The sequence below is a fragment of the Candidatus Methylacidiphilales bacterium genome (assembly GCA_028713655.1).
GTDB lineage: Bacteria > Verrucomicrobiota > Verrucomicrobiia > Methylacidiphilales > JAAUTS01 > JAQTNW01.
Genome location: JAQTNW010000001.1, coordinates 1 through 114,857 on the forward strand (window position 1 = coordinate 1; position 114,857 = coordinate 114,857).

Below are 114,857 nucleotides of genomic sequence, written 5' to 3' on the forward strand. Positions count from 1 at the left end.
TGCGAGAAGGACTTTTTTGATTTCCGCGTATTTGATGAAGAGAATGATGACTTCCGCATCCAGCCCTGTTTTTCGCCGGTCTGGGATTCGGCCATCACGGCGGTGGCCCTGGGTTCCTCCGGGCTGCCCCCGGACCATCCGCAGTTGCAGAAGGCTGCGGACTGGCTGATTGCCAATGAAATCCGCAGTTTTGGCGATTGGAAAATCAAGAACCCGTATCCGGAAGCGAGCGGTTGGGCTTTCGAGTTTCACAATGATTTTTATCCCGATGTGGATGACACCTTTGAGGTGTTGCTCGCGTTGCGCCTGATGCAGGCCACGGACCAGAAAAAGCAGAATGAAGTGATGCATCGCGCGCTGAATTGGGCGAAGAGTTTCCAGTGCAAGAACGGCGGATTTGCCGCTTTTGACAAGGATGTGACCAAGCATTGGCTGGACCACGTGCCGTTTGCCGATCACAAAGCCATTCTCGATCCTCCGTGCAGCGATATCACGGCGCGTGCGTTGGATTGTTTTGCCAAACTGGGCGTTTCCCGGAAGGACCCGGTAATCAAGCGGGCGATCAAGTATTTGCGGGACACCCAGGAGGAGGACGGTTCCTGGTTTGGGCGCTGGGGCGTGAATTATGTGTATGGCACCTGGTTGACCCTGCGAGGGCTGCATTCCATCGGGGAAGATATGAATCAGGACTGGCTGGTGCGTGCGCGCGACTGGCTGGAATCCTGCCAGAACCCGGATGGCGGCTGGGGCGAAACTTGCGCTTCCTATTGGGACAAAGGTCTCAAAGGTCAGGGGCTGAGTACGGCATCGCAGACAGCCTGGGGCCTGATGGGCATGTTGACCTGTGGTGATCCAACCCGTCCGAGTATCCAGCGTGCCGGTCATTACCTGGCTTCGATGCAGCAGGAGGACGGCAGTTGGAAAGAGGATGTCATCACAGGCACGGGTTTTCCCTGCGTCTTTTACCTGAAATATGATCTCTATCGGAACAACTGGCCGCTGTTGGCCTTGTCCGAGTTGCGCCAACTGATAGGCCTGCGGCGCCAGGACGCCTTGAAATGATCGCTGTTGCATTTCCCACCGAGTTTGAAGCCCGCGACCTGATTCAAAGCCTTGTCAGCAAGCAAGCCAGGAATTTTTCCGGTGTGGACTGCTACACGGGTGATATTGGAAAAACACCGGTGCTGATCATCATCACGGGGATTGGTGGGCGGGCGGCAGCCGACAGTGTGGCGCGTGTATTGACTCAAAACCTGGCCGCACTGCTGATCCTCACGGGTTTTGCCGGCGCCTTGAACAAGGACTTGCGGAAAGGCCAGGTGCTGGTGGCCGCCCGATATAGTTCCAATGACATGTTAAATTTTTTGCGCCTCCTTCCAGGTTACGACATCGGCCTGATGTGCACGTCCGAGAAAATTGCGGCCACGCCGGAGGAAAAGGCCGCCCTGGCCGCGGAAACAAGCTGCCAGATGGTCGATATGGAAATGGCCCCGGTGGCCGAGGTGGCCAAACGCCTCGACATCGAAATCCTGGGCATTCGTGTCATCAGTGACGAGGCCGATGAAACGATTCCAGCAGATATCCTGTCGCACTGTTATAATCCCGAAACGGGACGTCCGTCGCCGGTCCGCATGGCCCTGCACTGTCTGGTTCGTCCCCACCGTTGGGGCGCGCTCAAGAAATTCCTGGCGCCCCTGCCTGAGGTGCGGCGCACGCTGACGAATTTTCTCATCAGTGTGCTGAATGAGTTTGAGGAGAGCTAGAAGTTGGCCGATTCCATTACCTGGATGCATGCGGGGTGAATACGGCCTGATGTTCTGATTTTATGCGGCGCGATATTGAATTTAAAATCAAACGTGAAGATGGTACTTCGTATGAAGTCCGGGTTTCGCCATTTGGCGGCGCATTCAAATTCCAGTTCAAGGAGAAAGGGCCCGATGCCGCCTGGAAGTATGACTGCAAACCATCGAGGACAGACCTTGAAATGCTGCTGGATATCATTGAACGGCGCTATGCCAGGAGGCGGTCCTCACTCAAGGATGTGCAGGCGGCGCAGAAATTATTGAAAGATTTTAACCGCGCCTAACCCGGATGTTTCACACGCTTCAGAAAACCCTTGCGAAGGGTCCAGCCCTCAAAGCGGCGCAGAAACAGGGGCGCAACGACATCCGGGTTATAAGCTAAACCGACGGAATAGGAATTTTTCGAATTGGAACTGCCTTATTTTGAGGCGGTTTTGCAATAGCCTGCTTACCCTCCAGCGTTTCCTCTCCTGCCAACGGACAAACCCAATCAAGGGGAGAATTCCCGTGACGGGCGTGGGATAAGCAGGCTAAATTGGCCTCGTATGCCCTCCTTTGATATTTCATCCGATGTGGATATGACCGAAGTGAAAAATGCCTGCCTGCAGGCCCGTAAGGAGCTGCAAACACGCTTCGATTTCAAAAGTGTCAATTGGGAGATTGAAGAGCAGAAGGATGCGCTGGTTTTAAGCGCCGACGACGAATTCAAGCTGCAGGCCTTGAGCCAGATCCTGATGGGGAAACTGGCAAAGCGTTCGGTCAGTTTGAAAAATATCGATGCCCAGAAAACCGAAATTTCATCCGTCGGCCGCGCGCGCCAGGTTTTGAAAATCAAACAGGGAATCGAAACCCCGGTGGCCAAGGACATCATTGCCCGGATCAAGGGACTGGGCCTCAAGATCCAGGCCCAGATCCAGGAGGGCCAGGTGCGCGTGACGGGTAAAAACAGGGATGATTTGCAGGCTGTGATCCAGTTTGTCCGCGGCCAGGACCTGTCCGTCGGGGTTGAATTTGGAAATTTCAGGGATTAACCCGGATGCCCGCCTGTGTCTGCAAACTCCCACGGTATGCTTTGTTCAAAGGCCGGGCAGAAATATGGAGCAGAACCATCCGGGTTAAAAACAAAACCGCCTGAATATTATTGGATTATTTTGAAACAGAACTTCTTTATTTTGAGGCGGTTTTGCCATAGCTTGCATGTTCCCGGTGCCTGTCTTCGTGCCCGCAGAGAAGAAAGTGGCGGCGGATTTTTAAAAAGAATGTGAAACATGCAAGCTAGAGCAAATTGCATTCATATTGTCGCCTCATCACGAGGCCCATCTTGGGCCGTGGCGATCCACTCCATACCCATAAGCTGGTTTCTGGATTGCCGCGTCGCTGCGCTCCTCGCAATGAGGCATGAACGTGCTGCAGAATAAATACAATATGCTCTAACAAATCAAAAAATTCAATTATATATATGAAAAAATCATGCCTGTTTCTCGCCGTCTTTGCGTTGCTGTCGTACCAATGCCATGCGCGCATCGGGGAAAGTTCCGCCCAACTTGAAAAGCGCTTCGGCCCGCCGATCCGCGAGCTCAAACAGCCCGGCGCGACGATTTATCAAAACCAATACATCAACAGTGACATTCTTATCCTCGCCACGATTTGCAATGGCGCGTCTGTCGTGGAACATTACATGAAACTGAAGTCCGTGCCTGTTGGAAATGAAGCGCCGGTATTGATCTTGATGCCCGTGGAACTGGCGGCTGCCATTCTACAAGCCAACACGGAAGGTTCCCAGTGGGACGAGGTTGAGAACAATGAGCACACGCGGCGATTGGTGCGCGCGGACAAGAAAGCGCTCGCGGTGATCGTTAAGGAGAAGCAGTCTGTCAAGGAAGTCAGGATCAGTTCGGTGGATTTTGCTGAGGCTTTGGCGGGACGTACTTCATCGGGTCAAAATAAATAACAGGGAACATCGTGGCCCGGTTGAAGGAAGAGCCCGCTCCCCGAAACAGTTTGCTGTTGTTTTTGGCGAGATGCGCCGAGGCCTTCCTGCTTTGATTGGCTTGCAGTACTTCTTCCATGGGCGGGGCTTTACCCTCGATAATAACAGGAGTTCCCACCTCTGTTGATTCAAAAAGTTCCTTTGCCTTGTCCAACGGCATCCGCATGCACCCGTGCGAGGCCGGGAATCCCGGAAGCCAGCCCGCATGCATGCCCATTTCCCCGCTGCTTAGACGCATGAAATAGGGCATCGGTATGTTGTAAATAGTGGAAACCCAGTACTCGTGCTTGTCGGTGACTGCGTAATTTCCGGTTGGGGTCGGATTGGAGTCGCGCCCGCTGGACAGGTCGGTTTCCCAGATGACATCGCCGTCCTGGATGACATACGCCTTTTGGCAGCTGAGATCCACCCGGATGAATTTCTTGTGGTGTTGTTCCGGAGTGGCGGACAATCCGCTACAGAAAAATACGAGGGTCAACAGAGCAGGTATAATACGTTGCATGGGCATCGATAAATAGGGATTCTTGTGGAAATGACAATGGAAACCGGTTATGGAAGCCTTTAATTTACCTGAAGAACAAAGGCTGTGGGAAGCGGAATTTCAGCTCAAGCAGCTTGCTTCGGGTGAATGGACCCTTCAGCCCGTCGCGGAAGGCGAGGTGTTTCACCCCGTCATCGGAGCGCGACAGGAGGCAGAGCAGCTTTATCTCCGCCCGTTTGATTTTTCCGCGCGTTGCCGGAGCGCGGTGAATGAGCCACTGGTCGTCTGGGATGTCGGTTTGGGGGCTGCCGGCAATGCGTTTCATGCCGTCGAGTGTTGGTGCCGGGAGCCGGAGCGGGACTTGCACCTGCATAGCTTTGATCTCAACGACCACGCGCTGCGTTTTGCGCTCCATGCGAGATGGCAACATCCGGAAGCGTTTGAGTGGCTGGCTCCGACCCAGCCAGCGCTGGAGGGTCTGGACTGGCCCGGGATACTTCGGAACCAGGGACTTGTCCGCCAGATCCGGGGCCGCAGCCTGAAATGGCAGTGGCATTTGTGCGATTTTCCATCCTGGATCGGGCAGGGGAAAGCACGGCAACATCCTTTGCCGGAACTGGTATTTTATGACGCCTATTCACCCGCAAAATGCCCGGCAATGTGGGCGTTGGAGCACTGGCGGAATCTGAGGGCCTTATTCGATAAAGAGCAGCCCTGCGAAATTGCGTTTCATTCCCGTTCGACGGCGCTGCGCGTCACATTGCTGCTCGCCGGGTTTTACGTAGGCAGAGGAGTCTCAATTGGTGAAAAGGACGAAACCACCGTGGCAGCGACCCGGTTGGATTTACTGAAACGTCCCCTGGCGAAAGATTGGTTGGGGCGGGTGCGGCGTTCCAGTTCCGCCCGGCCGTTCAGGACAGGTGTCGCCGGACAGAGTTCTATAACAGTTGTGGATTTTGAAATGCTGGCAGCCCATCCGCAGTTTGGCGGGTGAACTCCGAACAAACCTTCGGCTTTTCAACCGGGATTGTTTGCGTTAGTTTGCCTCATTCATGAGCGACCCGACTTCCGTTAAAACGCGAATTGCCGAATTGGAACGTACACTGGAACAGTTGAGGCAACAGACCGGCGCTGAAGGAAAATCCGAACCGATTGTGCCGCCGCCCCTGCCAAAACGGGCCCGGCCGGTCAGGGGAAAATCAAAGGATGAAGCATCCGAATCCATCATCCCGCCTCCGTTGCCGGTGGCTCCTGACGCCCCCAAAAGCGGGACGGAAACCGGAGCGGCCAACTGGTTCAGCCGGGCGGGTGTGGCGATGGTTTTGATGGGCCTGGCGTGGCTTTTTAAACTCAGCATCGACCACGGCTGGTTTACGCCCGGTCTTCGTATTGCCTTTGGCGCTTTGCTCGGCGCTGTCTTTTTGTTTTACGGCTGGAAATTGAGGGAGGCCCGCCCGGTGCTTTGCCAGGCCTTGATCGGCGGCGGCCAGGCTGTTTTTTATGTGACGATTTATGCCGCTGTCCGTTGGTACGCGTTGGTTTCCGATCCCGCGGCCTTCTGCCTTATGGTGCTGGTGTCCGCCGCCGGTTTCTGGTTCTCAACGCGGCTCAATTCCATGACGCTGGCTTTTATTGGAATGATAGGTGGTTATGCCACGTCGTTTTTATTGTACAGCGCCGAGGCGCACGTTTCGGCCCTGGTGGTTTACACCCTCATCATCTTGGCCGGGGCCATGTCCATTTTTTGGCGCCGCCAGTGGCTGGCCGTGCCTCCGGTGGCCGGGTTGGGGGCCTTGCTGGTCCTGGAGATCGCCTATGACCGCCTGGAGTCCGGAGATCAGGCGGGGAAGATGGCATTGCAGGCCGGCTTTGTCTGCTGGTGGCTTTTGCTCTGGCTGGGGCCTTGTCTCAAGCGGTTGACATGGGAAGTGCTGGATGAAAAGAAAAACCGCAATCTCGAGGGCCTCGTCAGTGTGCTCGCCCTGGCGGCGCCGATCATCACCTTGGGTTACACAGCCGCCATTTGGTCGATCTCCAAGCATACGGAAGGTTCCATTGCCTTTGGCGCATCGGTTTTATATTTGATTGTCTGGTGGAAGTTTTATTCCATGCGCAACCGCATGCTGGCCTTGATCCATCTCATGGCGGGCGCGGTCTTGTTTACAATCGGCATCGTATTGTGCCTCAAAGGCAATGCGGTGTTTTTCGCCATGGTCCTCCAGGCGCTTGTGCTGCACATGGTCGCGCAGGTTACGCGGTCTCCCTGGTGGGAGTGGATTGCTCATGTCTTTTCCGCATGGGTCGGCGGGCTTTTGTTTTACCGCTATTTTGAATCCCTCGACGGCCCGCCAGGGCTGACGCTGACCGCCTTTTTCAACCTGCTGGCTGTCTATGTCGGCTTTTACATCTGGCATGTCCGGCGTCAGGAGATGGCCGGGCTTTTTTATTGGATTGCTTCCACGATTCTTTTGCTGGGCTGGCCTGCGCGGGAGTTTCATGAAATGAAAAATGGACTTGCCTGGATCACCGTGTTTTGGGCCCTGCAGGGTTTTGCCCTTGTTTTTCTGGGGCATCGCGCCGGAGGCTCTCCCACTTTAAGGAACACGGCTTACGCGGTACTTGCGCTCGCGGTGCTGAAATTGATCTTATGCGACATGGCTCAAGTGGCCGAGGTTTGGCGTGTTCTGCTCTTCCTGGGGATCGGCGGACTGTTTCTTTTGTTCAGTTACCTATTGCCGAAATTCAATGCCGAAAATGGCGCCGGTGATGATTCTCTGCCTCCGGCGTAAAGTTTACATGGTTTTACTCGCCAGCTCACACGGCAGCGCTATGAAATCATTTGCATGAATGTCGTCCACGTCGCTTTGCGTCCAACTGAAGCCTCCCTGGCCGCGGGACGGCCTTCTTTGACTCCCGAGCTGATGGCGGCCACCGGCGCGCGCTATTCCCGGAACAACGAGGGATTGGGTTCCATTCTCGAAAAGATCGATCCGAACCACCTGGATAAATCGGTGGATGGCATCTTTAAAATGATCGATTACGGCCATCAATCCATCGCCGACATGGTGCCGGTCGCCATGTTCATGGACGGCATGTCGCTTTGGCTTGCGTATCATGTCTGGACGCTTTGCCCGACGGCGGGCGGGCAGGAGTCGTCCACCCGCTACATCGAACTTTCCGATGCCAGCCTGCTGCCTCCGGATTCCCTCGGCATTCCGGAATCCGAACACGCCCAATGGCGGGACCTTATGCGGGACAGTTTTGACGCCTACAAAAAATGCCACGATGCCTGGGATGCGCTTGCGGCGTTGGATCCCGCGCTCATCCGCATTCCCTCCGGGGTGGTGGAAGACAAATCGGAAAAGGGCGTCAAAAAGCTGGCCCGCATGAGGCGCAATTATGCCTTCGACCGGGCGCGGTACTATCTTCCTGTTGCCGCCAAAACAAATGTGATGCTGGCCATGTCGGCCCGGGGCTGGGTTGTGCTTTGCCAGCATCTACTTTCGCTTCCAATGCCCGAGCCTCAAAAATTGGGGGGCTTGATCCGGGCCGAGTTGGAGCTTTGCGCACCGCGCCTGCTGCGCCATGCCTCGGCGAAATCCTACCTGGAGGAGGGGTTGCGGGAAAGTTTTGAGCAAACGCGGCGCATGGCCGATATGTTGCCGGACACCTGCCTCAAGGAAGGCGCGGACCCGGTTTGTCATCCGGCGGCTCCCTATCTGGACGTCTTGCTGCCCCAGGGGGCCGATGGCGCAAGGATGGCCGCGGACCTTGCCTTTCACGAAAACCGTTACGCATGGATGGGGCTGGACATCCAACGCACCGCGGTACGGTTTGGGTGGGAGGCGATGGCCATTGCCGAGATCCGGGACCTGAACCGCCACCGCACCGGAACAAAATATTGCCCGCTGGTTCCGCGCGGTTTTTATGGCGCTTTGGATCAGGTCCCGTCCGGGGCCGCTGGTGGTATTTTGCGTGAAAGTGTGGAGACGGGCAGGCGGGCCTCCGCGCTGGCCCTGAAAAAATTAAGGGCAGGAGACCCGGGGTATATATACTGGTCTGTGTTGGGTACCCAGTATCCCTTTGAGCATACCACGACGGCCGACAAATTCATCTATGAGGCTGAATTGCGCACCGGCGTCGGCGCCCATTATAAATACGCGGAACATTTGCGCGAGGTTCTGGCGCTTTGGTATGAAAAATTTCCGGAGACCCGGGGAAAAATTTTGGAAGGCTCAGCCGAGCCCGAGTAGTGGTTCAGCAGTTTCAAAAGCCGGATGCGCCTCGGCGTGTTTCGCTCCGAGGCATATGAAGATACCCATCCGTAAGGGTGGGTATCTTCACCATTTGATGATGGCCAGATCATTTTGGGTGATGGCCATGGCTTCCTCAACCGTGATCCAGCGTTCCGCGGCCCATTCACCACAGGAGTCTGAAATGGCCAGTTCATCGGTCCTGGCATTATAGCCGATAATCATCCGCAGGTGCCCGGTTTCGGGGTCGTGAAAATTTTGGTTTTTCATTTCCTTTCGTATCGGTTCAAGTGATTTTGTGTGGGCCACCCAATCAGTTGTCTTTTTTCGTTCCAGATTTCGTTTGCGCAGGTCTTTTTCCATGTCCTTGTCCACATAGCATGCCCACATGATCGGCAGGCCTCTTTCGATGTACTTGCCGATGATTTTTGCATCTAGAAACTGTCAATGACTTCAATTTTCCTGCTGTATTGCTGGATGTATGTTTCAATATTGGCGCGGATCGCAGCCAGATTGGTTCCTCCTCCCATTCTGGTATCGCCGGTCATTGCGAGCACATACATATCGGCGGGCATTTCTAGATAACGCAGGTATCGTTCCCAGGTTGCCGGTACGCAGTAGCCTTTCGGGCCCTGATCGACCATTGGGATTTGTTGCAGCACCACATCGCCGTTGGGCCGGTGTTCAACGCGTTTCTTCAGAATCCCACGCAGGTCGTTGTCTGAAATTTTTGTTGCGCGCCCTCTTGCGTCCGCCGTTTCGCAGGAAACAATGCGCAGGGCGGTGTATTCTCCCTTGGGAGAGGCGAGCAAAAACGCATGACCTTTCCAATTCCAACGCAGTACGGATTCACGCGTGGTGCTGGTGGTCCCGAATTGTTTGCGCTCGGGTTCCCCTAAAATTCCAGTGAGTGCGGCTTCTATGGTGCGGGCGTCCATTTTGACGGCGTCGCTGAAATTTTTAATCGTTTTCGATGTCGGGTTGGATTGGCTGTCGAGATTGGAAAATCCCTCATAATCCCCTTTGTTTGCAAACACGAACGAGAGAGTGTTGGGCTTTCCCTAGCTCGCGTAGAGGGCGAGGGAATAGGGACGCGCTCCCAGAATGCGCTCTTCCTTTTTGGGGTAAGAGCGGAAGCTGCTTTGGGTTTCGGTTTTTGACTCTTCCGGCAGGTGGATGCGAGAGGCAACAACTGAGGCATCCTCGTTCCAGAGATTGTCCGAAGCCAGAAGCGGAATATTCAACACCTGATTCAAATTCTCGAATGTCACGTTGCCGCTTCCGCCTGGCGGGGTGTTCGTAGGGGCTGGAATTGTTGCGGCGGGGTTTGCAGGCGCGGGATTGGATTGTGCCGGTGTTATGGCGGGGGAAGGAGCAACTGTTTCCGATGTGGTTTTGTCTTCAATCTCGCGGATCGTAACATCGGATCTGGCGATTGTACCTGTCACGCCACCAGAATCCCTGACGTCCAGACTTTCACCGTTGTCTTTTATAATATCAAGCTGTGTTCCAGCCGGGAGCGATTTGGCGGCGCTGCCGGCATCGCCCAACTGGATCTGCATTTTGGCTCCCGCGATGGCGATGGTCCTGCCCTGGCATTGCGTTTCACAAAAAAAGACAAAACCAAAGAGGCATAGAGTACAACGGATGAAGGATGATTTCATAAAATACTTCACAAAGACGCCCACATTTATACAGGGCATTTGCAAAAGATGAAGCAATAAGACAACGGCGAACCACTAGCCGGGCGGCCAGCCGAGGTTTCTTCCACCGAGAACATGGACGTGCAGATGAGGCACTGTTTCGCCGCCGTGGGGCCCGTTGTTGATCACGATACGGTAACCGGAGGATGATATTTTTTCCTTCCGCGCCACTTCGCCGGCGGCCAGCAGTAATTTTCCAAGAAGATTTTCCTCCGATGCGGGGATTTCCGCGATCCGTTCGTAATGCTTTTTTGGAATGACGAGAATATGCACCGGTGCTTGTGGATTGGCATCGTGGAACGCGAGGACATCCGGTGTTTCATAAACAATGCGGGCGGATATTTCCCGGTCCGCAATTTTTTGAAAAATGGTTTTAGCCTTCATATCCAGGCTAAAGAATGATGATTTCAACCGCTGTCCAGTCGTCCTGGGACAGCTTTTGCCGGACAAAATTAACGATATCCGTGCTGAGCGTTTCGCAATTTCCCTGCCAGCGTCCGGCCTGTTGCAATGTTTTCACGCACCTGCGCAGGCCCTCGAGTTTGATGCCGCGCACGACAACCCGGGAAGCTTCCTCAAGGCGTTCCCGCAACAGATGGAAAAAGAGCAATTCAAAACGGGCGGCCCTGGCGATTTCCGGTAGGCTGATCGTGACCCGAGGCGCGACGAGCGTAAGTTGGTTTGCCACATCCGGATAGCCGATGCTCAGGAGCGTTTTTTTGATCAATACCTGCAGCTCGGAGGAACTGATGAGGCAGCCGTGAAACTCCTTCCGCAAGTAAATGCTTAGCGCCTGCGTAATGTCAGGAGTCCATTCCCATTGGCCGTATCCGGCCTTGAATGCGGAACAATCGATGCTTTCGGCCACCCATCCTTCCGACAGCGGGATATTGCGTTTGTTTTGCCAGCGGACGAGAGGGAGGTCTTGGGGGAGTGCGATCATTCTGCAGGGGGATTAATCAGGTGATATGGAGGCTTTGAACTTCCTCGACAAATTCGTTGATGTCCTTGAATTTCCGGTAAACCGAGGCAAAACGCACATACGCGACTTCGTCAAGCCGCCGAAGTGCGCGCATGATGGCCTCCCCGATTTCCGGGGCGGGTATTTCGGTGTTGTATCGCTTCTCCAACTCATCTGTTATGCGGTCCACGGTGGTTTCGAGTGTTTCACGGTTGATGGGCCTTTTTTCACAGGCTTTCATCAGGCCGGTGAGGATTTTCTTGCGCTCGAACATTTCGTAGCGCCCGTCGCGTTTGATGACGCGCAAATCCTCGCGTTCGATTTCCTCATAAGTTGTGAAACGGTAACTGCAGGCGAGACATTCCCGGCGGCGGCGGATGACCGCGCCATCTTTCCAGGGGCGCGAATCAATCACCCGATCTTCCATGCTATGGCAGCGCATGCATTTCATACAAGCTGTTGTGTCTACGGCAGATTAGCCAACCCTGTTAATGGTGGTCAAGCGAATTACGGGGTTTGCCTATAATTATCTTGTCGAAGCGTCATGGCCCTGATCGATTGCAACTTCATCGGTGCTTTTCTTAAAACACACATTCATTCCCGTTTAAAACAGCTTTTTGATAAGTTTGGGTTCTCGCGATGACGCATGCGCTGCGCGGATGGGGCTTTTAAAGCAAAAAAGCGGAGAACCGAAGTTCTCCGCTTTTGTTAGATGAAAAAGTTATTTCTTCTTTTTCTTCGCAGCCTTTCTCTTGGGGGCTGACTTTTTTTTCTTCGCACTTTTTTTCTTAGCGGGCATCCGTAATCACCCCCTCTCGTTTGAGTTGTGCCTTAAGGCACCTTTTTTGTATTTGCAACACACAAGCAATTAAATTTTCTATTAAAAATCGTCAAACATATTTTTTGCCTTGGAAAGGCCTTTTGAGCCATGATAAAAACTGTGTTTCAGTTAAAATATAAAAATGATTTATAATTATTTGTTTATTAGCCACTTATTTGATAAAATAACAGTGAATATCCAAAAAATGGAATCGACACGTTGAATAATATAAAATAATTACGGAAAACGAATTATAAAACATGCCCAAACAGCCGGGAAAAATATTTTCACTTTTTTTCGGCCTCCAGCCTGAAATTCCGTGAAATCATTGTGGAAACGGCATTTTCGCCAAAAAGCAAAAGCAGCCCGCTTCTTCGCAGGATACGCTTTCCGGCGCGCAATCAGAGCTGGCGCCGGAGATTTGACGGCAGAATTCCAAGCTCCGCGCGGTATTTTGCGACGGTTCTGCGCGCCATTTCGATGCCGCGATCCTTCAGGATATCGACGATTTCCGAGTCGGATAAAGGCTTGTGAGGGTTTTCACGGTCAATCAGAGCCGAGATGCTGTCTTTGATGCTTGTATTCGCCATGGTTTCCCCCTCGCTTGTCGTGTATCCGGAGGTGAAGAAAAATTTGATGGGGAAGACGCCCCAGGGAGTTTGAGCGTATTTGTTCGACGCGGCGCGGCTGACCGTGGTCTCGTGTACGCCGACGGCTTCCGCCACCTGGTTCATGGTGAGAGGCTTGAGGTTGCCGATCCCGTTTTCAAAAAAATCTTCCTGCCGTTTGGCGATTTCATTCAAAATGTTTTCGATGGTTTGCTGGCGCTGGTAGAGGCATTTGATGAGAAATTTGCCCGCGCGGATGCGCTCGCGCAGATATTCCTTGAGGTTTTTGTCGCCGAGATTCTGGCCCATCAGATCCTTATAGGTGTCGCTTATTTTCAACCGCGGGATCGGGTCGTCGTTCAATTGTGCCGTCCACGTGTTGCCGACTTTGACAAATGCCGCCTCCGGCTGTACGACGTTTTGCGGAAGGTCTGCCGAGTAGGAGGCCCCCGGGTGGGGCTGGAGCCTGCCAATATATTCTGCCGCTTCCTGAATGCGTTCAGTCGGCACTTTGTAGTGCCGGGAGAGTTCCAGATAACGTTTGCGGCCCAAACGTTCGAGGTCGTTCCGGATCAGTTCCGTCTCAAGCGATTCACCGCGCCCTCGTTGCGCCAGTTGGATGAGCAGTGTTTCGCTCAGGTCGCGCGCGCCCACGCCGGGAGGATGGAAACTTTGGATGAGCGTAAGCGCGGTCTGTGCTTGCTCCGGCGTCACGCGCGCGGAGGTGGCGATTTCGTCCAGTGGAACAGTCAGATAGCCGTTTTCATTCAAATTTCCGATGATTGTTTCAGCCGCACGCAGGATGTCTTCATTTTCAGTGCTGAGCATGAGCTGGCTGATCAGGTGGTCACTGAGGGTTTCCTGTTCTACCTGTGAGTCAAAAAGGAATTGGCGGCGTTTTTGCAGTTCGCTAGTCGGGGTGTTGGGCCGGTTGTTTTGCGAAAAATATTCGCGCCAGTCCTCGTCCATCTTGCGGATTTCGTTGATTTCGTCGTCCCATTCGTCCTCCTTGTCCTCGGGCTCCTCGACTTTCTCTTCGAGAGTGGGATTCGCCTGCAATTCCTGTTGGACCAGCGAGCGCAATTCGAGGGAGGGGGCCTGCAGGAAGTGCAGCGACTGCTGCATTTGCGGAGACAGCGTCTGGGACAGGGAAAAATTTTGCTGTAAACCGATGCCAGACATCCGCTATTACTTAACCGCAGCAGGGCATGACAGCAAGCAGAAAGTATGCCACAATAAAAACACAAATGAGTTCCCATTTTCTCAAAGTGAGCATCCTGGCCAGTGGAAGTTCCGGCAATTGTACGCTTTTGGAAACCCCCGGGGCTTCGGTTTTGATCGATGCGGGGTTGAGCGGCAAAAGAATTGTGGAGCGGCTGGGACTGTTGGGAAAGCGTTTGGAGGATGTTTCCGCGGTTTTGCTCACGCACGAACATTCCGATCACGTGTCAGGCCTGCCTGTGCTGGCCAACCGTTATCAGATTCCGGTGTATGCCAACAAACTGACTTCCGAATACCTGCACCCCTTGGTTCCCAAGTACAAAGGCTGGAGGATTTTTGAAACGGGATCTGTGATCGATCTGGGATTCATGCAGGTGGAAACATTTTCGATACCCCATGATGCGTATGATCCGGTCGGTTTTGTCGTGCATGCGGGGGGATTTGCCGCGGGTTTTTTGACGGACCTCGGTTATGCAACCCGGCTGGCAGTGGAGCGCGTGAAACATACGGATGTATTATTGCTGGAAGCGAATTATGATCTCAACTTGTTGCGGAATGATCCCCGGCGTCCCTGGGCGGTGAAGCAGAGGATCATGGCCCGACATGGCCATCTTTCAAACGAGGCTGCCGCCGGAGTCGTGGAGCAGGTCATATCAGCGCGGCTGAAGCATTTGTTCCTCGGACATTTGAGCGAGGATTGCAACACACATGAACTCGCGGAGGCCGCCGTGTCGGGTTGTTTAAGCCGGATCGGAGCGTCCGAAGTGGCTTTGCACCGGACCTATCAGAACCGCCCGGCTGAAGCGATCTCGCTCGAGAAGTGAACGGAGCCTGCACCTGTATCATTCTGGTTCAGGACAACCTCAACACCCACTCCTTCTCATCCCTTTACGAAGCTTTTGAACCTGCGGAGGCCCGGCGCATCCGCGAACGCTTCGAGGTTCACTACACACCCAAACATGGAAGTTGGCTTAACATGGCGGAAATCGAACTCAACGTACTGGGTTCCCAGTGCCTTAACCGTCGTATCAAAGATTTGTCCGAACTGCGCCACCAAGTCTCGGCTTGGACCCGGCTGCGCAATCAATCCCAAGACCATATCCAATGGCGCTTCATCACTCACGATGCCAGGATCAAGCTCCAACGACTTTACCCAGTCATTACGTCATTGTCCGTTCAATGAAACACTAGCCTGCATAGGTCCTAGCGCGTCTCTTTTCACTGTTCTGTCACAAGTGCCAACAGGTTGAGCATTAAAATGGGTGTGAAATATGCAGGCTAGCTTTCTGGCCGCCCAAATGGGTGACGTAATAAACAGCCGCCTCGGAGCGGCGTGAAATCCCCAGCTTGCCCATGGCATTGCTCAAATAATTCTTGATGGTTTTCTCCGTAAGCCCCAGTTCCGAGCCGATTTCCTTGTTTGTCTTACCTCGGGCCACCTGTGCAAGTACGCGCAGTTCCTGGCGCGACAATTCCCCCGTCTCTTTCGTTTTTCCGGACAAGCGCTGTTTCTGCAAAGCGCTAAATACACTTGTCGCCATCGATTGATCCAGGATTCGTTCCCCCGCCGCAATCTTGCGGATGGACTCGATCAAGCGGTGGCCATCCGCATCTTTCAAAAGGAAGCCGTCCGCTCCTGCCTCGGCGGCTTCCAGAAGCAAATCATCGCTGTCGTACGAAGTCAGAATGAGTACATGAGGCGGCGCCTCCTGGGCCTTGAACTGGCGGCATAAATCAAACCCGCTGCCGCCCTTGAGCCGGATGTCGAGCAAAGCCAGGTCGAAGCGGGTCTTGGCGGCCATTTTCAGGGCATTCTCCACGCTGTCGGCCTCGGCAGCCACCTGCAAATCGGGCTGGTTTTCGATCAATGTTTTCAGACCCAATCTGACCATTTCATGATCGTCCACGATAAGTATTTTAATTTTCTTCATTTTGATCTGCTTGTTTTTTGGCCTTTGGCAACAAAAGCAAAATCGAAGTCCCCGACCTCGGTGTCGCCTGTATCTTGAGGTCGGCTTCCATGTCGCGGGCGCGTGACCTGATATTGTTGAGCCCATGGCCTTTGCCCGGTTTTTCCGATAGATCGAACCCGCGTCCGTCGTCCTCGATTTTTAAAAAGTTCCTTTCATTTTCAATTCCCAGGGTGATTCGTACCTGCCCGGCTTCGGCATGCTGCCGGATGTTGCTCATGGCCTCGGCAAGAATACGCAGCAGATGAATGGCCTGATGTTGTGAAATGCCTGACAGTGCGCGATCCTGCAGTTCCACTTTGACGTCGCCTCCCATGCCCGAGGCAAAACGCCGCACCAACTGCTGGATGACCTCGCCCAATTCGTGGCCGCTCAGATGGTCCACCTGCAATCCGGCCAGAAAAACCCTGCAATCGCGTATGATCCTGTTGATGTCGCTTACGGCTTGCGAGAGTTGCCGCCGCTGCCGGGCGGGCGCGGTCTTAAGCCGGCTTCTGCAGGATTCAAGGTTGAGCCCGACGGCATAGATGGATTGAATCACGCCGTCATGCAGTTCCCGGCCCAGTTCCTCCCGCTCGCGCAGCATTTGCTGGAGTTTCTGGCTTAACTGTGAGGTCTTTTCCATTTGATCGTGCAATCGGTTTCTGGCTTCAAAAAAGTTGAGGATTAACCTGGCAATATGGCCGAATTCCGAGCGGCTCGCGGAAAGCCGGCCCAGTTCCTCCTTGCCCGACCCGTCCAAGCTGCGGGCAATGACGCGGATGGGTTTTTCCACCCAGGCCAACAGTGCCGCCGCGCTTAGAAACACCATAAACATCAGGTAGAAGGATAGAAAGGCAAATAACAAGCGCCGGTCGGATTCCGTCTGTTTGAAAATTTGCGGTGTTTTTTGGTAAAAAATCCGGGCAATGCTTTTTCCTCTCCAGTTTTCCAACGGCTGGTAAAAGGCGATCTTGTCATTTTGGCGTTGTGTTTGCAAATCGATTCCCGGCGTTTGTTCCAGGGTGATCTCAGCGGCGGATTCCCGGGCCAGGGTATCGAGATATTCCCTCGACACTTTGCGGCCGATCAAGAGCCAGCCTTGGGGCGTTGCTGCACGCATGGGGTCATTCGCGGGCTGGATCGGCGCCAAAAAATATTCAAGCAGTCCCGAATTTCCGCCTCCATAAAATCGTGGGAACCAGTTGCGACTTGTCAGTTGGAACAGATCCGCGTGGTTTAAGGACAATGGCTCATTTTGTCCCGCCTGGCTGCCGGTCGAATACCGGATATCGAAGTTGGCGTCCAGTACCCACACGTATTGGATTTGGAATTTATCCAGCACGGTGTCGATGTGATGTCGGGCCCATTCCCGCGTTGGCTGGTGTACAAACGCCACCAGTTCATCCTCGTGCGTCATATTGTAAGCAATACCACGTACGCCTTCCGAACTCTTCAGCAGTTGCTCTTTAAACCGGGTCTGTTCCTCGTTCAGCGTCGCATAAAACAGCCCGTTTTGTTCGGCCTGCTGCAGACGCTGGATCACGAAAAGCATGACAAGCCCCATAAGGGCAAGCCCTGTAATCAACAAAACAAGTCTTGTTTGAACTCGCATGGAATCCCGATTGTTTTACCAGATTACAGGGCAAGCGAAAGCGGTTAATGCAAATATCCCCTCTATCAAGAGGGGCAGAAAGGCCGCCGTGTCGTCTCGGAGTCCAATTTTTGGAGTGCGCAGACATGTTTGCGCTTTTGAAACGGGCGACATGTCGCCCGTAATGCAAAGCGGCGTCGTGCCGCCATACCCCATGTCTTTCATGCCCGGTAGGGCCCTTCAGCCATGTGAAAATGAGGCCTTTTGCCCGGCCATCCGGCACTTATATAAATTTCTGTCTCATTGTAGGTTGTCAGCCAATGAAGGGACACGTTATGAATAAATGCAAAAGTTATGTCGTTCGCATGTCAACCGCCTTGAAGGGAAAACAAGGCCAGACCTTGGTCGAGTACGGTTTGATTTTGGCCCTGGTTTCGATCGTGGTCATCGTTGTTTTGGCGCTGTTGGGAAACCAACTGCTTAATATTTTCAACACGATCACCAATACGCTGGGCGCGAACGGCGCTTCATAATCCCTTCCGGACGGGCTTGTTGCCGGGGCTGTTTTGCGCGATTGCCGGCCGCCACGCAATTCGTGCCGTGAACCATGGTGGAGAAAAGGGCCGTTTGGGGATATCCGGATCTGGACAAAGCGCTTTCCTCGGTGGAGGCTTATGTGCGGCACTCCATTGTTATGGATGGAAGGAATAACGGATGAAACAATATGCCAGCCGATTCCGCCAATGGATGCGGGGCCCCGACCTCTTTCTTCTGCGCAGCGCTTTGTGCATACTCATGGCCGCTTGCCTGCTTGCGCTTGCCGGCTGGGGTGCCTGCCTGGGTTACTGGCAGGCCAAACGAATCGTGTTTTTGGACAGGGCGCAAAAGGAACTGGAAAAAGGCGATTACGGACAGGCGTTTTTTCATCTCCAGATCACCCTGGCCCGGTTTCCGGGTGATATTCGCGCCAGTGAGATGTTGGTGAAGCTTGGAGACGCAACCCGCGCGCCCTGGACCCTGGAGTGGAAGTCGCGGCTGCATGCGATTGCGCCCGAAAATGACGGCTATACGCTGGCCCTGGCCGAGGAAGCCCTGAGGTCCGGACGCCCGGCAATGGCGCGAAACGTGGCCGGGACCCTTCTGAACCGCCCGGACAAGACTGCAGCCGCGGAAAATATACTGGCCGCCGTGTGTGTGAGCGAGGGAAAAATCGCGGAAGCGGGACAGCACTTTGCCAAAGCGCGCCAATTAAAGCCTTCTTCCGAGGCAATCCTGAAAAATTACCTGGCTTTTCAGATCTCGAACAATCCCAAAGCGCAATCTGCGTTGATCGAATCCCTTTTCAACGAACTCGACTCCTTTCCGGGTGGAAAGGCATCCGAACGGCGGCTTCGGATCCTATGGCTGCTTCAGCTCAAGCGGTGGCAGGAGGCTCTTGCTATTTCACAACAACTAATTAAAGAAACTGCTTCCCCTGATTTTTTCGACCAATTGCAGCATTTGTCGTTGGTCGCGGCTTTTGATCCCGCTGGGTTGGAGTCGTATTTGCAGCAAATGGAAAAATCCTGCAGCAAGGATCCGTTGCGCGCCCTGCCACTCATTAATTGGATGACTCGAAATCGCCTCAATGAAAGGGCACTCCGTTTTATTTCAAGCCTGCCCCAACAGTTGCGCGGCCTTGGTTCGGTACAGGAGTATCGGGCCGCCTGCGAACAAGCCCTGGGTCAAACCCGCTACACGGTTGAACGACTCGAGCATGAAAAATGGAGCCAGGCGGAAGAGTATCTGAGATGGGTGATTCTTGCGCGTGCGTATGACGCCCTCGGTGATCACAGCTCGGCCCTCAATGCGCAGGGACAGGCGGTCAATGCCGCCAAATTCTCCGCCCTGACAACCATGCGCTTGCTGGTCGAGGCCGAACGATGGTCCGGTTGGAGCGCGCAGCTTGAGCCGCTTCTTTTAAACCTGGGTGGCAGCCCCGCCTTGCAGGAAAGCGCATTTTTTTCCGTCTATGACTATTACCGCAAAATCGGGGACGCACGGGGCATGGGGATCATTGCGCAAAGGCTGCTCACGTTTCATCCCGCAGATCCGGCTCTTAATAACAACGCGGTCTATTTGGCGTTGCTCAACGGAAGTTCGTATCCCTGGATCTACCGCAAGGCCAAACAACTGGCTGATGATTATCCCAAAAATCCACAGATCCGTTCCACCTACGCGTTTTCGCTGCTTTTGCAAAAAAAGGGGGCCGAAGCGCTTGCTGTCATGGACAAAATCCCGGACTCCTTTCGCGAGCGTTCCGGAATTGCGCTCTATTATGGACTGGCCTTGCGGGCAAATGGACGGGAAGCCGAGGCTGCCCGGGTTTTGAAAAAAATCGATCCCGCAACGCTCCTGGACGCGGAGCGCAAACTGCTTGGCGGCGGAGCAAACACGGAATGATGTGAAAATTAGGAATTCAGAATGCTGAATTCGGAAACAAAACGGAAGCAATTTGAACCACGGATGGACACGGATCAACGCGGATAAAAACCAAAACAGGTTCTCACGCAGACGCAAAGGAATGCTCTCGCTTAAAACTTAATTCTTAAAACTTTAAACTTGATTTCAACCACGCCGCGAGACGGCGCCGCTCGGAGAATCCGATAAACAACAGCAGCAGCACCCCGGCCGCATAAGCCGTGGGTTCGGGCACAGCGGTCAAGATGGAAGTGCCCCCCTTGTAATAGGCATATTCCTCCGGCGTCGAGTTGGCTGAAAAATTTACGGTGGTACCGCTGAGGCTGCCGCTGGATAAGGTGTAGGTGCCCAGTCCCCCCATTTGCGACCAAACGTACACCCGGTCATTCAAGTCAGCCGTGGTGCCTCCGGTGATCGCCGACACCGGAATATAAAATGCATTGTCGCCGTGCCCGGAGCCGCCGAGCGTATGCAGTAGCACCGTGTTGTTTGTCGTCACGTTGCCACTGCTGTCGGTTGAGTCCAGACTATAGACAACCGTTGCCCCCTGGGCGGCAAAGGCGTCCGTAATCTGCTTGGTCGTGGGGGTTGGATTGGCGGCTTCGAAGGTGTTGAGATTGATGTCTCCGGGAGCCTTGAAGATCATCAATTGATCCAGAGAGATAGCGCTATTGCTTTGATGGCCGTCAAACAGGATTTCGACATAGTCGGTGCCCTGATAGTTGATGATCGAGGTGTCTGCAATAGTAAAGGCCGGCACCCCCACGCCGTTCTTTTGGTCCCAAAGAGCGCCGTCATTGGAATTGAAGCCGCGTTCGACACCCGGCGTTCTCGCCATAGCGTCCTGAATGGCATACATGCGCGTGTAGGTTCCCGATCCGGAACTGGAACCGCTCAAACCTGGCGAGCCGGGGAAGTATTGGTCGCCGATCAGCAGTGCGGCGTTCGTGGTGCCGCCGCTGCCGTTATAAAACGAGGTGGAAACCACGGCCGAGTCAACCGCTGCACTGAAGGTGCCGCCGGCACCGTTGACGGCGGGTGATGTGTAAAGGTCAACGATCGCCGCCTGCGCGGATGAAAATCCGAACAATACACTGGCCGCAAGAGCGGTTACTGTTATGACATTTCGTTTCACAGGCAGGATACTTGGGGGTCATATAAACCATATGATCCCCTCGTGAGATAAGCTTATGCTTACGAAGAGTGGGGCATAAGGGCTATACGGACACTGTAAATGGCCCTATGAAATCCAACCAAATGGCCCTATCCGGCTACGTCCGGCAGAATGCAGGGGATAGACACAAAACTCCCACTCCATCTCCATCTCAATCTCTTACTCCTAATCCTAATCCTAATCGTTCCCAACTCCTGAACAGTGGATCGAATGGATTTATGCGCTTCATGCAGGCTTGTAGCGCCGGATTTTCCATCCCATAATCCAACAACTCGAAAAGTTCACCCATCCAACAAACATAAAATCAAAACAATCCATAAACATGAACAATCATTTCAACACCCGTGGCAACGCCCCCGTTTTAACTCTCGCCGCGCTGGCCGCGCTTTTTGCGTTTGGAGCCCTGGTCTGGTTTGGCGGATCCCACAACTTCTACACCCCCGCTGGTTACGTCGGGTATGTCACCCGGGGCGCCGTCGTTGGCAAGACCGAGTACGTGGGCACCCAGGCCGGACCCACCTCAACCGGTTTGGGCTGGATGTTGCACGGCATTAATATCTCCGTCACTCCATACACCTACACCGAGGAATTCAACGGGTCTGAGTCCGTTTTGTCCAAAGACCAACTCAAGGTCGCTTTTCGTGTTCATACCATCTGGAATGTGCGCCCGGACAAGGTGAAGGAATTTGTCGAAAAATACAGCACCCTCGACGCTGAAGACAATCCCGACAAAATTGTCCAAGTCGCCTACGCCAACTTTGTCAGGGAACGGCTGCGCACCGCCGCCCGATCCGAGGTTCAAAAATTCAACGCCATGGAAATCAAGGACAACATTGATAAGATCGGGGAAGTTTTGCGCGGCAATATCCTGGAAATGACAAAGGATACCCCCTTCAATGTTCCGAGCGTGGTCGTGGGAAATATCCAATATCCCGAATCTGTATCCGAAGCCGTGTCTAACAAATTGGCCGCCTCACAGGAGCTGGAAACGCGCGAGATTCAAATACAGATTGCAAAGAAGGATGCCGAAAAACGGGTTGCCGAGGCCGAGGGTATCGCCAAGGCCATGACCATTGTGCAGCAAAAGCTGACACCTCTGTATATCCAGCACGAAGCAATCGAAGCGCAGAAGGCCATGGTGGGCTCGCCCAATCACACCACGATCTATATTCCCGTAGGCAACAACGGCGTGCCGCTGGTCGGCGCGGTGGACGCCTCCGGCAAATAGATCACTGCCTCGCATGCAGGATTTCCAGATCCGGAAGGCCCCAGCAGCGGATGTCCCAGTCCCGGGCCATCATGGCCAGGCCTTCCGTCTCCAAATATCCCCGATAGGGGGCCACAGGAAAAACCAATCCCTGGCGGTGCAGGTCCGCCCGGACCAAAAGCATGGTTCCTCCCACCCCATCCAACTCCAGCAACGGCGTCCCCCGATATTCCGCAAGATAGGCCCTGGCCCCGCCTTCTGGAGGCACATAAACTCCATCCCGCATGTCCTCCGCGCTGTCCTTTAACTTGGGATCACGGAACCGGAAGCTGTTCATGTCAAAGGTCTTGCCGCCTGGTTCCAGAACACAATGGGGCGCCACAATATCCTTGCCGGACGCCAGGAGCCGGGACAGCACGTCTTCGGGGTAATCTCGCAGGTCCGCATCGATCCAAAGTACCCATTCCTCATCCTTCAATGTTTGCTGCAACAATTCATTCCGGCAGCGAGCCAGCATCGCCCGCCGGGCCGGTTGCAGCTCCGGCAGCCAACGCGGACCTTGAGGCAGCCATTGCCAATGCCGCTGGAACCAATGAACGCGGCTGAACCTCGAAGCCGCGTTTTGCAAATGAGCCGTCAGTTGCTCTGCGGTTCCATCCGTGCTGTCGCCTTCCAAAATCCCCAAACTCAAGGCCTCGGCCGGATAACGCAGGCGCGCCAGCAACTCAAAGTAGCGCGTCAAATGGGCCGCCGCATCCCGCATGGGTGTCAGAACCAAAACTTTCGGCAGGATTTTCGGCAAGGCCCGTTTTGTATCAGGGTTCACGATCGCGGCCCGCGCCTTCCTGCCGCGCAAACGTCCCACGGGCGAAGGCGGTGTTTCAAGTCCTAACAAACGCAGATGCGGCTCCATGAGCAGACCCTGGCAGGCCAGTTCATGATAACAACGGGCATAATCAACCCCCTCAAACACCCGGGACGCGTTCTTCCAAATCTGTTCAAAATGCGGAGCGTCAAAGGTGTTCCGTCCGTGGATGACATACACATAGGATTCCGGCCTGTGCAGCATAACCACACGGTGGTCCCGCATCAGTTTTTCCACCACCGCCGTGTCCTCGCCCCGGGCCAGGGCCGGATAGGGGGAAAGTGCGGATTTCCGGCTGAGCATGCTGCCTGGAAACCACCAGCTTCCGGAAAGCGCCATCCTTTGCCGGTGAGGCCACCACAAAAGCACCGCATCCAGCAGGCAGGCATCCGCACCCAGGGCCACGATAAGCGACATCTGGTCCGACAACCGCCCGGGCGCATACACATCGTCGTCATCCCATTGGCAGATGAACTCGGTCCGGGCCTGTTCCATGGAAAATTGCCGGACTTCTCCCAGCAACATGTTTTCGCGCGGCGGACGGATCACGCGGATGCGCCCGTCACCCAGGGCGGCCACAGCCGTCTGCAATTTATCGGAAGGAAAATCCTCCACGATCAGCAAATGGGCGTTGGGATAAGTCTGGGCCCTGAAACCCTCCATTGACAGGAGGGCCTGTTCGCTCCGGTTCTTGGTCACCATCAGGCAGGTGACCTCCGGCCATGACTGTCCATTCACTAGCGGGCAAATACGATCCGCCCGGACTGTGCCGGAAAAGACCGACCTTTCCCCGGCCATCAAGTCGGCATGCAGTTCGGATGGATCCGGGCGCCAATAAGATCCCTGCCAATAATGCATGGCGAAAGTTTTCGGGCCGAAAGGGTGCGGCCCGCCGGGTTCCCGGTGGAGCAGGAGAGGATAGTGGTCCGAATCCGCAGGATACAAAACCTCCGGATCGAGCAGCGTGATGTCCTGCTTGCGTGGATAGGCTTCGTAGCATTCTGTCAGGAAAAAGGGGCCGGTCGATTGCAGCGCCCCCGTGCGGGCGGACGCTTCGGGCAGGCAATCCAGAACAAAACGCAAAAAGGGATGCCGCTGGGATGCCGCCATCCAGGCATTGCATAACAATAGTGTTTTGCCATGCCAACCAGTATGGCGTTCCGGTTCCCGGCCCAGGATCATGCTGTTTCCCCCGAGCAATGGATCCATGGCCTGCAAGGCTTCAAAATCCACATCGGCATATACCCCGCCAAAATGGTACAAGATCAAATAACGGAACATGTCCGCCCGTTGCACCGGCATGGGATAGGCTTCATACAAGGGGAGCAGCTTCGGATAATGCCGCCGGACAAAGGACTCGGCATCCGGATCACTCCAAAAGCGATGGTGCCACTCCGGATGCAGGCGGACCCAGGTCTGCCGGAGTTCCTGCAAATCGGTCGAAAGATGGGGCGTCTTCCATGTCTGGTGAAAGGCGCGTGGAATCACGGGATCCGGCCGACTGAACCGGGCCCGTATCTGGTGAATAAACAAAGGGAAGTTCATTCTCAGCGGCACAAATTAATCCAGTCTGGCTCAACTGCAACCCGCAAAACCCCGGAGGGGCGATTTAACACCAGCCCAAGTCAAAATGCCTGGGTATCTGCGTTAAAATGTCTTTGTTTGTGTTTTTCGTGGTTCTGTTCAAGTTTTAAGTTTTAAGCTCGAACTCAGCCCTCAGCTTTTCCTACGCGTCTTGGTGGTTCCGTGAGAGAAAATGCATTCCTTGTGCGCCTTACACTCGAGAGGATTATTACTGCATTGCTGAAATATTGCGGGATGACTTCGTTTTTGGAATAAGCCGCTTCGCGGCTGGCAAACGAACCCAAGGGTTCGAGTCTATTGCAGACTCCCGCTGTCGCGGGGAGCATTTTACAGAGTAAAATGCGCTCGAGAGGACTCGAACCTCCATGGTTTTACCCACTAGAACCTGAACCAACCCGTCCAACAGAGTAAAACCACTGTCCAAACCCATTTTGGACAGTTTTTTGGGCGACTGACTTGCATCCCCATTCTTCATGTGGGGACAGATCATGATTGATAAGTACCCAAACACGCTGATTGGGTCAAGCAATTCCACAAAAGGATGAAATAAGGCTGAAACAAAAAAAATCTCATCCGCCCTATACCAAGTTGAGGAGACTAACCATAACAGGCATTGATCGATCCGCACAGCTCAGAGCCCGAAGTATTTATAGGCCGCGTACACTATGGGTTTGGCCCATTGCAGTGTGCTGCCTGCCTGGGTCGGATTCGGAAAAGTGAGGCGTCCCTCGTTAATGCTCAATACCATTCAGGGCTCGGGCGCCACCCCGGCGGCAATATCCCGCTCCGAAGAGTTGTCAAAAACATTTAGTGTGGCGACATGAGGAATGAGTCGGATAAGATTACTGCGGCTGCTGGACCTACGCCTGCGGATATCGCTTTCAGGAATGTCATGCCCCCCTTTTTGACCCGACTAGCTACCCGTTGGAGATGAAGTTCTAGGCTTTCAAGTCCGGCATACCAAATCCGGATCACCGCCCCCTTTTTGGCGGCATCAATCAGGATGTCAGTGATGGTTTTCCCTCCCAGGGTGGTCTCGAAAGTGAAATGGCTGCCTTTGGCAATCGCCTGCTCCAGAAACACTTTACCTTTTTGCCAGGCAATGGCGTTGGCCTCTTGGCTGATGAGTCCGGGATTCCGGCGCGCAACATTCCGGCCACCTCATCCGGATTGAAGTATTCGCTGTCACCGGCCCGCAGGTGGGCTCCACCAATGCTGCTTTTCCCGGCTCCGTTGACCCCGGGCAGCACTGTGATCTCGGCCTTGGGCTTTCTAACGGGCATGGGCTTTGGCAGCTAGGACTGCTGACTTTCCAAGCTCCCGTGCAGTTGCCTGAAACAGTTTTTTGACGCCCCGTTTAGCCTCTGGCGTGTTCATTTTGGCCACCATGGTGTCAAACTCGGCGGTCATGGCATCCAGATGGCCCTTGTGTGAACGCTGCAACTCCATGAATTTGCCCACGGAAAGCAGAACAAACTCGGCGCGGTTATGCCGCGTCTTCGTCCTGCCAAGCCTCGTAAAACCAGCATTGGCAACCTGCTCCCCCAAGCTTGCAGGCTGTGGTGTAAGCGGGTTAAACTGACAGCTTATGCCTATGGATCGTATCCTACTGCTGCTCTCGACGTTTTGCTTCCTCATGGGGTTTGCCTATACGATGCATGCGCTGGGCGCGCGCATGTACCGTGCCTCCCGGTTTAATTTCGGCGCCATTTTGTGCGGTTTTTTGTTCCAGACCGCCTTTTTGATGCTGCGCGGCCATGAGTTGAAGCATTGTCCGCTGACCAACCTTTTCGAGGTGATCATTTTTTTAAGTTGGGCGGTGGTGTTGCTGTATTTTCTGACCGGCTCGGCCTATCGCCTTTCGCTCGCAGGCGCCTTTACATCCCCTCTGGTTTTTACCCTGCAGGTTTTTGCGTTGCTCGCGCCCATCGATGTGCCCAGGCGCCCGGAAGTCCAACCCAATCGCTGGCTGGAACTCCACGCCGCGGTGTCTGTGGTTGCCTACGGGGCCTTTGCCCTGGCAGGCGTGATCGGGTTCATGTATCTGCTGCAGGAACGCCAACTGAAACGCCATCATTTGGGTACCATCTTTTTTCATCTGCCGCCGATCGCCGATCTGGCCGTGGTCCTCAAGCGGTTGCTATGGACGGGATTCATCCTGCTCAGCGCGGGGTTGCTTTCAGGTTTTGCGGTCGGCTCGCCGATTCCGAAAATCGTGTGGGGGGTTGCCGTCTGGCTGGTTTATGGCGTGATTTTGCTGGCGGAAAAATGGAAAAAATTCAGCCCTCGCCGGATTGCGTTGCTGTCGCTCGCCGCCTTTGCCTTGACGCTGGCAACGCTGTGGGGGCTTAACTTCATTTCGGCCGGGGCGAAAATCTAACGGGAATGAACGTCATCTGTCTTGGCCTCAGCCACCAAACCGCCAGCGTCGAACTCCGGGAAAAGTTCGCGGTGGCGGATGCCGATCTGGCGTCGGCCTCAAACCGTCTTGGCGCGATGGAGGGCATCAGCGAGTCACTCATTCTTTCCACTTGCAATCGAGTGGAACTATACGCGGCAGTGGATGACTCCAGGCTGGGGTTTGATTCCCTGGACCGTTTTTTGCGCGCGCAGGCGCGGGAACATCATTACGATCCGAAGATTTTTTACCAGCATGACACGCCGCACAGCCTCAGGCATCTGTTTCGCGTCGCGTCCGGCCTGGAGTCCATGGTGCTTGGCGAGACGGAAATCCTCGGACAGGTGAAAAAGGCCTACAACGCGGCCACAATGCACGGCACGACGGCGCGCCATCTCAACAAGCTTTTCCAACGCGCGTTCAATGTGGCAAAAGAAGTCCGCACGAATACAGCCATCACGCGCGGCCCGGTATCGGTTGGATCGGTTGCGGTCGATCTTGCGCAGAAAATATTCGGGAAGCTTGACGCGTGCAAAATCATGATCCTGGGCGCCGGAGAAACGGGCGAGCTGACGGCGCGCTCCCTGCTTTCACGCGGGGCGAAAAGTATTTTCGTGGCCAATCGCACCCACGCGCGCGCGTCCGCGCTGGCCCTCGAATTGGGGGGAGAAGCGGTGCCTTTCGGCGATTGGGAGTCGCCCCTCAAGGAGATCGACATTCTGATCGGATCGACCGCTTCGCCGGAGCCCGTGTTGCTGCGCGAAAAACTGGAGCCCATCATGCAGCACCGCAAGGACCGCCCGCTTTTCATCATCGACCTTGCGGTGCCGCGCGACGTGGATCCTGCGGTGAACAAGCTCGACGGCGTGTATTTGTACGATATTGATGCGTTGCAGGAAATAGCAAGGCAGTCGATGGCAATCCGGCGCCAGGAACTTTTGGTGTGCGAGCAGATGATCGAGCGGCATGTGAACGAATTTTCGGCCTGGATGGCGGGGGAACATTCCCGCCGGAATATCTAGCGCGGCCGTCCCGGCTGCGGGTTCAGAGGGCGTCTGGCCTCAAATAATGAAACGACACAGCGGTAGTTTTTCCATAAAAACCTTGGGCGGGACGCCCAAGCCACGTTAATGCGCCGCTGCGGCGTGATGCGAAAATTTCCAGATTAGCAAGCCCACTGCAATCAGCACGGCGCCGCCAATCACAATCCAGACAATCCAATCCGGCCTGCTTTTAGCTTTCAACTGGGGGTTGGATGTTTCGATTTTTGCGGCGGGTGATTGCTGTGCAGCCTGGGATGCTGGAAGAAAAGCGGAGCTGGGCAAAGCGCTGACGACAGAGGGGGTGGGGTGGCCGATCACGTTTTTCTTGTGTATGAATTGTGTGGTCGGTTGGGTGCTGCGCCCGCTTCTCATGACGTCGGCAGCTTTGGTTCGTATGACTTGTCCTGGAGGAAGGGGCTCCGGTGAAAGTGGCATCGGGGGAGTTTGGAGGGGTGCGGGAGGTGTGAAGGGTACGGGAGCGGGATCGGGACTCTCAGGCGGGCTCTCGGGTTGGGTTTGCGGGTAAAGATCCGAGTTTTGTTCGTATTGGCGGGCTTGATTTTCCATGTGAGTCAGCCATGCGCCCTGGCCGGCCAATTGTTCTTCACTAAGCTCGGAAAGTACGAAGAAAACTTTTCCGAGCTGTAAAATATTTCCGTATGCCAGAGGTGAAAGGTGGATGCGTCGGCCATTGATGGCGACCCCATTCATGGAGCGAAGATCCTCGACCATCCATTGTCCTGCGGTTTTGTAAATGCGCGCGTGCGTACGGCTGACGGAGGTGGATTGTGTGTGAATCTGGCAGTTTGGAAGACGACCGATAAACTGCTCTGTTTCACTCAGAGCATAATACTTTTTCAATCCCTCGTTTTCTGCGTCAAGCAAGGAAATAAGAGTCGCCACAGGCTTAGGATAAGCAGGCCAGCCGCTAAGCGCAAGTTTGCTGTTTGGCCCGGATGGTTCACACGCTTCTGAAAACCCCTGCAGAGTGTGTTGTCAAAAGACCGGGCAAAAACAGGGGAGTATCCCCATCCGGGCAGTGCTGCGGGAGCCAAAGCTGCTCCGCAGAGGCCAGGTTTTGGCGGGCGGGTTTGACTGTCTGAAGACAGCGTGCAGCAAATTTTAAACCAAAAATCTGATTTCTATAACATTAAAGTGATAAAAATGGCTTGTTTAATTGAGAAATTGGCGATTTCATTAACGCCGAAACAATAATTTAGAATTGTAAAAAACGCCCTTCTCAAATCCTTTCAAGGTGGTATTTTTAAAAATATCGGCGCCTGCACGGATGGTGCCAAAAGCTGGAAGGGAGAGTTGGAGTTACAATGCCATTATTACAAGAAGCCGAAGTCAAAGGTGCAAACGTTGTGAAAAACGTGGCTGCCTCCTATGATTCCGTGCTGATCAATAAAGCATTGCCTGCGGAGGAGAAAATCGGCCTTTTGCGCCAAATGCTCCGGATACGCCGCTTTGAAGAACGCTCTCTGAAGGCTTACCAAGCGGGTTCCATCGGCGGGTTCCTTCATTTATATATAGGCCAGGAAGCGGTCGCCGTGGGTTCGATTTCTGTCTGTGGCCGCAATGACCATTTCATCACCGCCTATCGCGATCACGGGCATGCCCTCGCCGTCGGTATGGGCATGAACGAATGCATGGCCGAGCTTTTCGGAAAAGTCACGGGATGTTCCAAAGGCAAGGGGGGATCGATGCATTTTTTCGCACCGGACAAGAACTTCTGGGGCGGGCACGGGATTGTCGGCGGCCAGACGCCGTTGGGTCTTGGGTTGGCTTATTATCTTAAATACAAAAAAATCAGCGGGGCCTGCCTGTGCTATCTGGGCGACGGGGCGGTCAACCAGGGGGTTTTCCATGAGTCGTTGAACATGGCATCGCTCTGGGACTTGCCGGTGATTTACGTCATTGAAAACAATTTATATTCCATGGGCACCAGCTTGGATCGGTCCTCCGCATTCTGCGAGTCCCTGGCCAAACGGGCTGAAGGGTACAACATGGACTGGGATGTTTGCCAGGGGCACGATGTTTATGAAGTCCGGGCCAAAACTGCGGAAGCGCTCGACCGGGCGCACCGCCAGTCGAGGCCGTCCCTGCTTGAAATTCAAACGTATCGTTACCGGGGCCACTCGGTCGCCGACGCCAACGCCGAAAAATACCGCGACAAGGAAGAGATTGAAGAATACAAGCGCACGAAAGACCCCATTGTTTTGTTCCGGGAAAAACTGATCGCGGAGGGCGTTTTGAACGCGGAGACCGCTGAGCAAATCGACAAGGCTGCCAAGGACGAGTCTGCCGCTTCGATAAAATTTGCGGAGGAAAGCCCCTGGCCCGACGAATCCGCGATCCGCGAAGATGTGTATTGGGAAACGGACAACCCTGCGGAAAAAAAATCCGAGGGCCGTATTTTTTTCAACGACGAACTGGAATAATTTTTGATCCTATGCGCACCCTGACATATCGTGAAGCCCTCCGTGAAGGCATGTCCGAAGAAATCGAGCGTGATGAGAACGTTGTGATCATCGGGGAAGAAGTCGCGCAATACAATGGCGCTTATAAAGTCACCGAAGGCATGTTGGAGAAATACGGCGAAAAGCGGATCGTGGACGCCCCCATCAGCGAGGGCGCGTTCATCGGGATGGGGATCGGCGCCTCCATGCTGGGCCTGCGCCCGGTGATGGAATTGATGTTTTTCAGTTTTGCCTACGTGGCCTGGGACCAGATGATCAACAATGCCTCATCCCTGCGCTACATGTCCGGCGGCCAGATTAATTGCCCGATCGTCATCCGCGGCCCGGCCAACGGCGGCACCAATGTCGGCGCCACGCATTCGCACACGCCGGAAAACGCCATTGCCAACGTCCCCGGCCTCAAGGTGGTTTGTCCCGCCACGGCGTATGATGCAAAGGGCCTGATCAAGAGCGCGATCCGCGACAACGATCCGGTTTATTTCATGGAAAACACCCTGCTGTACGGCGAGAGCTGGGAAGTGCCGGAAGAGGAATATCTTATCCCGCTGGGCAAAGCCGACATCAAGCGCGAGGGCAAGGACCTCACCATCGTGGCCCACGGACGCCCCGTCATCCTGGCATTGAAGGCGGCCGAAATTCTGGAGGCCGAGCACGACCTGGATGTCGAGGTGGTGGACTTGCGTTCCATCCGCCCGTTGGATGAGGAAACCATTATCAATTCGGTGAAGAAAACAAACCGGGTGCTTTTGGTTGAGGAAAACAAGCCGTTTTGCGGCGTGGGCGCCCAGATCTCGCACCTGATCCAGGAGAAGGCGTTTGATTTCCTGGATGCCCCTGTCAAGCGGCTTTCGTCAATTGACGCGCCCGCCATTTATTCCGATCCGCTTGAAAAACGCCAGGTTCCAAACGTGGACCGCATCATCAAGGCCGCTCTTTCCGTCGGCTGACTGCTCGAATCTGAAATTTAAAATCCCAAATTTGAAATAATCACGACATGGCCGATATCATTGAAATGCCCAAACTGAGCGATACGATGACCGAGGGAACGGTTGTCAAGTGGCTCAAAAACGTAGGGGACAAAATCGGAAGCGGCGAGGTGATTGCCGAAATCGAGACCGACAAGGCCACGATGGACCTTGAGGCCTTTGACTCCGGTGTTCTGCTCAAAATCGTCGCCCCTGCGGGCGCGCGGGTTGCCTGCAAGGCCCCTATCGCGGTCATTGGCGAAAAAGGGGAAAATGCCGATGAAGCTTTGGCCAAAGCGCCCGCTCCGGCGCCGTCAGCCCAGGCCAAACCGGCCCCTGCTGCCTATGCTCACGCTCCGGTTGCCGCACCTGTCGAGGTTTCCAGTCCGAAACAGGAAACTTTGGGAGGCCGGATCAAGGCATCGCCGCTGGCAAAAAAAGTTGCCGCGGAGCTGAATGTGATTTTATCCTCGCTCACGGGCAGCGGCCCCGGCGGGCGCATCGTGAAAAAGGATGTGTTGGGCGCGGGCCAGAACCGCGGTGGTGGTGGCGGATGGTTTCATCCGTCCGGACCGGTGGCTCAGGACGGGTTGATTCCCCTGACAAACATGCGCAGGACCATTGCCCGGCGCCTGCAGGAGAGCAAGCAGCAAATTCCGCATTTTTACACCGAAATGGAAGTGGATATGGCGGCCTGCATCAAGCTGCGCGAGGAACTCAACGCGCGGCTCGAAAAACAGCCGCAGCCGGCCAAGATCAGCTTCAATGATTTTGTACTGAAGGCCTGCGCGCAAGCCATCCGCAAAGTGCCGTCGATCAATTCTTCATTTGGAGAGGAAGCCATCCATCAGCATGGCAGCGTGGATTTGGCGTTCGGTGTTGCGATTCCCGGAGGATTGATTACTCCGATCATCCGGAACGCCCAGGACAAGAACCTCAAGCAAATCAGCATTGAAGCCAGGGAACTGGCGGGCCGCGCCAAGGAAGGCAAACTCAATCCCCAGGAATATTCCGGCGGCACCTTTACAGTCAGCAACCTCGGCATGTTCGGCGTGGACTGGTTTAGCGCCATTGTAAATCCTCCCCAGGCCGCCATTCTGGCCGTGGGCAACATCGTCAAAAAACCAGTCGTCAACGAGCACGACCAGATTGTCATCGGCTATCGCATGAGCCTTGTGCTCTCGGCGGATCATCGCGTGGTGGACGGCGCCGATGGCGCCAAATTCCTGACCGAGGTCAAGGCCCTGCTCGAAGTGCCGGGATTGTTGCTGGTTTGAACGGATCACTAGTTTTAAGTTTGCAAGTCTTAAGCAGCTTCCATCCTGTGTCTTTAGTTCTCACGCGCGACGAATCCGTGCTTTGGCGGACCTTTTGCGACTCCCGCTCGCGATGCCTATCGCGGGTTGCGTTCAAATGTCTTTGAATAGTTCCAGTTACGAAGATGGCAGGACGGGTTCGACGAGGGACGAGGATATCCAGCCCTTGCTTCCGCTGTAACTTTCCACATACAAAAAATTGCCGTATCGTTTCAATGTCTGCACGGTTTCGCCCCCGTGCAGAGAGGAGACGTTCGCAGCGGTATCAAACGGTGAAACCTTGACCGGCGCTTCGGAGGCCACGACAACCCCGCGGTTGAGTTGTGAGGTTTGGAACAGCATTCCGCTCGCAGAGAGCAGCAACAGTACAATCCCGCAAAAAAACAGGGCGCGGCACACCGCTTGCGGCGATGAACCGGGTTTCCCAAAATTCAGCCACAAGCCGTTGAGCAGGGAGGACAGCGCAAGGATGAGGAGCGAAGTAAAGCCGATCCAGGCCCAGGTATTCAGGCTGCAGAAAAGAAACAGCCTGCCCCACTCCGGTTCTGGCGGGGCGGCCAGTCCGGCTTTTTTCCGGACGTTTTCAAGGTTTGCCTGCACATCGGGGTCGGATGGATCCATGAGCAGCGCGCGCTCGTATTGCAGCACCGCGCGGCCGACATCCCCCTTCGAGTAATAGGCATTCCCGAGGTTCAGCAGGATCGATGACGACAACGTTTTCTTCTGAATCAATTCCTCATAGCCCTGGATGGCATCATCAAACTTTCCCTCAGAATAGGCGCGGTTTGAATTTTCAAAGACGCTTGTGTCTGGCAGTCCGGCATGGGCGGACACGAGCAGTATGACACTCAATACCGGCACAAGCCCTGCAGTTTTGATTTGGAACAGGATTTTTTTCATGGTTGACCGTTCGTTTGTTTGAGTTCGTTGAGCACACGTTCCTTGTAATCGAGCATTTCCTCGCGGCTGAGCCGACGGCCGGCATAGGACACCGCATCCGCCATTTCAAAAATACCGCATGCGGATTCCGCGGCGTCGCCCAAGCGCTCCCGAATATCCGACAGCGTGATGCTTTCCGGATTCATCCCCCAACGGCGCGCAAAATTTTCACTCAAGGCCCGACAGGCCGCTTCGGCAAAAGAGGCTGAGTCCTCGTTTGCGACCGCAGACTCCAGCGCGCCCATGGCTTCGCGCACACGCTTGGACACATGAAGATCGAGACGGTACTCGGGATTCATCATTCGGGTGTGCCTCCTTTTCAGGAGCAACCCCGCAAGACCCAGTAGAAGTGGAACGCCTTGCAAAGCCCAGAACCAGGGCCGTTGAAACAAGGGCTTCCATTCATGCTGCACAGAGCCCAGATCGACATGTATTGCCACCAGATCCGCTTTTTTGACCACTGCAGGATTTCCCTGTGCGGTTTGTTTGGCGGATTTCAAGGCTGCATCTGCGGCGGGGAGGATTGCTACCACAGGAACGGATGGTTTCAAAATTTCATATCGGGAAGTCTCGGGATCGAAATAGGAAAATTCCACCGCCGGGAGCGATTTGGATTCCGCGTCCTGGGGGATCAGCACCTGCTCGAATGTTTTGGTTCCCTCGTAACCCGCGGAATCGGCGGGTTTGAAATTGCTGCCGGGAGCGTAGGTCTTCCATCCGTTTGATTGCTCCAGGACCGGCGCCGTCACGCGGTCAAAGTTTCCCTTGCCTGTGATTTCCATTTTCAGGTTCAAGGGATCTCCGACTCGCACTTCCCTGGCGCTTGTGCTCATGTTCAATTCAAATTTTCCAATGGCGCCGTTGAAGGACGCCGGTTTGCCCTCCGACGGCAGGGCAAGCACCGTTACTTCCTTCTGCGGACTGCTGACGGTGATGGTCTTGGCCACGGTTCGACTGAAGAAATTGCTGAAAAACGGATCGTTTCCAAAAGCATCATTCGGCGCGGCCCTTTCCCGCTTCAGCACCGTGATGTTGACGTCGAACGAAAGCGGAAACTTTCCTTCCTTGATTGCGGACAATGTGGTCGGCGCGGTCAGAACAAGGTAGGGGATTCCCTCGATGGTCTGTTCCTCCTGTTGGAACCGCAACGGTTGGAAAGCAAACGCATCCCCGTGCAGGACCGGTTGTGACAAATTCCGGGCCTCCATGCGCTCCTGGATGTAAATCCGAATGGTGACTGGCGTGACCTGGCCCACATAAAGTTTTTCTGACAAATCGGAAATGCGCACGAATGCCAGTTGGTTTGCAGCATCCTTGTCGGGCAACGCAGCTTCAGGCTGTGGCGTGGCTGGAGCGCCGGGAGGGGGAGCGGACGCGGAGGGGGCTCCGGATGCGCCGCCGCCGACCTGTTTCAGCACCGTCAATTTCAAAGGCAGGGTTTGATAGGTTTTGCCGCCCAGATCGGTTGTGATGGGCGGGATCGAATACTCACCTGTCTTGGATGCGACGGCCTGATACACAAGGGTTGTATTGATGCTCTGTTTCCAGTTGATGATCTGGATTTGTGTGCTGCGGCCGACCTGGTCAAAACGAAGGCCCGGCACATCCGGAAGTTTTGGGTTTGCCGACGCATCGCCCGTGACGGTCACCGTCAACTCCGCCGACTCGCCCAATGAAATTTTATCGGAGGACAGCGATGCTTTTATTCCGGCGTCGTCCGCGTGGAGAAACGGAACGCAAAAAAGGAAACCGGCAACAGTTGAAAGCAGTATTCTATTTTTCATATTCACTCACCAGTTGCGCTTGTTAACGGACTCATCGTTGGAATTCTTGTTTGCGGAAGGCGGGATAAGCAAATACGGATGTTCCTCGTTTTTCAAGGAATCCAGCAGCGCGCGCGCCTCCTCACCCGATATTTTTCCATCCTTCCGTTCCGGTGCTTGTCCGGAAGCGGATTGATTCTTGTTTCCGCTGTTGGATTCTTCCGGTTTCTGCTGGTTTTTTTGGCCGTTGTCATTCTTCTGCGGGTTCGAGGAATCATCCGGTTTGTGTTCCGGCTGCGATTTGTCGTTCGCCTGCTGCCCGTTTTGATTCTGATTCTTATCCTGGCTCTTGTCGTCCTTCTTGTCCTGATTTTTATCCTTATCCTTGTTCTTGTCTTTATCCTTGTCCTGTTGAGGCGGTGGATTTTGAGGCAATTGATTCAGCCGCTTTTGCACAAAATCCTTGTTGTATTTTGCATCGGCATCGTCCGGCTTCAAATGCAACGCATTGTCATATTCCTGGATGGCCTGTTCCCACTGCTTGCGGGTGCTTTGCGGATCTGTTTTCTCGGTTTGCTGTCCTTTCCGGTACAGCGTATTTCCAAGATTATAATAGGTGCAGGTTTGGAGCTTCAAATCCTCCGCCTTCAAGGCCGATTGCAGGGACTGCAGGGCCTTGTCGTAATCGGACGATTTGTAGTAAGCCGTACCCAGGTTGTAGTTTAAGGCGGCATCATCAGGTTTGCGTTGTTCCTGCCGCCGGAATTCCTGTGCCGCATTGCCGTAGTCGCCCTTCGCAAAGGAACGTTCCGCTGCTCCGGCCCGCGCGTTTTGCGCAACAGACGCGCTTAGCAACACCAGCGCCGCCACGGCGGTTTTCCCAAAAAGCCCCCGCCGTGTGCGGGCGGGCCGGATGTCGCGCAACATAAATTCAGCCAGCAACAAAACGATGCCCGCGAGCAGCGGCCACACAAACTGCTCGAGCGGGATTTTTTCCATTTTGCTTTCCAATTCCTGTTTCGGGGCCGTCGTGACATTGCCCTGGTATATCTTCAGCAGTCCCTGGCTTCCATTGCCCAGCAATTCAAACTCGCCGCCGGCTGCCTTTGCGATTTGTTGCAGCATGGATTCATCCAGCCTCGATTTGACCGGGCTGCCGTTTTCATCCTTGAGCAGATCGACTCCGCCGCTGTTGTTAGGAACGGGAATGAATTCCCCTGAAGGCGACCCAACTCCCACCGTATGGATGATAAGACCCTTGTCCGCCGCCTGTTTGGCCTCCTGCAACGCGGAGCCTTCCAGGTCTTCGCCATCCGTGATCAGAATCAGGATTTTTCTTTTGCTTTTTGAATTGGCGAACGCTTCTTCCGCGGCGCGTATCGCGGCGGCAATGTCCGTTCCAGGCACCGGAACGATATCCGGATTCAAGGTGTCGATCGACTGGAGAAATATTTCATAATCGAGGGTTGGCGGGCACATCAAATAGGCCGTGCCCGCAAATGGAATGAGCCCGATTCTGTCGCCGGACAGCGTGTCCACCAGGTCCCGAACCGCCAGCTTCGCGCGCTCGAGGCGGTTGGGCTTCACATCCTCGGCGAGCATGCTGCGTGATACGTCCATGGCGATGATCACATCGGTTCCCCGGCGTTTCACCTCCTGCCAGCGGAAGCCGGCCTGCGGGCGCGCCAGGGCCGCAAACAAACAGGCGATGCCGCAAACCAGAAGAATCCGCTTTGCCAGCCTTTTTGCCGGTGAAAAATACGGCATCAAGCTGTCCAGCAAATGCCGGGAAACCACTTTCTCCAGGGTCTGCCGGCGTTTCCGCTCCGAAATCCACAGCAGTACGCCCAGGGCCAGGCAAACCAGAAGCCCGGCGATCAGCCATGCGGGTTCGGCGAATGTCATGGCAGCCTCCTCATCAGTCCCTCGCTCAAGCCCAGCTCGACACCCAGCAACAGCAGGGCTGGGAAGAGGGCCAGATGGAACAGTTCCTGGTAATTTTCAAATTTGCGCACCGCGCGTCTGGTTGTCTCCAGTTGATTGATTTCCGCGTAAATGCGCCGCATGGAGTCCGTGTCCGCCGCCCGGTAATATTTCGCGCCGGTCTTTTCAGCGATCTTCCGGAGCATGTCCTCGTCGAGATCAAGCTGTGAGGAGCCGGACTCGCCGTTTTGGCTTCCGGCGCCGATGGTGTACACCTTGATTTTCATGGCTTCCGCAGCCTCGGCCGCCGCCAGTGGCGAAATCTTCCCGCAATTGTTGATCCCGTCGGTCAGCAAAATCACAATGCGCGACTTGCTGTTCTGCTCGCGCAAGCGGTTGACGGCGGATGCGATGCCGGAACCGATTGCGGTGCCGTCCTGCATCTGGCCGATTTGCAGGCCCTGCAACCGGAGTTGAAGCCAGTCATGATCCAAGGTCAGCGGGCAAACCAGATACGGATAGGCCGCGAAGGCCACCACTCCGATGCGGTCGTTGGGACGGTCGTCAATAAACCGCGACACGACCGCCTTGACCACTTCGATGCGGCTCGCCGCGCGCCCGCCCAAATTATAGTCGGGCGTTTGCATGGAGCCGGAACAATCCACCGCCAAAATAATATCAATCCCGCTGGCTTCGACGTCGGCCGTCGTCTTGCCGAGCTGGGGCCTCGCCAGCGCCGCGATCAACAAGGCCACGGCCAGTAGCCGCAAAAACATTCCTATCCAGCCGGCGGCCGAACGCTTTAAGCTGCCGGCCTCACGGGCGATGGCGGTGGAGGAAAAAAGAATCGAGGCGGAGCGGCCTTGTTTGCCCCACCAAAACGCTAGAAGAGGAAGCAGGGCCAGGGCCCAAAAAACCTGGGGATACAGAAAGCGGATCATGACGCCTCCCCCTGTGGAACCGGCGCAGTTGCGGGTTGGGCCGGATTTTTTTCGTTATTCCCTGTTGTTGGCTGTGCTGTGGCTTCCACAAACTGTATGGCGCTGTAGAGCATGAGATTCATCTGTTCCACATTGAATTCGGAGCGCGCAAACTTGACCAGATCGCAATATTGCAGGAACGCCTTCAGCAATTCCGAATGGGATTCCAGCATCGCCTCCGATACGAGGGCCGGTGTGCGGAGGAATTCCTCCGTGGTTTGTTGCGTCACGGGCAGATTGAAGCGCAATTCGAGATAGCGACGCACGATATCCGAGACCTTTCCCAAAAATTCATGGGCATTGCCGTCCCGGATCAATCGTTTTGCCTCTTCCAACTGTTCCAGAGTGAGTTCGGAAAGGCTCTTCATCGGTTTCCGGCTGTTGCGCCATTTTTTATACAACCAGATGCCGAGCGCCAGCAGGGCAAGAATGCCGAGAAGAAGGAGAACCGCATAAATGATTTTGGAATAATCCGGCACCCAGAGTCCCTTTACGTCACGGATGTCGCCTTCCGCCGGCGCAAATCCCGGTGTGGCGGGGGCTGTCTGTTGTGCGAAAAGTCCGCCGGCGGCCATGAGATGGCCCGCGGCGATTAGTCCTGACATTTTGAAATATTTCCCGGTTTTCATCGGCGTTTTTTCTCGCGGGTGTCAAAAAAGCCGCGCAGCACGGGCAGGTAAGGCTTGTCCGTGGCCAGTTCCACCAGGTCGATGCCGTTGGAACGAAATGTTTTGCGCAGAACGACCCGATACAGAGCGGCGATGGTTGAAAATTTCTCCCTGACTTCTTTTTGGCGCGTATCAATCTCGACCAGCTCTCCCGTCTCCGAATCCTCAACAGCCAGCAAGCCGACTTCCGGGAGCTCGCTTTCACGCGGGTCGGTTACGGAAACCCCGACCAGATCATGGCGCCGGTTCATTGAATTCAACAGGGGCTGCATTGCCGCCAGCTCCGTTTCAAAATGGCCTGTCAGGCAAAAATCCGATATGAGAATAACCACGGCTTTCCGTTTCAAAAGCCCGCGTGCCGTTTCCAAAGCCACTCGAATGTCGGTTTTTTTGCCGACGGGTTCATAAAACAAAATTTCCCGGATCACCCGCAGCACATGAGCCCTGCCTTTTGCGGGAGGTATATAGAGTTCCACCCGGTCTGTGAACAAAAGCAGCCCGACCCTGTCGCGGTTGCGGATGGCTGAGAACGCCAGCACACTCGCCAGTTCAGCCGCCCGCTCACGCTTGCTCTCCTCGCCAGAACCAAAAAACCCGGATGCGCTCACATCGATCATCAGCAGCATCGTCAGCTCGCGGTCCTCGCGGTATTTTTTGATAAACGGGCGGCCTTGCCGTGCCGTCACTTTCCAGTCAATCGAACGGATATCGTCGCCAGGCACATATTCCCGCACCTCGTCAAAGTCGATCCCCGACCCTCGAAACGCCGATTGGTATTGCCCCGACAGGGCTTCATTGACCATGCGATTGGTACGGATTTCGATGCTCCGTACCTTTTTCAGGATATCGCTGATCGATTTCGGTTTCATAAGGCGGCGCGTTTGCCTCCTGTCTCAGGGAACCGGCACCGTGTCCAGGACCTTGCGGACGATGGTGTCGCTGTTCAAACCTTCCGCTTCGGCTTCGTAGGTCACGGTCAGCCTGTGCCGCAGGATGTCAGGCGCTACTGATTTGATGTCCTGCGGGGTCACGTAGCCGCGCCCGTTCAAAAAGGCAAGCGCACGGCCCGCCAGGGTCAGTCCGATGCTGGCGCGCGGCGATGCCGGATATTGGATGTAGGGCTTGATGTCGAGCTTGTAGTGCGCGGGATCGCGCGTCGCGTGCACCAGGCTGACGATGTAATCCTTCACCTTGTCATCGATGTAGATGGAATTGACCACATGGCGCGAATGTTGGATGTCCTCGGCTGAAAGGACGGGATTGACCTGTGGCGCCGCATCCGTGGTCCCCATGAGGTCGATGATTTGACGCTCCTCGGCCGGGGTCGGATACGTCACCACCACTTTCAACATGAAACGGTCCACCTGCGCCTCGGGAAGATTATAGGTGCCTTCCTGCTCGATTGGGTTTTGTGTGGCCAGCACCAGAAACGGGTCTGGCAAAAGATGCGTCTGGTCGCCGATGGTCACCTGCCGCTCCTGCATCACTTCCAACAGCGCGCTTTGGACCTTGGCGGGGGCGCGGTTGATTTCGTCCGCCAGGATCAGGTTTGAAAAGACCGGTCCGTGTTTGACCATGAAATTCATGTCGCGCGGATTGTAAATTTCAGTTCCGATGATGTCGGCGGGGAGCATGTCGGGCGTGAACTGGATGCGCTTGAATCCGAGCTGGATGGCCGAGGCCAGTGTTTTCAGTGAAAGCGTTTTGGCGAGGCCGGGCACGCCTTCCAGCAGGACATGTCCGTTGGCCAGGAGGCCGACCAAGAGGCGTTCGATCAGATAATTCTGGCCGATAATGACACGGCCGATTTCCTGCTGCAGCGGGCGCACCCAAGCGGAAGCCTGTTGCACGGCTTGGTTGATGGTATGGATCGATGCCGATTGCGACGGCGTTGGGATCAGGGAGGGAGGGGGAGTTGCGCTGTTCATGGTTGAAATATGGCACAGGCGCCTGACCGGAACATTTCCCGGACATTACAATTTGGAAAGGAAAGGCGGGGGAAATGCAGAATTCAGAATGCAGAATTCAGGCGCAGGACGAAGGAGGGAAGCAACTTATGGCACGAACCACACGAAAATCACGAAACAAGAATTGGCCGCGAACTCCGATATCCATCGCGAGCAGGAAAGCGTCCGCTGGAGAACGGATTCGTCCTGTGCGCGAACAAAAGACGCAAGAATGTGAAACGGATCGATATGGAGTGCGGTGACAAATCCAAAGATGCGATACCGCTTTTGGTTGCAAGTGAATAAAGATAAGAGCAAAACACTTTTTACAGGAAGAACGCAAAGAGCAGAAAGCTGAACTTTCAAAGCCGGTTGCCTTACCAGAGGAAACTGAATGAGATTTGAATTTTAGCCGCAGACAACGGGAAGCTTTATTGAGGGGATTCCTGTAGTTTAAAATACAGTTCACGGCTGATCCAGGCATCGACTGCGGCATATTGGATCTGGGCGGGCGTGAGTTCGTCCTTGCTCCAATTGGTCACTTGCGCGCCTTTTGAGACCCGGATTTTCAGAAACAGAGCGGCCAGGCTGCGCAAGCCGGTGGTTTTGATGCCTTTTTTGGCGGCCATGCGCGAGAGATCCACCATGCCGCCTTCCTGAAAAGCCCGGATTTGGCGGAGCTTGGAAAAATCCTGCTGCAGGGCCAACCCGGCCTTGACGATCCCGGGATTTTCCAGGACGGCGATGATTTCGTCCGGGATATGGCGGTTTCCGATCTGGAAAAGAAACACTTCGTTCCGGGTGGCAAATTGAATCAACGAGGGCAGGAAGTTTTGCCCCCGGCGGAAGGAGGGGCGGCTTTCGGTGTCGAATCCCAATACGGTTTCCCGGGCGAGGATCTGGCAGGCATCCGCGCAGGGTTGCTGGCGTCCGATCAAATGAATCGGACCGTCATAGCGGGCCAGGGGCAGTTGTTGCACTTCCTCCCGCGTGATGGAAAGGGGCGATTCGGGTTGACGATCCAGCATTAGGACATTTACTAGCGGGGTGCCAATCAAAGTCAAAGTATTGAAATATGAGGCGCTGCGATATCTGATCACAGCTTTGCTGTCGGTTTCCGTGAATACCGGGGCCGAGGCCGCCGACAGCATCAAAGTCCCGCATACGCAACTGGTGCGGGTGCAGGATGAGATCCCCGGTATTTTGGTCGATTTGCGCTATGCCGGCGTCCGCAATATCACCCATAAGGCGATTTACCAGGACAGCACCGCCTGGCTTCGCCCCGAAACCGCGCACCGGCTGAAACTTGTTCAAAATGAGCTGCGCCGCCAGGGTTATCAACTGGTGATTTGGGACGCTTATCGCCCGGCCTGGGCGCAAAGGAAGTTATGGGAGGCCTTTCCAAACGCGAATTTCGTGGCCCCGCCTCGCCAAGGGTCGCGCCATACCCGGGGGACCAGCGTGGATGTGAGTCTGGCGGATTTGCAGGGGAAACTCGTGGAAATGCCGACGGACCATGATGTGTTTGGGCCGAAGGCGAGCCAGAGTCTTTCCCTTTCGGACATCAGCCCAACAGCCCGCCGCAATGCCCTGATCCTGCGGAATGCGATGTTTCAGAACAAATTCAGCGGGGTGCCGGCCGAGTGGTGGCATTATGACCTGGCCGATTGGTGGAAATACCCGCTGATTGAGGATTGAGGCATCCGTACAAAGACAGGGTCTCACACGAAGCCACGAAGGAAGATTGGAGTTGGTGCCAGATGCGTCCATCCCCCTGAAAAGGGGGAAAACAAGGGGGTTTTGCTGGCCACGAAGGAACAGAGCAGAAAGGCATTCGCACGCAGATGAAAATATTGCTGGTTACCGAAACGTTTCCTCCCGACATCAACGGAGTGGCCATGACACTCTCGCGTTTGGCGGACGAATTGAGCGCGCGCGGGCATGATCTGCTGGTGTTGCGACCGGGCAAACCGGAAGCGCATTCCGGAACCGGGAAAAGCTGGAAGGAAACGATGGTATGGGGCCTGCGTATTCCGGGTTATCCGGAGGCCCGGATTGGACTGACAAGCCGGTGGTCGTTAATTCGCCTTTTACGGCGTTGGAAGCCGGACCTGGCGCACATTGCAACCGAGGGTCCTCTGGGCTGGATGGCTTTGCGGGCCTGTGAGCATGAAAGATGCCCCGTTATTTCCAGTTTTCACACCAATTTTCATGAGTACACGCGGCACTATAAAGTCAGTTTCCTGGAGCGATTGGTTGAACACTATTTGTGCTCGTTTCACAATCGCACCCAGGCCAATCTCGCGCCCGATCAGGGGTTGATTGAAAGGCTCGAGAAGGCCGGGTTTCGCAACAACTGTTATTTTGGAAGAGGCGTGGATACGGTGCTTTTCAGCCCTGAAAAACGCGACCCGGCCTTGCGCGGGGAATGGGGTGTGGGCGAGGGAGACTCTGTTATTCTACACGTCAGCCGGGTGGCGGCGGAAAAGAACATTCCATTTGTCCTCGGAACGTATCGCCAGTTTCGGGCGCAGTATCCGGGCCTGAAAATGGTGGTGGTCGGGGATGGACCGGAACGACGCAGGCTGCGGAAACAATACCCGGAGGTGATTTTTACCGGGATGAAGATGGGGGAGGAGTTGGCGCGGCATTATGCTTCGGCTGATTTCTTCTTTTTTGCGAGCGAGACGGAGACGTTTGGCAACGTGATTACGGAATCGCTGGCCAGCGGTTTGGTGGTATTGGCGTATGACTATGCGGCGGGGCGCCAGTTCATACGCACAGGCGTAAACGGGTTTACCGTTCCTTTGGGTGATGCGCGTGATTTTCAGGCTTGCGCCGCCAATCTGCTGTCTAAAAGGGGAGGGGAATATCTGGCGGAGGTAAGGGCAGCCGCGAGGCGGACGGCCTTGCAGATACCCTGGAGCACGACGGTGGACCGCTATGAGGCGATTGTTCGATCTGTCCTGGATCTGGAGCCTAAGCCGGTTTGTGATACGTTAGATATGGCTCCAGCGGATTAAATCGAGACGTCCCAAGTGATTGTTTCAATATCTTATTATCTTTGAAACTTTTTTGTCACCTTGGGGTTTAATACTGGTGGCCTGAGCTCATGAGGGCTCGGATACATGAGTAACAAAATCAACCAAAGGACTTGCTGAATCTATGAATCGTATTCTCGCAAAAATGCTCTGTCTGGCTGTGTGCAGCCTTGGACTGTCCGCTGTGATCCATGCGGAACCTCCCGTCGGCCCCGGCCCGGACGGAAAATCCGGCCCGCGCAAGGAAATGATGGAAAAACACATCGAAAAAATGAAGGCAGACCTTCAATTGACCGATGATCAGGTGGCGAAATTGAAGGACATCTTTCAAAGCCACAAGGGTGATGCTGAAAAAATAAAGCAGGACACCGTGCTGACAAAGGAAGAAAAGCGCAAGCAACTGCAGCAGTTGAAAGAACAGGTGGACAACCAAATTAATGGCATCCTGACTCCGGACCAGCAGAAGAAATGGGCGGATATCAAGGCGCAGAACAAAGAAAAATGGGCGGAACGCCGCAAGGACAAGAAGCAGGGCGGGGATCAGACGCCTCCGCCTCCAGCTCCTCCCTCCACTTGAGGTAGTTCGAGTTGGCACTCAAAGGGCGGCCCATCCGGTTAAGGGATGAGGCCGTCCTTGTTGCGAGCGGCAAGGCTATGAGTTAACGGCGGTTGACCTCGGCGCCTCAATACGTATAATACACGTGTAAGAAAGAATTGCTATGATCAAGAAACTCACGATTACCGTTGATGAAGATGTTTACAAGGGGTTGCGGAAAAATATCGGCCCCCGAAAAATCAGCCGGTTCATCGAGACGCTTGTTCGTCCGCATGTCATAAAAAAAAGTCTGGATGACGCCTACAAACAAATGGCTCAGGACGAGAAAAGAGAGTTTGAAGCCTTGGAATGGGCCGAGGGCACATTGGAAGACAGTCATGCAGCGCGGTGAAGTTTGGTGGATTCGCATTGACAAGCCCACCGGTGGAGAGATTCAAAAGCGGAGGCCTGCAGTCATTGTCAGCAATGATGCATCAAATAAACACCTCAATCGGGTTCAGGTTGTTCCGCTCACAAGCAACATTGAGCACGTTTATCCGAGCGAAGCCTGCGTGGCTGTGAACCGTCGGCAAAGCAAGGCGATGGCGGATCAAATTGCCACGGTGAGCAAGCTCCGTCTCATTGAAAAAATGGGAAGAGTTTCAGAAGGCGATATGCACAGGATCGAAGGGGCGATACGAATCCAGCTTGATATGAATTAAGACGGAGGCGTTCTTTGTGAAGACCATCAAGTGCGACTTTCAGAGCCCTTCTTTTGTGACTTGGGCATCCGCGTGACCGTGTGAGAATCTTGGTGCGCCCGCTGCGGCGGACATCCCTCCATCAAAAACCTTGGGCGGGACGCCCAAGCCACATAGAAACGCATGCAATAAAAAGGGCGGCCGAGATGGCCGCCCTTTTTGGTTTCAGTCCAAAGGGGACCGAAATTAATCTTTGAGTGCCGCCTGCGCTGCCGCGAGGCGCGCGATGGGCACGCGGAACGGCGAGCAACTGACGTAGGTCAGGCCGATCTTGTGGCAGAACTTGACGCTGTCCGGGTCGCCGCCATGTTCGCCGCAAATGCCGAGCTTGATGTTCGGGCGGGTCTTCCGGGCCAGTTCGATGGCGATTTCCATCAGTTTGCCGACGCCGCTTTGATCCACGCTTGCGAACGGATTCTTTTTCACAATCTCGTGCTCCTGATAGGCCGGGAGGAACGAGCCGGAGTCATCACGGCTCATGCCCAACGTGGTTTGGGTCAGGTCGTTGGTGCCGAAGCTGAAGAACTCCGCGTCCTGGGCGATCTCGTCGGCCACAAGTGCGGCGCGCGGGATTTCAATCATGGTGCCGACGGAGTAGGAGAGCTTGACGCCCTTTTCCTTCTGCACTTCGGCGGCCACGCGATGGATGATTTCGATCTGGAGCTTGAGCTCTTTCGGGAATCCAACGAGAGGGACCATAACTTCGGGTTTCACGGAAGTACCTTCCTTTTGGACCTGCGCGGCAGCCTCGAAAATGGCGCGCGCCTGCATCTCGGAAATTTCCGGATAGACGATGCCCAAACGGCAGCCGCGATGGCCGAGCATGGGGTTGAATTCATGGAGTTCATGCACACGTTTGCTGATTTTGTCCGTGCTGATACCCATCTTATTGGCAAGGGCGTTTTGCGCAGCATGGTCGTGCGGCAGGAATTCGTGCAACGGGGGATCGAGCAGGCGGATGGTGGCGGGCAGCCCCTTGAGCGCGCGGAAGATGCCGATGAAGTCTTCCCGCTGATACGGCAGCAACTTGGCCAGCGCGTTCAGGCGGTTTTCCTTCTTTTCGGCCAGGATCATTTCGCGGACGGCGTCGATGCGGTCGCCTTCAAAGAACATGTGTTCCGTGCGGCAGAGGCCGATGCCGCTGGCGCCGAAGGCGATGGCATTTTCCGTCTGGTCGGGCGTGTCTGCATTGGTGCGGACCTGCATGCGGGTGGCCTGGGAGCACCATTTCATGAGTTGGGCAAACATCTGGTAAGTTTGGCTGTCTTTGGGATCGAGTGATTTCTCAATCAGGACCTGGATGATTTCCGAAGCAGCCGTTTTGATCTGGCCGGCATAGACTTCGCCGCGGGTGCCGTCGATGGAAAGGAAGTCGCCTTCATTGAATATCCGGCCGTTTACCGTGAGGGTCTTGGCGTTGTAATCGACATGCAACGCGCTGGCGCCACAAACGCAGACTTTGCCCATTTGCCGCGCCACGAGGGCGGCGTGCGAACTGACACCGCCGCGCGCGGTCAGGATGCCTTCGGCGGCGATCATGCCGCGCAGGTCTTCAGGGGAGGTTTCGACGCGGACGAGGAGCACTTTTTCACCCCGTTCGGCGGCTTCGACGACCCGTTCGGCATTGAAATAGATCTTGCCGGAAGCGGCGCCGGGCCCCGCGGGGAGGCCCGAGGCAATGACTTGGGCTGCCTTGACTGCATTGCGGTCGAAAACCGGAGCCAGCACCTGGTCGAGCTGTTCGGCCGGCACGCGGTTGACTGCGGTTTTCCAGTCGATGAGCTTTTCGCCGACCATTTCGCAGGCGATGCGCACGGCTGCGAGGCCGGTGCGTTTACCGTTGCGGGTCTGGAGCATGAAGACCTTGCCGTCTTGAATGGTGAACTCGAAGTCCTGCACGTCCTTGAAATGCTTTTCAAGAACGGTGCGGATGCGGTCGAGTTCCGCGAAGGCCTTGGGTTGGATGGCTTCAAGTTTGCGGACGGGATCGGGGGTGCGGACGCCGGCCACGACATCCTCGCCCTGGGCGTTCATGAGGAATTCCCCGTAGAACACTTTTTCGCCGGTGGCGGGGTCGCGGGTGAAGGCGACGCCGGAACCGGAATTTTCACCGGTATTGCCGAAGACCATGGCCTGGACGTTGACGGCGGTGCCCCATTCGGTGGGGATATTGTATTTGCGGCGGTACACGATGGCGCGATCGTTCATCCATGAACCGAACACGGCTCCGACGGCGCCTTTGAGTTGATCCAGAGGCTTGTCAGGAAAGTCTTTTCCGACGCGGTCATGGACCAGTTTTTTGAAGCGAGCCACGAGTTCTTTCAAGTCATCGGTGTTGAGCTTGGTGTCTTCGATGCTGTGATTGCCATAGCGTTCATCTTTGAGGTGGCCGATGACGCTTTCGAACGGGTCATGGTCTTCACTCGGAAGCCGTTGCACGCCGAGTACGACGTCGCCGTACATTTGCACGAAGCGGCGGTAGCAGTCCCATGCGAAACGTTCGTTGCCGGTGGCATGGGCGAGGGCGATGACGGTTTCGTCATTGAGGCCGAGGTTGAGGATGGTGTCCATCATGCCGGGCATGGAATCACGGGCGCCGGAGCGGACGGCAACAAGGAGCGGCATGGCGGAGATATCACCGAAGCGGGTGCCCATGGCTTTTTCCATGTTGGCGATGCCGGTCTCGATCTGGTTTTGCAGGGTCTTGGGATAGCTGCGTTTGTTGGCGTAGTAATAGGTGCAGACTTCCGTGGAAATGGTGAATCCGGGAGGCACGGGCAGGCCGATGCGGGTCATTTCCGCAAGATTGGCGCCTTTGCCGCCCAAGAGGGGCTTCATGGTTCCGTTGCCGTCGGCCTTGCCACTGCCGAAGTAGTAAACGTATTTGCCAGCCTTGGCTTTGGACGGGGCGGAGGAGGCTGATTTTTTTGCAGGTTTAGCGGCCTTTTTTGCCGATGTTTTTCCCGATTTGCCGGGTTTGGATGATTTCTTTGATTTCTTTGCCATAAGGTTTTATTTGGAGTTGAAGGTTGGACATTAAAAAGATCTTAAGGCGATTCTGCAAGTGGAAACGCGATGCTTTCTTTGCCTGACGCGGGGTATTAGTTTTTACCTGGCCGACCTTGGCAGGGCAAATAGGGTGGAAAACAGCTTCCGGAGATAGGGCGGGGTTGGCGTTCCAACCCGTTTCCTAGGAGCCCTTGGCGTTCACCAATTGGGTCATAAGCTGGCGGGTGCGCTGGCTGAGAATCGTCGCCAGATGCAGCATTAATATATTTCCAGACACCGGATTATCCCTCAGGAAGGAGGAAAACGATTCCGAGTCGATGCGCCAGATTTGCGAGAATTCAAGGGCGCGCACATGGGCGCTTGCGGGGCCGGGGTCGAAGATGGCAATTTCCCCAAAAGCTTCGCCTGCTTGAATGATGCCGACGACGATGTCGTCTTCGAGGCCGCTACGGCGGACTTCCAGTTTCCCGCTGATGACGAAGTAGAGGTGGCGTTGTTCGTCGCCCTGCCGGATCATGTCGTGGTCGGGTTGGAGGCCGAGAAACTCGCCATAGCTGGCCAGTAAATCGCGGTCTTCTTCCTTCAAATCAGCAACCCAGCCGACTGCGGGCAACATGGGGCGGTCAAAGGTGGAACTCATGGTGATCCCTATGTTTCCCAAGCATGAGGCCAAGGTCAACTCAATACGCGGGCGAAGCGCCGAAGCGAGGAAACTTGGCTTGAACCACCAAGACGCCAAGGCACCAAGGAAGGATAAAAATATTTTTGGGGGTAGGAACAAGCTGCGCCATCCCCCTGAAAAGGGGGAAGACAAGGGGGTTTGTGTTAGCCTGCATATTTCATGCTCTTTTCAATGGTCAACCTGTTAGCGCTGGGACGTAACAGTGGAAAGTCACGAGCCCATGTGGGTATAATTTCAGTGCCGTTAGCGGACTGAATCATACAGTTGGGTTTAGCCAAAGCTTTCACCCTGATTATATACCATGAGTCCCGAGTGCCAGAAACCTCGACTTTAAAATCTTTTCCCCAATTAGTTACAAAATCTAGTGGATTTTTTTGGACAGATTTTTGAACAATTTTTTGGGCGGCATTTTGGGCGATAAAAGGCTCAAAACCGTGCAAAAGTCCGCATGGCCTTGCACGAGTTTGCGAGGGGGCGGTCTTCCGTAAGTAACTGTAATTAAAGGGGAAGCAAGAAAATGCGCTCGAGAGGACTCGAACCTCCATGGTTTTACCCACTAGAACCTGAATCTAGCGCGTCTGCCAATTTCGCCACGAGCGCGTTGTTGCGAACGAAAATCCTACCCAAGGCCCCCCGCCCCCCGCAAGGAAAAATGGATTGGTTTAAAACTTCCCTCATGGAAGCCGACATCGAGTCCTATTCAACGGGGCGCGGCCCGTCCCGGCTGCGAGTTTTGGCAGCGTCCCGCTGCCTGGAGAAGCCTCAGAATCAAACGGGGCGTCTTGGCCGTTCGCTGTCCCCCAATCGCGACTTGTCCCCAGCCCGAATTTAAGCATGATGACAGCTTGAACACGGCGTTCTGAACAAATCGACTTCAGGCTCCAAAAAGGCATATAAAAATATGATCCCACGCACAATAATCTGGGCGCTTGTTGCAGTTGGCGCGTTTCCCGTGCTGATGCTGAGTTTTGTTGTGGCCTGGATGGTCACACTTTCCCCATTCTCCCGAGCAAATGGAGTGCCTTGGTATTACCGCTTTTCCGATGCCCTAATCACGAGCGGCAATCGACTGTCAATCGCTGGACACAGCATCATCGTTTATCCGCGCCTTTGGACCACCGTATTGGGCGTTGTTGGGCTGCTTTTTGTATTTATTTGCATTTATTACACCCTTCACGTCCCCTACAGAGGCGGGAAATAAAACTGGGCCATACTAGCACTTCGGAAGATAAATAATGAAACCTGAGAATGTAAAGACCCGACAGGATTTTGCCACTTACCTAGCAGCGTTACAGGCGGAGGGTACTTCATCCTGGGAGAACAACACTTTGGATAAGTTTTTAGGGGCCTTAGAAGCCTACACCAATGACATCGACGGATATTACAAAAACAATAAAATTGCTTTGGACCCATACAAAGCCTCTTGGCGAACTTTAGCTGACATTATTGAGGGCGCCAAGATCTACGAATAAGAAAATGAAATGGAGCTTTCCCGCATAACATTCCAAGGGCCAGAGATAACTGACTCTGAAATTCTGGCTCTGCTTCCCCGTGAGCTTGCAGAACTCCTTTCGCAGATTAACGGTTTCGTTCAATTTCATGGTGGCCTGCACGTCCGTGGTGCTTGCCGGGAACCTCTTTGGCACTCGATTCGCGAGACATGGCAAGGCGCGTCCGCTTTTCATCTGAATTATCCTGAGATAAAGTCAGACGATGTGCCATTTGCGCAGGACTGCATCGGTGACCAGTTTTTCTTGCGGGCAGACGTCGTCTTCCGACTACGCACAGAAACAGGTGACGTGGAAACTCTGGATTTGGATCTATACGGCTTTCTCGATGCAGCAGAAAAAGATCCGATTGATTTTCTCGGTCTTCATCCACTGATGCGCCATCAAACGGACGGAGGCACTCTTGAACCGGGACAGCTTCTTTCGATTTACCCACCTTATTGCACGAAGGAAGCAGCCAACGGTGTATCCATCCGCGCTATTCCCGCAACTGAACGGCTATCATTCCTAGCCGACTTTTACAGACAGATTGGCGGGCTTCCTGAAGGAACAAAGTTTAGAGTGAAGGTCACATGATGAGCTAGACGCTGCGTGGAAGGACAAAGAGGGCGCAAACCATCTTACCGGGGTAACTTCATACAAGACCGGTGAATCAGCGACACCAGAGGACTACGTGATAGAGCTCCTTCCAACCATTGATGAACACCACGGCGTGAATTCGCACAGTCCGCCTTATGACGCTGTTCTGATTTATGGAGTCACCAAATCCGAACGACTTCTGAAGGCTTTTCAGGGCCATGGTTTTTCTTTTCACGCCGCTTCCAGCGAAAGCATTGAATTTAGAAAGAATCCTGAAAAAAAGATTGGCGACTAACCATGAGCTACGATCTCTATTTTACGAGTCCGAAAATCTCCCGGGAAGAATTTACATCCTACTTCCGCAGCAGATCTTCTTACGAGGTCTCTGACCAGCAAGCACTTTATCAGAATCAGGACACAGGAGTTTATTTCTCTTTCGATTACACAGAGTCCGAACCTGTTGATGAGGGGGCCATCAAATCAAGTGCTGCGTTTAACCTCAACTTCTATCGTCCACATTTCTTTGCCCTGGAGGCCGTTGATGAAGTGACCGCTTTTGTCGAGCACTTCAAGTTTCTGATCCACGATCCTCAAAATGACGGAATGGAAAATGGACCATACTCCCCGGAGGTTTTTTTGAAGGGTTGGAATCACGGGAACGAATTTGGTTACGCCGCTGTATTGCAGCAGCATTACCGGCGAAGGATTAGCAGTTGATCAGATATTAAATACCGAGATCGTTCAGAAAATAAAAAAGTAAAAAAGCCTGCGAATCCCGCCTTGTCGCCGCACACCGGCACCCGAGATTATGGCGTTACCGGCAAATCCAAAAACAGCCTCGGGAAATAGGAATCCAGCACTTTGGCAGGGAAGGCCAGGGAAAGTTTCCCCTTGGGGCTTGGAGATTCCAGTAAACCCTCGTCCAACCCCAGTTTGATTACTTCCCGCGCCGCCGTTTCACCAAAGCCGGTGATTTCCTGGATCTTGGTGCGGGAAATCTCCCCTTCGACAACCAGCGCTTTCAGGACCCGCGCCAGGTGAGCTTTATGCTTGCGGATATGAGAGCCTTCAAGGGCCAGATATTTTTCCATCCGATCCATCAACCCAGGAAGATCCAGCACACTGCCCATGAATCGAATCTGGTCCAGAATCGTTTCCAGGAAAAACAGGCAAAATTCCGCCAAACCTTTTTCCGACAGGTTGCCCCGTCCATCGTAATCGTTCTCGCGCCCAAGATCGGCCCTGGCCAGAAAACTGTAGTATTTGTCTTTCTGGCGCGCCAAGCCTCGCGACAAAGTCCACAGCCCAAAGCCGTCCACACCGGCTTGAATCAGCCCGGCATGCGCGTACAACCGCACCACGCGGCCATTGCCGTCACCGAAAGGATGAATCCAAGCCAAACGATGATGCGCTGCCGCCAAAGCCACCAATTTGTCCGTCGGCAACATCCGGGCATTGCCGTAACACTCGGAAAAGCGATCCAAAAATTTGGACAGGAATGGATAATCCGGAGGCGTATGCTGTCCCACATTCACGTTGTAGGAACGCAAGCGGCCCGGTTCGATTTTGTAACGCTTGCCGCTTTCGGTCTGGCTCCAATGCAATTCTTCCGGGAGACGCCGGTAAAATTCACCATGCAGCCAGCAAAAAAAATCCTGGGTGTGAATCTCCACAGTCTCCCGTGCCAGCCGGTCCCGCATGAGCTTCTCGACTTCCATGTGGGCCACGCTCATGGCTTGGTTGTGTCGGGCGGCTTGGTTTTTTGAAAAATCTTTGCGCAGCGCCCGTTCAATATCCCGCGGCAAAGTTTTATGTCCTTCAATCAGGTTGGAATAATAACTGTTCATCTCCTGGACGAGAGTGACCACTTTTCCACGAACCACGGGGGATGGCAAAACCCGCTCCAGCCCTCCCGCTTCCCGCAAAATGGCGCAGCTTAATCCGGACAATTTGTAACGCCCGGAGTCGGGAAAAAGCGGCTCCATCGAGCGAGGTTCACGGGTTATATCGATTTTTTTGGCCATTTTGCGCGGATCTATTCGCGGATCGTTATATCACGCTATTCATTGGAAATCAATATCTTGTAGAATGGATAATGCCAGTTTATGCTCGTTTCGCGCGGATTTATTAACGCAAAACCCCTTCCAAGCACTTACCCTTGAAATACTTTCGCGCTGTCCATCAGACGTTCCAATTCTGAGCGCGGGATGCGCAGCTCGGCCAAAGCCCTGGATCGGCTTGATGCGGCCACGATAAACCTGCCGGTACGCGACAAACTATAAAAAGGAAGGTAACGGATCTTCGCATCTAATTCCACCCGGAAAACTTCCTCAGAGCGAGACTCAAGGCGAGGGTGAATTAGTGCAACTTGGCAACTGTTTGCCGACGATTTCAGTGTTTACGGAGCTTTTGCAATAGCACGAATGCTGTTTTTTTACCGGCCTATATTCACATAAAGCGTGAATCAATGAAAAAAGTGAACATAAAGACCTGGCTGTATGTGCGGGAAGACGTTCTGACCAGATTTCTTGAAACTACAGTCCCCATCAAACCGAGGCAGCATGCCGTGTGCTGGTTGATCTGGGACAGGTGCTGGCAGCGTTCCGCGATTGCTTGGTGGTCGTAGGCGGTTGGGTTCCAGATCTCTTGATGAAAAATGCGGATGAGCCACACATCGGAAGCATCGATGTGGATTCCATAGTACCCTTATTATTACCCTTATAAGGAAGTGCTACCTTTTGTCTTGTTTTCAGGGCCTTGCGGGTTTTGGATGCCAACTTTTTGATGCTTTTTGTGACAGTCTCTTGCGGATCTCGATCATTTCGGTGATTTCAACGAAATGATCCCCCTCATCGTCACGGGTTGTCAAAACTCGGCAAAAACAGGTCCCAAGGATTGGCTCAACAACATATTACTGACGCAAATCCTTCACGGTTTACTTCACGGTTGAGGCCTAAAAACAGGCAAACCGTGAAAGCTTGTGAAAAATCGATCTTTCGCAAGACGCTTATTTGCAACATGATGCAAAGAGATGAAAGCATGGAGAAGGTTGTTAGTCGATACCTGAATCTAGCGCGTCTGCCAATTTCGCCACGAGCGCGTTGTTGCGAACGAAAATCCTACCCAAGGCACCCGGCCCCCGCAAGGAAAAATGGTTCGGCCTAACCCGGATGGTTCACCCGCTTCTGAAAGCCCCTGCAAAGCGCCCAGCCGAAAGGCCGGGCAGAATCAGGGATGCATTCACATCCGGGTTAAATGCTCCCTGATGGAAGTTGAATCTAGGAAAAATGTGAATATTGCCAGAATGCCATCAACCGACACCCTACTTCCGACACTACGCTATTTCAGGCTTCCGCCCACGCCCTGGCTGCGCCAGTATGCCAGTTCCTATGCCGGAAAAACACGACGAAGAGTCCTTGCAACGCCTCTGGGAGGAATACCGCGGCGGCCTGCGGGATTTTGACGATATGAGCCTCGCCCGCTGGGCGGCGCAAACCCTGGGCCAGTTGAAGGGCCGGGTCTGGCGTTTGTCGCATCCTCTGGTGGGATTGCACCGGTTGCTCGCGCAGGAAACACAGCGTCGTTCCCTGCGGTTGCGCCGACTGGCCACCGCCCCGGCCGAGTATCCCGAAGCGCCCTGCTGTAACGCGCCGCTGCTGCCCCTTGTCACCCGCGATGTTCTGCATTCGGGCCTGATTTGCGAAACCTGCAGCCGCACAGCGATTGCATTCGGCGACATCCCCGGCGAATTTCAAACCGGGCTGCGGAATTGGGCCGAGCAATATGATAAAGTACATGCCGTGGCCCATTGGAATGAGAACGAAAAGCTGGCCTGCCTGAATTACGAACAAAGCTACAACGAGGCTGCGGAACAGGCGGAAAATCTTTTGAGCGAACTCGCTTCCCACATTCTCCCGCCCATGCTGGATGTTTACCCGGCCATGGTCTGGGAAGACAACGACGAATGTCTCGATGTTCGGCCGGATGACATTGAAATTACGAGAGCGGGGCTGTAAATAACCAAAGTAGAATTCAGGATTCAGAATTCAGAACATAGTTTTATCCGTTTCCATCCGCGTTAATCCGCGGTTCAAAATGTTTTCGTGACGCCTGCGACGCGAAAGCCCATTTCTTCCAGCAATTGGCAGACGCGGGCCGGTTGGTCGCCTTGAATCTCGATCTCGCGCCCGCGCAAGGTTCCGCCGCAGCAGCAAGCCTTGCGAAGATCGCGCGAAATTTTTTCGATTTCCTCGTCTGAAACAGTTTCAGGAATATCTCCCACCACCACCACGGTCTTGCCGCCGCGATGCGCCGTCTCGCGCCGTAACACCACGCGCCCGCGCTTTGCCGGCATGGCCCCGGCTTTTTCCGGGATCGATTCCACATTCGCCGGACCCGGAGGCAGACCGCTCAACTCCAGGCTTTGAAACGGGTTCTGCAACCCGCCGCTTGGCCCGGTCACGTCGATTTTTGAAGCAGGATCCTTTTTGCTCATTTTATCTGTGTTTATCCGCGTCAATCCGCGGTTCCAAAACTTCACGATCTTTTCCAAAGGCTGGCTTGCGCGACGCTCCATTGGAATTTTCGGGCATGTTCGCGGATCAGAAAAGGCATTTCCTCCATGCGCAGCAGCTTGAATTCGCTTCCAAGGCAATGCGAAAGTCCCTCCAGTGTTGTGACAGGCTTTCCATCCCGCAACATGCCGCCCAGCCATGCGGACTGGAGCGTGAACTCTTCCATCCAACTGCACGGAGTGGTAATCAAAATCCGGCCGCCGCTCCTCAACAAGCCCGGCAATTGCCGCAGACAGGCTTCCGGGTTCGGTACGCGGCAAAGCAGGTTTGACAGCAAAATACAGTCGAACTGGCCCAGATCCTTCGGCAACCGGCAGGCATCTCCTTCGCGGAACTCGACCCGTTCCGGATGGCTCACAGAAGGGCGCTTCGCAATCAAACGGGTTGTTACAATCCCTTCGTCCAACCGTTCGTACGACAATTCGCCTTCTTTTTGAATCGTGCGCGCTGCCTTGATAAAACGCGCCGAGCGGTCGATCCCCACCACTTTCTCAAATGTGCCGGAAAGTTCAAACGCGGCCCGGCCCACAGCGCAGCCAAGATCCAAAGCGCGCCCAAAGGCGGAGGATTCACGCAGGCAGGTTTGGGCGCAACGCAGGGGGAAATCCAGCGCTTCCGCAGGCCCGAAATCCCAGGGCAAGATTTCCCGGCGGCTGCCATAGTGCAGCAGCAGGTATTCGCTGAGCAGCTTGTCGGTTTCGTAGATGCCGGACATTGGACGCCAATCAGGCCGGGGCGGGCGCCATGTCTTCGACCAGCGAGTTCAAGTAAGCTGCCGGCTCGTAATTCTCGATGAGGACTTCCATTTTCCCGTTTCGCATCATTCGGACCTGAGGCACTTGGATTTCAGGCGTCTTGTGCGGCGCGAACAGAATGTCGTCGTGGGTGGCGTTTTTGGCGCTGGCAAATTTGTCAGGCGTCAAATGCCCGCCTAAATGATCGCTCCGCCCCGTGGCGACGTGGACGGTGCCCCGCACTTTTTCGTCCTGGATGTCGCGTCCAGAAAAGGGGAGCAGTTGCGTTCCAAAACCGAGTTCCCCGATTTCTCCCGTCACGGGGTCGGAAATGATTTTGTTTTGGTGATCGCTGATGGTCTGCAAATTGCCTTTGATCAGGGACACATTCACAATCCGTCCGCCCTGGACTTTCATCAGGCCCAGCGTACCGTCCTCGTATTTCATCGGGAAATGGCCCTCGGCCCCGGACGGCACGAAATACACCTCGCCCGCGGGCAGGTTGGCCACATCGGGCTTCTTGCCCCGGCAAAGCCCGTGGCTCTTTTGCGCTTCCTGCTTGTTAAGCAAGAGCCGCAGGGTGTAGGGCCTGCCCTCCACCGCATAATCGATTTCCACCCAGTCGGCCCGGGTCATTCCGAGGCGCAGTTTCTCGGCTTCCACGCTGACTTCCTCGTAGTTGACCGAAAGCCCGGTTTCCAGAATTGTTTTGTTGACGCCATGCAGCGTGGCGCCGCGAAACCCGAATTTCTTCGCGGAGGCGGTGAGGGGCGCCGTGGCGGAATAGGTGCTGATGCAAAGGATGATGTTGTAGTGTGGATAGATGTCCCGCACGAAGCTGAGTTGCCGCCCGTCTGGGGCGTAAACTTCATCGGCCATGTCCAGATTGCTGCCGCCGGTGATTTTGTAGGCGTAAAATTCGCCGCCCTCCAGGCCGAGTTCCTTGAGCACGCCCTTTTTCAGCCCCTGATAAAAAATATCGTGCGCGTAGCGCTGGATTGTCAGTTCCGGGTTGTTTAAGAAATTGAAGTCGAACACCTCTTTCGGGTCGGCAAGGTCGATCAGGATGCAGACTTTTTCGCCTTTTTCGGGTTTAAAAACGGTGTCCAAGAGGCGTGGCAAACTGAATGGCGGGAAGGAGGAGGGGATTTGAATCATGTTAAGTTGGGTTTGAGTTGGCCGGTGAAGGCTGTATTATTATCCGCTACAAACCAAATTTTGCAAATCACAACCCATGAATTCCATGAAAAACCCCGCCCATCTCGAAGACCTCATTTCCTTCCTGCGCCACCCCAGCATCTCCACCGATCCCGCACATAAAAATGACGTGGCCGCCTGCGCAAAGTGGGTGAATGAGAAACTCACAAGCATCGGGTTGGACAGCCGGATTTATCCCACTCCGGGGCATCCCGTGTTGGTGGCGCGAAACCGGCATCAGCCCGGACGCAAGACCGTCCTGATTTACGGGCATTACGATGTCCAGCCGGTGGACCCGCGTTCGCTCTGGGCACACGATCCGTTTGAACCGCGAATCCAGAACGGCCGCATCACAGCCCGGGGCGCCACCGACAACAAAGGACAAATCCTTTCCCATATCCTTGGGGTGCAAGAAACCCTTCACGAGAAAAAAGATCTGCCGGTGAATTTGATCTTCCTCATCGAGGGCGAGGAGGAAGTCGGCAGCCCCAACCTGGCCGCCTTTTTGCAGGAACACCGCAAGGAACTGGCGTGCGACATCGTTGCCCTCTCCGACACTGGAATGATCGAGCCGGGCCGGGGGACATTGACGTACGGCCTGCGCGGGATCACTTGCATGGAAGTGCGCATCACGGGGCCGGACAAAGATTTGCATTCGGGAATTTACGGCGGTGCGGTGGGTAATCCACTGACGGTGCTGAGCCGTTTGATGGCCACCCTGCATGATACGTCGGGGCGGGTGGCGATTGACGGATTCTATGACTGCGTCAAGCCGCTGGAAACGTGGGAGCGCGAAGCCTGGAGCAAGCTGCCGTTCCATGATTCGGATATTTTGCGGCTTACAGGAGTTCCCGCCCTGGCTCCCGAAAAGGGCTACAGTGCCGTGGAATCCACATGCGGCCGGCCCACAGCCGAACTCAACGGCCTCTATGGCGGCTATCAGGGCGAAGGATCCAAAACCGTCATTCCTTCTTTCGCGGTTGCCAAGCTCAGCTTTCGCCTGGTGCCGGACCAGGACCCGGAACTGATCTTCGAACTCGCCTCTGGTCACTTAAAAAAGCATTGCCCGCCGTCCGTCCGCCTGGAACTGATCAACCAACATTCCGGAAGCGCTTATGTGGCCGATCCGCATTCGGCATTCGGCCTTGCCGCCCAGTCAGCGCTGCGCAAAACTTTCCCCGGGAAAGAGCCCGCCCTCGTGCGGGATGGGGGCAGCGTCCCGATTGTGGCGGACCTCAAGCGCATTCTTGGGGCCGATTCCCTCCTGTTGGGGCTGGCCCTGCCGGATGCGCGCATCCATTCGCCGAACGAAAATTTTCCGCTGGAAAATTTCGAAGGCGGCATCCGGCTGAACCGGGCCTTGCTGGAGGAAATTGCAGGAGTCTAACCCGGATGTTTCACACGCTTCTGAAAACCTCAGCAAAGTGTCCTGCTCCAAAGTGTGGCAGGAACTGGGGTGCAGGAACATCCGGGTTACATAGCCTGCATATGCCCAACTCGTATCTTTCCGCTGTTACGTCCCGGCGCTAACAGGTTGACCATTGAAATGAGTATGAAATATGCAGGCTAAGCCAGGGTAATTTTACCGCAAAGTACGCCAAGGAAAGCAAAACCCCCTTGTCTTCCCCCTTTTCAGGGGGATGGATGCAGCTTGAATTCGAGTTTCAGGTCGTGGATTTTTAATCTGCGTTTATCCGCGTTCATCTACGGTTAAAAAGTTTTTAGCTTATTTCAATTTTTCAAGCGCGCTTATGAAGGCCTGGGGTCCGCCGGGCATGTAACCCAGTTCTCCCACTTTATTTCCGCCGGAGTTCAGTACTATAATGGTCGGATACCCTTGTATGCCGTATTGCTGGGCCAGTTTTTGATTGGCCTGCTTTTGGTCATCCGATTGATGCCGGGTGCGTGGAAAATCCACCTGCAACAGTACCAGATTTTTCGCCGCATAGGCGGCAAATTCCGGAGTCGAAAATACTTCCCGATCCAGTTTCATGCACCAGCCGCACCAGTCCGACCCGGTGAAGTCGATAAGCACCTTTTTGTTCTCATTTTTGGCCTTGGCCAAAGCGGCGGGAGAGCTGGTCAGCCAGTTCAGGCTGGATTCCGCGGCAGAGGAGAGGGCCGGGCTGAGAATCGTGGCGGCAAACACTGTGGCAAGACACAACAGGAATTTGGATTTCATATAAAAATAGGATACCGAAGGAAGGAATTTATTCCAGCCGTAAAACCCAAAATTATTGTAACAATTGCGCAAATTAGTCGTTTTCTTTTCCCGGTCGGGACCTATCTTTTTTGTCTGTGAGTTATCAGGTCCTAGCCCGCAAATACCGGCCCCGCACCTTTGCCGAAATCATCGGCCAGGAACATGTCGTCAAAACCCTCAGCAACGCCATCGCCACCGGGCGCATCGCCCACGCGTTTCTTTTTGTCGGCCCGCGCGGGATCGGCAAAACCTCCACCGCCCGCATCCTGGCCATGGCCCTGAATTGCAAGGGCGGACCAAAGGCTGATTTTGATCCGGATGATGATCTCTGCCGCGAAATCTCCGAGGGCCGGAGCATGGACGTGCTTGAAATCGACGGAGCCTCCAACAATGGCGTGGAACAGGTCCGCGAACTGCGCGACAACGTCCAGTACGCCCCCGCCCGCGGAAAATTCAAAATATACATCATCGACGAAGTACACATGCTGAGCGCGGCCGCCTTTAACGCCCTGCTCAAAACGCTCGAAGAACCGCCGGCGCATGTAAAATTCATCTTTGCCACCACCGAGCCACACAAGGTTTTGTCCACCATCCTTTCCCGTTGCCAGCGCTTTGATCTCAAACGCATTTCGGACAAGGATATCGTCAAGCAGCTCAAACTCATCGCGGAAAAGGAAAAGATCAAAATCAGCGACGCCGCACTCCGGCTGCTGGCGCGCAACGCCGAGGGCGGCATGCGCGACGCGGAATCGGCCTTTGACCAGCTCATCAGTTTTTGCGGAAGCTCCATCGAGGAAAAGGATGTGCTCGAAATTTTCGGCCTGACCGGCCCGCAGGAAATCTGGGAACTGGCGGAAGCCGTCCAGTCCGGAGAAGACGAAGTTGCGCTGCAAAAACTGCGTGCTTTGGTCGAGCGCGGCAAAGACCTGTCCCGGCTCAGCCAGCAGCTCCTCCGTTATTTCCGGAACCTGCTTGTTTATGTGATTTCGCCTGAAATTTCGCAGGAAGAGCTTGAGCCGGATGAAGCCCGGCATTTTGCGAACCTCAAGCCTTTGCCCGCGCGGGACCTGATTCTGGCGCTCATCGATGAACTGGTCCGCCTTGAGGAAAAAATCCGCTATGCCCTGGTCAAGGAAGTACTTTTTGAAATCACATTGATCCGCATGACCCGGCAACGGCAGCGCGTTTCCATCGAGGAAATTCTGGGCTACCTGGCCAGGGGCGGCCCTGCGCCCTCCCTGTCAGCGCCTGCGGCGGACTCGTCGGCACCCGCTACGCCTGTGAAACCGGTCCCGACGGCGGCACTCCGCGCAGCCACCCCGACACCTGCCCTGGCATCAAAGCCCGCGGCCATTCCGGAACCCAGATCCGCTCCCGCTGTCCCGAACGGCGCAACGCCGGAGGAACTCTGGTCCCGCGCCATTGAGCCTATCAAGAAAAAAGAGCTTGTTTTGCGCCGGGCGCTCGATTTTTGCGAGTTCAAGGGTCTGGAGGGCGGCCGCTTGAAAGTAAAACTTGTCGCCTCCAAGGCGATGCTGGAGGCCATCCAGAATTCCCAGCAACTCAAGGATGCCCTTGCCAAAGCCTTTGGACCGGACGCCGGCCTGGACATCGACTTTTCCGAGCGCGCGCCGGACACACAGGCTGTAGAGGCTCCGCCCGTCCCTGCCGGAACGGAAAGCCCGGCGAAGCCGACATCGGCATCGGCTTCGGCTGCCGGCGTCAAAACGTTGTCGAAAGCCGAGTTTGAAAATGATCCGCTGATCCAGGAGGCGCTCAAGGCGTTTGACGCCCGGATCGTGGCCATCAAACAGGACTAACCCGGAAATTTTACACTTCACGGAGAACCTCATTTATGAACATTGCGAAAATGATGAAGCAGGCCCAGAAAATGCAAGCCGACATGCAGCGGATGCAGGAGGAACTGGCAAAACAAACTTTTGAGGGCAGTGCCGGGGGCGGCGTGGTCAAGGCCGTTGCGGGTGGCGACGGTGAACTCAAGTCCATCACCATTTCTCCCGAAATCCTGAAAGACGGCGATGTTGAGATGCTGCAGGACTTGATTGTCACCGCTGTGCGTGAGGCCTCGGACAAAGGCAAGCAGGCGGCCCAGTCCCAGATCTCGCAGCTCAGCTCCGGTCTTGGGCTTCCAGGGCTTGGCTGATGCGCCCGCAGCCCGGCCTCCAATTGGCTTATGCTTGACTATCCTCCCGCTGTTCGCCGATTAATGGAAGCGCTCCGGCGGCTCCCGTCCGTCGGACCGCGAAGCGCGGAGCGGCTCGCCCTGCATATCCTGAAATCCGGCTCCGACCCGGCCCGTTCCCTGGCCGAAAGCATTCTGGAAGCGGGAAGCGTGGTCCGGCCCTGTGCCAACTGCGGTTTTTTTTCACAGGAACCCCTTTGCGACCTGTGCCGGGATTCCACGCGCATTTCCAAACTGCTTTGCGTGGTCGAGCAGGCCACCGATGTGCTGGCTTTTGAAAAAAGCGGCGGCTTCAAGGGACTGTATCATGTTCTGGGAGGCTGCCTTTCACCCTTGGACGAAATCGGGCCGGAAGAGCTCAACATTCCCCGTTTGCTCAAGCGGATTCGCGAGGAATCCGTGGAGGAAGTGATTCTCGGGTTGAATACCGATGTCAAAGGCGAAACCACGACCCTCTACCTTGCGCACGAGATCCACGCGCTGGGCGTCAGGGTAACGCGCCTGGCCACCGGCATTTCCGTTGGCGGCGCGCTCGAATACGCCGACAGCGCAACGCTCGGGCATGCGCTTAAAGACAGGAAGCCCATATGATTCACCGCAGAGGCACAGAGGGCGCAGAGTTTAACGTGCCCCTGTTAAAACAAGGCATTCAACGGATTATTCCAACTCAATCTCAATCCTCCGCGTCCTCCGCGTCTCTGCGGTGAACTCCCCATGAAAATCTCAACGATATTTTTTGACCTCGGCAAGGTGTTGATCGATTACGATTTCAACATCGCTTTCAAGCGCATTGCGGAGCGCTCTCCTCTGGACCTCGAGCATTTGGAAAGCAGGGCTTATTCGGACTATCCTCTCATTGACGACTACGAATCGGGCCGTATCTCAACCCCGGATTTTTTCGCCGCAATGAAAAAGCACCTTGAGTTCGGCGGAACGATCGAAGAGCTGGAACGAATCTGGTGCGATGTCTTCACGCCAATCCCGGACCACATTCTGTACGCCCGCCAGCTTTCAGAATATTATCCGCTGGCCCTCATTTCCAACACATCCGACGCCCACATCCGCTTCGTCGAAGCCGCCTACGATTTCTTCCCCGTCTTCCAAAAGCGCATTTATTCCTATCAAGTGGGCTGCATGAAGCCCAGGCCGGAGATCTACCAATTCGCCCTTCAGGAAATGAACGCGGACAAGGTCGAAGCCCTGTTCATCGATGACCGCGAGGACAACATTGAAGGCGCCGCCAAACTCGGCTGGCAGACCATCCACCTGCGTCCGGACGTGGATCTCCGCCTGGCCCTGCGCAGCTACGAACTGCAGGGTATTTAAGCCCCAAGACAAAAAACATTTTAATGCCAAGTCGCCATGCGCTTGGCGGCGCACGTCCGCCACAGGACGGACTCGCCGTGGTGAGCAAAGACGCTAAAAATACCTCTTTTAACCGCTGATCACGGAGATTCCCGAAGATAAAAACCAGACGCTTAAAACTTAAGGCTTAAAACTTGGAAAGAACCACGGATAAATACGGATATACGCTGATGGGAAATCCGAGGCTTAATATTTAAAACTTGATATTACAGGAAGATCGCGAAGGACGCGGAGGAAAATCCGGGAGAATCCCGAATTCAGAATTCAGTAACTTGAAACTGAACACTTGCTTGCCACGCCATAGTCCGACAGCGGACGGACGAAGGCGGGAAACTTACAAATTCATGGTTTTTCAAAAAGAAGACAGACGGGCGCGGAGAGGGTGAGGGAGTAAGGCGTGGGTGAGATTTGGCCGGAGACCGGATCGATTTTATAGTTGCAGATCAAATTTGCTTTTTGCCCCGCGGCAAGCAGCCAGCGTCCGCTGGGATCGATGGCAAAATCGCGCGGGATGGCCGGGACACCGGGTGTGTTCGCCGCCCAGGCGAGCCGTCCATCGATGCCGATTGTAAATTGTGTAATCGAAGCGTGGCTGCGGTTGGAAACGTAGAGCCACTTGCCATTGGGATGAATGCGGATGGCGGCGCTGCCCGAACCGGATGCGGGAACATCCTTGGGCAGGGAAGACAGTGTTTGGAACGGAGTGAGCGCCCCGGAAACTTTATCAATGGCAAGCGCCGTCACCGTCATGCTTCTCTCGTTAACCACATAGGCAAAGGGCGCACCGGGAAGAAATGCAAGATGGCGCGGTCCTGCTCCCGAGGGGACGCAAACAAATGGGGGATTGTTAGGTGTCAGGTTGCCCGTTGCGGCGTCAAAATGATAACTCCAGATTTTGTCCGTGCCCAGATCGCAGGCATAAACGAAGCGATTGCCCGCACTGGTATAAATGGAGTGCGCGCGGGACTTGGTTCGTTCTTGCGGGTCCAGGCCGAAACCGCTGAGCGGAATCAGCAAGGCGCGTTCGCCGAGGGAACCGTCGGCTTTGACTGGAAACGCGGCAATCGAGCCGCCGTCATAATTCGCAACGAACACCGTGTGCTCAGTGTCGTCGAGGCTGACATAACAAGGACTGTCGCCACCCGTGGATTGAGCATTGAGGCGGGTGAGCAGTCCGTTGCTTTCGACCTGGAAGGCTTCCACGGTGTGGGCCGGTGTTTCGTTGACTGCATAGAGGAACTTGTTGTCGTGGGTGAGGGCAAGATAACTCGGGTTGGCGGTTTCGGCGGCGAGCATGGGTGCCGCAAGCGCGCCGGTTCCGGTGTTGAGCGTGCTGCGGTAGATGCCGCGGCTCGGATTCGGCGTGTTGGTATAGGCGCCGATATAAAAAGGAATTTCAGTAGCGCTCAGCGTATATGGAAGGATAAGGCCGAGGAGCAAGTGAAGGAATCGAATTTCCATGTAAGAGGACTGTGGAAGCGGGAATGCTGTCTGCCAAGCCGGTTTTCGCCGACAGTTTAAACTTCTGGCTTCTTAATTTTCAGTTTCTTCCCCATGCTTCCTTTTTATGCGCATCCTGGGAATCGATCCCTCCATTCGCTGCACGGGTTATGCCGTCATCGAGACCATTGGCAAACAAACCAAGGCCCTGTGCTTCGGCAACATTCCGAACCCGGCCTCACGCGCGCCTGAAAAATGCCTCCTGGCCATTGCCGAGGGCCTGCGCGAAGTCATCGCCGCCCATCATCCGGAGCAGGCAGCCATGGAAAAAATCATCTATGTGCAAAGCGTTCGCACCGCCATCATCATGGGATCCGCCCGCGGCGCGGCTCTGATTGCAGTCGCGGAAGCGGGCCTGTCCCTTACCGAATACCCGGCCAAGCTCATCAAAAAAGCGGCCACCGGCTATGGCTCCGCGCAAAAGCAGCAGGTCGGTTTCATGATGCGCGTGTTGCTGGGCCTCACCCGGACGCCGCAGGCGGATGAAGGCGATGCCCTGGCGGTTGCCTTGACACATGCCCGGGCCTCCACATTGCCCGCCGCTTCAACCCTCCGGAAAAAACAAATCCACCCTTGAAACCGGCTGCCGGAAACTTCAAACTCCACCCGTGATTTCATTTCTCCGCGGCAAGCTGACCGAGTCCCTCCCCACGCGCGTTGTTCTCGACGTGCGGGATGTCGGCTACGAAATTTTCATCCCGCTTAGCACATTTGAAAAACTGCCGCCGCCGCCGGCCGAAGTCACCCTGTTGACGGTTCTCAGCATCCGCGAAACCGAACATGTGCTGTACGGTTTTTTGACGCGCGACGAACGCGATCTTTTCCTTTTGCTGATCCATCACGTTTCCGGTGTCGGCCCCAAGATCGCCCTGGCCATTTTAAGCGGCTCCTCCACCGCGCAGTTTAAGACAGCCGTGGTCCATCAGGACCTGGCCACTCTTTCCAGAATCAAGGGCGTGGGCAAAAAAACGGCGGAACGCATCGTCGTGGAACTGAAGGACAAAGTCGGCATTTCGGGGGCCTGGCAGGCTGCTGTGGAGAATCAAACGCTTGGTCCGGAGCAGCAAAAGACAAACGACGCCCTGCTCGCCTTGCTTGCGCTGGGTTACAAACAACAGGATGCCCTCAAGGCCATTGCCGAAACCGGCATCAAAGGTTCCGTGGAAGAAATCATCCGCGACGCCTTGAAGAAACTGTAATCACGGCTTTCTTGCGCCCGGATTAATTCCGCATAGAGTGAAGCCATGTCCGAACCTGCGCTAAACCAGTTCAACCGTGATGACGAACCGGCTGATCCGTTCGATCAATCCCTGCGCCCTGGCACGATGGACGAATTCACCGGCCAGCCCAAGGCCAAGGAACGCCTCGAGGTCATGATCCAGTCGGCCAAAATCCGCGGCGAGGCGCTGGATCACATCCTGTTGAGCGGACCGCCCGGCCTCGGTAAAACCACGCTGGCCCACATCCTCGCCAAGGCCATGGGCGTCCAAATCCGGATCACCTCCGGGCCGACGCTGGAAAAGGCAGGCGACCTCGCGGGGCTGCTCACCAGCCTCGAACCCAACGATGTGCTTTTCATTGACGAAATCCACCGCCTGAACAGCACCATCGAAGAATATCTCTACCCGGCGATGGAAGATTTCCGGATCGACATTGTCATCGACCAGGGCCCGAGCGCCCGCAGCGTCTGCCTGAATCTGCCGCGTTTCACGCTCGTAGGCGCCACAACCCGGCCAGGCATGTTGAGCGCCCCGTTGCGCTCGCGCTTCGGCATCGCAAACCGGCTCGAATATTACGACGCCGATTCCCTGGCAACCATCGTGCGGCGCTCCTCAAAATTGCTGGAGCTGACGCTGGCGGACGACGCGGCGCGCGAAATCGCCTGCCGCTCGCGCGGAACGCCGCGCATTGCCAACAACCTGCTGAAATGGGTGCGCGACTTCGCGATAGTGAAGTCGGACGGAAAAGTCACGCGCGACGTGGCCGACCAGGCGTTGACGATGCTGGAGATCGACCGCCACGGGCTGGATGAAATGGACAAACGAATTTTGGAGACTCTGATCCTGAAATTCCAGGGCGGGCCGGCCGGGTTGGGCTCCCTGGCGGTCGCCGTGGGTGAGGAAGCCGGAACTCTGGAAGAAGTGCATGAGCCCTATCTCATTATGGAAGGCTACCTGGCGCGCACCCAGCAGGGGCGCATTGCGCAGCCTCTGGCGTATGAACGGCTCGGGCTGAAACTCAAGCCAAGTCAAAACCAGCTTCTGTAAATAATCAATTAAGGCTTTTATTTTATTCAAAAAGATGAAATTATCATTGAATAATGATTCAATTTACATCATAATCTTAGCATGAGAATTACGGTTGATATCGAAGATTCTGTTTTAAAGGAGCTCAGCGCGTTGACGGGCGAAACCAAAAAGAGCCCCGCTGTGGCCAAAGCTGTCACGGAATTTGTCAGGCGGCAGCGGGCCAGGGAATTTGGCCGTTTGTTGATGGAAGGCGATTTTGCGAACGCCTTTGAACCCGCTTTTGACCCCGAAAAACAGGACAAATAACCGTGGTCCTGGTGGATTCCTGTGTCTGGATTGAAGCAAGCCGGGAGCGGGGCGACTTGCACGTCAAACTGGCGCTCCGGGCTCTCTTGGACGAATACGAAGCGGCCTATTGCGGGCCGGTCAAACTCGAAGTATTGGGCGGCGCCCGGAATGAAAAGCGCAAAGCCCTGTCGTATTTTTTTGAGGCGGTACCCTATTTGGCGATGCCGGAAATCATTTGGGATGATGCTAAAAACATTTCCTGGCGTTTGCGCGACGCGGGCCAGGCCATTCCCTGGAACGACATATTGATTGCCTGCATAGCCTTGAAACAACGCTGCCGGGTCTATTCCATTGACGCCCATTTCCAAGCTCTCAGCGAAAAATGCGGGCTTTTGCTCTACCAACCCGGCTACGGGGGGAAATACCAGCGCGACGTTGAGGGTTGAGCTAACATTTTTTTCTGAGCGAATGAAAGCATCATTTTTACAGGAAGAGCCTGCATATGCCCAGCTCGTGTCTTTCCGCTGTTACGTCCCGACGCTAACAGGTTGACCATTGAAATGAGTATGAAATATGCAGGCTAAGGACGCATAAAACCGGAACTGAACCACGGATAACACGGATAAAAATCTTACTCCAACTCCATCTCAAACTCTTGAAAACCAGCACAGGAACAGAGATGTCGTGAGCGCTGACTCCGACACTCGTCGCGAGTAAAAGGCGCGGATTTCATACCAGCTTGGGGTGAAACCCCAGGAACCCCGGCACATAACATGCCTCAAGCCCTGAAAAGGAGTCCTATTCTTGTCCAATAGCCCGTTGCTTCAAAGCTTGTCAAGGGTGTTCTGGGCTCCAGAAATGGAACAGGCTGTCATCAAACGTAAATTGATAAGCGATGTAACACTGAAAATCCACCGGGCCGTCAATGGAACGGCCCACTGAGAAGAGCAAATGATGCCGGCTGTTTAAATCAACGACGGTACCGATGTTGAACGCCGTATTGTCGCTCCCACTGGTTTGCATGGCCGTCTGGTGATAGATTTCCGCGCCAACGAGAACGTTGGTCAAAACCTGTTTTTGTAACACTGCACCGGCAAATTTCCAATTTTGATTGCCGGCGCCGGAATTGATGCCGTAGCCACCGCCACCATAAGCCGTCCATGAACCCCAGCTTTTTTGCAGCCATAGCGGAAGGAATTCCTGCGGGCTGCCGTTACCAAGATTGTCTTTGGCGCTGCCGGTGGAAACTTCCAGCAAAGGGCAAAACCCAACCTGCGGCATATACTTTGTTTCCTGGATAAAACGATACTTCACGCCCAACTCCGTATCGCCATAACCGTAATGTGCGCTGCCCTGCCTCGGCGCGTTGTAAGCCAGAGGCGCGCCCAGATGAAGTTGCAGGTTGGGAATGGCGCCATAATTTAATTCCATGCGCGGTGCAGTGCCGAACCAATCACCGGCAGTACTGAAGTTTTGGGATGCCAGATAAAATTCCCAATGTTGATATTCTCCAGGCTCCGGATCGTCCGTGACAAAAGGAGACCCCGCCAGCACTTCCATCGTGCAGAGGCTTAACAGCAGAACCATGAGAAATCCCGTCTGGATTCTTGGCATGGCTCTAATCATCAGAAAATTTTTCAGTAAAACAAGGCTTCACCCTTCACTTATATCCATGCAAGCCATGTGCTCCTCGGGTGATCAAACAACCACCTAGGCCATGCGCCCGTGCAGAGTCGAACTGCAAACCTTCTGATCCGTAGTCAGATGCTCTATCCAATTGAGCTACGGGCGCGTGAAAGAGTGAAGATCATAGGCAAAGCCGCCCCCTCCGCGCAACCCTCAAAATCAAGGTTTTTACCACTAGCCCGGATGCCTCACGCGCTTCTGCAAATCCTTGCGGAGTGTTTAGTCAAAAGGCGGGGCAAAATGGCGGGATGACAAGATCCGGGCTACAAGCAAAACCGCTTGAATTGAAAATTCGTTTTGAAATGGAACTTCCTTATTTTGAAGCGGTTTTGCAAGAGCCTGCTTATCTCCGGCCTTTTTCCTTCCACCCATGAATGAAAAGACTAGAGGGTGAATTTTCATGACGCATGTGAGATAAGCAGGCTGGGAAAATTTAGACGGATGCCGCCTTCAATTCTTCCACGAGCACTTCAAGCCGGCTGGAGGAGGCCTGCAAATCCACGGTTCCGCCTGCTGCCCGGATTGCTTCGCTGGTCGCGGGACCGATGCTTGCCGCGCGCAACCCTTTCGGCCAGGCGTTCCCGGCCAGCTTTGAAAAATGGTTCACAGCCGAAGCGCTGCAAAACAAAATCCAATCCGGCAAGCCGGGTTCAAAAATTTCCCGGAACCGTTCCCGGGCGTTTGCGGCTTCAACCGTGCGATACACCACCAGTCGTCCGGCCTTCCAGCCTGCGCCAGCCGATTCAGGAAAGGGCAGGGGTTCCGCCTTGTCGCCGCAAACATGCAATACGGTCCCCGCGTCTTGCCGGTTCGGCCATTCTTTTACCAGAGCCTGCGCCGTATGCGTCCAGGGCACGAAATCAGTCTTGAGGCCATATCGGCCGAGGGCTTGCGCGGTCGCCGGTCCGACTGCTGCGATTTTGACCGGGCCGAGGCTGCGGATATCGTGACTCTCAAGCCAGAGGCGCAAAAAATGTTCGACTCCGTTTGCGCTTGTAAAAACCAGCCAGTCGAATTTTCCCGGCAGGCCATCGGGAATCCGCGCGCCGGGCATTTCCCGAATTTCAATCAAGGGCAACTCCGCCACCTCCGCGCCTTGGGCCTGCAATAATCCGCGCAGCCGGCTGTTTTGTTCCCGGGTCCGGGTCACGACGCAGCGTTTGCCCGCCAGGGGGCCCGGGCGGAACCATTGCAGTTTGTCGCCCATCGCCGCCACGGCGCCGACGACGATAATCGCGGGCGCGCCGAGTTTCTGCTTCGCTACCGCTTCCGGGAGGGTTTCCAGAGTAGCCACGATGCTGCGTTGCTTTGCCGTGGCGCCCCATTGGACGAAGGCCGCCGGGGTTTTCGGATCTTTCCCGAATCCGATCAGATTTTTTGAAATGTTAGGCAGGTTGCGTACCCCCATGTAAATCACGAGCGTGCCGTCGATTTGCGCGAGCAGTTTCCAGTCCGCCTCGCCGGATTCCTTGGGGCATTCGTGACCCGTGACAAAAACAACCAGGCCTGAATAATCGCGGTGGGTGAGGGGAATGCCGGCATAGGCGGGCGCCGCGATGCCCGAAGTGATGCCGGGAACCACTTCAAACCTGAGCCCTGCCTCGGTCAGGGCTTCCGCTTCCTCGCCGCCGCGGCCGAACGTGAAGGGGTCGCCGCCCTTTAAGCGCAGGACGGTTTTGCCCGCCCGGACCTGTTCGAGGATCAGCCGGTTGATGTCGGGCTGTTTCATCTCGTGGCGGCCCGCGCGTTTGCCGGCATAGATTTTTTGGGCGCAGGACGGCGCCAGGGAGAGCACGCTCCCGCTGATCAGGTTGTCATAGATGATGGTGTCGGCGGATTGCAGTATTTCCAGGGCCCGCAGTGTCATCAAGGCGGGGTCTCCGGGTCCGGCGCCGGTGAGATAGCAGATGCCGCCGCTGTTCATGATAAAATCTGATCGGCCAGCCGTTTTCCGAGGTCTGCGGCCATCAGGGCGCTGCCGCTGGTTGTTTTTCGGATGCCGGGGCTTCCCTCGGCCTTGTAAAAGACAGCGCTCAGGTGCAGGCAAACCCCGTCGTAAATCCGCGCCAGGGCGCCGACGGGAGCGTGGCAGCCGGCCCCGAGTTTTTCCAAAAAAGCCCGTTCCGCCAGGACGCGGACCATGCTTGGGCGGTGGGAAATCCGCTCGATAAGGCGGCGGGTTTCGGAATCCGAATTGCGCGCCTGTAAAGCGATAGCGCCTTGACAGGGCGCCGGCAATATGAAGGAAGTGTCGAGCGGGGACACCAGGAGGCCCTTGACATCGGGCCGCAGCCGTTCCAGTCCGGCATGGGCCAGCAGAATGCCGTCCCAATCATGATTTTCCCGCAGCTTGCGGATCCGCGTGTCGATGTTCCCGCGCACGGGCACGAAGCGGGCCTTGGGGTGGCGTTCCTGCCACTGGTAACGTCGCCGCAGGCTGCCGGTGGCCAGCAGGGGTTCCGGTTTTTTGAGCAGGACATCCAGCGGCTCGCGCGAGATCACGACATCATGCACGGGCGCCCGGGTGAGAACTCCGGACAAACCGAGGCCGTCCGGCATTTCCACTCCCAAATCCTTCGCGCTATGCACCGCCAGATCGACCCGGTTTTCCAAAAGGGCTTCTTCGATTTCCTTGGTAAAGATGGCCTTGGTTGATTCCGCGGGTTTGTCGTCCGACACCTGCATGCGGTCCCCGGAGGTGGTGATCACCACCGTCTCAACGCGCAAGTCCGGCCAGGCTTCCGTTAGCAATCTGCTAGTCATCGCCGCCTGTGTCAGCGCCAATGCGCTTCCTCTTGTCCCAATTCTTATTGTTTTGTTCAATGGGTGGTCTTGTTGTTATTTCGATTCCATCCTATCGGGGATCGATTTTCTTTCCAAGCAGGGTGCCGACCAATTCTTGCAGAGGACGATAATCCTTCAAGTCTTCCCATCGGCCCGCTTCCGCGCCGTTCAAATCAAAAACAAGGACCCGCATCGTTTTGGTTGGTTTTTCCCAGCCCAGTTGGTGGCAGATATCCCCTTTGAAATCCGCAACCGCGCTCACATCGAGCCTTGAGTCGCGGCGGCTTCCATTTTTCAAATAAAACGGATGGATGCGCTCCGCCTCCCGGTCCAGGTCCCGAATCATTCGCCGCTGGGCGTAGCCGGGCGCCCAGTTGGCAAGCGAGCTCCGAAGATCCACCAGCACCACGGACCTGAAATTCTCCAGGCCCTGGAAGGAATCGACACTTTTGCCAGCCGCGCGTGTCTGGTCCTGGACGGACTGGTTGCTGTACAAAATGACCGTGACCTGATTTTTTGCGTTCAAGACCCGGACTCTGCCGTCCACATCCGTCGCCTGGATGGGTGTCCCGGCCCGGAGCATGCCGTGCATGGACAGAAGGCAGAATCCTATTATTAAAAATCGTTTCAACCCAGCACCTCCATAATAAATCCCCGCAGATATTCGCTTTCAGGCACATTTAATAAAACCGGATGATCGTCCGGTTGTCGGCATAATTCCAGCATCCGCACGGTGCGGCCGGCGTCGGCTGCCGCCTCGGCCAGCATTTGAAAATAGTGGTCGTGCGAGACATGGTGGGAACAGGAATAGGAGGCCAGGATGCCTCCCGGTGACAAGCGCTGGAAGGCGCGCAAATTCAGTTCCTTGTAACCCCGCATCGCTTCCGGCAATTTTTCGCGGCTTTTTGCAAACGCGGGCGGGTCCAGAATGATCACGTCCCATGTTTTTTTTCGTTCGCGCTTGAAATAATCGAAGACATTTTCCGCCAGGAATTTCGCATTCAAATTGTTATGGGCCGCGTTCTTTTCCGCCAGTGCGACGGCGTCGGAGGAAGCGTCGATCCCCAGCGCCTCCGAAGCGCCGGCTTTGGCGGCGTGGAGCGCAAAGCCGCCCTGGTTGCAGAAGGCATCCAGCACGCGTTTCCCGGCGCAATACCCGGCCACTTTGGAATATTCCTTGCGCTGGTCGAGGTAGAAGCCCGTCTTTTGGCCGCCTGCCAGGTCCAGCCAGAACTCAATCTCGCCGATCCGCGTCCAGCCGGCTTCCACCGGGCCGCCTGAAAGCATCCTCACTTCCAGTCCGAGGCCTTCCTTGCTGCGGACCGGAGCGTCATTTTTCAAGAGGATGGTTCCGGCGCCTGTCGCCTTGCGCAGAATTTCGCCGATTTGATCCGTCATCCGGTCCACTGCCAGTGTGAGGGCCTGTACCACCAGCACATTGTTATATTTGTCCACCACCAGGCCCGGAATGAAATCGGACTCGGACCAGACCAGGCGCTGGACGGGTTCCGCGTTGCGGCGTTGAATGGCGGCCTGGATGGCCTGGGAAAGGCAGGCCCGGTCGAAATCGGTTTTTCCCGAAGAGAATTTTCTCCAGAGAATCTGTGAGGTTTGATTGTAGATTCCTGAGCCCAACAAGCGCCCGCGGGCGTCACGGCACTCGACCGCCCGCCCGTTCCAATCCGGCCCGAGCAATTCCTGTATCTCATTGGCATAGACCCAGGGATGACCCCGCAGCACCCTTGGGCGGTCGCCCGGTTTTAATTTCAAGGAAGGCATTGAACTACGGATAGATTACCCGGCCCAACCCGTCGATGGAAAATCAAAGGGATTGTTCAGATGAATCGGTTGAGACGACTCGTCATCGCGAGGAGTCTTCGACGTGGCGATCCATGCCTTTCTCACCGGCCTATGCAGCTTCTGGATTGCCGCGTCGTCCCTGCGGGACTTCTCGCAATGACGCGGTTCACAGGCGATGCCTATCGGAGTTGCGTGTTGTAAAAAGCCCAAAGCGGTGTCGCGCCTCCAGCTTGCCACCGCACTCCATATGCCGCGGTGCAATGAGAGATCTGGCTCGATTCCGACGGCGGGGTCCGTTAATTTTCGTCCATGTGGAATCTATCTGTCGCGTGGTGGGAACTCATCGTTCGTGCGGTCATTATCTATGCCTTCCTGATTGTCTTGCTGCGCCTCAGCGGCAAGCGCCAGATCGGTCAGTTGGCCCCGTTTGACCTGGTGCTGCTGCTGGTTCTGAGCAATGCCGTGCAAAATGCCATGAACGGCGGCGATAACTCGGTCCTCGGAGGGATTATTTCCGCCGGGACGCTGATTGCCCTGAATTATGGGGTCGGACGCATGACATTCAAAAACAAAAAACTGGAAGAACTCATTGAGGGCCGCCCCGATGTATTGATTCACAACGGCGTATTGTTCAAGGAAGTGCTTGAAAAGGAGCAATTGACCCACCACGAACTGAACGCGGCTCTGCGCTCGGCAGGCTGTGCGGGTATCGAGGATGTCCATTTTGCATTCCTTGAAAACAACGGCCATATCACCGTCCAGCCCCGTCGGAAGTGAGGTGGCTTTGCTTATCCCCTTGATCAGGGGAAAGCGTTCTTCCTGTAAAGTGCGTTTTGCTTTCCTTCGGGGCGCATTCAAATCAGGGAAAAGGGGGCAAAAGGCCGGAAGGAATAAGTTATTAACACATTTTTTGCCTCGACAGGCAGTTTTGGGTTGATAATTTCTTAGATTGGAGGGTTTCCATCACAGCACAGCTTGGGAACCATTGTTATGTCGGCTGAAGGAAAAGGGATCTTTCTATTACGGAACGGCTTACAGACCGGGCCATTTGCCGAGTCTGAAATCCGCAGGTACTGGGGTTATGGGTCGGTTACTTCCGAGGATTTGATCTGGGTGCAGGGCATGGCGGATTACATCACGGTGGGCGAATACTTTGCATTCCACAACCAGCGGCTGGCTACCCAGGCGCCGACGAAGCTGGTGATCCACGCCAACAGCCCGGATTGGCAGCCTGACGACGAGCTTCCCGAGGGATCGGGTTGGCAGATGCCGCCCTGGATTTTTCAACTGGTTTGCTGGATTTTATTATTGTTGGCGACAGCGATTTGGCTTTCATTTCCCACGGCGGGCTGGGTGGCGGTCGGTGTTTACGCCCTTTCCCTGATTTTGGCAATCACCCGTCTTTTTATCCAGCGTTCCGCGGGTGGTTGGATTGCGTTGACGGCGCATGTGGCTGTTGCGGTGTTTTTGTGGTTTTATGTGCTGCCCGGGCGCGGGGCGGAAAAATCGGACGTGCGCACTCCGGTTTCAAGCAGCCACTGGAGCGATTCCGCGAACGGCGGATCGAAGTCCTAGCCTGCATATTTCATACTCATTTCAATGGTCAACCCGTTAGCGCCGGGACGTAACAGCGGAAAGACACGCGCCGGGTCTATGCAGGCTATGTAACCCGGATGTCGCCGCACCCTCGGTTCCTGCCACACTTTGGAGCAGGACACTTTGCTGAGGTTTTCAGAAGCGTGTGAATCATCCGGGCTAGCCTGCATATTTCATACTCATTTCAATGGTCAACCTGTTAGCGCCGGGACGTAACAGCGGAAAGATACGTACTGGGCATATGCAGGTTATTGCAAAACCGCCTCCAAATAAGGCAGTTCCAATTCAAAAATCAAAACAAAATACCCATTCAGGCGGTTTTGCTTGTAACCCGGATGTTCCTGCACCCCAGTTCCTGCCACACTTTGGAGCAGGACACTTTGCTGAGGTTTTCAGAAGCGTGTGAAACATCCGGGCTAGCATCCCGTTTGCCCGCGAAAAACGCGGAAAAATCAACGACGGATAACACGGATGGATACGGATGAGCCGCTTGCTCTTGCTCAAACTCCATCTCCAACTTTCCGAAAGCAGCACGTTTTATACAGGAAGATCGCGAAGATCACAAAGTGAAGGCATTTTTAACCGCAGATCACGCAGATTTCCGAGCTTAAAACTTTAAACTTAAGACCTAAAACTCTGCGCCGCATAAAGTCATTGCGGCCCGGCCTGTTCAATCCTGTGAAGCCGGGGGCCGACTGTTTTTTCGGCGAACTTCATCGATTTGAACAGCAGCCAGTAAAATCCAACGACGGCAACGAGCGTGACGCCTGCGGTGGCCCAATGATGCGAGCGCATCCGATCCGACTTCGGGGCAAATGCAATCACGCCAAAGAGGCTGAGAACCACTATCGCGGCGTCAAAACTTGCCCGCTGCCAATAGCTTCCACCGAGATGCAGCCACATGCCAAATTCATCAAAGGTCAACGCCATGCCGACTCCATAGACGAAGCCGCAAAGGTTGCGTTCCCTATCGGTCAAATTCCCGGCGAAAAGCAAAAGTGCGCCTATGGCTGAAAGCAGAAAGATACCGTAGTTCAGGTGGTGGACGTGGGTGCCGCCCAGATGCAGGAACAGATCAGGCGCCTTCCTGGCCATGATCAGAATGACCAACATGCGGGAAGCGATAAAAGTCAGGAGGAATGACGTGAACACGATCCGGGCAATCCTCCTTTTGGGAGAGGCCGGTGCTGAGGGGGAGGGGATGCTCATCCAGGTGATTCTAGGAGAGTGAGCACGGCTGGCAATGACAGTATGAAGCCCCCAAGAGGCGTACCAACCCTGTTCCTGTTTCAAAAGGGAGCTTCAGCGGCTGAATTCCCGCACAGCTTCAAACATGGCCACGATGTTTTGTGGCGGGACATCGGGCAGGATGTTGTGGACCGTGTTGAATACAAAACCGCCGCCGGGCATGAAGATTTCCATCTGGCGTTTGACGTGATCCTTGACTTCAGCGGGCGTGCCGTTCGGCAGTACATTCCGGGTGTCGCAGCCGCCACCCCAAAAGCAGATGTCCTTTCCGAAATCGGCCTTCAGTCCCCTGGGCTCCATTCCCATGCATATCGTTTGTACCGGGTTGATCACATCAAAACCCGCTTCGATCAGGTCGGGCATGACGGCGCGGATCGAACCGCACGAGTGCAGAAATGTTTTCATCCCGGAATGTTTATGAACATAATCACACAGCATTTTGTGCCGGGGCTTGAACAACTTGCGGTAGGTGACGGGTGACATGAAAGGGCCTTCATTCGTGCCCAGATCATCGCCAAACCTGATAACATCCGCCACATCGCCAACCGCATGGCACGCTTTCTCCAAAACCGCCATGTGGCGCTCCATGAGCGCGTCAAGCAACGCTTCCACCTTTTCCGGTTCCGCGACCAGATCCATGAGAAAGTTGTCCATGCGGCGCAAAAATGTCCCCCACTCGAAGAGATTGCAGCCGATGACAAGCATGAGCGCCCGGTCGCTGGTTCGACGGAGTTCAAGCGCATTGGCCCTCAGGGTATCCCAAAATCCGGGGTCGTTTGCATGATCCCATGGACTGTGAGCGAGCGCAGCCCAGAGAATTCTGCTCATTTCCGCGGGCAAATCGCGAAAATCCTCCGGGTAATCGTCGAGATAGGGAAAATAGGTCTGGTCAAAGAAGGTGCCGCGAGCAGGCATGCAGGCGATCTCGAGGCCGTCCTTCATCCGCACAATGAGTGAACCGTCCGCCTGCCGCTCAGGATGAAACCATCCGGGATACTGGGCCGTCTGGCCATCGGCGAGAGTTGTTGGCAGCCATGCGGCATCTTCCGTGTTGAAAGCGCGGCCGATGTCAACCACGTCCACGCCAAAGCGGTCGAGGATGAAATCCTCCGGTTGGGCGAGTTGCTGGACGACATCATAGACGCGCGTGTGCCCTTGTGTTAGGCCGAGATGGTTCTTGAGGTTGCCATAGGCGATGGCCGAGATGCCGGAACTCGGCGTTGCCCCCAGATCGACCGGCACGCGGTCGGGCTCCCGGTGCCCAATCGCCGCCATAATCCGTTCTTGTGAAGTCATCAAATCTTCTGTTGTTCTTGCAATTTGGAACCGACCCCATTGGGCAATCCGTCGCGAAAGGTGCCGAACACTTGATCGAGCGGCAGGGTGGCCTCGCCATAATTACATTCAAAGTAGCGATGATGCAGGTAATGAAAGTAGGATCCGGTGGGCAGCTTGCCTTCCAGAAGGGGCCCCTCGAACCCGTGATGTCCGGCGGCAGGCGTGAGCGCCGTGTGTTGGGAATTGAAGAGCAGATGGATGGGGTGCGACGGAATCACGAGGTGAATCAGCACGACGCTGAAATACAAAATATGCTCGATCGGATGCATGGCCAAACCGGACCAGGGCCCCGGGTTGACATTTTTGTGATGGAGATAATGCACCATCTTGTACAGCGGCTTCCAGTGGATTGCGCGGTGAATCCAATAAAAATGGAACTCGCGCCAAAATGGAATGGCACACAACCATACGGCGAAGTAAGCGGGATGTGCCGACCAGTTTATGTACGGGATCCATTTGTTGGCCCATGCCCACATGAAAAACACCTCGTAGGCCGTCCACACGGTGCAACCGCTGACACAACTCCAAAAGATGTTGTCATAGACCTGATTGCGAAAAAGGAACGAGGGGTTGCCCACGCCGGGCCAGCGGGGGTCATACTTGCGCTTTGTGCCCTGCACTTTCAGGATATAGAGCAACAAGTGCCAGCCGCCCGCGGTCAGCCACAACAGCCCGAGATTGCGCACGTACATCAATCCGATCCAATCCGGCCTTAAATGGACACAGCGCGACAGCGGGGGCTGCAGAAAAAACCAGGTGCACAATGTGATGAGAAGATAAACGGAATTCCACGGCCACAGGAAACCGGGATAAGAGAGCAGCCATTTGAGGGCATCGCGCGGGCGTGGAGGCCAGGTGAAGATCGGTGCGAATTTAACCGGGTAAGGCGGACGCCATTCACCCTTGGTATTGCGAAATCCGGATTGGTTTGCTTCGGCCTGGAAATTGTCACCCGCCATGTCTCGGTCCTTTCGTTATGACGCCATTTTCTAAGCTCATATAGGGCAGGCTACGATGCGGGGATGCGCCTGAAAATGGACAATCCGCCCAAAAAGATGGACTTTTGTTTCACACACAGGCTGCTAAAAAATCCGATGTGAAGAAGACCCGGCGGGCCAAGGAACTTGTTTTGTCCCAGTTGCTGAAGGAACTGAAGAAGTCGAAGCAACGCCTGGAAGACGTACCGGCCGCTGTTTTACGGGAGGCGCAAAAGCGCGGGTTTCCCGACATGCGTGCGGCTTTCCTGCCGCCGCCGGGCATCCGCAGGTCCTTGCGGCAACCCCTCCTGCGCGATCTTCTCGTAACGCGCATCGGCTATTGCAGCCGGGCGGCGGGCCATTATATCCCACGGCCCGAAGGCAGCATGGATCACATCCTGCACTATTGCGTCGGGGGCAGGGGTTGGCTGAGCCTCTCGGGGCGGCGCTGGGATGTTGCCGCGGGCACGGCGTTCCTCCTCCCGCGTGGAGTGCCGCACATCTACGGTGCGGATACTAACGACCCGTGGTCCATCTACTGGATTCACTTTACCGGCCGGCAGGCGGACGAATTTTTTGAGATCCTGCAGGTCTCCGCCGAACGGCCCTTGTTGAATCTGCCCTGCACCGAGGAGATATTGTCCGCATTGCGGCTGGTCGAAACTCACATGGCCGGTGGACATGAGCGATTCAACCTCATTGCGGCCAGCACGGCGCTGGCTGGTTTTTTGGGGTTGATCCATCTGCGACAGTCTGTCATGAAGCAGCGGGAGCGAACGACGGAGGAAAACATCCAGGAAACCATCGACTTCATGCGCGCGAACCTCGCCCGGCCGATTTCATTGCGTGAACTGGCGCAACTGGCGCATATGTCGGTAAGCCGTTATGAGACGGCCTTTACCCGGAGCACGGGTTGCTCATCCATTCATTATTTCAACCGGATGAAAATCGAGAAAGCCTGCCGTCTGCTGAGCGAGACCCAACTGCCTGCCAAAACGATCTGCGCTGAAATCGGCTATGAGGATCCGTATTATTTTTCGAGGCTGTTCAAGAAAATGGTCGGTGTTTCCCCGGCGTATTATCGAAATCCGGCCCGATCCCGATTGTCTGTGAAGTAGTCGGAACATGGGTGCGAGCGGGAGACGCGGAAGAAAGGAGAAGCCAGGAGTCAGAAGTCAGAATCCGGCTTAAAACATTTTAGCAGGAAGATCGCAAAAGCCGTGGAGGAATGATGATTGCTGATCTATGATTGCTGAAGGCTGAGAGCTGACAGCCGAAAGCCGCTCTGATCTGAGTTCGTGTTTGATTTGCTTGCCAGAAACTTTGGAAATGGCCTACTATCGCACCCCTGTGAGGACGGCAACGGTGGACCTGTTGGGTTACCTTTTGGCGGTTGCGTCGAATCACAGATTTGGGATTTTAATGCGCAAGCCCATTGAAATCAAGCACTTGGCCGAAGTAGCTCAGCGGTAGAGCAACGGTTTCGTAAACCGTGGGTCACGGGTTCGATCCCCGTCTTCGGCTCTCTCCTGGCGGATTCCGCGCTGTGACGCACTTGAGTCATGGGGGAACATTGAAATTGAGAATCGCCCTCCAGTATGCGTCAATAGCAGCCATTGATTCCAATTTTCAACAAGGTGACCGGCTTTTCATTTAAACGAGTCTCGAAGGGTGTGTGGTTGATATTGCTTCCACTCTTGTTGTTATTATTTTGGTATTTTCCAATCGTCAATGTTCCCGTAAGAATCGCCACATTGGTCACAGCAGCGCTTGTTGTGGGCGAATCCATTTTTCTTGCCTGGCGGTTTAGATTGTTTCGGTGGCTTTTGGTTGTCTGTTACATTCTGTTCGCGGCGTTTATTCTTTTGCCGTCGCGACCCATTCAAAATCGTCCTGATTTGCGAGCCGCGTACTGCAACGAATTGGAATCCTATCTGGGTAGTCCGTATTTCTGGGGTGGCGAAGGGCGTTTTGGCATTGATTGCTCCGGGTTGGTGCGTCGCGGAATGGAAGACGCGCTGGTTTCCAGCGGCTTCCATTGTCTGGATTCGAGTCTGCTGCGCCAAGGGATTTTATTATGGTGGCAAGACACAAATGCAAAGGGAATTGGCGAAGGATACTCAGGGAAGACCCATCTTATTACAACATGCCGAAGCCTGAACGAACTTGATTACTCGTTGCTGTTGCCCGGCGATTTGGCGGTTACAGCGTCAGATACGCATGTCATGGCCTATCTGGGTAAAAAGACCTGGATTGCTGCAGATCCAAGCGAGATGCGGGTCACTAAATTCAGTATTCCAGAAAAGAATCTGTATTTTAATTCTCCAGCGCGAATCGTGCGGTGGAGCATGTTGGAATAATAACAACGCTCGTATGCGGCGTGGTATTTCGCAGTAAACCGAGAATTTCATTTACCCTCTGTTTGCTCCTGTTAAAAAGTTTCCCGCCTTCGTCCGGCGAGACGGACGTTTTGCATTTGTATTAACGACATGTCGCGCGCGGGGAAAGCGTCGTCGTGCCGCCGCAGTCCAAAAATCTGGGGTTATCTGCGGTTAAAAAAGGTATTTCTAGCGTCTTTGCGTTAAAAGGCCTTCACTTTGTGATCTTTGCGATCTTCCTGTATAAAACGTGCGGCTTTCGGAGAGTTGGAGATGGAGTTTGAGCAAGACTAAGCGGCTCAAACACGTTGCAGGCGATTTGTGTAAAAGCATCTATTTTACGCTGTTTCCAAGCAGGTTAGGGGGTTTAGCTCAAATTCATTGAATCAGGCGCCCGGTATTTTCGTGTAATAAGTGAGGCCAATTTAAAACAGTGCCTCGGATTGTGAGGATAAAATGAAGCAGCCCGAACACGAAGAAGACCCTCTCGACGTCCAATTGTTGGTTGTTATTACAGAAAATGGGATCACGACCCTTCCCGAATTAATCGAAGCCATCACCCCGGGGATGCAGCCGAAAATCGCGCAGTTGATCCACGACTTGTGCGAGAGTTCCTGCGGCAATTTCAAATCCCCGGGGTATCCCGGCTGGTTTCATACGCTCAACCGCAACGTGCTCAGCCTCTTTATTTCCAAAAACCTTGATGGAAACAAAATTGAACATTTTCAGATTGGCTATGTGCTCGGGTTGATGGCGGCCCTATACCCAGGTTTGAGGACGGACGACCTGCTCGGCGCAAACAAAAAAATGGCGCCGGGTTTGTTAAAACCGTTTGATATCTTCAAGCAAATAACCGGAGTGCTGGACAATCATTATCGGCTGTCGGATTCCGTGGAAAAATCCGGAAAGTATTTTGAAGGCCGCGGGGCCGGGCTAAAAGCGGGCCTGCGATTTGAAAGGCCGCTTCACGACGGGCCCGCAACCTTTGCGCTGCAGGTTATGATCCTGATTTTATGGAGGAGGATCTCCAAAATGTCGTCCATTTCGGAGCTGTACGAATTTCTTGCCGGCGCCCTGCCGCAAAATCTCGCGGGGTGTGAGGTTGGAAGGCTTGCGAAATTTTCCCGCCGCAATGGGATCAAGCCGAGGCAAAGAGCGCCGCAAAACAGAAATTTGGGAGATCGTTTGTGGGCATGCCGGTCATTGGAACAGCCGTTCAAGTCCGAGTGAATTTTACGCGCTATGTTTGGGATTAGGGCGCCCTTACAGGGCTTGATGAGATTTATTATGTCGTGGTTCCCAGGGTGGTTACCCTGGGCTGGTGTTGGGTTGCCCCGTTGGGGCTTTTAGTGCGGGAAGGTTAAACGGATTGCAACGGCAATACCGCTGGTGTTGGATTGCCCCGTTGGGGCGGGCGAGTGTCGTCGTATTATTACATTTCTGAAGCGGCCAATGTCATGTTCTTGCTTTAAACCAAGACCATGAAGCTGGCTTATTGATATGAGCATACCGTTTTCAGCCCCAACGGGGCATCCTAATTTCAGCCCAGGGCAACGCCCTGGGAAAAGCAGGCACACAAAAATAGCCAAGCCCTGAAAGGGCGCTCCAATCCATGTCACAATCCCTCGCGCGATTGCATGTTCATCTCATCTTTAGCACCAAAAACCGTGAACCTGTACTGCATGACACCGTCCGCAATTCTCTGCACCGTTATATGGCAACGATTCTGCAAAATTTTGATTGCCCGCCCGTTCTCATTAATTCAGTTGAGGATCATGTTCACGTTCTCTTTGAGCTTGGCCGTGCGGTTGCGGTCAGTGATGCGGTTAAAGAAGTCAAAAGGGCTTCCTCGAAATGGATTAAAACCCAGGGCGGAGAGTTTGCAGAGTTTGCGTGGCAGGCTGGATATGGGGCGTTTGGAGTTTCAGAATCAAATGTCGTGCCCGTGCGTGAGTACATTGCCCGCCAACGGGAACACCACCATAAAAAAACATTTCAGGAAGAATATCGGGATTTTCTTAAACGGTATCGTGTGGTTTTTGACGAAAGGTATGTTTGGGATTAGGGCGCCCTTACAGGGCTTGATGAGATTTATTATGTCGTGGTTCCCAGGGTGTTTACCCTGGGCTGGTGTTGGGTTGCCCCGTTGGGGCTTTTAGTGCGGGAAGGTTAAACGGATTGCAACGGCAATACCGCTGGTGTTGGGTTGCCCCGTTGGGGCTTGGAGAGCGGGAAGGTTAAACGGATTGCAACGGCAATACCGCTGGTGTTGGGTTGCCCCGTTGGGGCTTTTAGTGCGGGAAGGTTAAACGGATTGCAACGGCAATACCGCTGGTGTTGGGTTGCCCCGTTGGGGCTTGGAGAGCGGGAAGGTTAAACGGATTGCAACGGCAATACCGCTGGTGTTGGGTTGCCCCTTTGGGGCTTTGGGAGCATGACTGGCAAAACCCAAATACAAGGCTGTTAGGCCGCACTTTTGGGGCCGGGGTTAGCCGCGCCCAGCCTGCGTGAACAGGTTCCCGTGGTTTGAAGTTCCTCGCAGTTGCCCTCGATCCGGAGGCGGACCGCGCCGGGCCGGAAGCCGAGCCCCTTGGCCAGCACGCTTTCCCGCACGTCCAGGCAATAGTCCTCGAACTCGACGATCTTGTCGCAATCCAGGCAGATGATGTGGTTGTGGTTTGGATGCGTGGCGTAGTTGGGATCGTAGTAGGTCTGGCCTTTCCCAAGATCCAATTCCCGCAGAAGCCCGCTTTTGACCAGCACCGGAAGGGTGCGGTAGATCGTGGCGCGGGAAACGGAGGAGTCGATGCCCCGGGCGCGGCTCAGCAATTCCTCCGCCGTGTAGTGTTCGGAAGTGTTGAATGCGGCCTCAATGATGGCCTTGCGCTGGGAAGTCAGGCGCAGGCCGTTGCTTTCCATGAAGCCGATAATTTTTTCTTTAATCTCGGGTCCGGGCTCGGTCATGGGATGAACTTAGCATGACCTTGGCGGCTGTGACAAAAGATTTCCGCAGAGGTCAATTCGCAGGGAACTGGCCGTTGGTTTCGCCCGTTGTATCCTTCAAGGTTTTCAGGAATCGTTTCATGGCGGGCGAGAGAACGCGTCCGCTCTTGTAGATGATGCCCAGCGGGCGATGGTAGGGTTTGCCTTTGAATTCAATACAGGAGAGGCTCTTGCCCTTGACTTCCTGCTCGATTGTTGCGCGCGGCACAATTGAAATCCCGGCGTCAATTTCAACGGCGCGTTTGACGGTTTCAATGTTGTCAAATTCCATCACCGGTTTGGGTTCGTATCCGGCTTCGCGGAACATTTTATCAACCGCGCGGCGGGTCGGGATGTCGGGCTCAAAACCGATCAATTTGTAGGGGGCCAGTTCGGTGATCTCGATTTCGCTCTTGCTGCTCAGGGGATGAGTCGGAGCGCAAATGACAACCAGGCGGTCCTTTTTGAACGACTCGGTTTTCAGGTTTTTCTTTTGCGCGGGGAACGCAACCATGCCGAGGTCGCAGGTGCCGGTTTGCACATCTTCGTACACCTGGTTCGAGCGGCGGTATTCGACATGCACGTTGACATTCGGGAATTCCTTGAGGAAGGATTTGAGATACGGGGGCAGCTCGTGCAGTCCAATGCTGTAAACCGTGGCGATGCGGATATTGCCGGAGACAATATTGCGCATTTCGTTGAACTGGTGCTGGAGGGAATCGAATTGGGTGATGATTTCCTTGCTGGCTTGGTAGAGCAAATCGCCTTCCCGGGTGAGGGCAAAGCGTTTGCTGCTGCGTTCGATGAGCGGAATCCGAAAGCGCTCTTCCATCGCTCGAATCTGCTGGCTGACAGCGGACTGGGTGATATTATTGAGTTGCGCGGCTTTGCTGAAACTTTGAGATTCAACCAAGTCACGGAAAACGCGGAAAGATTCTACCTGCATGGATGTAAAATAAGCCGCTCTAATCATTAGTCAAGCTTTTAGGCGAAATAATCTTAACAATACGAATAATAGTGGGAGGAGTCATTAATTTGAAAGAGAGGTTGGAGGTCCTAAAGGGCGAGATTTTAGCTTGTTGTCAGAAGGCTGGCCGGAAATCCACAGAGGTTCGACTGGTACCCGCCTCCAAAGGGGTGGAGAGCGATGACTTAAGGAAAGCTTATGATTTGGGTTTGAAAGTGTTCGGTGAAAACCGGGTGCAGGAGGCGCGTGTGAAACAGCCCCTTTTGCCGCCGGACATCGAATGGCATTTTATCGGGGGGTTGCAGCGGAACAAGGCGAAGGAGGCGGTGCGGCTTTTTGCCCTGATCCACTCGGTGGATTCGGTGGAGCTGGCCCGGGAGCTGGACCGGAGGGCGGGGGAATCGGGGAAAGTGCAGCGGATTTTGATTGAAGTGAACATGGGAGGGGAAGCCTCAAAGCATGGCGTGGAACCCGGGATGGCAGGGCCTTTGGCGGAGGCCGCATGGGCTTGCAAGAATCTGGAACTAAGCGGCTTTATGACCGTGGCGCCCTACGAGGCGGACCTGGAGAAAGTGCGCCCGTATTTTGCCGGGTTGCGCATGCTGCGCGATGAAATGGAGGCGTTTTCCGGCAAAAAACTGCCAGAGCTGTCGATGGGCATGAGCCATGATTACAAAGCCGCGATCGAGGAGGGGGCGACAATCGTGCGCGTGGGCACGGCGTTGTTTGGCGCGCGGGTTGCGGCCGCGCCGTGAAGCGGGAGGGCGGATTTGCCGGGGTTGAGGAGTTGAGGCATGAAAAAAGGCGCCAAATTGGACGGGGATTTTTATCTGCGCGGCGACGTCGTCCGAATTGCCAAGGAATTGTTAGGCAAATCGCTCGTGACGCAGTTTCAAGGGAAGCGGACGTCGGGGATGATTGTTGAGACGGAAGCCTACTGCGGGACCGACGACCGGGCCTGCCATGCGAACAACGGCCGGCGGACGGCGCGCAACGACGTGATGTACGGCCCCGGCGGTCATGCGTATGTGTACCTGTGTTACGGGCTGCACCATTTGTTTAATGTGGTGACCAATCGCGAGGGGCGGGCCGATGCCGTGCTCATCCGGGCTTTGGTACCGCTGGAGAGGATTGATGTGATGCTGCGCCGCCGCAAGATGAAGGAATTGCAACCCCGTCTGGCTTCAGGGCCGGGGGCTCTGACTGAAGCGTTGGGCATACGCGTGAAGCACAACCGGACCGATCTGAGCGGCGCCAGCATTTGGATTGAGGATTGCGGGATTGAATTCGGGAAGAACGAGATTTGGGCCGGACCGCGTGTCGGTGTGTCGTATGCCGGCGAGCATTCCCTCCGGCCCTGGCGTTTTTGCGTGAAGACAAAGGATGGTGTCATAAAATGAAAACCTGAGCGCTGCGGGACTGGGCGATCAAACTCGCGCAGCCCTCAAACTTGATTGCCTTTAAGTCAAAGTTGGAGGCGTAATGAGTCTGATAAGTACACTAACCGCGCCAGGAGAGGGTAAAATTAGGTCATAAAAGATACTTTACATATCTTTTTTAAGTCTTTAATATATCCAGATTATGAATCGATTGTCATCAGAACTTCTCGATCAAGCCTTGCGCCTCACCGCAACAAGGCTCGATCAGCTTGCGGCTCCGCAGGAAGTGCTGGTCGTTTGTGGCGGTTCCGCTTTGCTCGCCCTGGGTCTCGTGGGCCGCACAACGAAGGATGTAGATGTGCTCGCCGGAGTGGATGCCACGGCAGGACTTGTTGATCCGCGACCTCTATCGCCTACGTTGCGTGCCGTCGTTGATGAGGTTGGTTCCCAGCTTGATTTGACACCCGGCTGGCTGAATGCCGGGCCAGCCGACCAAGTGCTTATGGGCTTGCCGGAGGGTTTCCTCTCCCGACTGATCCGTCGTGACTACGGAGCGAAACTCATCATCTACTACCCCGATCGTTTTGATCTCATCCATCTCAAGCTTTTCGCAGTGATTGATCAGGGGCCGGGTCGGCATGTTTCCGACCTCCTTAAGCTCACACCTTCTGACAACGAACTGCTCGCCGCCGCCCGATGGGTGCTCACTCAGGACAGCGGAGAAACCTTTCCGTTGCTCGTCAAAGATGCCCTCAACCAACTTGGATTCTCCCATGTTGCCAGCCAACTTTAATGCGCAGCTCATCGAAAGCCTGATTGACTGGCTATGGCGGTCGTGGAACTCCCTCGGCGTCTCCGGCCACGGCGACCCAGCCCGTACTGACCGGGTGATTGATCCTGAGAGCCTGTTGTTGGCCAGCACGGTATGGGCGCGTTACGACCCCCGCTTGTTTGATGAAATGCTCGATTGGCTTTGCCTGTATGGCTCCCTCATCAACCTCCAGCGCCTTCGCAATCTCCACCGCAACGGTCTGGGAGACAGCGCCGTGCTGTCAGCGGTTGCCGCCGTGGTGCAGGAACATTCACAGCAAACTAAATGGAAAGTTCTCATCGGCAAACATGCACCATCGCAAAAACCCCTCCCGCTCTTTCTCAGCATCAATGGCAAAAATGCCACTTGGGGCAGACCCGATCCGCTCTTTGCCGCGCAGGGCTTTCATCGCGGCAGAATAGAATTGCGCCAGATGAGCCAGGCGCCCTCTCCCCAGCGCGCGCAGAATCTCTGGCTGAAGCTTCGCGGCCTCTTCGGCACCAGTACTCGTGCCGAAATTATGTTGCAACTGCTCAGCAGCGGTCCCGCCACTGCTGGTGAGATTGCCCGTCGCAGCGGCTTCACAGCGCGTTCCATTCTCGTCACCTTGCGGGAGATGGCCCAGTCCGGCCACATTTATGAGCCGCCACGTCCGGCCCGCAACCGTCCGCAACGGGGCCAAGCTCCAGCAGCTCGCACTCGCGGTCCTTCACTCGCCTATGCCTTGCGGCCTGAGGAGTGGTGCTTCCTGCGCACATGGCCAGAGCCTCCCGGTTTCCCAACGCTCAAGTTTTCCGCCCCGTTGTTGCACCTTTGCCAGCATCTGCTACAAAGTCTCGAATCCCAGAAGCCTGAAATGTTCGCCCACATGCAATCCATACTCATCAGCGAAGCCATCTCCGGATCGCTGAAAGACATCCAACGCAATGGCCTTAGCGGTGACTATGGACTGCCCCCGCATCTTCCCGGCGACAGTTTGCTTCCTACCCTTGCCGAACGGCTTCCTGCCGCTATCGCCAGTCTTTAATGCCATAGGACTGGTTGCTGGTGAAGAACAGAGCATCGTGAAAATGGGCGCCATTTTCACATGGCCTAAAAGCCATCAAACGAATCCTCCGCAACGCAAGGTTGCTCCGGGTATGTTCATCGACCCCATTTGGAATCTCGGCCTCGATGTCAATGGTGACCTTAACTTTGGCCCCGAGCTTTGGCACTTGGTGGCACTTTATGACACTGCTTGGCCCAACCGATAGGACCCCCACAGGGGGAATACAGAGATAAGTGGTTGCGGGGGCAGGATTGATCTTTCCGCTGCGCGGAACGCTCTGCCAGATGGCTTCGCAATGGCAGAAAGTCGTTTACACGACTCGCAGTGAACCGAGGTTCAAATCAATGTTAAAATTCGCTGTGCGAAGGGCAATCCCAAAGGATTTTGGGATTGCGGGGGCAGGATTTGAACCTGCTGCCTTCAGGTTATGAGCCTGATAATTTACTCTGTTACTTGACAATCTGGACAAAATCTGGATAATTCTGACATGGCAAAATCAGTCTCTCGAAACGGTGTAAAAATTTTTAAAGATGGCGATGGAAAGGGCACGGAATTCTGGCGCGTACGGCTTGGCAAGAAATTCACAGGTGTTGCCGCTATCCGTAAGAGCTTCCGCACCCAGGCTGAAGCCAACAAGTTTGTTCAGGATCAGGAAGCTCCAAAAATACTGCACGGTTCCTCCTATTTTACCCTGACGCCCAAGCAACTTGCCGATGCTCGGGAAGCCCTGGAAGTTCTCACTGACGAGACCTCATTAGTAGCGGCTGCCGCGTATTGGAAACGGCATGCCCGCCCTGCGGGAGGCATTAAAACGTTTGCTGAAATCAGAACGGAATTCTATCGCAGCCGTGAGGCCAGTGGCTGCAAGAAAACCACCCTTCGGCAGTATAAGTCTTCACTCAACATCATTTGTGAGACCTTTGGAGAAAAGAAGCTCAGTGAATTGAGGCCTGAAACTATTGAGGAATGGTTGGCAGAATCAGAATGGGAACCTAAGACCAGACGCAATTATCTCACGGATATGAATGCAGTCCTAAACTGGGCTGTCAGCCGAAAATATTGTGCAGAAAATCCTGCCGCCTCGATTCCAAAACCAAAACTTACAGACATCACTCCGGGTATACTGACTCCCGAACAGGCAAAGACACTCTTGCAGGCAGCAGCATCGTGCATGCCCGAAATGATTCCCGGCATTGCTCTTGGGCTATTTGCTGGCCTACGCCGATCAGAAATTTGCGCCCTAAATTGGGGTAATATACGTTTCCGCTACGTCATTAAAAACGCTGAGTTCCCCAACGGACAGACTCTGGAAAAACTGCCGTCCACAGGAACGCATTCCGTTGTTTCGTATGGAAGTATTGAAATTTCTGGAGTAGTGGCAAAAAATCGGCAGCGTCGAACCGTTCCGATGTGTCCCAATTTACGGACTTGGCTTATGCCTTTTAGAAAAGAAACAGGCCAAGTAGCACCAGACCTTGATGCGTATGGGGAAAAATTAAAGCATTTGGTGCGGGGAAGGCCTGCAACCCCAAATGACCCCGGAAGGCCTGCTGTGGTTGAGCCGTGGCCGCATAACGCCCTGCGGCATAGCTTTGGGAGTTATCGGTTGGCACTGACCCAGGACCAAAATCTGGTCGCATTGGAAATGGGGAATTCGCCTGCCATGATCCATTCTCATTACAAAGATTTGGTTGAGGAACCCGCCCTGAGTCAGTACTGGGCCATAGTTCCTCCTGCAGGGGCGAAAAGCTCCCGTCGTGGGCAAAAGGCAAGCCAGCCATAAGGGAAACCCGGCTTAGCCGGGGATAGCTTGCCTTTTGCCACGTTATATCCAATCACGACGATACCGTGTTGCCGCAGGCAAGCCCGGTATGGTCGTGGTTATTTTGAGGCAACCCAGACACGATGCCGAGGACGCATAGCGAAGGGCTCGCTTTGGAGCCGCAGCGTAGCGCCGGAGGCTTGGTGTCGGTTGCAGGGGTATCCATGTCCTCTCATTTCTGTGAGGTAACACGCCTCCCTTGACCTGTTCCTCGTTTTTCTCCAATCTAACGAAAAGAAGTAATTACTTTGAGGAATTCGTTCCATTCATTAGTAAGAGCCTCTTAACAGGCATATAATATGAGACTTAGATCATTTCGCGTATGTGGGTTTCGCTGCATCAAGGATTCCGGATGGATCGAAGTTAGGAATTTGGTTGCCCTTGTTGGTCGAAACGAAAGCGGGAAAACTGCCCTCCTGCAATCCTTATTGCTATTGAATAAGGACACTAAAATTCAACCGGAAGACCTTACAGATGGGTTAGAGCCGGATCAATTTGAAGAAAATGAGTTTCCAAATGTAATTGATGCCAAATTTGTTTTTTCCGACCAAGAAAAGGATGAGATCAAAAAAGCATTTCCAGAATTTCCTGCGCTAGCAGAAATTAATATCTACAGGTCACATGACGACGCAAAACCGCAATATGGACAGCTATCGCAAGAATTACCTGATGTTGTTTCTATAAACACGGAAACTGTTGCAGCAATAAAACCGCATATTGAAGCGGCTAAACAGCTTCTTGCTGCACCTACTGCAGATTTGGCTCTATCTACCTCAAAATTGCAAGGAACAGATAGCCAAAAACTGGATGCCTTAAAAAAGGGATTGAAGAGTTTGTCTGAGTTACAAACAAAACCCAATTTAAAATTACAAGAAGATGTGACCTCCGGCCTGACATGGCTACTTTCACTGGAAGGACTTATTCCTGCAACCCTGACAATCATTCAAACTCTATCTGATGGATTAAATTCTCTACATAAGAAGGAAAGGGGTGAAGAAGCGTTCTTCAATTTCATCGAAGCCAAATTTCACCCCAGTTTCGTTTACTTCTCCTCTTACAAAGCAATCCATGGGAATGTCAGGCTCTCAGATTACACCACAGATGTAGCTGATGGGACGACACTCAAATTGGATACAGGAGAATCATTAGATCGCAAAGAGACTGTCGATAACCTTTTTTACCTGGCCGATCTTGATCCCAAAAAATTGTCTGATGTAGCCCCAAGTCCTACGAAGCGAAGTAAATATTTAGGTGATTGCGCAAGAAATCTTACCAAAGAAATTCAGCGTGGATGGATTGGTGAAGGCGCAAAAATTGAATGCGACCTTGACTACAGTGATGATATTTTAACAGTCAAAATTATCAATGTTAACGACGATGGAACTAGAAGCAACCAACAGCTTTTACAAAGACGTAGTGAGGGATTTCGTTGGCAGTTTTCCTTTCAAGTCAACTTCAAAGCAGAAACAAAAAAATCTGCTTTAAAAGAAGCCATTATTCTTTTGGACGAGCCCGGTCTGCATTTGCACCCCGCCCAACAAGAAGGACTTCTCAAAATCATTCAAGAATTGGCGAATGACAACCAAATTATCTACACCACACATTCGCCGTTTATGATTTTTGATTACACAGCAGGCAGCCTGCTGTTGGTTGAGATAGACCGGGCAACCAAGTTGAGTAAAGTTACCTCCGAATTTTGGAATGGGTCAACAGACGCCTTGCTTCCTGTGTTACATTCTTTGGGCGCAAAATTCGTTAGGGGATTGACTGAAAAGAGTGATTTTGCCCAATTATTGCCGCCAGTACTAGTGGTTGAAGGAACGACAGACTACAAATATATCAAGGCCGTAAATTACCTGTTTAAATTGCAACAAGTGGATGGGACTGCGGATCGAAATGTTTTGGATCTAGATATCATTCCTGCAAACGGCTCTTCGGCAATACGTCCAACCGCGTTGTTTCACCAGAGGCTAGGTCATCGCGTGATTGCACTGTTTGATAAAGAGCCAGATGCCGAAAAGCAGGCTGAAGAGTTGAAGAAAGAAGGATTTCCAGCGGAAAATATTGTTTTTATACCGGTCGCCGACCACAAATCTGAGGCTGATATAGAAGATTTATTTCCCGAAGGAGATTATCTTAAGCATCTGAATGAGTTTTATAAAAACACGCTTCTACATGCGCGTTACCAAATTTTAGGAAAAGATGATCTAAAAAAAGTGCGTAATTCGGATGTAAAACTTATACGAACTGTCTTAGCTGTTGAGGCTGCTTGGAAAGTCAAAGGCACACCTCAATGGGGAACGTTTTCAAAAGCGGATGTCTGTGACAAAATTTGCACAGATATTTTGCAAAACAAGTCTTTAACTGAAAATCCGTTGAAGGCCTTTAATGACCTATTCGGACATATCCGCAAGGCTTTAGGACTATCTGTTTTTGAAATCACCTCACCCAAGGACAAGGCAAAATAATGCCTACGTTGAATTGGATTGGCAGAAAAAAGACTGTGTTAAATAGCCTATAAGCCCCAAGGCTGTTTATGTCTCTCATGGCCATTTCTGGATATCTGCAATTACAAATAAACCTCGCGCAACTTTGCTTCGTCTTGAAGGTCTGAGGCAAGCCCGGTGAAAGAGACTGAGCCGTTACGTAGAACGTAAACACGATTTGCGATTTTCAGGACTTCGCGAACTTTCTGCTCTACGATTAATACGGTGACGCCTTGTTCTTGGCTGATTGTTTTAATGTGCTCCAATGCTTCGGAGACCAGTGGCGGGGCTAGTCCCAGCGAAGGCTCATCCAGAAGCAACAGTCGAGGCGAAGTTACAAGTCCGCTGGCCAGGGCGAGCATTTGCTTTTCGCCTCCGGAGAGAGTCCCTGCCCGCTGGTTAAAAAGCTCGCGCAGAGACGGGAACCAAGCAAGTGCCTTCTCCATCCCTTCACTTCTCTCATTTTTGCTTGGTAACGTGTTGCCAGCTACTTCGATATTTTCTTTAACCGTCAGGTCTGTGAAGACGCGATTGCCTTGGGGAACATAGGCAATGCCTTGCAAAAGTAGTTCGCGAGGATTAGGCGACAGTATTGTTTTACCTTCAAAACTAAACTGCCCTCTCCACATTGGAATGATTCCGAAAACTGCTTTTAGCAAAGTAGATTTCCCCGCACCATTGTGACCAATCAATGTGACGATTTCCGCCGTAGCAACTTCCAACGAAATCCCGTTGAGAATTTGTTTCTTCCCATAACCGGCTACCAGGTCCTTGACGCCTAAAATGATATTGTTGCTTTCAGCTGACATAGGCTTCGATGATTTCGGGTAGCTCAAGGACTTCAGACGGCTTTCCTTGGGCGATGATCTTGCCTTCGTCCATGACAATGACATGGTCTGCCAGTTTGCGTACAAAGGCGATGTCGTGCTCAATAAAAATGATTTGCTTACCCATATCGCGAAGCTGGCTGAGTAAATTCAGGATTTTTGAAATCATCTCCGGGTGAACGCCTGCAATCGGTTCATCCAATAGAAGAATTTGTGCATCCGTTGCCAGACAACAGGTCAGAGTTAAAAGCTTTTGCTGCCCGTACGAAAGCTCGCCAGCCAATTCTTCAGCCTTGTCCTTTAGACCCACAAAATCTAGTAGCTTGAAAGCCGCTTCACGGTTAGACTCCTCCTCCTCGGCAACACCGAAGCGAAATAAAGCAGATAGCAATCGTTCACCTTTCTGTTTCGGCCGGGCCAGAAGCACATTCTCCAACACGGAGACTTGGGAAATCAGCCGAAGGTCTTGAAACGTGCGGACAATGCCAAGACGCGCGATCCTGTGCGGGGCCAGCCTGGTTAGATTCTGTTCACCGAGAAAGAATTGACCTGACTCAGCACGAAGAAACCCAGTGAGCACGTTAATGAGGGTTGTTTTCCCCGCGCCGTTTGGTCCTATGATCGCAACGATACCACTCGATGGGAATTCAACGCTGAGCTTTGCCAGCGCTTGAGTTCCGTCAAATGATTTTTTCAAGTTTTCGCAACGCAGAATCATTTGCTAAATCCATATTTTCCGACAAGTCCGCGTGGGCGAAACATCATCATGATGACCAGCAGACTGCCGTAAATTATCTGGCGCAAATTGGCGGCTAAGGCGCTTGGCAATCCAATGAAGCGTAACGCTTCCGGCAACGTAACCAAAATGATCGCCCCGACCAACGGCCCCCACAAACTGCCTGCACCGCCGATGATTACCATTGAGATAATCAGGATGGAATCCATTACCGTGAAACTAGTGGGATCGATGTAAGTGATGTAATGCGCGTAAAGACTGCCAGCAGAAGCTGCCAATGCCGCACATACCGCAAAGGCAGTGACTTTGAAGTAGAGCGTGTTCTTGCCATGTGCTTGGGCGAAAACTTCATCCTGCCGAATAGCGTGAAGCACCCGGCCAAACGGACTGCTCGTGATGCGCCAAACAATAAAATAGGCAATGAATGCAAAGGCAACAGACAGAATCAGGAAGTCCAGATGTGAAGTTACATGCCAGCCGAAGATAACCGGTTGTGGGATACCCGGAATGCCTAGTGGCCCGTGCGTCACATTCATCCAGTTGTTAAAAATACTGAAAAGAATCATCTGAAACCCGAACGTCGCGATGACGAAATAATCGTCATGTAACCGCAATGAAGGCAGCGAAACAATGAGTGAAATCAGAACCGCTACCGCCATACCTGCCAGAACTCCAACCAAGAATGGGGCTGCAAGTTGTACAGCAAGCAATGCTGAAGTGTACGCTCCCAAACCGTAAAAAGCTGCCTGAGAAAGAGAAAGCAGCCCGGAGTTTCCTGCCAAAAGATCGAGCGAAATGGCCAGCACAGTGAAGATGGAGGCAAGGACAAGAATGTGAAGGAGGTAATCCATTAACAAGGTTTCCTTGCCATTTTAGGAGTTGCCTTGCTTTCGTGCAACAACGACTAGGTATTTCCAATCTAATACTTTTGGATAAATTAATTCAACGTTATGGCCAAACTTTGTCGAGGAAAGCCATGTCTGAACGTCATGTTGATCAAATAGTGAATACTCTAAAGTGGAACGGGAAATGACGGCTCTTGGCTCAGGCGCCATACGCTTAATCCGATAGTTAACATGTTGTTTGCCCTTAGTATAACAATACGAACAGAAATCTTCCAACGCCAACCTCTCTCCGGCTTGCTCGAATTCCCCCAACCATCGCCATATCTCGGCAGGACGTCCGGTTTCATACAGACGGTTTTGTGAGTCCCGTTCCCAGAATCGCATATCAAAGCAGAAAACTCCATTTGGAGTTAATATATTATAGATTTGTGTAAACACTGCAGGAATATCAATGGGTTCCAGGTGAGGTAATGCGTGCCCCAAAATAAAGACAAAATCAAATTTTTTTACTCCAAAACTGCTAAACTCTTGCCATTGGCATGGAGCATGAAGATTATCTTTGTTAATGTTTGGATCGTTTAAAGCGATCTCCATCATTTTGTGCGAACCATCGACTCCGGTGGCATCAACTTTCGCTTCGTTTAGCAGCATTTTTAGCACGTCACCTGTACCACAAGCCGCATCAAGAATCTTTGGATTTTCGGTCTGGTTGAAACGTCTTAGAAGCTCCTTAATAAGCATAAACTGCTTTGAAAAGTGATCCCTTCCTCCAGCCAGTTTTCGATAATACACAGCTATTTCTGCATAGGCATCGTCGTTACGCATGGGAATACTAAATTGTTGCTTGTCTTAGACTGTGTCCCCAGAGGCCACAAGGGCGCACAAGGAGAAAGAACACAAGTATTACAAAAACGACCGCATCCTGCCACGCTAGCGGAAGCCAGATAGCGCACATGTTCTGGGCAACTCCGACAATGATTCCTCCTGCCGCCGCCCCCAATATACTTGTCCGCCCACCAACAATCATCGCAACCACTCCGTTGAGGAGGAGTTTCATTCCCATCGTCGGAACAATGTCTTGGTCCAACGCTAATAGAATTCCCGCCAAACCAGCGAGTCCTGAACCTACAGCCATTACGATGTATCGTACGTTTTCTACTCTCATGCCACAGAGGATTGCAAGGTGTTTGTCATTTGCAAGGGCTCGGACATGTCTTCCAAATCGAGTCAGCTCTAGCCATAATGCCATCGTCACTACCATCAGAGCGGTGAGTAGTAGAATTGCAATCTGATTTGCCGTAATTCTCGCTTCGAATACCTGGAACCCAGTGCTGATTTTGCCTGAACTAAGGGTTTTTAAATCGTCTCCGAACATCATAGAAATCAAATTTTGACCGATGAGATAAGCTCCTATCGAAGCAAGCAAAAGGACGAGCGCCGAGCCGTTGCGCTTCATCACTGGATGGATTATGCAAATATCAAGCAGTACGCCGAGTGTTCCTGCGGTACATACACCGACAAAAGCAGCGATTAAGATTGGCGAGCCAATTCGGCAGAGAGCAAACATAACGTAAGCCCCGGCAGAACATGCCAAACCATGAGTAAAATGAAAAAAACCTTGAGCTTGGTAAATCAGTGAAAAACCGATGCCTACTAGAGCATAGATGCTGCCAGCAATAAGCGCATTTACACAGAGTTGGCTAAACATGAGGCTTCCTCTGTAGTCGGTAACTCTGTTTTGCTGAGAGCTTCATCATCTCTCCAATGGCCTACCACACGGTACAGAGGATGAAGCAAGCGCGGCACTTTCTCCCAAAGAATCTCCTGGCACTCTGCTTCCAATTCATTTACCGCTTCCTGTGTGAGTCCCCCAGGTGTGGCTGGTTCATACTGTAGCGACATTGACCACTCATTCATCGGAGGCAAAGGATTCACCCCTGGAACTACAGTACCCCTGTCGAGTCTAAATCCGACCAAGTCAGCCGTGTCTACAAGCTCTTGATTGGCCAACAAGAACGCAACGGTTGCATCTGCGTCATCTTTTGTTGTGCCGGGATGACCAACCATACAGAATAGATGAACTTTGATCCCAGTGCGTGCGCATGCCTTGAGAATACGCATGGGATTTCCAGAATCGTTTTTTCCGAAAAGAACTCTCGAAGCGGTTGGAGCTTGTTCGAGGCCAAAATATAATTTCCGCAAACCTCCAGCATAAGCACGCTCCAAAAACCCTGTGTCTTCCCAAGCTGGCTCAAGCCGCGCGTAACCTTCCCACTCAATATTTACATTTGACTGAATCAACGATTTTGAAAGCTCTTTTGCCTTACTAGGCGCAACGGCTTCATCAACAAATTTTATGCACCCAACGCCTGTTTTAGAACGCATTTCTTCGAGTTGACTGACGATGAAATCAGCAGGAGATGAACCCGCATATCCCGTTTTTGACCATCCTGCTGGTATGGCGCAGAAGTGACATTTCCCCCAATAACAACCCCGTGTGGAAACGTATGGGATAGCGGGAACACCGATGTAGTTGTCAAGCGCAATGCCGTCGAATGACGGAATAGCCCAAGACTCGTAAGGGACATTCTCGGTTGAAATAACGTGTGGTAAAACCTCCCGGGCCTTAACTGAACCAAGCTCGGCGACGGTTTGCGTCGTTTGCCTAATAGCCAAATCGCCCTGATAGAGTACAACTTGATCGACGAGTGTACACAAAAACGGAAATGCACTTGTATCTCTTAGGCGTGTGATGATGTTCCCTCCAAGAACGAGGAATGTATCTGGGAATTCCTCCCGGATGAGTTCCAGCAACTCCAACGCGGGCAACAGTTGTTCTTGCGACGAGACGGTTATTCCAATCAATGCTGGCTTTTCGGCAGCAAGCCTAGGTAGAACTCGATCTCGATAAAATCGAGAATATGGAGAGTTGTTGCGCAAGAGCACAATTGCATCTGCGAGTGGCAGGGACCGAAAATGGCCGAAGGAAAATCCTGAAAGTAGGCCGGAAGTCTTTGGTTCTACCATGTGCCCAGAAAGGTTAATAAACTGATCTTCCCACTTAAAATAAAGACTATCGAGTGCTGCGTAATCAGACAGTCTGCATGCCTGAACAATTTCATTTCTGCTGGGCGGCGTGGTAAAATTCCTCACAAACTCCTGAGTTAAGTCCCAAACAGAACACTCCAAACCAAGCGTCTGTATCCCACCGGACAATAAAGGAAGAGCCAAATGCGGGCCATATACGCACGAGGTCCAATTCGGAGGAAATATTAAAACTGCCGAGCGTAAATTCATGCAGGGGTCCTTTCCGCTCTATCCCAGATGTCCTGCAACTCCTTCATCTCCTTGTTTATTTCCTCGTCTGTTAGGAAGACAATTCCACTAAGGTTGTTAACCTTATCCCTGTAAAACGCAATGCCGAACAAACTTCCTCCAACAGGCTCCATATTAACTAAGAAAACGTCTTCGTATTCATACTGATCCGCTGGTTGATCATCATAAACACAGTAAACACCTTTAGTTTCGGAGCCGCACACAAATCCCGATTGAGGAATAACCGCATCGTGATATTCGTCATTAAAGTGTTCTCCAAGACTTACCCATTGAGGGTAGTGGTGTTGGTGAGCGCAATTGCATTTACCGATAAGGTATAAAGGGTACGTAGCGTGGGCCGCCTTCAATCTAATAGCCTCATTCACTTCGCTTAGTAATTTAGGACACCTTCCGTTAAATGATATCTTTGCCGCATCATTGACTGTCAACACAGCACTATTGTTTATGTTGTAAAGAAACTCGCGCTTAGTTTCACCATTATCACCACACGAAACTATTCGCCGCATTTGTATTATTTTTTTTTGATCCCGTTTATCTTTAAGGCGAAGTTTCTGAACACTCTGTTTATATTCTTCCCACCAAGGGTATGAATGGGCATAGACGAAGAGAGTTCCATCATTTCTTGAGGAGACGCTTTCCGACAAGTTATACCATCGCCTTATGGGCTTGCATAAGTGGGTCCATACACGAATAGTTCCTGGATGTCTGGGATTACAGGCAGTAACTATTTCTAAAATACTTTTAACACATTCGGCGTAAACCTCGAAATTCGCTGGAAGAAGAAGGCGTCTCGAAGAGGGGTTAATTTGTTCAGGCAGTTGACGTAAGTAGTTTTGTAAAACTTGGGCAGCAAGATGCAATTCTTCAATCAGATTGTTCTGTTTGGAATCAGCTTCTACGACAAGCTTGTTCCACGCATAAATAACTGCCGCGTAACCCGATATGATTTTCTGAAAGTCTGTAGATAGCTGTCCAGTCGCCAGCTTGTTTGCCAATTCCGAAAAAGCAAGACGCAGTGGCTCATAATGTGGGAATTGACGAAGCTTTTGTTCCTGCTGGATACCAAGAGTTATGCCCGACTTAATGCCCTCCTCGTGACCAGTGGTTGAGCCTGCTGCTTGGCCTCTTTTGAAACCTACATTATCACCAGACCGATATGCACTTCGGGAAAACAAAATTACTGCTACCGTCCCGATAATAAAGAATATCCCGGTGAGACAAATATGTTCTTTGTCTGAAATAGCTAAAGCTAGCGATTTGCCTATGTAAGTAACAGCTTCTGATGCGTAGTGAATGGTTGCAGCCCATGTTGCAAACACTACCAGAAGCCCTAGGAGAAGAGTAAACCATCGCGGCAGGCCCAGCAATTTTAGTTTTGGTGGTTCCATTCTATATCGGCATCTAATAGAGAAATGTCACAATGGGTGGTATTAGTCGCAATAGTTAAATCGCTAATCAAAGCTCTCGTGCTGCTTGCGGACGGCGTTTTCGCGGCGATGCCTGCAGCTTTATCTGTGCGACCTCAATTGAGTTATTCAGTGGATACCTCAGCCTAGATGAGTTGGTCGTAATATCGCTTTTTGCCGGAGCCTTCTTCATGCTCATAATATGTGCTTTCATGTGATAAGTGGGTTATTTTTTCAATACGACGGGAACAAATTTGCCATTCTCAACGCGATAGATTGTATATGGTTTAAATACGTCTCCGTTGGAATCAAATTTAGTTAGGCCGGTCGGTCCTTCATACTGCGTATTCAGCAATGCCTTTTGTATTGCCGGTCCGTCAATCTGGCCTGAAATACTGTTGATAGCCTTCGCTAAAACCTGAGTCGCATCGTAGAAGAGACCGGAGTAAATACCTGGTTCTTCATCGTAACGAGCCTGGTATGTTTCTATGAATTTTTTAACTGCTGGATTCGTGTTAGGATCGCCCCAGCCAACCGTAACCCAATACGAGCCATCCGCCGCGTCACCAGATGTCTCCAATAATTGCGGATCATAGCCGCCGTCCGTTCCAATCACTATACTGGAAATAGCAAGCTCTTTTGATTGTCGCAGGATTGCGCCGCCTTCGGGATAATGAACCGCTGCAAATATGAAGGCAGGAGAGGACGCCCGCACTTTAGTTAACTGTGCGCGCACATCCGTTGTATCTGCTGGTACAGCCTCCACGCCAACGACTGTACCGCCTAAATCCTTGTACGCTTTTACAAAGGCGTCGCGAAGTGTCACTCCGTAGTCTGCGTTCCGATAAAGAACGAAGCTGCTTTTCAAGCCCAGCTTATTGAAGGCAAAATCAGCGATTGTACGTGCTTGCTCAAGGTTTTTTGGGCAAGTACGAAAAATGTACTCTCCCGCGTCTGTTATGTTGTCGCTAGTAGCGCTGCCGGTTAAGAGAACTACCCGCTGACGATTGGCTTCGGGAGCACAGGCCAGAACAATTCCGGAATAGAAGGGACCGAGTACTGCTTGAACTTTGTCAACTGAGGCAAGCTTTTGAAAGGCTAACAGACCATCCTTGGGATTTCCTTTGTCATCTTCATAAATGACAGTGAGCTTTTTGCCGTGAACTCCGCCTTGTATGTTGATTTCATCAACCGCCATGTCTATGGCAGTTTTTGCTGCCTTGCCATAATTTGCTCCCTCGCCCGAAAACGGTGAAATCGCCCCGATACGAATTACCTTGTTACTTAACTGATCGGTCTTGGTTTTGCATGAAACAAAACCGAGTGCAAGGACTCCGAATAGGCCCGCCAAAACGAAACATAATTTGATCCGCATTTTCACACCTTTGGTTGTGGTGGGTGAGTCTCTTTAGTTAATTTACATTAGATAAGATGATTTGGCTGTAAAGAGGGAAACGTTGGTGCTCACAATCGCACGAGCAAGGCCCCTGATATTAACGACTTGGCGAAATGGATTTTAGAAGCCAGTCTGATGCGGATGCGTTTTTACAAATCAAGGTTTCTTCCCCGAAAGTAGGGTATGTCTTCAAAGTTTTTTACAAACGCAGAAGGCAATACACTGCTCCAAAAAATCCAAGGGGTTTTTGAGCACAAAAAAGTCCACTTTCTGGATGTCCTTGTGGGTTTCCTTCATGCCTCGGGTTACTTCCGGGTTCGCCCCTTTATAGCCAAAGCGCAAAAGATACGCCTCCTTGTTGGCATTTCCGTTGACCACCTGATTGCAGAAGCAACCACGCAGGGACTTCAACTCACTGCCAGCGACGATCAAATTCGCGGGGAACTGCTCAAGGCACTGATTGAGGATGTTCAAAAAGCCGATTACAAACCAGAGATTGAACAGGGAATGGTTGGATTGCTTGAAGATATTTCAAGCGAAAAAGTCCAGCTTCGCGTTCACCCCAATAGAAATCTTCACGCTAAAATTTACATTTTCCGGGAAGAGCACAAGCACGCACACGGCTATGGAGCAGTAATTACAGGCTCCAGCAATTTAACGGCTGCCGGCCTGGAAAAGAATTTTGAATTCAACGTTGAGCTTCGTGATGACGAAGAAATCGAATTCGCGGCCAACACCTTTGAAAAACTTTGGGGTGAAGGCGTTCCCGTCACCTCTGCATTTGCCCAGGAATTAAAGCAACAGACTTACCTCAACGACGCATTCACACCCTTTGATCTTTACGTGAAGTTTCTCTTGGAATATTTCGGATCAGCTATCGAATTTGACCCTGATTCCATTCTGGATTTACCCAAGGGTTTCAAAAAGCTTTCTTATCAGGTGGATGCAGTCAACGACGGTTTCACCAAACTGCAACAGCACAATGGCTTTTTCTTGGCTGACGTGGTGGGGCTTGGAAAAACCATTATTGCCACCCTGATTGCCCGCAAATTTTATTACAGCAATGGCTTCCCATCCTATCAATCACATACGCTTATTGTGGTTCCTCCCGCCTTGGAAGAAGGGTGGCGACAGACGGTGGACAAATTCAATCTGAACAACGTTCATTTTGAAACGGTTGGCAGCCTTCACAAGATCACGAATGCCCGCAAGTATGATCTTATCTTAGTGGATGAAGCACATAAATTCCGTTCCGACACGGCGGATATGTATCGCGAACTCCAACGCATTTGTAAAACACCGACCCGGCAGGGTTTGGATAAAAAAGTCATTTTGATTTCGGCCACACCTCTCAACAATAGGCCGCAGGATATTGCCAATCTGGTTTACCTTTTTCAGGACAGCAAAGATTCCACTTTGGACGTGGCCAATTTGCAGCATTTCTTCGCTCCCTTAATCAAAGAATACGAACGTTTGAAGCGGGATGGAACTCCCAAAGAAGTGCAAGAAGGCGTCCGCAAAATTTACGAAAGCATCCGCGAAACGGTCATCGTCCCCTTGACTGTCAGACGCACCCGCAAAGACATTGAAGCACATCCCATATACCGGGATGATATAAAACGACAGGGCATCAGCTTCCCTAAAGTCCGTCCTCCACACCGGATTTACTACCCCTTGGATGTCAAGTTGGAGGAATTATATGACCGGACATTTCAAGCCATCAGTGGAGTCAACGGCGGTTTGACCTATTACCGTTATCAAGCCATTGCCTACCTCAAGCCAGAAAAACGGGCGCGGTATCAGTCTGCTCTTTTAATCTCCCAACAACTGGCCCGCATCATGAAAACGATGCTAATCAAGCGGTTGGATTCCAGCTTCCATGCCTTCCGCTCCAGCTTAAAACGGTTCCAGGATGCCACGCAAGTTATGGTCAACATGTTTGACAAGGGTGCGGTTTACATTGCTCCTAATCTGCCCGTGAATGAATTTCTGTTGGAAGACAAGGAAGACGAACTTATCAAATTGATAGAAGAAGCCTCGTTGACCGACCCAACCATACAGGTTGTTCAACCCTCGGATTTTGAAGACGCTTTTCTCCCCGGTTTAAAAGCGGATTTGCAGCTCTTGAGTGATCTCTATGCCGAATGGGAAGCCGTTGATTCTGACCCCAAACTGGACGCCTTTTTACTGTGCCTGAAAGACGATTTGCGCCAAAAAACAATCAATCCCTCGGGCAAGTTGATCGTCTTCTCCGAATCCAAGGAAACGTCTGAATACCTCGCCAAGCAACTGGAAGAACGGGGCTTTGGCAAGCTGCTCAATGTTTCCAGTCATAACCGTAAAGAACGGCTGCCGCTCGTTAAAGCCAATTTTGACGCCAATCTATCTCTTGACCAACAGGCCAATGACTATGACATCCTTATCTCCACCGAAGTTTTGGCTGAAGGCATCAATCTGCACAGGGCCAATGTCATCATTAATTATGACACCCCCTGGAACTCCACCCGGTTGATGCAACGCATTGGGCGGGTAAACCGTATTGGAACTACGGCAGATGCCATTCACATCTTTAACTTTTTCCCCACCGCCAAAGTGGAAGAAGACATTGAATTGGAGCGTAAAGCCAAACTCAAACTTCATGCCTTCCACGTTGCTTTGGGCGAAGATAGCCAGATTTATTCAGAAGAAGAGGCTCCGGCCACATTCGGACTGTTCGATAAACTGCTGGAAGAAGAACAAGATCGGCGCTTGGACTATCTTATGTGGCTGCGCGAATTCCGCGAAAAGAACCCCAACCGTTTCAAACAAGTCAAAAACCTTCCGCGCCGCGCCCGCACCGGGAGGCAGCACAAAGGCTTTGTGGGCTCCTCCTATGTTTACGTTCGTTCCCAGCGTCGGGATGGCTTTTATTTCGTTTCACCGGATGAAACGGTCCAAGAGGCCACCTTTCTGGCCATGGCGGATGCGCTCAAAGCTACCCCCGAAGAGGTTTCCCATCCCTTACCCCCGGAACATCACCTGCATGTCAGCTCATCGGTGGAACATTTCCACTCCACCTGGCAGCAACAAATGGCCTTGGATAAAAAGGTCGAAGTACAGCCGGGGCCTACAGAAAGTAATGCCCTGTATTTCCTCAGTGCTTTGTTGCGCTTCCCATTGAGCAGCCCTGTGGAACAGCAACAATTTGCAGCAGCTCAAACCGCAATTAAAGCGGGGCGATTCCAGAATCTGGCCCGTGACCTAAACAAATTGCGCAAAAGCAACGACAAAGCCCCGGTTGCCATGGCCTTGCTCATCGAAAAGGCTTACAAACTGTGCCAAGGGTTCCCCTTGTTGGAAGAGGTGGAAGTAACTCCATCTACTCCCTCCCACCCTGCGGCGGTAGCTCAACCCCCTGAAATCATTCTTTCTGAATCCTTTGTTGGTTAAGTATCATGACACGCACTGAACTACGCGAAAAACTCCGCCAAAAATTTTCCTCGGAAACGTGGAAGGATATTCTGCCCCGGCTATTTCCCGGCACGGCCTTCTTTCAAGCTCCGCAGGAAGTCATTGCAGATGGAGAAGTGGCTAAAAGTATCCGTCAAACGGGATTCCTCCCGCTGGCCGATGACAGTCGCTTGGGATTATTTGAAGTGGAGATAGCCAGCGAACACACGGTCATTGCCCGCAATCGCGTTGGCCTTCGTGCACTTGTAGCCAAGCTGGTAGATCAGGCCGCCATTCACGGGGCCTTGGTGCTGTTTTATCGCCCCAGCAGCCAGGAATACCGACTTTCCTTCATCACAAAGCAATCAAGTTTTACCGTAGACGGGAAACTTCAGACAACCGAGACGGCCCCCAAGCGTTACACCTATGTCCTTGGCCCAGAGGAGCCCTGTACAACGGCCACCCAACGCTTGGGTGAATTGCTGGAACGGGATGCCCGTCCCACTTTGGATTCGGTCACCCAAGCTTTCTCGGTCGCACGTGTAACCCGTGAATTTTACAAAGCCATTGAACAACATCATGCCGATCTAAAAGAGCACTTGGAAAAGATCAAGCGCATCAAAGGGTTTGAAGAACCGCGTATTCGCGCTCAGTTTGCCACCCGTCTTCTGGGACGATTAGTATTCCTCCGATTTTTGGCCAAGAAAGGCATTGTCCCCATTGCCCTGTTCGATCCAGAGAATGAACGGGACGTCACTTTTTATCAGAAAACTCTTGGGGCTCTTTTCTTTCAGACCTTAAACAAGCCAAAGGAAGACCGTCCGGCCAACTTGCCACCGGAGTTTTCCAAGGTTCCTTATCTCAATGGCGGTTTGTTTGAACCGCATGACCCCCATGACGGTTGGCCCAATCCTTCGTTTTATATTCCCCCGGAGTGGTTCAAGAATCTGTTTGAAACCTTCCAAGCATACAACTTCACCGTCGATGAAAACTCGCTTCAGGATGTCGAAATCGCCGTTGACCCGGAAATGTTGGGGCAAATCTTTGAAAATTTGCTTGCCACAGTCAACACTGAGACAGGCCAGAGCGCCCGTGATGCACACGGCACGTTTTATACTCCGCGTGAAGTAGTAGATTATCTTTGTCGCCAAGGTGTACGCCTCAGGCTTCAGAACCTGTTCCCTGAAGTAAAAGAAGACCAGTGGGAAGCATTGTTTGCGCAATCTTCTGGAACCGCCTTGGCGGAGTTCTCCGTGGACAAAGGAAGACTGCTTGACTCCCTGGACAAACTAAAAATCTTTGACCCTGCGGTTGGCTCCGGGGCTTTCCCCATAGGTATTCTGCACGTTCTGGCGGAACTTTACGAAAAACTGGATGACCACTTTGACGCCTACAAAATTAAACTGAGGATCATTAAAAATAACCTCTACGGAGCGGACATTGAACCAATGGCAATTGAATTGGCAAAGCTCCGCTGCTGGCTGTCGCTTATGGTTGAATCCGACAGAATAAAAGTCCTGCCCTTGCCCAATTTGGATCTCAAATTTTTCTGCCTAAATACTTTATTTGATCCGCCGCCTTTGGATCGGGAAGATCTATTCTTACGGGATGGATTGATTGAACTGTACGATTTAGAACAGGATTTCTTCGGCTGCAACGCCAAGGAAAAGCCAGCCCGCCGTCTGGCCATTGGAAAGAAACTCGATGAGCTTTATCAAGGTGTCCGCAGCCAGTATGTCCGCACCGCTTTAAAAAAGGGAACCGAGTCCAAAAAACGAAAGAGCGCCTTGGACGCCGCCAGCCTTTATCCCGAAAACAAAACCTTGTTCCAAGACTGGCTTAATCAGGGCACTCACGCCCTGCCGTTCTTCCCGAAGGAATTGCTCTGTCCGGATGTCTTCCCGCTCCAATCCGTCACGGGCGGCACGGTTCTGAACAACCTACTTTTGGTCAACCAGATTAAGGGCCAGCAGGAGCTGGTGACCAAAAAACAACCGCCCCGCAGTGGGTTTGATGTGGTTGTGGCCAATCCTCCATATGTGAGGCAGGAAGACATCAAAGAGCTCAAGCCTCGGCTAGAACACTACGAATGCTTCAAGGGTACCGCAGATTTGTATGTCTATTTTTACGAGCGTTCTGTGCAGTTGTTGACTAGAGGTGGATCGCTGGCCTTCATCACATCGAATAAATATTTCCGCGCGGGTTATGGCGATAAATTGCGTGGTTTTCTGGCGGAAAGGCATACCCTGCATCAGGTCATTGATTTCGGGGATGCTCCGGTCTTCACCGCCGTTGCCTATCCCAGCATCGTGCTGCTTACGAAGGAACAGCCCGATTCCGGGGAGGTGAAAGCCATGACGTGGGAACCGGGGTCACCAGTGGAGGATTTTGCCCGCATCTTTTCGGCCCAAAGCTTCTTTATTCAACAAAATCTATTCACGGCAGAAAGCTGGAGGATTGAGCGGCCCGACGTGCTAGCCCTGCTGAAACGGCTAAAAGAATACGGTACGCCTCTGGGCGAATATATCAATCGGCGGCTCTATCGCGGCATTTTAACCGGTATGAATGATGCATTCGTAGTGGATAGGGAAACAAGAGATGCCTTGATTGCAAAGCACCCCTCCTCAGAAGTGGTGCTGAAACCGTTTTTGCGAGGACGAGATGTGAAACGTTGGCGCACAGAATTTGACGCTCAGTTTCTGATTAAAATCGAATCATCTGAAAATGCCACACACCCTTGGACTGGGGAGAAAGATTCGGAAGCTTGGAAGACTTTTGGTGAAATCTATCCAGCGATTAAGTGCTTTATGGAGGGCCTGGAAGACATAAAGCTTGAAGAGCCTGATAAACGCGGCTGCAAAAATAAGTTTGAACAACTAAAAAGTCGTGACGATCAAGGGAAATATTTCTGGGAGTTGCGTTCGTGCGCCTACTGGAAAGAGTTCGAAAATCCTAAAATTATCATTCCGGCAATCGAAAAAGATTGCGCATATGCTCCAGAACTTAACGGTTTTTATTCAAACGACAAAACCTCAATTTGCGTCACATCTGAAATCGACTTTTTACTAGCTCAACTAAATTCATCGGTTCTGTTTTGGCTTATCCGTAAAACGGCAGCCACAAAACAAGGCGGTTTTTATGAATTTAAGCCAATGTATGTGGAGGCTCTGCCTATTGTATCAGCCACAGAAATTCAAAAGAGATTGGTGGAACGCATTGTTTCAATTTTAATTTCGGGTGGAACAACTCCACTACTTGAATCCATCCTAAACGCCTTGATTTACGAACTCTATTTTCCAGAGGAATTACACATTGCAAATCTTCGCTTCTTTGATCTCGTAGACAAAACTGGCTTACCAGAAGCCGGTGATGCCAAGGCCATTACTGCTTTCACACAAGTCATGACCGACCCAAACCACGTTCTACGCCGCGCCCTATTTACTTTGGGTTCATTGCCAATTGTCCGTCTGATTGAATCGAAACAATGAAAATCCAGAAGATCATTCTGAACAACTTTCGTGGGTTTCCCGGTCCACTGGATTACGAATTTAAACTAAATGGAAATAATCTGCTTTTATTCGGAGAAAATGGGAGCGGTAAATCCAGTCTTTATCGTGCTCTGGTTGAGTTGTTTCAGCCGGATAATCTACTTACAAAATCAGGTGCTAAAAAACCATTTTCTTCGTTTCGCAATGCCTTTGCCAGAGACAATAACAACCAACTGCTGGCCACGGGAAAAGTCAGAATTGAATTTGATCGACCTGAACTGACTGCGGAATGGTCAGAGACTCAAGAGCGTTCACCGCACATGCAGGATGCTCCAACAGAGTTAAATCTGACAGCAAGAAGTATTGGCTGCCTCGACTACCGAGCCATGCTTGAAACTAACTTCGTTCATCGCCATGGCAGGGTTAATTTGTTCTCGCTAATCGTGGAGCATCTCCTTGCTCACATACCTATTTCAAGCCACAGGAAAAGTGATGAAACTTTGGGAATTGCTTGGAAGCGTGTGCTTGCAGTCAAGCCTTCCAGTCATCGCGGAAGCCGTTGGAGAAACCGAGTTAAAAATGCGGAGGCCTTTTGGAACAACACTTTGCCTCCATTGTTAGGTTTATTGACTGATGAAGTTAACAAGCTTTTAGGTGACTTCAAAGCCACCGGACTAACCGTCAAACTCACTCCAGGCACATTAAAATACAGCGAAACCGCCAGAAAATTTTACGGGATGGATGTGTGGCTAGATGCAACTCTGAACACTGAAACTCCGGAGGAACCACAACACTTCTTGAATGAAGCTCGTCTTTCAGCCCTTGCTTTATCCTTGTTTTTGGCAGGGTACAAAATGAGCATCCATGAGCCTAGTCCCGGAGAAATAGAAAGTGCGCGAGTACTTGTTCTGGATGATGTATTAATTGGATTAGATATGGATAATCGAGTTCCTGTTTTAGACATCTTGCGCAATTTATTCGCTACCTGGCAGATATTACTGTTAACACATGATCGGCCTTGGTTTGAGATCGCTAAACAGCGATTACGTCCAGGAGGAAACTGGCAGGCATTTGAGGCCTATTCTCGACGTGTAGGAGACCATGAACAACCCATAGTTTTGGACGACTCCGATTTACTTCTTAGGGCGCTTGAATATTTTGAAGTTGGCCATGTTAAGTCTGCAGCAGTTTATGCTAGAGAACAGTTTGAAGTCACACTTAAATGGGCCTGTGAAACTTTCGCCATTCCTGTTCGCTTCCGTACATCTTTTCGTGATGTAAAAGCAAACGATTTGTGGACAGCTTTGAAGGACGCGCAAAGAAAGATTCCTTTGCCTGCCGAGTATTGCACTATTGCCGCTGGCAAAACCATTAGACTGCCAGTTAAATCCCAGAGTGTTCGGATCATTCCTGAAAAATTGGTTGAAAGAGTTGGATACGCACTGAGTTGGGTGTTAAATCCCCTTAGCCATTCCGAGCCTGTTAGCCGTTATAGTCGAGAGATTGAAGATGCCATTTTCGCAGTGGACGAACTTGATCGAACAGTGCGTCAATCCGCGCTTGATGCTCACAACGAACTCATTCTACAACGCAGATTTCTTGTTGGTTTGTTAAAAAGAAAGCCAGTATCATCTGAAGTCGAAAACCCAGTAGACTTGGCTTGAGCAATAGAACGCAATCAGTCAAAATAGACCCTTAATGCCAGTTCAGTTTACAGACAGTGAAATCCAAGCGCTTCTTCTTGAGGGAAAGCCGCTGCCTGCTGACTACGCACTCAGGGTTGTGACCAAAGCCAAGCGCGGACATCGAGAGCGGGAATTGGCCGTAGAGGGTGAGGCAGGCAGTGATTTTGTCCTAAAGTTGCGCCAATCCTCCATTAACCCACTGGATTTTTCCGTGATTTTGTGTGTTGTTCCCAAAGGGAAAAATGAGGAATTTCGCCTAAGACGGCATAACGGAAAAAGTCACGAACACACGAATAAATTGGAGCGGGTCAAGATGTATGATTACCACATACACATGGCCACAGAACGTTATCAGCGAACAGGTTGGGAAGAGGACTCTTACGCTGAACCTACGAACCGATATCAGGACTTTCAAGGAGCCTTGCAGTCTATGCTGCAAGATGCCAACTTTATCCTGCCAGCTAATGCTCAGATTGAGCTCATTTGATTAAACTGCGATGACAACAGACACAATCATACAAGACTTTAAACGCAAAGTATGCGAGGAAGTGCGCGTAGAACCGGAGGGCATGAATCGCTACCGGGTTTTTACCCCCTTCATGTTCCAAGACGGTGATCATCTGGCTGTGGTTTTGCGCCATGAAGATGGCAAGTGGATTCTTGCCGATGAAGGCCATACTTACATGCATTTGACCTACGAGATTGACGAAGCATCCCTTCAAAAAGGAACGCGTCAGCAAATTATTAGCAATGCCCTGGATGCTTTCCAAGTAGAAGATAAGGACGGAGAACTCCTAATGCGGATTGAGAAAGATCGCTACGGTGATGCTCTGTTTAGTTTTGTCCAGGCATTGATCAAAATATCTGATGTTACCTACCTTTCACGGGAACGAGTACGGTCAACTTTCATGGAGGATTTTGAAGGCTTTATGACGCAGACAATTCCGGCCAGCCGAAGAGCTTTCAACTGGCACGATCCTCAAAATGACTCTGAAGGTAAATATCTGGTCGATTGTAAACTTAATGGTATGGAAAAACCGATTTACATATTTGCATTGCCAAATGACGACAAGGTAAGGGATTCAACTATTTCATTGCTTAACTTTGAGCGGTGGGGACACAAGTTCCGCTCGCTGGCCATTTTTGAAGAGCAGGAGTCAATCAACCGCAAGGTTTTGTCCCGATTTAGTGATGTTTGCGAAAAACAATATTCCAGCCTTGGAGCTAACAAAGAGCGCATCTCTAAATTCTTGGGTGAAGCCCTCGCTGCATGATTGCTTTTGCAGCAAAGCCTGAACTAAGAAAGTATGGCATTAATAACAAATAAAAACGGGCAATTTTTCCGCTCTGTTGTTTGGGAAAGTGAGAAGGATTTTGAAGGTCACATTGGCCAATTGGCGGACCGTCTTTTTGGTGAAACGTCGATTTATATTTCCATCAAACGGAAAGTCAGTAAGGGCGATATTAGCTGCATCCCGGATGCCTACGTTCTGGACTTGGCTGACCCCATTTCACCAAAACTTTACGTAATAGAAATCGAAATCCATTCACACGATTTGTATAAACACATTACTGAGCAACTCATCCGATTCGCAGTCAGTTTTTCAAAAGACCAGTTGCCAGTACGCAGATTTTTAGGAGTTCACGTTTTCAATGACTCGGCTTTCCGAAAGAAATTGTTATGCGCTCAGAAGCAATCCAAAGCAGAAAACTTGGATGCTTACCTCGACCTGGCCGTCCTTAATCAGCCCTTCAACGGCCTTGTTGTCATCGACAACAGGACGGAGGACTTGGACAACGTTTGTAAAGTATTCGCGAAACCGATTAGCGTTCTTGAGGTGCAGGCCTTCAAAAGCGATAAGGGCGAAATGCTTTATGAAATTGAAACCCTATACGGGGAAGAAGAGGACATTAATTTTGCCGCATCAGGTTCAAAGGGCACAGTAAACAAAAACTCCAAAAAAGCTGAGTTACATCGGCAACGACGTTTGACCTGTGACACCCTGGTTGTGCCTGCGCGGCCAGAAGGCTTTAAAGACACTTTTTTAGGCAGAAATCGTTGGTGGGCGGTTCGTATTAGTCCCGGTATGCTGGATCGCATCAAATATCTAGCGGCCTATCAAGTGCGCCCCATTAGTGCAGTCACACATATTGCGGAAGTGCAGCAAATCCGCCCATACGGAAACGAGGGTAAATATGAACTTGTGTTTTCCGGCCCAGCTAAAAAGATCAAACAAATCAGGCTAAAGAAATCAACTAAAGCACCCTACGGCCCCGTTTATGTTCGTAGGACCGACCTGCTCAAGGCTCGTTCCTTTGAAGATGCGCTACGTGCCCATTAAGGTCAGAGGCTTGGCCCGGAGATGTCTCTGGTTTTGGCTACGGGACGTTTGACTGTGATATCTAAGGTTAGTTCTCCAACTGCGAGCTCAAATCTTCCAATCTTTCGCACAAGATGCTCACAACAGATGTCAACTGCTGCACTGAGGCCGCCAAGGCCGCTTGCTCCTGCTGCTGCAACTGCTTGCGCTCGGAACAGGCCTGCAAGGCTGCGGACAAGAGTTTGAACTGCTCGGCCAAACCAGTTACTTGTCCTTGATGCGAAGCTTCCAGACTCTCCAAGGATTGTTGAAAATGGGTTAGTATTTCGCTCGGTTTCATAAGTCGGTTTCTGTTGTTGGGTTGGTAAAAAAGTCGGTGGACTCTGCGGAGGAGTTATGGAAATTTCAGCGGAAGTTTTAGGTAGGTCTTTTTGATGCCTTAGTTGCCGTTTTTTTTCAGCTCGGATTGCCATTTCATGACGAGCTGACTGGCGGATTGCCCGCCGTTCTTTCTCAACTTTGAGCCGTTCCATTGCCTCCTCTAATTCCTGCCTTTTGGTAATAGAGGGCTGTGTATTTTGATTACATATTTCGGTGCAAAAATCAGCTCTGTAATATGCTCCACGAAGGCCCGTGAACTTTTCGTCAGAGTGTTTTTTTATTTTTAAATATTCAGCCGGAAGTTTGCCCTTTTTACTGCGCTTAATTTCATAGCCTTGGGCTTCCAAATAGAGCACAACATCATCCCGTTTGGTAATCGTTCCGGCGGCAATTTCATGCTGAATAAGTGCGTCAATTTCACTGATAAAATCCTTACTGGCTTTTGCAATCCGTAACGGAATGGATGTCATTTTTTTGCGGCTTGGATCGTCGGGCCGGGTGTAACCTTCCCGCAAATTTATGGTGTCTCTCAGTGCGTTCATTAAACGCCGGTCACGTGCGTCCAGATAAATTGTCAATTGCCTTCCTGATAATAGATTTATTTGGGGCATCAAAAAATGAAGCTCTGTCCGGCCTTTGTCGGTATGCCTAACCCAAAGCTTGTTTATCGCATTGCTAGGAAGACCAGAAGAAATTGCCTCTTCAAATTCTTCAATATGCTGGGTGACTTTTTCAGGCGTTATCGCCTCATTGAATGATAAACACCCCGAGCAAAAACGTTGTGAAAAATCCAAAGTCGAGATCAGTTCTTCAGTTATAACTGGATCACCACGAAGCACCATCGCCGTAGGATTTCTGACGAGGTAAGCCACATTTGCACGCTCGCCACCAAAAAAACTGATTACCATAGTTCACCCTCTAACTTGTTCAGGATTGCCAGCAGTGCCGCTTGTAATTTTACGCAGTAGATAGCTGAAATTGATGGGTGTTCATTCACGGCTCGGGAAATGCTTTGTAGTTGGCTCAAAATCTGTGCCTTCCAAAGTATTTCAGTGGAATCAATCGGTGCGTTGGGCATGCCCTCTGGTTGCTTTGTGCCAAGCAATAGTGCCCGCACCAACGCGGGAACTTTCCGGCGCTGGTAACGTGCAAAGATGGCGGCTTCTTCCGCGTCATTCAGTCTGACGCGGAGCCATCGGTTACGCTTTTCCTGGGGGTTCATGGGGGCTTTATGCAGGGGTTCCAAGGGGGCGGAACGCCCCCTTGGCGAGGTAGGCGTGAGCACTCCAAGTGATACACGCCTAACCTCGCCGTAGTTATTCATAGCATGTGCTTGGTGTATAGAGTGATTGCCCAAAGTGCCGCACAAAGTGCCGCACAAAGTACAAACCCCGAGCCAAATCCTATGAGTGCCCATTTCCAGTCTTTAGCTTTGTCTCTTTTATACAGTATCTCAATCGTGATCCGGGCTTCGTGAAGTTGTTCGCTCAGTGCTACATTTTCGTTCTCCAAATGGTTAATCCTACTGTCCTTCTGTTTGTCTGACTTCTGTAGGTCTTTGATCTTTTTCTTGTCCTGCACTCCTTCCGCTTCCATTTTTGCCCAATCCTTAGTGGGTATTTTATCGTAATCGGGGTAGTCCTCATAGGATTCCTCTGAAAGCTTCCTGCGAATAACGCCGACAAGAATGAACGGCACACGGCTGGATTTAATAGCCTGACCAATAAGCCAAGCGGTCTCTTTGGTGCTAGCCTTCTCCGTGAGCTTGAGTTCAACTGTTTCCCACGAATCGGTCTCGCAGTAGTGAAAAACAACGGCCGCATATCCGCCTGCTTCAGTCGGTCGTAGGTTACGAATTCGGCCAGAATCAAAATGTTCCCTGCGGCCTGCTGACAACCAAATTCCAGGGCTGCTTTTGCTTTCAATTTTAAACCCTTTGGACTCCAGTTCCGTTTGATCTTCAGGGGTTAAAGATCCATTCGATAGATTACGCTGCAAAGCAAGAGGAGGAGTCGGTGGATTTCTTAAAATGCGCTCCATTCGTTCCGCCAAACTCTCTAGCTTTTTCGGTGCTTCATTCTTTGGATTTTCTGGGGGGTTGGGTTCTGATGAATCAGGGTCTTCGGGGTCGAAACCAATCATACATTTTCCTCCGTTTTTCTGGTGTATTTTTTTCTGCTT

The 114,857-nt window shown here is 53.0% G+C and carries 109 protein-coding genes, 3 tRNA genes and 1 pseudogene (1 of these 113 running past the window's edge); 56 read left to right on the forward strand and 57 right to left on the reverse strand.

The genetic code is table 11. From position 1 onward, the window contains the following. The 5 genes from PHD76_00005 to PHD76_00025 all read left to right on the forward strand — a co-directional run. Positions 1–1,062: prenyltransferase/squalene oxidase repeat-containing protein (locus tag PHD76_00005; protein MDD5260210.1), on the forward strand; the 1,062-nt coding region annotated here is incomplete at its 5' end. After that, on the forward strand, positions 1,059–1,763 hold the full coding sequence (locus tag PHD76_00010; protein ID MDD5260211.1) for a hypothetical protein: 705 nt from the start codon (positions 1,059–1,061) through the stop codon (positions 1,761–1,763). The genes PHD76_00005 and PHD76_00010, both read left to right, overlap by 4 nt. Before the next feature lie 62 nt (positions 1,764–1,825). Next, positions 1,826–2,086 (forward strand): hypothetical protein, encoded by a 261-nt coding sequence (locus PHD76_00015; protein ID MDD5260212.1) that lies wholly within the window; start codon positions 1,826–1,828, stop codon positions 2,084–2,086. Between the two features lie 261 nt (positions 2,087–2,347). After that, a complete protein-coding gene (locus PHD76_00020; GenBank protein ID MDD5260213.1) occupies positions 2,348–2,833 on the forward strand; it encodes a YajQ family cyclic di-GMP-binding protein in 486 nt (161 codons plus the stop codon). 428 nt (positions 2,834–3,261) lie between these two features. Continuing rightward, on the forward strand, positions 3,262–3,753 hold the full coding sequence (locus tag PHD76_00025) for a hypothetical protein (protein MDD5260214.1): 492 nt from the start codon (positions 3,262–3,264) through the stop codon (positions 3,751–3,753). Here the strand turns inward: PHD76_00025 and PHD76_00030 are convergent. Further along, positions 3,692–4,294 (reverse strand): L,D-transpeptidase, encoded by a 603-nt coding sequence (locus PHD76_00030; protein ID MDD5260215.1) that lies wholly within the window; start codon positions 4,292–4,294, stop codon positions 3,692–3,694. The genes PHD76_00025 and PHD76_00030 overlap by 62 nt on opposite strands. 49 nt (positions 4,295–4,343) lie before the next feature. On the opposite strand from PHD76_00030, the gene PHD76_00035 reads away from it, so the two are divergent. From PHD76_00035 to PHD76_00045, 3 genes are read left to right on the forward strand one after another with little or no spacing between them, the layout of a single operon-like run. Next, complete coding sequence (locus PHD76_00035) at positions 4,344–5,267, forward strand: MnmC family methyltransferase (protein MDD5260216.1); 924 nt, start codon at positions 4,344–4,346, stop codon at positions 5,265–5,267. A 58-nt stretch (positions 5,268–5,325) separates the two neighbouring features. After that, complete coding sequence (locus PHD76_00040; GenBank protein ID MDD5260217.1) at positions 5,326–7,062, forward strand: DUF2339 domain-containing protein; 1,737 nt, start codon at positions 5,326–5,328, stop codon at positions 7,060–7,062. A 54-nt stretch (positions 7,063–7,116) separates the two neighbouring features. Then, on the forward strand, positions 7,117–8,526 hold the full coding sequence (locus PHD76_00045) for an FAD-dependent thymidylate synthase (GenBank protein ID MDD5260218.1): 1,410 nt from the start codon (positions 7,117–7,119) through the stop codon (positions 8,524–8,526). Between the two features lie 87 nt (positions 8,527–8,613). Here PHD76_00045 and PHD76_00050 read toward each other — a convergent pair whose 3' ends face one another. From PHD76_00050 to rpoN, 7 genes are all read right to left on the reverse strand, one after another. Further along, complete coding sequence (locus PHD76_00050) at positions 8,614–8,916, reverse strand: hypothetical protein (GenBank protein MDD5260219.1); 303 nt, start codon at positions 8,914–8,916, stop codon at positions 8,614–8,616. A 44-nt stretch (positions 8,917–8,960) separates the two neighbouring features. Beyond that, positions 8,961–9,563: a hypothetical protein gene (locus tag PHD76_00055; protein ID MDD5260220.1), complete on the reverse strand. Its 603-nt coding sequence runs from the start codon at positions 9,561–9,563 to the stop codon at positions 8,961–8,963. 24 nt (positions 9,564–9,587) lie between these two features. Beyond that, positions 9,588–10,190 (reverse strand): hypothetical protein, encoded by a 603-nt coding sequence (locus PHD76_00060; GenBank protein ID MDD5260221.1) that lies wholly within the window; start codon positions 10,188–10,190, stop codon positions 9,588–9,590. Between the two features lie 75 nt (positions 10,191–10,265). Next, positions 10,266–10,613: a histidine triad nucleotide-binding protein gene (locus PHD76_00065; protein ID MDD5260222.1), complete on the reverse strand. Its 348-nt coding sequence runs from the start codon at positions 10,611–10,613 to the stop codon at positions 10,266–10,268. 7 nt (positions 10,614–10,620) lie between these two features. Next, on the reverse strand, positions 10,621–11,172 hold the full coding sequence (locus tag PHD76_00070; protein MDD5260223.1) for a hypothetical protein: 552 nt from the start codon (positions 11,170–11,172) through the stop codon (positions 10,621–10,623). A gap of 16 nt (positions 11,173–11,188) precedes the next feature. Then, on the reverse strand, positions 11,189–11,632 hold the full coding sequence (nrdR, locus tag PHD76_00075; GenBank protein ID MDD5260224.1) for a transcriptional regulator NrdR: 444 nt from the start codon (positions 11,630–11,632) through the stop codon (positions 11,189–11,191). Between the two features lie 779 nt (positions 11,633–12,411). Then, entirely contained in the window at positions 12,412–13,800 is a 1,389-nt protein-coding gene (gene rpoN, locus PHD76_00080) for an RNA polymerase factor sigma-54 (protein MDD5260225.1), read from the reverse strand. Positions 13,801–13,865: 65 nt separating this feature from the next. Between rpoN and PHD76_00085 the strand changes: the two genes are divergently transcribed. After that, positions 13,866–14,663, forward strand: a complete 798-nt coding sequence (locus PHD76_00085; GenBank protein ID MDD5260226.1) for an MBL fold metallo-hydrolase — start codon at positions 13,866–13,868, stop codon at positions 14,661–14,663. Positions 14,664–14,680: 17 nt separating this feature from the next. After that, positions 14,681–15,022 (forward strand): annotated as a pseudogene (locus tag PHD76_00090) (transposase). Positions 15,023–15,092: 70 nt separating this feature from the next. Here the strand turns inward: PHD76_00090 and PHD76_00095 are convergent. Next, complete coding sequence (locus tag PHD76_00095) at positions 15,093–15,770, reverse strand: response regulator transcription factor (GenBank protein MDD5260227.1); 678 nt, start codon at positions 15,768–15,770, stop codon at positions 15,093–15,095. Next, positions 15,757–17,403 (reverse strand): histidine kinase, encoded by a 1,647-nt coding sequence (locus PHD76_00100; protein ID MDD5260228.1) that lies wholly within the window; start codon positions 17,401–17,403, stop codon positions 15,757–15,759. Before PHD76_00100 ends, PHD76_00095 begins: the two co-directional genes overlap by 14 nt. Positions 17,404–17,717: 314 nt before the next feature. On the opposite strand from PHD76_00100, the gene PHD76_00105 reads away from it, so the two are divergent. Next, entirely contained in the window at positions 17,718–17,915 is a 198-nt protein-coding gene (locus PHD76_00105; GenBank protein ID MDD5260229.1) for a Flp family type IVb pilin, read from the forward strand. Between the two features lie 181 nt (positions 17,916–18,096). Continuing rightward, the gene (locus tag PHD76_00110) at positions 18,097–19,824 is read left to right on the forward strand and encodes a hypothetical protein (GenBank protein ID MDD5260230.1); all 1,728 of its coding nucleotides are present in this window, start codon (positions 18,097–18,099) and stop codon (positions 19,822–19,824) included. 145 nt (positions 19,825–19,969) lie between these two features. Here PHD76_00110 and PHD76_00115 read toward each other — a convergent pair whose 3' ends face one another. After that, positions 19,970–20,977 carry a hypothetical protein gene (locus PHD76_00115; protein ID MDD5260231.1) on the reverse strand — a complete coding sequence of 336 codons (1,008 nt, stop codon included), beginning with the start codon at positions 20,975–20,977 and terminating at the stop codon, positions 19,970–19,972. A 361-nt stretch (positions 20,978–21,338) separates the two neighbouring features. On the opposite strand from PHD76_00115, the gene PHD76_00120 reads away from it, so the two are divergent. Beyond that, entirely contained in the window at positions 21,339–22,244 is a 906-nt protein-coding gene (locus tag PHD76_00120) for an SPFH domain-containing protein (GenBank protein MDD5260232.1), read from the forward strand. A gap of 1 nt (position 22,245) precedes the next feature. Here the strand turns inward: PHD76_00120 and PHD76_00125 are convergent, their stop codons facing one another. The 3 genes from PHD76_00125 to PHD76_00135 form a co-directional block, all read right to left on the reverse strand. Then, positions 22,246–24,633, reverse strand: a complete 2,388-nt coding sequence (locus PHD76_00125; GenBank protein MDD5260233.1) for a glycosyltransferase — start codon at positions 24,631–24,633, stop codon at positions 22,246–22,248. Positions 24,634–25,479: 846 nt separating this feature from the next. Then, positions 25,480–25,755: a hypothetical protein gene (locus PHD76_00130; GenBank protein ID MDD5260234.1), complete on the reverse strand. Its 276-nt coding sequence runs from the start codon at positions 25,753–25,755 to the stop codon at positions 25,480–25,482. Positions 25,756–25,944: 189 nt separating this feature from the next. Next, on the reverse strand, positions 25,945–26,220 hold the full coding sequence (locus PHD76_00135; protein MDD5260235.1) for a hypothetical protein: 276 nt from the start codon (positions 26,218–26,220) through the stop codon (positions 25,945–25,947). Positions 26,221–26,266: 46 nt separating this feature from the next. On the opposite strand from PHD76_00135, the gene ccsA reads away from it, so the two are divergent. Then, on the forward strand, positions 26,267–27,052 hold the full coding sequence (gene ccsA, locus PHD76_00140) for a cytochrome c biogenesis protein CcsA (protein ID MDD5260236.1): 786 nt from the start codon (positions 26,267–26,269) through the stop codon (positions 27,050–27,052). Positions 27,053–27,057: 5 nt separating this feature from the next. Beyond that, positions 27,058–28,092, forward strand: coding sequence for a glutamyl-tRNA reductase (hemA, locus tag PHD76_00145; GenBank protein MDD5260237.1), 1,035 nt, complete (start codon positions 27,058–27,060; stop codon positions 28,090–28,092). Positions 28,093–28,197: 105 nt separating this feature from the next. Here hemA and PHD76_00150 read toward each other — a convergent pair whose 3' ends face one another. After that, positions 28,198–28,974, reverse strand: coding sequence for an FHA domain-containing protein (locus PHD76_00150; protein ID MDD5260238.1), 777 nt, complete (start codon positions 28,972–28,974; stop codon positions 28,198–28,200). A 464-nt stretch (positions 28,975–29,438) separates the two neighbouring features. On the opposite strand from PHD76_00150, the gene pdhA reads away from it, so the two are divergent. From pdhA to PHD76_00165, 3 genes are read left to right on the forward strand one after another with little or no spacing between them, the layout of a single operon-like run. Beyond that, complete coding sequence (pdhA, locus tag PHD76_00155; GenBank protein MDD5260239.1) at positions 29,439–30,557, forward strand: pyruvate dehydrogenase (acetyl-transferring) E1 component subunit alpha; 1,119 nt, start codon at positions 29,439–29,441, stop codon at positions 30,555–30,557. 11 nt (positions 30,558–30,568) lie between these two features. Continuing rightward, entirely contained in the window at positions 30,569–31,543 is a 975-nt protein-coding gene (locus PHD76_00160; GenBank protein MDD5260240.1) for an alpha-ketoacid dehydrogenase subunit beta, read from the forward strand. Between the two features lie 47 nt (positions 31,544–31,590). Beyond that, the gene (locus PHD76_00165) at positions 31,591–32,838 is read left to right on the forward strand and encodes a dihydrolipoamide acetyltransferase family protein (GenBank protein ID MDD5260241.1); all 1,248 of its coding nucleotides are present in this window, start codon (positions 31,591–31,593) and stop codon (positions 32,836–32,838) included. A 156-nt stretch (positions 32,839–32,994) separates the two neighbouring features. Here the strand turns inward: PHD76_00165 and PHD76_00170 are convergent, their stop codons facing one another. From PHD76_00170 to PHD76_00205, 8 genes are all read right to left on the reverse strand, one after another. After that, on the reverse strand, positions 32,995–33,777 hold the full coding sequence (locus PHD76_00170; GenBank protein MDD5260242.1) for a tetratricopeptide repeat protein: 783 nt from the start codon (positions 33,775–33,777) through the stop codon (positions 32,995–32,997). Beyond that, positions 33,774–35,600 (reverse strand): BatD family protein, encoded by a 1,827-nt coding sequence (locus PHD76_00175; protein MDD5260243.1) that lies wholly within the window; start codon positions 35,598–35,600, stop codon positions 33,774–33,776. Before PHD76_00175 ends, PHD76_00170 begins: the two co-directional genes overlap by 4 nt. A 6-nt stretch (positions 35,601–35,606) precedes the next feature. After that, positions 35,607–37,484 carry a VWA domain-containing protein gene (locus tag PHD76_00180; GenBank protein MDD5260244.1) on the reverse strand — a complete coding sequence of 626 codons (1,878 nt, stop codon included), beginning with the start codon at positions 37,482–37,484 and terminating at the stop codon, positions 35,607–35,609. After that, positions 37,481–38,443 (reverse strand): VWA domain-containing protein, encoded by a 963-nt coding sequence (locus tag PHD76_00185; GenBank protein ID MDD5260245.1) that lies wholly within the window; start codon positions 38,441–38,443, stop codon positions 37,481–37,483. Before PHD76_00185 ends, PHD76_00180 begins: the two co-directional genes overlap by 4 nt. Next, complete coding sequence (locus tag PHD76_00190) at positions 38,440–39,087, reverse strand: hypothetical protein (GenBank protein MDD5260246.1); 648 nt, start codon at positions 39,085–39,087, stop codon at positions 38,440–38,442. The genes PHD76_00185 and PHD76_00190 overlap by 4 nt, the downstream gene beginning before the upstream one ends. Positions 39,088–39,107: 20 nt before the next feature. Continuing rightward, on the reverse strand, positions 39,108–40,019 hold the full coding sequence (locus PHD76_00195; protein MDD5260247.1) for a DUF58 domain-containing protein: 912 nt from the start codon (positions 40,017–40,019) through the stop codon (positions 39,108–39,110). Between the two features lie 24 nt (positions 40,020–40,043). Beyond that, positions 40,044–41,078, reverse strand: coding sequence for a MoxR family ATPase (locus PHD76_00200; protein ID MDD5260248.1), 1,035 nt, complete (start codon positions 41,076–41,078; stop codon positions 40,044–40,046). Positions 41,079–41,527: 449 nt separating this feature from the next. Next, the gene (locus PHD76_00205; GenBank protein ID MDD5260249.1) at positions 41,528–42,124 is read right to left on the reverse strand and encodes a 3'-5' exonuclease domain-containing protein 2; all 597 of its coding nucleotides are present in this window, start codon (positions 42,122–42,124) and stop codon (positions 41,528–41,530) included. Between the two features lie 19 nt (positions 42,125–42,143). On the opposite strand from PHD76_00205, the gene PHD76_00210 reads away from it, so the two are divergent. The 5 genes from PHD76_00210 (at position 42,144) to PHD76_00230 (ending at position 45,394) form a co-directional block, all read left to right on the forward strand. Beyond that, positions 42,144–42,794 (forward strand): M15 family metallopeptidase, encoded by a 651-nt coding sequence (locus PHD76_00210; GenBank protein ID MDD5260250.1) that lies wholly within the window; start codon positions 42,144–42,146, stop codon positions 42,792–42,794. Between the two features lie 146 nt (positions 42,795–42,940). Next, positions 42,941–44,119, forward strand: a complete 1,179-nt coding sequence (locus PHD76_00215) for a glycosyltransferase family 1 protein (protein ID MDD5260251.1) — start codon at positions 42,941–42,943, stop codon at positions 44,117–44,119. 142 nt (positions 44,120–44,261) lie between these two features. After that, positions 44,262–44,714, forward strand: coding sequence for a hypothetical protein (locus tag PHD76_00220; protein ID MDD5260252.1), 453 nt, complete (start codon positions 44,262–44,264; stop codon positions 44,712–44,714). A 142-nt stretch (positions 44,715–44,856) separates the two neighbouring features. After that, positions 44,857–45,084, forward strand: a complete 228-nt coding sequence (locus tag PHD76_00225) for a hypothetical protein (protein ID MDD5260253.1) — start codon at positions 44,857–44,859, stop codon at positions 45,082–45,084. Continuing rightward, a complete protein-coding gene (locus tag PHD76_00230) occupies positions 45,071–45,394 on the forward strand; it encodes a type II toxin-antitoxin system PemK/MazF family toxin (protein MDD5260254.1) in 324 nt (107 codons plus the stop codon). Before PHD76_00225 ends, PHD76_00230 begins: the two co-directional genes overlap by 14 nt. Before the next feature lie 225 nt (positions 45,395–45,619). Here PHD76_00230 and ppdK read toward each other — a convergent pair whose 3' ends face one another. From ppdK to PHD76_00245, 3 genes are all read right to left on the reverse strand, one after another. After that, on the reverse strand, positions 45,620–48,439 hold the full coding sequence (ppdK, locus tag PHD76_00235; GenBank protein MDD5260255.1) for a pyruvate, phosphate dikinase: 2,820 nt from the start codon (positions 48,437–48,439) through the stop codon (positions 45,620–45,622). Positions 48,440–48,623: 184 nt separating this feature from the next. Further along, complete coding sequence (locus PHD76_00240) at positions 48,624–49,082, reverse strand: cyclic nucleotide-binding domain-containing protein (protein ID MDD5260256.1); 459 nt, start codon at positions 49,080–49,082, stop codon at positions 48,624–48,626. Between the two features lie 560 nt (positions 49,083–49,642). Then, positions 49,643–49,724, reverse strand: a tRNA-Leu gene (locus PHD76_00245). 635 nt (positions 49,725–50,359) lie between these two features. Between PHD76_00245 and PHD76_00250 the strand changes: the two genes are divergently transcribed. The 3 genes from PHD76_00250 (at position 50,360) to PHD76_00260 (ending at position 51,928) form a co-directional block, all read left to right on the forward strand. Further along, positions 50,360–50,596 (forward strand): hypothetical protein, encoded by a 237-nt coding sequence (locus PHD76_00250; GenBank protein ID MDD5260257.1) that lies wholly within the window; start codon positions 50,360–50,362, stop codon positions 50,594–50,596. 9 nt (positions 50,597–50,605) lie between these two features. Beyond that, positions 50,606–51,208: a hypothetical protein gene (locus PHD76_00255; GenBank protein MDD5260258.1), complete on the forward strand. Its 603-nt coding sequence runs from the start codon at positions 50,606–50,608 to the stop codon at positions 51,206–51,208. A gap of 300 nt (positions 51,209–51,508) precedes the next feature. After that, positions 51,509–51,928 carry a hypothetical protein gene (locus PHD76_00260; protein MDD5260259.1) on the forward strand — a complete coding sequence of 140 codons (420 nt, stop codon included), beginning with the start codon at positions 51,509–51,511 and terminating at the stop codon, positions 51,926–51,928. An 89-nt stretch (positions 51,929–52,017) separates the two neighbouring features. Here the strand turns inward: PHD76_00260 and PHD76_00265 are convergent, their stop codons facing one another. Beyond that, a complete protein-coding gene (locus tag PHD76_00265) occupies positions 52,018–53,235 on the reverse strand; it encodes a Fic family protein (GenBank protein ID MDD5260260.1) in 1,218 nt (405 codons plus the stop codon). 1,365 nt (positions 53,236–54,600) lie between these two features. Here PHD76_00265 and PHD76_00270 point away from each other — a divergent pair. Beyond that, positions 54,601–55,227 (forward strand): hypothetical protein, encoded by a 627-nt coding sequence (locus tag PHD76_00270; GenBank protein MDD5260261.1) that lies wholly within the window; start codon positions 54,601–54,603, stop codon positions 55,225–55,227. A 74-nt stretch (positions 55,228–55,301) separates the two neighbouring features. Here the strand turns inward: PHD76_00270 and PHD76_00275 are convergent, their stop codons facing one another. Genes PHD76_00275 through PHD76_00285 form a run of 3 tightly spaced genes read right to left on the reverse strand, consistent with a single transcriptional unit; the run spans position 55,302 to position 57,677 of the window. After that, positions 55,302–55,706, reverse strand: a complete 405-nt coding sequence (locus PHD76_00275) for a translation initiation factor (protein MDD5260262.1) — start codon at positions 55,704–55,706, stop codon at positions 55,302–55,304. Positions 55,707–55,747: 41 nt separating this feature from the next. Next, positions 55,748–56,500: a putative 4-mercaptohistidine N1-methyltransferase gene (locus tag PHD76_00280; protein ID MDD5260263.1), complete on the reverse strand. Its 753-nt coding sequence runs from the start codon at positions 56,498–56,500 to the stop codon at positions 55,748–55,750. Positions 56,501–56,510: 10 nt separating this feature from the next. Further along, entirely contained in the window at positions 56,511–57,677 is a 1,167-nt protein-coding gene (locus PHD76_00285) for a hypothetical protein (GenBank protein MDD5260264.1), read from the reverse strand. 85 nt (positions 57,678–57,762) lie between these two features. On the opposite strand from PHD76_00285, the gene PHD76_00290 reads away from it, so the two are divergent. Then, on the forward strand, positions 57,763–59,103 hold the full coding sequence (locus PHD76_00290; protein ID MDD5260265.1) for a dipeptidase: 1,341 nt from the start codon (positions 57,763–57,765) through the stop codon (positions 59,101–59,103). 339 nt (positions 59,104–59,442) lie between these two features. On the opposite strand, the gene PHD76_00295 is transcribed toward PHD76_00290, so the two are convergent. Then, positions 59,443–59,898: a thioredoxin family protein gene (locus PHD76_00295; GenBank protein MDD5260266.1), complete on the reverse strand. Its 456-nt coding sequence runs from the start codon at positions 59,896–59,898 to the stop codon at positions 59,443–59,445. A gap of 116 nt (positions 59,899–60,014) precedes the next feature. Between PHD76_00295 and dnaX the strand changes: the two genes are divergently transcribed. The 4 genes from dnaX (at position 60,015) to PHD76_00315 (ending at position 63,448) form a co-directional block, all read left to right on the forward strand. Further along, the gene (gene dnaX, locus PHD76_00300) at positions 60,015–61,739 is read left to right on the forward strand and encodes a DNA polymerase III subunit gamma/tau (GenBank protein MDD5260267.1); all 1,725 of its coding nucleotides are present in this window, start codon (positions 60,015–60,017) and stop codon (positions 61,737–61,739) included. 35 nt (positions 61,740–61,774) lie between these two features. After that, on the forward strand, positions 61,775–62,083 hold the full coding sequence (locus PHD76_00305) for a YbaB/EbfC family nucleoid-associated protein (protein MDD5260268.1): 309 nt from the start codon (positions 61,775–61,777) through the stop codon (positions 62,081–62,083). A gap of 30 nt (positions 62,084–62,113) precedes the next feature. Then, a complete protein-coding gene (gene recR, locus PHD76_00310) occupies positions 62,114–62,713 on the forward strand; it encodes a recombination mediator RecR (GenBank protein ID MDD5260269.1) in 600 nt (199 codons plus the stop codon). Between the two features lie 123 nt (positions 62,714–62,836). After that, positions 62,837–63,448, forward strand: coding sequence for an HAD family phosphatase (locus tag PHD76_00315; protein ID MDD5260270.1), 612 nt, complete (start codon positions 62,837–62,839; stop codon positions 63,446–63,448). A gap of 381 nt (positions 63,449–63,829) precedes the next feature. On the opposite strand, the gene PHD76_00320 is transcribed toward PHD76_00315, so the two are convergent. Then, complete coding sequence (locus PHD76_00320) at positions 63,830–64,948, reverse strand: lactonase family protein (GenBank protein MDD5260271.1); 1,119 nt, start codon at positions 64,946–64,948, stop codon at positions 63,830–63,832. Between the two features lie 106 nt (positions 64,949–65,054). Here PHD76_00320 and ruvC point away from each other — a divergent pair, with 106 nt between their 5' ends. From ruvC to PHD76_00345, 5 genes are all read left to right on the forward strand, one after another. After that, on the forward strand, positions 65,055–65,564 hold the full coding sequence (gene ruvC, locus PHD76_00325; protein MDD5260272.1) for a crossover junction endodeoxyribonuclease RuvC: 510 nt from the start codon (positions 65,055–65,057) through the stop codon (positions 65,562–65,564). Further along, entirely contained in the window at positions 65,503–66,186 is a 684-nt protein-coding gene (ruvA, locus tag PHD76_00330; protein MDD5260273.1) for a Holliday junction branch migration protein RuvA, read from the forward strand. Before ruvC ends, ruvA begins: the two co-directional genes overlap by 62 nt. A gap of 45 nt (positions 66,187–66,231) precedes the next feature. After that, positions 66,232–67,254: a Holliday junction branch migration DNA helicase RuvB gene (gene ruvB, locus PHD76_00335; protein ID MDD5260274.1), complete on the forward strand. Its 1,023-nt coding sequence runs from the start codon at positions 66,232–66,234 to the stop codon at positions 67,252–67,254. 81 nt (positions 67,255–67,335) lie between these two features. After that, on the forward strand, positions 67,336–67,542 hold the full coding sequence (locus PHD76_00340) for a type II toxin-antitoxin system VapB family antitoxin (protein MDD5260275.1): 207 nt from the start codon (positions 67,336–67,338) through the stop codon (positions 67,540–67,542). A gap of 2 nt (positions 67,543–67,544) precedes the next feature. Further along, positions 67,545–67,970 carry a PIN domain-containing protein gene (locus PHD76_00345; protein ID MDD5260276.1) on the forward strand — a complete coding sequence of 142 codons (426 nt, stop codon included), beginning with the start codon at positions 67,545–67,547 and terminating at the stop codon, positions 67,968–67,970. A 388-nt stretch (positions 67,971–68,358) separates the two neighbouring features. On the opposite strand, the gene PHD76_00350 is transcribed toward PHD76_00345, so the two are convergent. The 7 genes from PHD76_00350 to PHD76_00380 form a co-directional block, all read right to left on the reverse strand. After that, complete coding sequence (locus PHD76_00350) at positions 68,359–69,138, reverse strand: hypothetical protein (GenBank protein ID MDD5260277.1); 780 nt, start codon at positions 69,136–69,138, stop codon at positions 68,359–68,361. 104 nt (positions 69,139–69,242) lie between these two features. Further along, positions 69,243–69,316 (reverse strand) — tRNA-Arg (locus PHD76_00355). 113 nt (positions 69,317–69,429) lie between these two features. Further along, positions 69,430–69,612, reverse strand: coding sequence for a hypothetical protein (locus PHD76_00360; GenBank protein MDD5260278.1), 183 nt, complete (start codon positions 69,610–69,612; stop codon positions 69,430–69,432). 31 nt (positions 69,613–69,643) lie between these two features. Continuing rightward, a complete protein-coding gene (cobA, locus tag PHD76_00365; GenBank protein ID MDD5260279.1) occupies positions 69,644–71,134 on the reverse strand; it encodes a uroporphyrinogen-III C-methyltransferase in 1,491 nt (496 codons plus the stop codon). Continuing rightward, entirely contained in the window at positions 71,131–72,033 is a 903-nt protein-coding gene (hemC, locus tag PHD76_00370) for a hydroxymethylbilane synthase (protein MDD5260280.1), read from the reverse strand. The genes cobA and hemC overlap by 4 nt, the downstream gene beginning before the upstream one ends. A 31-nt stretch (positions 72,034–72,064) precedes the next feature. Next, positions 72,065–72,586 (reverse strand): hypothetical protein, encoded by a 522-nt coding sequence (locus PHD76_00375; GenBank protein MDD5260281.1) that lies wholly within the window; start codon positions 72,584–72,586, stop codon positions 72,065–72,067. Between the two features lie 35 nt (positions 72,587–72,621). Next, on the reverse strand, positions 72,622–73,764 hold the full coding sequence (locus PHD76_00380; GenBank protein MDD5260282.1) for a class I SAM-dependent rRNA methyltransferase: 1,143 nt from the start codon (positions 73,762–73,764) through the stop codon (positions 72,622–72,624). Between the two features lie 339 nt (positions 73,765–74,103). On the opposite strand from PHD76_00380, the gene PHD76_00385 reads away from it, so the two are divergent. Together PHD76_00385 and PHD76_00390 are read left to right on the forward strand one after the other, a co-directional pair. After that, positions 74,104–74,571, forward strand: coding sequence for a DUF421 domain-containing protein (locus tag PHD76_00385; GenBank protein MDD5260283.1), 468 nt, complete (start codon positions 74,104–74,106; stop codon positions 74,569–74,571). Between the two features lie 213 nt (positions 74,572–74,784). Beyond that, the gene (locus PHD76_00390) at positions 74,785–75,369 is read left to right on the forward strand and encodes a DUF4339 domain-containing protein (GenBank protein MDD5260284.1); all 585 of its coding nucleotides are present in this window, start codon (positions 74,785–74,787) and stop codon (positions 75,367–75,369) included. A gap of 672 nt (positions 75,370–76,041) precedes the next feature. On the opposite strand, the gene PHD76_00395 is transcribed toward PHD76_00390, so the two are convergent. The 3 genes from PHD76_00395 to PHD76_00405 form a co-directional block, all read right to left on the reverse strand. Beyond that, complete coding sequence (locus PHD76_00395) at positions 76,042–76,599, reverse strand: hypothetical protein (GenBank protein MDD5260285.1); 558 nt, start codon at positions 76,597–76,599, stop codon at positions 76,042–76,044. A gap of 93 nt (positions 76,600–76,692) precedes the next feature. Then, on the reverse strand, positions 76,693–77,934 hold the full coding sequence (locus tag PHD76_00400) for a uroporphyrinogen decarboxylase family protein (protein MDD5260286.1): 1,242 nt from the start codon (positions 77,932–77,934) through the stop codon (positions 76,693–76,695). Next, the gene (locus PHD76_00405) at positions 77,934–78,935 is read right to left on the reverse strand and encodes a sterol desaturase family protein (GenBank protein MDD5260287.1); all 1,002 of its coding nucleotides are present in this window, start codon (positions 78,933–78,935) and stop codon (positions 77,934–77,936) included. The genes PHD76_00400 and PHD76_00405 overlap by 1 nt, the downstream gene beginning before the upstream one ends. A 137-nt stretch (positions 78,936–79,072) precedes the next feature. Between PHD76_00405 and PHD76_00410 the strand changes: the two genes are divergently transcribed. The 5 genes from PHD76_00410 to tnpA all read left to right on the forward strand — a co-directional run bounded on the left by PHD76_00410 (position 79,073) and on the right by tnpA (position 83,396). Continuing rightward, positions 79,073–80,071, forward strand: coding sequence for an AraC family transcriptional regulator (locus PHD76_00410; protein ID MDD5260288.1), 999 nt, complete (start codon positions 79,073–79,075; stop codon positions 80,069–80,071). A gap of 334 nt (positions 80,072–80,405) precedes the next feature. Beyond that, positions 80,406–80,477 (forward strand) — tRNA-Thr (locus PHD76_00415). A 92-nt stretch (positions 80,478–80,569) separates the two neighbouring features. Beyond that, positions 80,570–81,313 carry an NlpC/P60 family protein gene (locus PHD76_00420; GenBank protein MDD5260289.1) on the forward strand — a complete coding sequence of 248 codons (744 nt, stop codon included), beginning with the start codon at positions 80,570–80,572 and terminating at the stop codon, positions 81,311–81,313. A gap of 474 nt (positions 81,314–81,787) precedes the next feature. Next, the gene (locus PHD76_00425) at positions 81,788–82,561 is read left to right on the forward strand and encodes a hypothetical protein (GenBank protein ID MDD5260290.1); all 774 of its coding nucleotides are present in this window, start codon (positions 81,788–81,790) and stop codon (positions 82,559–82,561) included. A gap of 382 nt (positions 82,562–82,943) precedes the next feature. Then, positions 82,944–83,396, forward strand: coding sequence for an IS200/IS605 family transposase (gene tnpA, locus PHD76_00430; protein MDD5260291.1), 453 nt, complete (start codon positions 82,944–82,946; stop codon positions 83,394–83,396). A 398-nt stretch (positions 83,397–83,794) separates the two neighbouring features. On the opposite strand, the gene PHD76_00435 is transcribed toward tnpA, so the two are convergent. Further along, positions 83,795–84,295 carry a transcriptional repressor gene (locus tag PHD76_00435; protein MDD5260292.1) on the reverse strand — a complete coding sequence of 167 codons (501 nt, stop codon included), beginning with the start codon at positions 84,293–84,295 and terminating at the stop codon, positions 83,795–83,797. A gap of 52 nt (positions 84,296–84,347) precedes the next feature. Next, a complete protein-coding gene (locus PHD76_00440; GenBank protein MDD5260293.1) occupies positions 84,348–85,259 on the reverse strand; it encodes a LysR family transcriptional regulator in 912 nt (303 codons plus the stop codon). Positions 85,260–85,330: 71 nt separating this feature from the next. On the opposite strand from PHD76_00440, the gene PHD76_00445 reads away from it, so the two are divergent. The 5 genes from PHD76_00445 to PHD76_00465 all read left to right on the forward strand — a co-directional run bounded on the left by PHD76_00445 (position 85,331) and on the right by PHD76_00465 (position 90,301). Further along, entirely contained in the window at positions 85,331–86,035 is a 705-nt protein-coding gene (locus PHD76_00445; protein MDD5260294.1) for a YggS family pyridoxal phosphate-dependent enzyme, read from the forward strand. 39 nt (positions 86,036–86,074) lie between these two features. Next, complete coding sequence (locus PHD76_00450; protein ID MDD5260295.1) at positions 86,075–86,680, forward strand: DNA-3-methyladenine glycosylase; 606 nt, start codon at positions 86,075–86,077, stop codon at positions 86,678–86,680. A 181-nt stretch (positions 86,681–86,861) separates the two neighbouring features. Further along, the gene (locus PHD76_00455; GenBank protein MDD5260296.1) at positions 86,862–87,452 is read left to right on the forward strand and encodes a hypothetical protein; all 591 of its coding nucleotides are present in this window, start codon (positions 86,862–86,864) and stop codon (positions 87,450–87,452) included. After that, positions 87,433–88,497, forward strand: coding sequence for a helix-turn-helix transcriptional regulator (locus PHD76_00460; GenBank protein MDD5260297.1), 1,065 nt, complete (start codon positions 87,433–87,435; stop codon positions 88,495–88,497). Before PHD76_00455 ends, PHD76_00460 begins: the two co-directional genes overlap by 20 nt. Positions 88,498–89,005: 508 nt before the next feature. Continuing rightward, positions 89,006–90,301 carry a phage integrase N-terminal SAM-like domain-containing protein gene (locus PHD76_00465; GenBank protein ID MDD5260298.1) on the forward strand — a complete coding sequence of 432 codons (1,296 nt, stop codon included), beginning with the start codon at positions 89,006–89,008 and terminating at the stop codon, positions 90,299–90,301. Between the two features lie 52 nt (positions 90,302–90,353). Here PHD76_00465 and PHD76_00470 read toward each other — a convergent pair whose 3' ends face one another. Further along, positions 90,354–90,506, reverse strand: coding sequence for a hypothetical protein (locus PHD76_00470; protein ID MDD5260299.1), 153 nt, complete (start codon positions 90,504–90,506; stop codon positions 90,354–90,356). A 133-nt stretch (positions 90,507–90,639) separates the two neighbouring features. Between PHD76_00470 and PHD76_00475 the strand changes: the two genes are divergently transcribed. Continuing rightward, on the forward strand, positions 90,640–92,808 hold the full coding sequence (locus PHD76_00475) for an AAA family ATPase (protein ID MDD5260300.1): 2,169 nt from the start codon (positions 90,640–90,642) through the stop codon (positions 92,806–92,808). A gap of 101 nt (positions 92,809–92,909) precedes the next feature. Here the strand turns inward: PHD76_00475 and PHD76_00480 are convergent, their stop codons facing one another. The 8 genes from PHD76_00480 to PHD76_00515 all read right to left on the reverse strand — a co-directional run bounded on the left by PHD76_00480 (position 92,910) and on the right by PHD76_00515 (position 101,351). After that, positions 92,910–93,635 carry an ABC transporter ATP-binding protein gene (locus tag PHD76_00480; GenBank protein ID MDD5260301.1) on the reverse strand — a complete coding sequence of 242 codons (726 nt, stop codon included), beginning with the start codon at positions 93,633–93,635 and terminating at the stop codon, positions 92,910–92,912. Continuing rightward, on the reverse strand, positions 93,625–94,371 hold the full coding sequence (locus tag PHD76_00485; protein ID MDD5260302.1) for an ABC transporter ATP-binding protein: 747 nt from the start codon (positions 94,369–94,371) through the stop codon (positions 93,625–93,627). Before PHD76_00485 ends, PHD76_00480 begins: the two co-directional genes overlap by 11 nt. Continuing rightward, positions 94,368–95,240 carry a branched-chain amino acid ABC transporter permease gene (locus tag PHD76_00490; protein ID MDD5260303.1) on the reverse strand — a complete coding sequence of 291 codons (873 nt, stop codon included), beginning with the start codon at positions 95,238–95,240 and terminating at the stop codon, positions 94,368–94,370. The genes PHD76_00485 and PHD76_00490 overlap by 4 nt, the downstream gene beginning before the upstream one ends. A gap of 21 nt (positions 95,241–95,261) precedes the next feature. Beyond that, positions 95,262–96,059 carry a class I SAM-dependent methyltransferase gene (locus PHD76_00495; protein MDD5260304.1) on the reverse strand — a complete coding sequence of 266 codons (798 nt, stop codon included), beginning with the start codon at positions 96,057–96,059 and terminating at the stop codon, positions 95,262–95,264. A gap of 7 nt (positions 96,060–96,066) precedes the next feature. Further along, complete coding sequence (locus PHD76_00500; GenBank protein MDD5260305.1) at positions 96,067–96,942, reverse strand: branched-chain amino acid ABC transporter permease; 876 nt, start codon at positions 96,940–96,942, stop codon at positions 96,067–96,069. After that, positions 96,921–98,531, reverse strand: coding sequence for a radical SAM protein (locus PHD76_00505; protein MDD5260306.1), 1,611 nt, complete (start codon positions 98,529–98,531; stop codon positions 96,921–96,923). Before PHD76_00505 ends, PHD76_00500 begins: the two co-directional genes overlap by 22 nt. Continuing rightward, entirely contained in the window at positions 98,528–99,958 is a 1,431-nt protein-coding gene (locus PHD76_00510; GenBank protein ID MDD5260307.1) for a hypothetical protein, read from the reverse strand. The genes PHD76_00505 and PHD76_00510 overlap by 4 nt, the downstream gene beginning before the upstream one ends. A gap of 244 nt (positions 99,959–100,202) precedes the next feature. Beyond that, the gene (locus tag PHD76_00515; GenBank protein ID MDD5260308.1) at positions 100,203–101,351 is read right to left on the reverse strand and encodes a penicillin-binding protein activator; all 1,149 of its coding nucleotides are present in this window, start codon (positions 101,349–101,351) and stop codon (positions 100,203–100,205) included. A 204-nt stretch (positions 101,352–101,555) separates the two neighbouring features. Between PHD76_00515 and PHD76_00520 the strand changes: the two genes are divergently transcribed. The 6 genes from PHD76_00520 (at position 101,556) to PHD76_00545 (ending at position 112,316) form a co-directional block, all read left to right on the forward strand. Further along, complete coding sequence (locus tag PHD76_00520) at positions 101,556–104,801, forward strand: helicase-related protein (protein ID MDD5260309.1); 3,246 nt, start codon at positions 101,556–101,558, stop codon at positions 104,799–104,801. 5 nt (positions 104,802–104,806) lie between these two features. Next, entirely contained in the window at positions 104,807–108,289 is a 3,483-nt protein-coding gene (locus tag PHD76_00525; GenBank protein ID MDD5260310.1) for an N-6 DNA methylase, read from the forward strand. Further along, positions 108,286–109,953, forward strand: a complete 1,668-nt coding sequence (locus PHD76_00530) for an AAA family ATPase (protein MDD5260311.1) — start codon at positions 108,286–108,288, stop codon at positions 109,951–109,953. The genes PHD76_00525 and PHD76_00530 overlap by 4 nt, the downstream gene beginning before the upstream one ends. A 34-nt stretch (positions 109,954–109,987) precedes the next feature. After that, positions 109,988–110,461 carry a hypothetical protein gene (locus tag PHD76_00535; GenBank protein MDD5260312.1) on the forward strand — a complete coding sequence of 158 codons (474 nt, stop codon included), beginning with the start codon at positions 109,988–109,990 and terminating at the stop codon, positions 110,459–110,461. 82 nt (positions 110,462–110,543) lie between these two features. Then, positions 110,544–111,248 (forward strand): DUF1828 domain-containing protein, encoded by a 705-nt coding sequence (locus PHD76_00540; protein MDD5260313.1) that lies wholly within the window; start codon positions 110,544–110,546, stop codon positions 111,246–111,248. Between the two features lie 33 nt (positions 111,249–111,281). After that, the gene (locus tag PHD76_00545; GenBank protein ID MDD5260314.1) at positions 111,282–112,316 is read left to right on the forward strand and encodes a hypothetical protein; all 1,035 of its coding nucleotides are present in this window, start codon (positions 111,282–111,284) and stop codon (positions 112,314–112,316) included. Positions 112,317–112,318: 2 nt separating this feature from the next. On the opposite strand, the gene PHD76_00550 is transcribed toward PHD76_00545, so the two are convergent. The 4 genes from PHD76_00550 to PHD76_00565 form a co-directional block, all read right to left on the reverse strand. Continuing rightward, positions 112,319–113,584 (reverse strand): relaxase/mobilization nuclease domain-containing protein, encoded by a 1,266-nt coding sequence (locus PHD76_00550; protein MDD5260315.1) that lies wholly within the window; start codon positions 113,582–113,584, stop codon positions 112,319–112,321. After that, positions 113,578–113,898, reverse strand: a complete 321-nt coding sequence (locus PHD76_00555; GenBank protein MDD5260316.1) for a hypothetical protein — start codon at positions 113,896–113,898, stop codon at positions 113,578–113,580. Before PHD76_00555 ends, PHD76_00550 begins: the two co-directional genes overlap by 7 nt. Before the next feature lie 98 nt (positions 113,899–113,996). After that, entirely contained in the window at positions 113,997–114,818 is an 822-nt protein-coding gene (locus PHD76_00560; protein ID MDD5260317.1) for a hypothetical protein, read from the reverse strand. Next, a protein-coding gene (locus PHD76_00565) for a hypothetical protein (protein MDD5260318.1) crosses the window boundary here: on the reverse strand, positions 114,815–114,857 show its 3' portion. The gene runs 161 nt beyond the window's last position; only the last 43 of its 204 coding nucleotides appear in the window; the start codon falls outside the window, past its right edge — the gene reads right to left on this strand; its stop codon occupies positions 114,815–114,817. Before PHD76_00565 ends, PHD76_00560 begins: the two co-directional genes overlap by 4 nt.

Excerpts from the sequence above, each read along its gene's own strand:
- PHD76_00215 (MDD5260251.1), top strand. The coding sequence starts at position 42,941 with ATGAAAATATTGCTGGTTACCGAAACGTTTCCTCCCGACATCAACGGA.
- PHD76_00460 (MDD5260297.1), top strand. The coding sequence starts at position 87,433 with ATGTTGCCAGCCAACTTTAATGCGCAGCTCATCGAAAGCCTGATTGAC.
- PHD76_00470 (MDD5260299.1), bottom strand. The coding sequence starts at position 90,506 with ATGGATACCCCTGCAACCGACACCAAGCCTCCGGCGCTACGCTGCGGC.
- ppdK (MDD5260255.1), bottom strand. The coding sequence starts at position 48,439 with ATGGCAAAGAAATCAAAGAAATCATCCAAACCCGGCAAATCGGGAAAA.
- PHD76_00400 (MDD5260286.1), bottom strand. The coding sequence starts at position 77,934 with ATGACTTCACAAGAACGGATTATGGCGGCGATTGGGCACCGGGAGCCC.
- PHD76_00390 (MDD5260284.1), top strand. The coding sequence starts at position 74,785 with ATGTCGGCTGAAGGAAAAGGGATCTTTCTATTACGGAACGGCTTACAG.
- PHD76_00395 (MDD5260285.1), bottom strand. The coding sequence starts at position 76,599 with ATGAGCATCCCCTCCCCCTCAGCACCGGCCTCTCCCAAAAGGAGGATT.
- PHD76_00295 (MDD5260266.1), bottom strand. The coding sequence starts at position 59,898 with ATGAAATCCAAATTCCTGTTGTGTCTTGCCACAGTGTTTGCCGCCACG.
- PHD76_00100 (MDD5260228.1), bottom strand. The coding sequence starts at position 17,403 with ATGCGAGTTCAAACAAGACTTGTTTTGTTGATTACAGGGCTTGCCCTT.
- PHD76_00440 (MDD5260293.1), bottom strand. The coding sequence starts at position 85,259 with ATGCAGGTAGAATCTTTCCGCGTTTTCCGTGACTTGGTTGAATCTCAA.
- PHD76_00220 (MDD5260252.1), top strand. The coding sequence starts at position 44,262 with ATGAATCGTATTCTCGCAAAAATGCTCTGTCTGGCTGTGTGCAGCCTT.
- PHD76_00455 (MDD5260296.1), top strand. The coding sequence starts at position 86,862 with ATGAATCGATTGTCATCAGAACTTCTCGATCAAGCCTTGCGCCTCACC.
- PHD76_00105 (MDD5260229.1), top strand. The coding sequence starts at position 17,718 with ATGAATAAATGCAAAAGTTATGTCGTTCGCATGTCAACCGCCTTGAAG.
- PHD76_00535 (MDD5260312.1), top strand. The coding sequence starts at position 109,988 with ATGCCAGTTCAGTTTACAGACAGTGAAATCCAAGCGCTTCTTCTTGAG.
- PHD76_00320 (MDD5260271.1), bottom strand. The coding sequence starts at position 64,948 with ATGGAAATTCGATTCCTTCACTTGCTCCTCGGCCTTATCCTTCCATAT.
- PHD76_00085 (MDD5260226.1), top strand. The coding sequence starts at position 13,866 with ATGAGTTCCCATTTTCTCAAAGTGAGCATCCTGGCCAGTGGAAGTTCC.
- PHD76_00450 (MDD5260295.1), top strand. The coding sequence starts at position 86,075 with ATGAAAAAAGGCGCCAAATTGGACGGGGATTTTTATCTGCGCGGCGAC.
- PHD76_00180 (MDD5260244.1), bottom strand. The coding sequence starts at position 37,484 with ATGACATTCGCCGAACCCGCATGGCTGATCGCCGGGCTTCTGGTTTGC.
- PHD76_00255 (MDD5260258.1), top strand. The coding sequence starts at position 50,606 with ATGGAGCTTTCCCGCATAACATTCCAAGGGCCAGAGATAACTGACTCT.
- PHD76_00035 (MDD5260216.1), top strand. The coding sequence starts at position 4,344 with ATGGAAGCCTTTAATTTACCTGAAGAACAAAGGCTGTGGGAAGCGGAA.
- PHD76_00060 (MDD5260221.1), bottom strand. The coding sequence starts at position 10,190 with ATGAAATCATCCTTCATCCGTTGTACTCTATGCCTCTTTGGTTTTGTC.
- PHD76_00185 (MDD5260245.1), bottom strand. The coding sequence starts at position 38,443 with ATGATCCGCTTTCTGTATCCCCAGGTTTTTTGGGCCCTGGCCCTGCTT.
- tnpA (MDD5260291.1), top strand. The coding sequence starts at position 82,944 with ATGTCACAATCCCTCGCGCGATTGCATGTTCATCTCATCTTTAGCACC.
- PHD76_00030 (MDD5260215.1), bottom strand. The coding sequence starts at position 4,294 with ATGCAACGTATTATACCTGCTCTGTTGACCCTCGTATTTTTCTGTAGC.
- cobA (MDD5260279.1), bottom strand. The coding sequence starts at position 71,134 with ATGAACAGCGGCGGCATCTGCTATCTCACCGGCGCCGGACCCGGAGAC.
- PHD76_00070 (MDD5260223.1), bottom strand. The coding sequence starts at position 11,172 with ATGATCGCACTCCCCCAAGACCTCCCTCTCGTCCGCTGGCAAAACAAA.
- PHD76_00315 (MDD5260270.1), top strand. The coding sequence starts at position 62,837 with ATGAAAATCTCAACGATATTTTTTGACCTCGGCAAGGTGTTGATCGAT.
- PHD76_00175 (MDD5260243.1), bottom strand. The coding sequence starts at position 35,600 with ATGAAAAATAGAATACTGCTTTCAACTGTTGCCGGTTTCCTTTTTTGC.
- PHD76_00165 (MDD5260241.1), top strand. The coding sequence starts at position 31,591 with ATGGCCGATATCATTGAAATGCCCAAACTGAGCGATACGATGACCGAG.
- PHD76_00555 (MDD5260316.1), bottom strand. The coding sequence starts at position 113,898 with ATGAACCCCCAGGAAAAGCGTAACCGATGGCTCCGCGTCAGACTGAAT.
- nrdR (MDD5260224.1), bottom strand. The coding sequence starts at position 11,632 with ATGCGCTGCCATAGCATGGAAGATCGGGTGATTGATTCGCGCCCCTGG.
- PHD76_00190 (MDD5260246.1), bottom strand. The coding sequence starts at position 39,087 with ATGTCAGGACTAATCGCCGCGGGCCATCTCATGGCCGCCGGCGGACTT.
- PHD76_00050 (MDD5260219.1), bottom strand. The coding sequence starts at position 8,916 with ATGTGGGCATGCTATGTGGACAAGGACATGGAAAAAGACCTGCGCAAA.
- PHD76_00265 (MDD5260260.1), bottom strand. The coding sequence starts at position 53,235 with ATGGCCAAAAAAATCGATATAACCCGTGAACCTCGCTCGATGGAGCCG.
- PHD76_00230 (MDD5260254.1), top strand. The coding sequence starts at position 45,071 with ATGCAGCGCGGTGAAGTTTGGTGGATTCGCATTGACAAGCCCACCGGT.
- PHD76_00025 (MDD5260214.1), top strand. The coding sequence starts at position 3,262 with ATGAAAAAATCATGCCTGTTTCTCGCCGTCTTTGCGTTGCTGTCGTAC.
- recR (MDD5260269.1), top strand. The coding sequence starts at position 62,114 with ATGCTTGACTATCCTCCCGCTGTTCGCCGATTAATGGAAGCGCTCCGG.
- ruvB (MDD5260274.1), top strand. The coding sequence starts at position 66,232 with ATGTCCGAACCTGCGCTAAACCAGTTCAACCGTGATGACGAACCGGCT.
- PHD76_00375 (MDD5260281.1), bottom strand. The coding sequence starts at position 72,586 with ATGCACGGCATGCTCCGGGCCGGGACACCCATCCAGGCGACGGATGTG.
- PHD76_00350 (MDD5260277.1), bottom strand. The coding sequence starts at position 69,138 with ATGCCAAGAATCCAGACGGGATTTCTCATGGTTCTGCTGTTAAGCCTC.
- PHD76_00510 (MDD5260307.1), bottom strand. The coding sequence starts at position 99,958 with ATGGAACCACCAAAACTAAAATTGCTGGGCCTGCCGCGATGGTTTACT.
- PHD76_00540 (MDD5260313.1), top strand. The coding sequence starts at position 110,544 with ATGAATCGCTACCGGGTTTTTACCCCCTTCATGTTCCAAGACGGTGAT.
- PHD76_00200 (MDD5260248.1), bottom strand. The coding sequence starts at position 41,078 with ATGAACAGCGCAACTCCCCCTCCCTCCCTGATCCCAACGCCGTCGCAA.
- PHD76_00280 (MDD5260263.1), bottom strand. The coding sequence starts at position 56,500 with ATGTCCGGCATCTACGAAACCGACAAGCTGCTCAGCGAATACCTGCTG.
- PHD76_00490 (MDD5260303.1), bottom strand. The coding sequence starts at position 95,240 with ATGGATTACCTCCTTCACATTCTTGTCCTTGCCTCCATCTTCACTGTG.
- PHD76_00120 (MDD5260232.1), top strand. The coding sequence starts at position 21,339 with ATGAACAATCATTTCAACACCCGTGGCAACGCCCCCGTTTTAACTCTC.
- PHD76_00525 (MDD5260310.1), top strand. The coding sequence starts at position 104,807 with ATGACACGCACTGAACTACGCGAAAAACTCCGCCAAAAATTTTCCTCG.
- PHD76_00550 (MDD5260315.1), bottom strand. The coding sequence starts at position 113,584 with ATGGTAATCAGTTTTTTTGGTGGCGAGCGTGCAAATGTGGCTTACCTC.
- PHD76_00045 (MDD5260218.1), top strand. The coding sequence starts at position 7,117 with ATGAATGTCGTCCACGTCGCTTTGCGTCCAACTGAAGCCTCCCTGGCC.
- PHD76_00425 (MDD5260290.1), top strand. The coding sequence starts at position 81,788 with ATGAAGCAGCCCGAACACGAAGAAGACCCTCTCGACGTCCAATTGTTG.
- PHD76_00360 (MDD5260278.1), bottom strand. The coding sequence starts at position 69,612 with ATGAAAATTCACCCTCTAGTCTTTTCATTCATGGGTGGAAGGAAAAAG.
- PHD76_00205 (MDD5260249.1), bottom strand. The coding sequence starts at position 42,124 with ATGCTGGATCGTCAACCCGAATCGCCCCTTTCCATCACGCGGGAGGAA.
- PHD76_00040 (MDD5260217.1), top strand. The coding sequence starts at position 5,326 with ATGAGCGACCCGACTTCCGTTAAAACGCGAATTGCCGAATTGGAACGT.
- PHD76_00125 (MDD5260233.1), bottom strand. The coding sequence starts at position 24,633 with ATGAACTTCCCTTTGTTTATTCACCAGATACGGGCCCGGTTCAGTCGG.
- PHD76_00095 (MDD5260227.1), bottom strand. The coding sequence starts at position 15,770 with ATGAAGAAAATTAAAATACTTATCGTGGACGATCATGAAATGGTCAGA.
- PHD76_00250 (MDD5260257.1), top strand. The coding sequence starts at position 50,360 with ATGAAACCTGAGAATGTAAAGACCCGACAGGATTTTGCCACTTACCTA.
- PHD76_00065 (MDD5260222.1), bottom strand. The coding sequence starts at position 10,613 with ATGAAGGCTAAAACCATTTTTCAAAAAATTGCGGACCGGGAAATATCC.
- PHD76_00110 (MDD5260230.1), top strand. The coding sequence starts at position 18,097 with ATGAAACAATATGCCAGCCGATTCCGCCAATGGATGCGGGGCCCCGAC.
- PHD76_00275 (MDD5260262.1), bottom strand. The coding sequence starts at position 55,706 with ATGAGCAAAAAGGATCCTGCTTCAAAAATCGACGTGACCGGGCCAAGC.
- PHD76_00485 (MDD5260302.1), bottom strand. The coding sequence starts at position 94,371 with ATGATTCTGCGTTGCGAAAACTTGAAAAAATCATTTGACGGAACTCAA.
- PHD76_00240 (MDD5260256.1), bottom strand. The coding sequence starts at position 49,082 with ATGAGTTCCACCTTTGACCGCCCCATGTTGCCCGCAGTCGGCTGGGTT.
- PHD76_00520 (MDD5260309.1), top strand. The coding sequence starts at position 101,556 with ATGTCTTCAAAGTTTTTTACAAACGCAGAAGGCAATACACTGCTCCAA.
- PHD76_00530 (MDD5260311.1), top strand. The coding sequence starts at position 108,286 with ATGAAAATCCAGAAGATCATTCTGAACAACTTTCGTGGGTTTCCCGGT.
- PHD76_00285 (MDD5260264.1), bottom strand. The coding sequence starts at position 57,677 with ATGATTCAAATCCCCTCCTCCTTCCCGCCATTCAGTTTGCCACGCCTC.
- ccsA (MDD5260236.1), top strand. The coding sequence starts at position 26,267 with ATGGATCGTATCCTACTGCTGCTCTCGACGTTTTGCTTCCTCATGGGG.
- PHD76_00405 (MDD5260287.1), bottom strand. The coding sequence starts at position 78,935 with ATGGCGGGTGACAATTTCCAGGCCGAAGCAAACCAATCCGGATTTCGC.
- PHD76_00195 (MDD5260247.1), bottom strand. The coding sequence starts at position 40,019 with ATGAAACCGAAATCGATCAGCGATATCCTGAAAAAGGTACGGAGCATC.
- PHD76_00560 (MDD5260317.1), bottom strand. The coding sequence starts at position 114,818 with ATGATTGGTTTCGACCCCGAAGACCCTGATTCATCAGAACCCAACCCC.
- PHD76_00480 (MDD5260301.1), bottom strand. The coding sequence starts at position 93,635 with ATGTCAGCTGAAAGCAACAATATCATTTTAGGCGTCAAGGACCTGGTA.
- PHD76_00500 (MDD5260305.1), bottom strand. The coding sequence starts at position 96,942 with ATGTTTAGCCAACTCTGTGTAAATGCGCTTATTGCTGGCAGCATCTAT.
- pdhA (MDD5260239.1), top strand. The coding sequence starts at position 29,439 with ATGCCATTATTACAAGAAGCCGAAGTCAAAGGTGCAAACGTTGTGAAA.
- PHD76_00515 (MDD5260308.1), bottom strand. The coding sequence starts at position 101,351 with ATGCGGATCAAATTATGTTTCGTTTTGGCGGGCCTATTCGGAGTCCTT.
- PHD76_00505 (MDD5260306.1), bottom strand. The coding sequence starts at position 98,531 with ATGAATTTACGCTCGGCAGTTTTAATATTTCCTCCGAATTGGACCTCG.
- PHD76_00385 (MDD5260283.1), top strand. The coding sequence starts at position 74,104 with ATGTGGAATCTATCTGTCGCGTGGTGGGAACTCATCGTTCGTGCGGTC.
- PHD76_00015 (MDD5260212.1), top strand. The coding sequence starts at position 1,826 with ATGCGGCGCGATATTGAATTTAAAATCAAACGTGAAGATGGTACTTCG.
- PHD76_00170 (MDD5260242.1), bottom strand. The coding sequence starts at position 33,777 with ATGAAAAAAATCCTGTTCCAAATCAAAACTGCAGGGCTTGTGCCGGTA.
- PHD76_00225 (MDD5260253.1), top strand. The coding sequence starts at position 44,857 with ATGATCAAGAAACTCACGATTACCGTTGATGAAGATGTTTACAAGGGG.
- PHD76_00475 (MDD5260300.1), top strand. The coding sequence starts at position 90,640 with ATGAGACTTAGATCATTTCGCGTATGTGGGTTTCGCTGCATCAAGGAT.
- PHD76_00270 (MDD5260261.1), top strand. The coding sequence starts at position 54,601 with ATGCCGGAAAAACACGACGAAGAGTCCTTGCAACGCCTCTGGGAGGAA.
- ruvC (MDD5260272.1), top strand. The coding sequence starts at position 65,055 with ATGCGCATCCTGGGAATCGATCCCTCCATTCGCTGCACGGGTTATGCC.
- PHD76_00020 (MDD5260213.1), top strand. The coding sequence starts at position 2,348 with ATGCCCTCCTTTGATATTTCATCCGATGTGGATATGACCGAAGTGAAA.
- PHD76_00305 (MDD5260268.1), top strand. The coding sequence starts at position 61,775 with ATGAACATTGCGAAAATGATGAAGCAGGCCCAGAAAATGCAAGCCGAC.
- PHD76_00435 (MDD5260292.1), bottom strand. The coding sequence starts at position 84,295 with ATGACCGAGCCCGGACCCGAGATTAAAGAAAAAATTATCGGCTTCATG.
- PHD76_00290 (MDD5260265.1), top strand. The coding sequence starts at position 57,763 with ATGAAAAACCCCGCCCATCTCGAAGACCTCATTTCCTTCCTGCGCCAC.
- PHD76_00545 (MDD5260314.1), top strand. The coding sequence starts at position 111,282 with ATGGCATTAATAACAAATAAAAACGGGCAATTTTTCCGCTCTGTTGTT.
- PHD76_00465 (MDD5260298.1), top strand. The coding sequence starts at position 89,006 with ATGGCAAAATCAGTCTCTCGAAACGGTGTAAAAATTTTTAAAGATGGC.
- ruvA (MDD5260273.1), top strand. The coding sequence starts at position 65,503 with ATGCCCGGGCCTCCACATTGCCCGCCGCTTCAACCCTCCGGAAAAAAC.
- PHD76_00010 (MDD5260211.1), top strand. The coding sequence starts at position 1,059 with ATGATCGCTGTTGCATTTCCCACCGAGTTTGAAGCCCGCGACCTGATT.
- PHD76_00340 (MDD5260275.1), top strand. The coding sequence starts at position 67,336 with ATGAGAATTACGGTTGATATCGAAGATTCTGTTTTAAAGGAGCTCAGC.
- rpoN (MDD5260225.1), bottom strand. The coding sequence starts at position 13,800 with ATGTCTGGCATCGGTTTACAGCAAAATTTTTCCCTGTCCCAGACGCTG.
- hemA (MDD5260237.1), top strand. The coding sequence starts at position 27,058 with ATGAACGTCATCTGTCTTGGCCTCAGCCACCAAACCGCCAGCGTCGAA.
- PHD76_00260 (MDD5260259.1), top strand. The coding sequence starts at position 51,509 with ATGAGCTACGATCTCTATTTTACGAGTCCGAAAATCTCCCGGGAAGAA.
- PHD76_00160 (MDD5260240.1), top strand. The coding sequence starts at position 30,569 with ATGCGCACCCTGACATATCGTGAAGCCCTCCGTGAAGGCATGTCCGAA.
- PHD76_00495 (MDD5260304.1), bottom strand. The coding sequence starts at position 96,059 with ATGCGTAACGACGATGCCTATGCAGAAATAGCTGTGTATTATCGAAAA.